94 protein-coding genes (1 of these 94 cut by a window edge) are annotated in these 115,343 nt (G+C 33.8%); 47 read left to right on the top strand and 47 right to left on the bottom strand.

Going from position 1 to position 115,343, the window contains the following annotated elements; genetic code table 11:
• Positions 1 to 98 precede the first annotated feature (98 nt).
• Positions 99 to 1,271: a tetratricopeptide repeat protein gene (locus FA048_RS13990; RefSeq protein WP_136842122.1), complete on the top strand. Its 1,173-nt coding sequence runs from the start codon at positions 99 to 101 to the stop codon at positions 1,269 to 1,271.
• Here FA048_RS13990 and FA048_RS13985 read toward each other — a convergent pair.
• The 6 genes from FA048_RS13985 to FA048_RS13960 form a co-directional block, all read right to left on the bottom strand.
• The gene (locus FA048_RS13985; protein ID WP_136842119.1) at positions 1,226 to 1,687 is read right to left on the bottom strand and encodes a DUF4268 domain-containing protein; all 462 of its coding nucleotides are present in this window, start codon (positions 1,685 to 1,687) and stop codon (positions 1,226 to 1,228) included. The genes FA048_RS13990 and FA048_RS13985 overlap by 46 nt on opposite strands.
• A 192-nt stretch (positions 1,688 to 1,879) precedes the next feature.
• A complete protein-coding gene (locus FA048_RS13980) occupies positions 1,880 to 2,467 on the bottom strand; it encodes a riboflavin synthase (protein WP_136842117.1) in 588 nt (195 codons plus the stop codon).
• Positions 2,468 to 2,547: 80 nt separating this feature from the next.
• The gene (gene accC / locus FA048_RS13975) at positions 2,548 to 4,053 is read right to left on the bottom strand and encodes an acetyl-CoA carboxylase biotin carboxylase subunit (protein WP_136842115.1); all 1,506 of its coding nucleotides are present in this window, start codon (positions 4,051 to 4,053) and stop codon (positions 2,548 to 2,550) included.
• Between the two features lies 1 nt (position 4,054).
• Positions 4,055 to 5,080: a threonine aldolase family protein gene (locus FA048_RS13970; protein WP_136842112.1), complete on the bottom strand. Its 1,026-nt coding sequence runs from the start codon at positions 5,078 to 5,080 to the stop codon at positions 4,055 to 4,057.
• Positions 5,081 to 5,160: 80 nt separating this feature from the next.
• The gene (locus tag FA048_RS13965; protein WP_136842109.1) at positions 5,161 to 5,565 is read right to left on the bottom strand and encodes a GxxExxY protein; all 405 of its coding nucleotides are present in this window, start codon (positions 5,563 to 5,565) and stop codon (positions 5,161 to 5,163) included.
• Positions 5,566 to 5,637: 72 nt separating this feature from the next.
• Positions 5,638 to 6,774, bottom strand: coding sequence for an alpha/beta hydrolase (locus FA048_RS13960; RefSeq protein ID WP_169306879.1), 1,137 nt, complete (start codon positions 6,772 to 6,774; stop codon positions 5,638 to 5,640).
• 110 nt (positions 6,775 to 6,884) lie between these two features.
• On the opposite strand from FA048_RS13960, the gene FA048_RS13955 reads away from it, so the two are divergent.
• The 7 genes from FA048_RS13955 (at position 6,885) to FA048_RS13925 (ending at position 17,026) form a co-directional block, all read left to right on the top strand.
• Entirely contained in the window at positions 6,885 to 7,898 is a 1,014-nt protein-coding gene (locus FA048_RS13955) for a LacI family DNA-binding transcriptional regulator (RefSeq protein ID WP_136842105.1), read from the top strand.
• 444 nt (positions 7,899 to 8,342) lie between these two features.
• Positions 8,343 to 11,417, top strand: a complete 3,075-nt coding sequence (locus tag FA048_RS13950) for a SusC/RagA family TonB-linked outer membrane protein (RefSeq protein ID WP_136842102.1) — start codon at positions 8,343 to 8,345, stop codon at positions 11,415 to 11,417.
• Between the two features lie 22 nt (positions 11,418 to 11,439).
• Positions 11,440 to 12,813 carry a RagB/SusD family nutrient uptake outer membrane protein gene (locus FA048_RS13945; RefSeq protein WP_136842099.1) on the top strand — a complete coding sequence of 458 codons (1,374 nt, stop codon included), beginning with the start codon at positions 11,440 to 11,442 and terminating at the stop codon, positions 12,811 to 12,813.
• Positions 12,814 to 12,829: 16 nt separating this feature from the next.
• On the top strand, positions 12,830 to 13,327 hold the full coding sequence (locus tag FA048_RS13940; RefSeq protein WP_136842097.1) for a DUF5004 domain-containing protein: 498 nt from the start codon (positions 12,830 to 12,832) through the stop codon (positions 13,325 to 13,327).
• Between the two features lie 9 nt (positions 13,328 to 13,336).
• Complete coding sequence (locus tag FA048_RS13935; RefSeq protein ID WP_136842094.1) at positions 13,337 to 14,113, top strand: hypothetical protein; 777 nt, start codon at positions 13,337 to 13,339, stop codon at positions 14,111 to 14,113.
• 7 nt (positions 14,114 to 14,120) lie between these two features.
• Complete coding sequence (locus FA048_RS13930; protein WP_136842091.1) at positions 14,121 to 15,902, top strand: SusF/SusE family outer membrane protein; 1,782 nt, start codon at positions 14,121 to 14,123, stop codon at positions 15,900 to 15,902.
• Positions 15,903 to 16,174: 272 nt separating this feature from the next.
• Entirely contained in the window at positions 16,175 to 17,026 is an 852-nt protein-coding gene (locus tag FA048_RS13925; RefSeq protein ID WP_136842088.1) for an N-acetylglucosamine kinase, read from the top strand.
• A gap of 157 nt (positions 17,027 to 17,183) precedes the next feature.
• On the opposite strand, the gene FA048_RS13920 is transcribed toward FA048_RS13925, so the two are convergent.
• Complete coding sequence (locus tag FA048_RS13920) at positions 17,184 to 17,648, bottom strand: T9SS type A sorting domain-containing protein (RefSeq protein WP_136842085.1); 465 nt, start codon at positions 17,646 to 17,648, stop codon at positions 17,184 to 17,186.
• A gap of 136 nt (positions 17,649 to 17,784) precedes the next feature.
• Entirely contained in the window at positions 17,785 to 18,474 is a 690-nt protein-coding gene (locus FA048_RS13915; RefSeq protein WP_136842083.1) for an NUDIX hydrolase, read from the bottom strand.
• Between the two features lie 125 nt (positions 18,475 to 18,599).
• On the opposite strand from FA048_RS13915, the gene pfkA reads away from it, so the two are divergent.
• The 3 genes from pfkA to gap (FA048_RS13900) are packed head-to-tail and all read left to right on the top strand — an operon-like array spanning position 18,600 to position 21,438.
• A complete protein-coding gene (gene pfkA, locus FA048_RS13910; RefSeq protein WP_136842080.1) occupies positions 18,600 to 19,586 on the top strand; it encodes a 6-phosphofructokinase in 987 nt (328 codons plus the stop codon).
• Positions 19,587 to 19,591: 5 nt separating this feature from the next.
• Positions 19,592 to 20,434 carry a hypothetical protein gene (locus FA048_RS13905; RefSeq protein WP_136842077.1) on the top strand — a complete coding sequence of 281 codons (843 nt, stop codon included), beginning with the start codon at positions 19,592 to 19,594 and terminating at the stop codon, positions 20,432 to 20,434.
• A 5-nt stretch (positions 20,435 to 20,439) separates the two neighbouring features.
• Positions 20,440 to 21,438: a type I glyceraldehyde-3-phosphate dehydrogenase gene (gap, locus tag FA048_RS13900; protein ID WP_136842074.1), complete on the top strand. Its 999-nt coding sequence runs from the start codon at positions 20,440 to 20,442 to the stop codon at positions 21,436 to 21,438.
• A gap of 699 nt (positions 21,439 to 22,137) precedes the next feature.
• Here the strand turns inward: gap (FA048_RS13900) and FA048_RS13895 are convergent.
• The 4 genes from FA048_RS13895 to FA048_RS13880 form a co-directional block, all read right to left on the bottom strand.
• Positions 22,138 to 22,758: a Crp/Fnr family transcriptional regulator gene (locus FA048_RS13895; RefSeq protein ID WP_136842071.1), complete on the bottom strand. Its 621-nt coding sequence runs from the start codon at positions 22,756 to 22,758 to the stop codon at positions 22,138 to 22,140.
• Positions 22,759 to 22,807: 49 nt separating this feature from the next.
• Positions 22,808 to 23,773 (bottom strand): NAD(P)-dependent alcohol dehydrogenase, encoded by a 966-nt coding sequence (locus FA048_RS13890; protein ID WP_205943489.1) that lies wholly within the window; start codon positions 23,771 to 23,773, stop codon positions 22,808 to 22,810.
• 13 nt (positions 23,774 to 23,786) lie between these two features.
• On the bottom strand, positions 23,787 to 26,192 hold the full coding sequence (locus FA048_RS13885; RefSeq protein WP_136842067.1) for a TonB-dependent receptor: 2,406 nt from the start codon (positions 26,190 to 26,192) through the stop codon (positions 23,787 to 23,789).
• A gap of 236 nt (positions 26,193 to 26,428) precedes the next feature.
• On the bottom strand, positions 26,429 to 26,860 hold the full coding sequence (locus tag FA048_RS13880) for a hypothetical protein (protein ID WP_136842065.1): 432 nt from the start codon (positions 26,858 to 26,860) through the stop codon (positions 26,429 to 26,431).
• A gap of 384 nt (positions 26,861 to 27,244) precedes the next feature.
• On the opposite strand from FA048_RS13880, the gene FA048_RS13875 reads away from it, so the two are divergent.
• Positions 27,245 to 27,460, top strand: coding sequence for a hypothetical protein (locus tag FA048_RS13875; RefSeq protein WP_136842063.1), 216 nt, complete (start codon positions 27,245 to 27,247; stop codon positions 27,458 to 27,460).
• 57 nt (positions 27,461 to 27,517) lie between these two features.
• On the opposite strand, the gene FA048_RS13870 is transcribed toward FA048_RS13875, so the two are convergent.
• The 4 genes from FA048_RS13870 to FA048_RS13855 all read right to left on the bottom strand — a co-directional run bounded on the left by FA048_RS13870 (position 27,518) and on the right by FA048_RS13855 (position 32,074).
• On the bottom strand, positions 27,518 to 29,869 hold the full coding sequence (locus tag FA048_RS13870; protein WP_136842061.1) for a sensor histidine kinase: 2,352 nt from the start codon (positions 29,867 to 29,869) through the stop codon (positions 27,518 to 27,520).
• A 118-nt stretch (positions 29,870 to 29,987) separates the two neighbouring features.
• Positions 29,988 to 30,776, bottom strand: coding sequence for an aminoglycoside 6-adenylyltransferase (locus tag FA048_RS13865; RefSeq protein ID WP_136842059.1), 789 nt, complete (start codon positions 30,774 to 30,776; stop codon positions 29,988 to 29,990).
• Positions 30,777 to 30,779: 3 nt separating this feature from the next.
• On the bottom strand, positions 30,780 to 31,511 hold the full coding sequence (locus tag FA048_RS13860) for a hypothetical protein (RefSeq protein ID WP_136842058.1): 732 nt from the start codon (positions 31,509 to 31,511) through the stop codon (positions 30,780 to 30,782).
• A 2-nt stretch (positions 31,512 to 31,513) separates the two neighbouring features.
• Positions 31,514 to 32,074: an RNA polymerase sigma factor gene (locus FA048_RS13855; RefSeq protein ID WP_136842057.1), complete on the bottom strand. Its 561-nt coding sequence runs from the start codon at positions 32,072 to 32,074 to the stop codon at positions 31,514 to 31,516.
• A 177-nt stretch (positions 32,075 to 32,251) separates the two neighbouring features.
• Here FA048_RS13855 and FA048_RS13850 point away from each other — a divergent pair, with 177 nt between their 5' ends.
• The 3 genes from FA048_RS13850 to FA048_RS13840 all read left to right on the top strand — a co-directional run bounded on the left by FA048_RS13850 (position 32,252) and on the right by FA048_RS13840 (position 38,191).
• Entirely contained in the window at positions 32,252 to 33,223 is a 972-nt protein-coding gene (locus tag FA048_RS13850; protein WP_136842055.1) for a hypothetical protein, read from the top strand.
• Between the two features lie 95 nt (positions 33,224 to 33,318).
• Positions 33,319 to 35,388, top strand: coding sequence for a DUF7849 domain-containing protein (locus FA048_RS13845; protein ID WP_136842054.1), 2,070 nt, complete (start codon positions 33,319 to 33,321; stop codon positions 35,386 to 35,388).
• A 136-nt stretch (positions 35,389 to 35,524) separates the two neighbouring features.
• Complete coding sequence (locus FA048_RS13840; RefSeq protein ID WP_136842049.1) at positions 35,525 to 38,191, top strand: CHAT domain-containing protein; 2,667 nt, start codon at positions 35,525 to 35,527, stop codon at positions 38,189 to 38,191.
• 88 nt (positions 38,192 to 38,279) lie between these two features.
• Here the strand turns inward: FA048_RS13840 and FA048_RS13835 are convergent, their stop codons facing one another.
• The 9 genes from FA048_RS13835 to FA048_RS13795 form a co-directional block, all read right to left on the bottom strand.
• Positions 38,280 to 38,639, bottom strand: a complete 360-nt coding sequence (locus tag FA048_RS13835; protein ID WP_136842045.1) for a DUF6717 family protein — start codon at positions 38,637 to 38,639, stop codon at positions 38,280 to 38,282.
• 277 nt (positions 38,640 to 38,916) lie between these two features.
• Positions 38,917 to 40,896 (bottom strand): 1,4-alpha-glucan branching protein GlgB, encoded by a 1,980-nt coding sequence (gene glgB, locus FA048_RS13830; protein ID WP_136842041.1) that lies wholly within the window; start codon positions 40,894 to 40,896, stop codon positions 38,917 to 38,919.
• An 85-nt stretch (positions 40,897 to 40,981) separates the two neighbouring features.
• Positions 40,982 to 43,453, bottom strand: a complete 2,472-nt coding sequence (locus tag FA048_RS13825; RefSeq protein WP_136842038.1) for a glycoside hydrolase family 31 protein — start codon at positions 43,451 to 43,453, stop codon at positions 40,982 to 40,984.
• A gap of 26 nt (positions 43,454 to 43,479) precedes the next feature.
• A complete protein-coding gene (locus FA048_RS13820) occupies positions 43,480 to 44,892 on the bottom strand; it encodes an MFS transporter (RefSeq protein ID WP_136842033.1) in 1,413 nt (470 codons plus the stop codon).
• Between the two features lie 64 nt (positions 44,893 to 44,956).
• On the bottom strand, positions 44,957 to 46,699 hold the full coding sequence (locus tag FA048_RS13815) for an alpha-amylase family glycosyl hydrolase (protein ID WP_136842030.1): 1,743 nt from the start codon (positions 46,697 to 46,699) through the stop codon (positions 44,957 to 44,959).
• 93 nt (positions 46,700 to 46,792) lie between these two features.
• Positions 46,793 to 49,102: a glycoside hydrolase family 65 protein gene (locus tag FA048_RS13810; protein ID WP_136842026.1), complete on the bottom strand. Its 2,310-nt coding sequence runs from the start codon at positions 49,100 to 49,102 to the stop codon at positions 46,793 to 46,795.
• A 5-nt stretch (positions 49,103 to 49,107) separates the two neighbouring features.
• On the bottom strand, positions 49,108 to 49,758 hold the full coding sequence (pgmB, locus tag FA048_RS13805; protein ID WP_136842022.1) for a beta-phosphoglucomutase: 651 nt from the start codon (positions 49,756 to 49,758) through the stop codon (positions 49,108 to 49,110).
• 1 nt (position 49,759) lies between these two features.
• Positions 49,760 to 51,535: a glycoside hydrolase family 13 protein gene (locus FA048_RS13800; protein ID WP_225872544.1), complete on the bottom strand. Its 1,776-nt coding sequence runs from the start codon at positions 51,533 to 51,535 to the stop codon at positions 49,760 to 49,762.
• Between the two features lie 194 nt (positions 51,536 to 51,729).
• The gene (locus tag FA048_RS13795) at positions 51,730 to 54,636 is read right to left on the bottom strand and encodes a TonB-dependent receptor (protein ID WP_136842013.1); all 2,907 of its coding nucleotides are present in this window, start codon (positions 54,634 to 54,636) and stop codon (positions 51,730 to 51,732) included.
• A 194-nt stretch (positions 54,637 to 54,830) separates the two neighbouring features.
• On the opposite strand from FA048_RS13795, the gene FA048_RS13790 reads away from it, so the two are divergent.
• The 3 genes from FA048_RS13790 to FA048_RS13780 are packed head-to-tail and all read left to right on the top strand — an operon-like array spanning position 54,831 to position 58,626.
• Complete coding sequence (locus FA048_RS13790; protein ID WP_136842012.1) at positions 54,831 to 57,263, top strand: penicillin acylase family protein; 2,433 nt, start codon at positions 54,831 to 54,833, stop codon at positions 57,261 to 57,263.
• 1 nt (position 57,264) lies between these two features.
• On the top strand, positions 57,265 to 57,615 hold the full coding sequence (locus tag FA048_RS13785) for a hypothetical protein (RefSeq protein ID WP_136842008.1): 351 nt from the start codon (positions 57,265 to 57,267) through the stop codon (positions 57,613 to 57,615).
• A gap of 27 nt (positions 57,616 to 57,642) precedes the next feature.
• A complete protein-coding gene (locus FA048_RS13780) occupies positions 57,643 to 58,626 on the top strand; it encodes a LuxE/PaaK family acyltransferase (protein WP_136842005.1) in 984 nt (327 codons plus the stop codon).
• 51 nt (positions 58,627 to 58,677) lie between these two features.
• Here the strand turns inward: FA048_RS13780 and tyrS are convergent, their stop codons facing one another.
• Positions 58,678 to 59,964 carry a tyrosine--tRNA ligase gene (gene tyrS / locus FA048_RS13775; RefSeq protein WP_136842000.1) on the bottom strand — a complete coding sequence of 429 codons (1,287 nt, stop codon included), beginning with the start codon at positions 59,962 to 59,964 and terminating at the stop codon, positions 58,678 to 58,680.
• Between the two features lie 180 nt (positions 59,965 to 60,144).
• On the opposite strand from tyrS, the gene FA048_RS13770 reads away from it, so the two are divergent.
• The 3 genes from FA048_RS13770 to dapA all read left to right on the top strand — a co-directional run bounded on the left by FA048_RS13770 (position 60,145) and on the right by dapA (position 64,064).
• On the top strand, positions 60,145 to 60,822 hold the full coding sequence (locus FA048_RS13770) for an ACP phosphodiesterase (RefSeq protein WP_136841997.1): 678 nt from the start codon (positions 60,145 to 60,147) through the stop codon (positions 60,820 to 60,822).
• Positions 60,823 to 61,122: 300 nt separating this feature from the next.
• On the top strand, positions 61,123 to 63,135 hold the full coding sequence (gene ligA / locus FA048_RS13765; protein WP_136841994.1) for an NAD-dependent DNA ligase LigA: 2,013 nt from the start codon (positions 61,123 to 61,125) through the stop codon (positions 63,133 to 63,135).
• 41 nt (positions 63,136 to 63,176) lie between these two features.
• Positions 63,177 to 64,064 (top strand): 4-hydroxy-tetrahydrodipicolinate synthase, encoded by an 888-nt coding sequence (gene dapA / locus FA048_RS13760; RefSeq protein ID WP_136841991.1) that lies wholly within the window; start codon positions 63,177 to 63,179, stop codon positions 64,062 to 64,064.
• A gap of 70 nt (positions 64,065 to 64,134) precedes the next feature.
• Here the strand turns inward: dapA and FA048_RS13755 are convergent, their stop codons facing one another.
• The 21 genes from FA048_RS13755 to FA048_RS13655 all read right to left on the bottom strand — a co-directional run bounded on the left by FA048_RS13755 (position 64,135) and on the right by FA048_RS13655 (position 87,470).
• Entirely contained in the window at positions 64,135 to 64,311 is a 177-nt protein-coding gene (locus FA048_RS13755; RefSeq protein WP_136841989.1) for a histone H1, read from the bottom strand.
• A gap of 254 nt (positions 64,312 to 64,565) precedes the next feature.
• A complete protein-coding gene (locus tag FA048_RS13750) occupies positions 64,566 to 65,810 on the bottom strand; it encodes an aminotransferase class I/II-fold pyridoxal phosphate-dependent enzyme (RefSeq protein ID WP_136841986.1) in 1,245 nt (414 codons plus the stop codon).
• A gap of 236 nt (positions 65,811 to 66,046) precedes the next feature.
• A complete protein-coding gene (gene ftsZ, locus FA048_RS13745) occupies positions 66,047 to 67,693 on the bottom strand; it encodes a cell division protein FtsZ (protein WP_136841985.1) in 1,647 nt (548 codons plus the stop codon).
• 128 nt (positions 67,694 to 67,821) lie between these two features.
• Positions 67,822 to 69,180, bottom strand: coding sequence for a cell division protein FtsA (ftsA, locus tag FA048_RS13740; RefSeq protein WP_136841982.1), 1,359 nt, complete (start codon positions 69,178 to 69,180; stop codon positions 67,822 to 67,824).
• 25 nt (positions 69,181 to 69,205) lie between these two features.
• Positions 69,206 to 70,294 (bottom strand): cell division protein FtsQ/DivIB, encoded by a 1,089-nt coding sequence (locus FA048_RS13735; protein WP_136841980.1) that lies wholly within the window; start codon positions 70,292 to 70,294, stop codon positions 69,206 to 69,208.
• Positions 70,287 to 71,639, bottom strand: coding sequence for a UDP-N-acetylmuramate--L-alanine ligase (gene murC / locus FA048_RS13730; RefSeq protein WP_136841977.1), 1,353 nt, complete (start codon positions 71,637 to 71,639; stop codon positions 70,287 to 70,289). The genes FA048_RS13735 and murC overlap by 8 nt, the downstream gene beginning before the upstream one ends.
• 96 nt (positions 71,640 to 71,735) lie before the next feature.
• On the bottom strand, positions 71,736 to 72,842 hold the full coding sequence (murG, locus tag FA048_RS13725) for an undecaprenyldiphospho-muramoylpentapeptide beta-N-acetylglucosaminyltransferase (RefSeq protein WP_136841975.1): 1,107 nt from the start codon (positions 72,840 to 72,842) through the stop codon (positions 71,736 to 71,738).
• Between the two features lie 96 nt (positions 72,843 to 72,938).
• A complete protein-coding gene (locus FA048_RS13720; RefSeq protein ID WP_136841972.1) occupies positions 72,939 to 74,114 on the bottom strand; it encodes an FtsW/RodA/SpoVE family cell cycle protein in 1,176 nt (391 codons plus the stop codon).
• Between the two features lie 3 nt (positions 74,115 to 74,117).
• Positions 74,118 to 75,461, bottom strand: coding sequence for a UDP-N-acetylmuramoyl-L-alanine--D-glutamate ligase (gene murD, locus FA048_RS13715; RefSeq protein ID WP_136841970.1), 1,344 nt, complete (start codon positions 75,459 to 75,461; stop codon positions 74,118 to 74,120).
• Complete coding sequence (gene mraY, locus FA048_RS13710) at positions 75,461 to 76,708, bottom strand: phospho-N-acetylmuramoyl-pentapeptide-transferase (protein ID WP_136841967.1); 1,248 nt, start codon at positions 76,706 to 76,708, stop codon at positions 75,461 to 75,463. The genes murD and mraY overlap by 1 nt, the downstream gene beginning before the upstream one ends.
• The gene (locus FA048_RS13705; protein WP_136841965.1) at positions 76,708 to 78,165 is read right to left on the bottom strand and encodes a UDP-N-acetylmuramoyl-L-alanyl-D-glutamate--2,6-diaminopimelate ligase; all 1,458 of its coding nucleotides are present in this window, start codon (positions 78,163 to 78,165) and stop codon (positions 76,708 to 76,710) included. Before FA048_RS13705 ends, mraY begins: the two co-directional genes overlap by 1 nt.
• Entirely contained in the window at positions 78,166 to 80,262 is a 2,097-nt protein-coding gene (locus tag FA048_RS13700) for a penicillin-binding protein (protein ID WP_136841962.1), read from the bottom strand.
• Complete coding sequence (locus tag FA048_RS13695) at positions 80,259 to 80,675, bottom strand: FtsL-like putative cell division protein (protein WP_136841959.1); 417 nt, start codon at positions 80,673 to 80,675, stop codon at positions 80,259 to 80,261. Before FA048_RS13695 ends, FA048_RS13700 begins: the two co-directional genes overlap by 4 nt.
• Positions 80,672 to 81,577 carry a 16S rRNA (cytosine(1402)-N(4))-methyltransferase RsmH gene (gene rsmH / locus FA048_RS13690; protein WP_136841956.1) on the bottom strand — a complete coding sequence of 302 codons (906 nt, stop codon included), beginning with the start codon at positions 81,575 to 81,577 and terminating at the stop codon, positions 80,672 to 80,674. Before rsmH ends, FA048_RS13695 begins: the two co-directional genes overlap by 4 nt.
• Positions 81,567 to 82,037: a division/cell wall cluster transcriptional repressor MraZ gene (gene mraZ, locus FA048_RS13685; protein WP_136841954.1), complete on the bottom strand. Its 471-nt coding sequence runs from the start codon at positions 82,035 to 82,037 to the stop codon at positions 81,567 to 81,569. The genes rsmH and mraZ overlap by 11 nt, the downstream gene beginning before the upstream one ends.
• Before the next feature lie 214 nt (positions 82,038 to 82,251).
• A complete protein-coding gene (locus FA048_RS13680; protein WP_136841951.1) occupies positions 82,252 to 83,442 on the bottom strand; it encodes a phosphoglycerate kinase in 1,191 nt (396 codons plus the stop codon).
• 3 nt (positions 83,443 to 83,445) lie between these two features.
• The gene (locus tag FA048_RS13675; protein WP_136841948.1) at positions 83,446 to 83,877 is read right to left on the bottom strand and encodes a GNAT family N-acetyltransferase; all 432 of its coding nucleotides are present in this window, start codon (positions 83,875 to 83,877) and stop codon (positions 83,446 to 83,448) included.
• Positions 83,870 to 84,865, bottom strand: a complete 996-nt coding sequence (gene gap / locus FA048_RS13670) for a type I glyceraldehyde-3-phosphate dehydrogenase (RefSeq protein ID WP_136841945.1) — start codon at positions 84,863 to 84,865, stop codon at positions 83,870 to 83,872. Before gap (FA048_RS13670) ends, FA048_RS13675 begins: the two co-directional genes overlap by 8 nt.
• A 79-nt stretch (positions 84,866 to 84,944) precedes the next feature.
• On the bottom strand, positions 84,945 to 86,069 hold the full coding sequence (locus FA048_RS13665) for an MraY family glycosyltransferase (protein ID WP_225872543.1): 1,125 nt from the start codon (positions 86,067 to 86,069) through the stop codon (positions 84,945 to 84,947).
• A 61-nt stretch (positions 86,070 to 86,130) separates the two neighbouring features.
• Entirely contained in the window at positions 86,131 to 86,883 is a 753-nt protein-coding gene (locus FA048_RS13660; RefSeq protein ID WP_136841942.1) for a glycosyltransferase family 2 protein, read from the bottom strand.
• Between the two features lie 182 nt (positions 86,884 to 87,065).
• The gene (locus FA048_RS13655) at positions 87,066 to 87,470 is read right to left on the bottom strand and encodes a hypothetical protein (protein ID WP_136841939.1); all 405 of its coding nucleotides are present in this window, start codon (positions 87,468 to 87,470) and stop codon (positions 87,066 to 87,068) included.
• 1,112 nt (positions 87,471 to 88,582) lie between these two features.
• Between FA048_RS13655 and FA048_RS13650 the strand changes: the two genes are divergently transcribed.
• From FA048_RS13650 to FA048_RS13525, 26 genes are all read left to right on the top strand, one after another.
• Positions 88,583 to 89,392 carry a polysaccharide biosynthesis/export family protein gene (locus FA048_RS13650; protein ID WP_136841938.1) on the top strand — a complete coding sequence of 270 codons (810 nt, stop codon included), beginning with the start codon at positions 88,583 to 88,585 and terminating at the stop codon, positions 89,390 to 89,392.
• The gene (locus FA048_RS13645; protein ID WP_136841933.1) at positions 89,392 to 91,782 is read left to right on the top strand and encodes a GumC family protein; all 2,391 of its coding nucleotides are present in this window, start codon (positions 89,392 to 89,394) and stop codon (positions 91,780 to 91,782) included. The genes FA048_RS13650 and FA048_RS13645 overlap by 1 nt, the downstream gene beginning before the upstream one ends.
• Positions 91,783 to 91,904: 122 nt before the next feature.
• Positions 91,905 to 92,411: a UpxY family transcription antiterminator gene (locus tag FA048_RS13640; RefSeq protein WP_136841931.1), complete on the top strand. Its 507-nt coding sequence runs from the start codon at positions 91,905 to 91,907 to the stop codon at positions 92,409 to 92,411.
• Positions 92,412 to 92,611: 200 nt separating this feature from the next.
• A complete protein-coding gene (asnB, locus tag FA048_RS13635) occupies positions 92,612 to 94,402 on the top strand; it encodes an asparagine synthase (glutamine-hydrolyzing) (RefSeq protein ID WP_136841928.1) in 1,791 nt (596 codons plus the stop codon).
• Positions 94,392 to 95,531 carry a glycosyltransferase family 4 protein gene (locus tag FA048_RS13630; RefSeq protein ID WP_136841926.1) on the top strand — a complete coding sequence of 380 codons (1,140 nt, stop codon included), beginning with the start codon at positions 94,392 to 94,394 and terminating at the stop codon, positions 95,529 to 95,531. Before asnB ends, FA048_RS13630 begins: the two co-directional genes overlap by 11 nt.
• Before the next feature lie 67 nt (positions 95,532 to 95,598).
• A complete protein-coding gene (locus FA048_RS13625; protein WP_136841923.1) occupies positions 95,599 to 96,453 on the top strand; it encodes an ABC transporter permease in 855 nt (284 codons plus the stop codon).
• 39 nt (positions 96,454 to 96,492) lie between these two features.
• The gene (locus FA048_RS19945) at positions 96,493 to 97,728 is read left to right on the top strand and encodes an ABC transporter ATP-binding protein (RefSeq protein ID WP_136841920.1); all 1,236 of its coding nucleotides are present in this window, start codon (positions 96,493 to 96,495) and stop codon (positions 97,726 to 97,728) included.
• A gap of 10 nt (positions 97,729 to 97,738) precedes the next feature.
• A complete protein-coding gene (locus FA048_RS13615) occupies positions 97,739 to 98,164 on the top strand; it encodes a cupin domain-containing protein (protein ID WP_136841917.1) in 426 nt (141 codons plus the stop codon).
• A 13-nt stretch (positions 98,165 to 98,177) separates the two neighbouring features.
• Positions 98,178 to 98,930, top strand: a complete 753-nt coding sequence (locus FA048_RS13610) for a class I SAM-dependent DNA methyltransferase (RefSeq protein ID WP_136841915.1) — start codon at positions 98,178 to 98,180, stop codon at positions 98,928 to 98,930.
• Between the two features lie 37 nt (positions 98,931 to 98,967).
• Entirely contained in the window at positions 98,968 to 100,077 is a 1,110-nt protein-coding gene (locus FA048_RS13605; protein ID WP_136841913.1) for a DegT/DnrJ/EryC1/StrS family aminotransferase, read from the top strand.
• On the top strand, positions 100,065 to 101,282 hold the full coding sequence (locus FA048_RS13600; protein WP_136841910.1) for a glycosyltransferase family 4 protein: 1,218 nt from the start codon (positions 100,065 to 100,067) through the stop codon (positions 101,280 to 101,282). Before FA048_RS13605 ends, FA048_RS13600 begins: the two co-directional genes overlap by 13 nt.
• Positions 101,273 to 102,283, top strand: a complete 1,011-nt coding sequence (locus FA048_RS13595; RefSeq protein ID WP_205943488.1) for a glycosyltransferase family 2 protein — start codon at positions 101,273 to 101,275, stop codon at positions 102,281 to 102,283. Before FA048_RS13600 ends, FA048_RS13595 begins: the two co-directional genes overlap by 10 nt.
• Before the next feature lie 5 nt (positions 102,284 to 102,288).
• The gene (locus tag FA048_RS13590) at positions 102,289 to 103,149 is read left to right on the top strand and encodes a glycosyltransferase (RefSeq protein ID WP_136841907.1); all 861 of its coding nucleotides are present in this window, start codon (positions 102,289 to 102,291) and stop codon (positions 103,147 to 103,149) included.
• A gap of 24 nt (positions 103,150 to 103,173) precedes the next feature.
• Complete coding sequence (locus tag FA048_RS13585) at positions 103,174 to 104,493, top strand: glycosyltransferase family 4 protein (RefSeq protein ID WP_136841904.1); 1,320 nt, start codon at positions 103,174 to 103,176, stop codon at positions 104,491 to 104,493.
• A complete protein-coding gene (locus tag FA048_RS13580) occupies positions 104,490 to 105,428 on the top strand; it encodes a glycosyltransferase family 2 protein (protein WP_169306877.1) in 939 nt (312 codons plus the stop codon). The genes FA048_RS13585 and FA048_RS13580 overlap by 4 nt, the downstream gene beginning before the upstream one ends.
• A complete protein-coding gene (locus tag FA048_RS13575) occupies positions 105,421 to 106,362 on the top strand; it encodes a glycosyltransferase family 2 protein (RefSeq protein ID WP_136841898.1) in 942 nt (313 codons plus the stop codon). Before FA048_RS13580 ends, FA048_RS13575 begins: the two co-directional genes overlap by 8 nt.
• Positions 106,359 to 107,066, top strand: coding sequence for an FkbM family methyltransferase (locus FA048_RS13570; protein ID WP_136841896.1), 708 nt, complete (start codon positions 106,359 to 106,361; stop codon positions 107,064 to 107,066). Before FA048_RS13575 ends, FA048_RS13570 begins: the two co-directional genes overlap by 4 nt.
• A 41-nt stretch (positions 107,067 to 107,107) precedes the next feature.
• Entirely contained in the window at positions 107,108 to 107,818 is a 711-nt protein-coding gene (locus FA048_RS13565) for an FkbM family methyltransferase (protein ID WP_205943487.1), read from the top strand.
• Positions 107,815 to 108,975: a glycosyltransferase family protein gene (locus FA048_RS13560; RefSeq protein WP_136841892.1), complete on the top strand. Its 1,161-nt coding sequence runs from the start codon at positions 107,815 to 107,817 to the stop codon at positions 108,973 to 108,975. The genes FA048_RS13565 and FA048_RS13560 overlap by 4 nt, the downstream gene beginning before the upstream one ends.
• 6 nt (positions 108,976 to 108,981) lie before the next feature.
• Complete coding sequence (locus FA048_RS13555) at positions 108,982 to 109,995, top strand: glycosyltransferase family 4 protein (RefSeq protein ID WP_136841890.1); 1,014 nt, start codon at positions 108,982 to 108,984, stop codon at positions 109,993 to 109,995.
• Between the two features lie 94 nt (positions 109,996 to 110,089).
• Positions 110,090 to 110,869, top strand: coding sequence for an FkbM family methyltransferase (locus tag FA048_RS13550; protein WP_169306875.1), 780 nt, complete (start codon positions 110,090 to 110,092; stop codon positions 110,867 to 110,869).
• Positions 110,870 to 110,871: 2 nt separating this feature from the next.
• Positions 110,872 to 111,741, top strand: coding sequence for an FkbM family methyltransferase (locus tag FA048_RS13545; protein ID WP_136841886.1), 870 nt, complete (start codon positions 110,872 to 110,874; stop codon positions 111,739 to 111,741).
• A gap of 21 nt (positions 111,742 to 111,762) precedes the next feature.
• The gene (locus tag FA048_RS13540) at positions 111,763 to 112,713 is read left to right on the top strand and encodes a hypothetical protein (RefSeq protein WP_136841884.1); all 951 of its coding nucleotides are present in this window, start codon (positions 111,763 to 111,765) and stop codon (positions 112,711 to 112,713) included.
• Positions 112,710 to 113,951, top strand: coding sequence for a glycosyltransferase family protein (locus FA048_RS13535; RefSeq protein ID WP_136841882.1), 1,242 nt, complete (start codon positions 112,710 to 112,712; stop codon positions 113,949 to 113,951). The genes FA048_RS13540 and FA048_RS13535 overlap by 4 nt, the downstream gene beginning before the upstream one ends.
• Positions 113,948 to 115,234, top strand: a complete 1,287-nt coding sequence (locus FA048_RS13530) for a glycosyltransferase family protein (protein WP_225872542.1) — start codon at positions 113,948 to 113,950, stop codon at positions 115,232 to 115,234. Before FA048_RS13535 ends, FA048_RS13530 begins: the two co-directional genes overlap by 4 nt.
• Before the next feature lie 15 nt (positions 115,235 to 115,249).
• A protein-coding gene (locus tag FA048_RS13525) for a class I SAM-dependent methyltransferase (RefSeq protein ID WP_136841880.1) crosses the window boundary here: on the top strand, positions 115,250 to 115,343 show its 5' portion. It continues 533 nt past the right edge of the window; 94 of the gene's 627 nt are visible here — the first part of the coding sequence; it begins with the start codon at positions 115,250 to 115,252; its stop codon lies beyond the right edge, outside the window.

Raw genomic sequence — 115,343 nt, 5'->3', positions numbered from 1 at the left:
CAATGAAACAGCTAAAAGTTTGAATAAGATGAATAAAAGTAAAATAGATTTGGATTTCTATTAAATAACTAATAATTTAGTTTTAAATCCCTTTGGTTATGAAAAAGTTATTTATTTTAATCCTTTCCCTTTCTTGCTATCAAAACTTAAATGCACAAACCACAGTAATAGATAAGGAAAAACTTTTAGATTTTTACCAAACACAACGCTATGCTGATGCTGCAAAGTACTTGCAAAGTGTCTATTCTGAAGATACACAAGATGTAAAAGCTTTAAGCCAAATTGCATATTGCAATATGATGGCTGGCAAATTGCCTGATGCAGAGAAAAGCTATCTTAAAATTAATGCGATACAACCAAATACCCTTCCAGTCTTGTTCAGTTTAGCGAGCATTAATTCGAGAAGAGGAAACGAATTAAAAGCAAAAGTTTACTTAGAAAGCATTATAAAGCTAGATAGCACAAACTTTAATGCCTATAAGCAATTAGCAGGTTTTACAGACAGCACTGCTTTAAAAATTGCGTATCTAAAAAAGGCAAATGCATTAAATGCCATTGATGCAGATGTTGCTTATGATTTAGCATTTCAATATAAAAATCTTAAAATTTATGAGCCTGCTTATCAGGTTCTAAAAATTGCCATAGCGGCAGATACTAGTAACTTTATTTTACAACAAGCTCAGTTACCAATTGCAAATGAATTAAAAAAATACAAGGAAGTGATTAGTGTAGGTGAGAAATTATTACAAAATGGTGGTGATGCGAATGTAGTAAAAGACGTAGGTAGAGCTTATTTTTCTCTCAAAAACTACCAAAAATGCATTACATTATATAAAATATTAGAAGATATGGCATTGCAAAATGAATCAATATTATATTATATGAGTATCAGTTACCGTGAATTAAAAAACTATGAAATGGCCACTACTTATGCTAAAAAAACCGTAGAGGAAGGAATTTCTCCAAATACAGCACTTTATTATTCACTTTTGGGCGGAATTTATGAAGAAAGAAACCAAAACACCAATGCAATTGCTGCTTATAAAAAAGGCCTAACCTTTAGTGCTTATAATACCATTTATTACCGTTTGGGGCTATTGTATGATTTTAAACTAAATCAAACTAAAACTGCATTGGGTTATTACAATCAATACTTAAAAAGCAAACCAAAAGCTGAGGATAAGTCTCAAATAGAATATTCAAAAACTCGAATAGCAGAAATTAATCAACCTAAAGCTTCAAAAATAGGCTTAACATCTGTCCAAAATTGATCTAATGCGATAATGCGTGGTTTAAGAAATGAGATTAAATCTGCCCAGTTTTGTTGATTAAAAATACTAAGACCTGTTACTGCAATGGAAATTTGGCTTAGTGCAACTCCGTATTCATTGAATGCTTGTTGTTCCCACTCCCATTCTTCATGTACTGCATCGGTAAACAAAAGTTTGAATGCTTTAAATTGTTCGAAAAACAATAGTCTTGTTTCTTCATCACTATGGGTGATATCTATAGAAATGGTTGCTTTTTTCTGTTCGGCATTCATTCTAAAGAAAACATTTTTTACTCCGGTTTTGTAATTAACCCAATTAATTTGCAAACCCTCTGCTGATGGAATAGGCTTCATATATTTTCCGAAAGTGATCCAGAATTGTTGACGGAGTTTTGATGCTTCTTCTTTACTATACATTATTTACTGATTTTAGCTTTAACAAAACTCTAAACTGTTGTGAAGAATTTTCTCAAAGCGCTGTCTTTCGTTCATAAACCTGATTGAACGGATTAGCTTTCGATTAGCCGAAGGCATCGAAACTAAGAGTGAAAGCAGGAACACATTTTCAAAAGAACCACTGCCTTTGCTTTTCAAATAGTGACTATGGTCTTATTCTTTGTTCATTAACCTAGCTACATACTTTCCTATAATATCGAATTCTAAATTAACGGTATCGCCAACCTTAACCTCGTGTAAGTTTGTATGCTCAAAAGTATAAGGAATAATAAAAACCGAAAACTCATCTTTCTGAGAATTAACAACGGTTAAACTAATTCCGTTTACGCAAATTGAGCCTTTCTCTACCGTAACATTACCCAAATTCGAATCGTATTTGAAACGATATTCCCAGCTTCCATCAAGTTCATTTACCAATATACATTTGGCAATTTGGTCTACATGGCCTTGTACAATGTGTCCATCTAAACGGGCATTCATTTGCATGCAACGCTCTAAATTAACTTTACTTCCAATTTTTAAATTGCCTAAACTCGTTTTATTTAAAGTTTCTTGGATAGCGGTAACCGTATGCGAATTATCATTTAACGCTACAATGGTTAAACAAACACCGTTGTGGGCCACACTTTGATCTATTTTTAAATCTGCACAAATACTAGAATTTACTGTGAAATGTACATTTGTACCTTCTGTTACAATGTTTTCTACTTCGCCTAGGGTTTCTATAATTCCTGTAAACATTTGATGTGGGTTGTGTCACCCCGAACTTGTTTCAGGGTCTTTGCAGAAGATGCTAAAACAAGTTCAGCATGACGTATTATTTATATATATTTCTTTCTATTCTTTTTCCAATTGCTAACTGTCTCTGTTTGAATAGTATTAGAAACAGCCACTTTTTCTTTTTGCATTAACCATACAGCAGTTAAAGCTGCTAACATGGCCTCTTCTTCATTTTCATTTTTTAAGCTATCTGCATTAAAGTATTTACCTACAAAATGAGTATCAAATTTACCAGAAGTAAAAGCTTCATGTTGCATTACAAATTTACCAAAGCTTAGTGTGGTTTGTATGCCTGTAATGTCATATTCATCAATTGCCCTGATCATTCGCTTTATTGCCTCTTTTCTATTTGCCCCATAAGTAATCAATTTGGCAATCATAGGGTCGTAGTATATCGGAATTTCCATCCCTTCTTCGAAACCATCATCAACTCTAACACCATTCCCTTTAGGTGTAGTATAGGTTTGTAATGTACCTATATCTGGCAAGAAATTGTTTAAAGGATCTTCTGCGTAAACTCTCAATTCCATTGCATGACCATTAATTTTCAGGTCTTCTTGACCATAACTTAATGCTTCACCCTGTGCTATTTTAATTTGTTCTTTTACCAAATCTAAGCCAGTTATCATTTCTGTAACTGGGTGTTCAACCTGTAAACGAGTATTCATTTCAAGGAAGAAAAAATCTAGGTTTTCATCTAAAATAAACTCTACAGTACCAGCGCCCACATAATTAACCGAATGCGCTACATCTACCGCACATTTGCCCATTGCTTGTCTAATTTCCTCAGTTAATATTGATGATGGTGCTTCCTCAACCACTTTTTGGTGCCTGCGTTGAATAGAACATTCACGTTCAAATAAATGAACAATATTGCCATGAGTATCACCTAAAACCTGTATCTCTATGTGACGAGGAGAAGTTACATACCTTTCTATAAATACAGACCCATCACCAAAAGCAGAGGTTGCTTCACTAACTGCTAAATGCATTTGCTCTTCAAAATCTGCTACTTTTTCTACAATTCGCATTCCTTTACCACCACCACCTGCTGCTGCTTTAATTAAAATAGGAAAGCCTACTTCTACCGCTCTAGTTTTTGCTTCCTCAATATCAGTAATTGCTTCTTCTGTACCAGGAACCATTGGAATATTATATTTTAAAGCCGCAGCTTTAGCAGCTAACTTATTACCCATAGTTTCCATAGCTTCTGGTGTAGGGCCAATTAAAATTAACCCTGCAGCTTTTACAGCTCTTGCAAAACCAGCATTTTCAGACAAAAACCCATATCCTGGATGGATAGCTTGTGCCCCAGTAGTTTTACAGGCGGCAATAATATTATCACCTATTAAATAAGATTGATTTGATGGTGCTGGGCCGATGCAAATTGCTTCATCTGCATAACGTACATGCAATGCGCTTCTATCAGCTTCTGAAAATACAGCAACAGTTTGTATGCCCATTTCTTTAGCCGAACGCATAATGCGTAGCGCAATTTCACCACGATTGGCTACTAATATTTTTGTAATTAAAGTAGTGCTAGACATATTAAATAGTCAAATTTGAAAGTATTTCAATGGCTTGATCAACCATTGCAGAAGAAACATCAAGATGGGTTACAAATCTTATGGTTTGATTTGAAGTGCTGTTGCATAAAATCCCTTTGGCTTCAAGCGCTTTTATAACTTGATCTGCCTTGTAATTTGGTGTAACATCAAATAGTACAATATTAGTTTCTACAGGCATCACATAGCTAACATAATTGGCTTTACTTAACGCAGCTGCTAAAGCCTTTGCATTTTTATGATCATCTGCCAAGCGATTGATATGATGGTCTAGTGCATAAATTCCAGCAGCGGCCAAAAAACCAGCTTGTCTCATTCCCCCACCTAAAACCTTTCTAATTTTTTCTGCTTTTCTTCTAACGGCTTTTGAACTTAAAAACACCGAACCTACCGGTGCACCTAAACCTTTAGACAGACAGATTGAAATTCCATCAAAGTATTTGCCATAAGCTGAAGCTCTATCTCCAGTAGCAATTAACGCATTAAATAACCTTGCCCCATCTAAGTGAAGTTTAATTCCTTTAATAGCACATAAATTATGAATAGGCTCAATTTGAGAAAGTGAATAACACTTTCCTCCACCCTTATTTACTGTGTTTTCTAATACAACTAAACTAGAATTTGGATAATGGATATTATCTGCATTAATTTCTGGCTCTATCATCTCTGGAGTTAAAATACCTCTATCTCCATTTAGTAACCGAACAGAAGCCAAAGAATTATAAGCAATTCCCCCACCTTCATACCTATAAACATGAGCTGTTTGGTCACAAATAACCTCATCCATCGGATTAGTGAAACACTTTATGGCAATCTGATTACTCATGGTACCAGAAGGACAAAACATAGCTGCCTCCATGTTAAACATTGCTGCCAGTTTTTCTTCCAATGCATTTACAGTAGGGTCTTCACCAAACACATCATCACCAACTTTAGCACTCATCATGGCATCAAGCATGCCTGGCGTTGGCTTTGTAACTGTATCGCTCCTAAAATCTATTCTATTCATTGATCTTTAACATTAAGGCATTAAGATAATTAAGTATTCCCTCAATTATTTTTGTTATTACATAATTTAAAAATTGATGTTCAATCTTCAAGCATATTGAAATATTCATTTACAAACGGCTTCATAGATTTAGTAATATTGTCAGTAAAAAAATTAATGAGCAAACCTTGGGGAACTTTCAATAATTTCATATAAGTTAGTATTTGTGCTTCATGCACAGGTAGTAAACTTTCTACTGTTTTTAATTCAATAACTACTAAACCATTCACTAACAAATCTAATTTCAAATTAGTATTAATTAATAAATCATCATAAATTACAGGTATAATTAACTGTTGTTTTACATCGTATCCATTCTTGTTTAGCTCATAGTGTAAACATTTTTCATAAACACTTTCTAATAACCCTGGACCTAGGGCTTTATGTACCTTAATCGCATATCCCGTAATTTCATATGATAAGTGGGTTAACTCCCTTTTAGTCATCGTTATTTCTAAATAGTTACTAGTATAAATGAGATCTTAATTTACTTAATTTCTTAATGTTGAAATCTTATTTTAATTATTGATAAATTTATAAAAATCTAGGAGCTCTCTAGTCCAAAACCATTCTTTATGTTCACCATCAGCTTTAGCTACAAATTTTATATTTTTGTTTGCACCAGCAGGATTTAAGATCTGATAAACGCTTTTCATGTCACTAACCATTGTTTTACTCTCCAAGTCTCCAGCCACAAAATAGATTTTATTGCCCCCTAAATTGCTCAATTCTTTTTTAGTATCAACTTCAATAGACTTTCCTAGCCAGAACGCTGGAGAAAATACGCCTGCGTTGCCAAACACCTTTGGATAAGTAGCAATAGCGTACATAGAAATTAACCCGCCCATAGAACTTCCCGCAATTGAAGTGTTTTTAGCAGTAGGTTTTGTTCTATAATGCTGATCGATATATGGTTTTAAAGTCTTCACTAGAAATTCAACATATTCTTTCCCCTTTCCTTTACCATATTGACTATCATAAGGATTATATTCTTTTAATCTTTCTGTACCCCCATGATCTATGCCTATCACAATGCATTCTTTTCCTCCATTGGCAATAAATTGATCTAAAATCTCATCTACTTTCCATTCTCCATAACCACCTGTAAATTCATCAAAAAGATTTTGTCCATCATGCATATATATTACTGGATAGCTATTTTTAGATTTTGTATACGATGGTGGTAAATAAATCCAAATTCTTCTTTTTGCATGCAACTGCGAAATTTCAAAAGCGCTATCTAACAAACTAACATTTACCGATGCAGTATGGTTTGGTGGTAATTGTTTAAACTCATCTGCCCAATTCAAAACAGTTAGTTGCACAAGAGTATCTTTATTTAGTTTTAAACTTCTATTCCCTCTCGGATTCCCTTTACTACCAGTTTCAGCTTTTGCCCAATTTCCTCGAGTAATTTTAAACTCATAAGTACCAGTAGGGAATTGCTTTTCTAGTATATAGCTCCCTTCATTTGTTTTTCTAAATTGATATGGGGTATCGTTGGGTTTCCAACTGTTAAAGTTACCAGCAACAAAATAAGTTGGCAATGAATCTTTGCTTTTTGGAATATCACGCAATTCGAATTTAACCTTCACTTGACCTTCACTTGCAAAGCAAATGCTAACAAAAATTAAGATAAAGTAGATTTTTCTCATGATTTGGAGATAGTTTATAATCATTTAACAAATAAATAGAAATAAATACTTTTTTTATCATTTATATTTACATCCAAAATTATAAAGAATAAAATAACTGCTACTTGTAGATGGATAATGTAAATATTAAAAAATTAGCCGAGGCCCTTCGTCTTTCTACATCAACCGTTTCTAGAGCTTTTAGAGATAATAGCGACATCAGCAAAGATACAAAAGAACGTATTTTAGCGATGGCAAAGCAATTAAATTATCAACCAAATCATTACGCAAGCAATTTAAGAGAACAAAAAAGCAAAACAATTGCTGTAATTGTACCAGAACTAGCCAATAATTACTTTTCGTTGGCTATTCAAGGAATTGAAAGAGTAGCTAGTGCAAAAGGTTATCACATTTTGGTTTATGCCACAAATGATCAATTTGAAAAAGAGGTTTCATTTATAAAACATTTACACAATGGCAGAGCCGATGGAATTATCATGTCGGTTTCTGGAGAAGCAAATGACCATAATTATTTAAATCAACTTTCTAAAAAGCGTTTGCCGTTAGTGTTTTTTGATCGTGTTTATGAAGACATTGTAACACCTCGTGTAATTACAAATGATTACGACAGTAGTTTTTCTGCAACTAAACACCTTATTCAACAAGGTTGCGAACGCATTGCGTATTTAGCTGTAAACAAAACGCTATCTATTGGCAAAACCCGTATGCAAGGTTATATTGATGCACTCAAAAAATATAAAATCCCTTTTAAGGAAGAACTCATCATAGATTGTACTAACAATTACAAAGAAAACATAGACTTGTTAAAACAAGCATTTATAGATTTAAAACCCGATGGTGTTTTTACCTCTGTAGAGCGTTTGGCCTTTGCCACTTACTATGCCTGCTATGATATTAATCTTTCTATACCAAAAGACATAAAAGTAATAGGCTTCTCTAGTTTAGAGATTGCTCCTTTACTAAATCCAGCTTTAAGCACCATCACTCAACCAGCTTCCGACCTAGGAAAAACAGCTGCAGAAATGCTCTTTAAAATGCTCGAAAATCCGAATGAAGTTAACCCCGATAGTGAGGTAATTTTAAAGTCGAAATTAATGCAAAGAGAGTCTACTTCAAACGCATAAATAGCACTGTTCAAAACCTTGTTTTTTAGGCTAAAAAAGAGGCTGTTTTTTTTCAAAAAAAAATGAGTTTTGGTCAAAACGCGCAGAATTTTGCCTTTGCCGTCCTAACAAGTTTTCATTTTGCATTGATTTTTTCGGGAACGTTCCCGAAAACGTTCCCGAAAAACGCTATAGAAACAGCATAGTGTATAAATTACACCTTATTTTTAGTATTAAAAATATAAATAATTGATTATCAGTTATTTAAAATAATAATGATAATTTTTTTTAAGATAAAAATCAGCCAATTATTCGTTTTTTTAAGCCCTTCACCTCTTTAAAATATGGTGTTTAAAAAAAAAATGATATAAAATTTTGAATTTTCATCTCCTACGTTAAATTTACAATAGTGTAACACACAAGATTTTATAACCAAATATTTAACCATTAAAACGGGCTTTTTCTATGAAAAAACTTTACCCAATTAAGCTTTGTTTGTTGATGCTTTTTGCACTCTGCACATTGACAACTTACGCTCAAACCGGAAGCATTTCTGGTAAAATTGTTGACGACTCTAAACTACCAATTCCAGGTGCTTCTGTACAGGTTGATGGTACACAGAAATTAACAGTTACAGACAATGATGGAAACTACAGAATTACAGGATTAACAAGTGGGACATATACTTTAACAGCAAAGTTTATCGGTTTCGCTACTCTAAAACAAACAGTTACAGTTGGCTCAACAAACGTAACTGCAAACTTTAACCTTAAAGGTGAACAAACAAACCTAAACGAAGTGATTGTTGTTGGTTATGGTACACAAACTAAACGTGAGGTTACTGGAGCAATTTCTAAAGTTAGCGGAGACAAGTTAACTTCTTTACCAACACCTAGTTTTGAAGCTAGCTTACAAGGGCAAGCGCCTGGTGTGCAAGTTACACAAGGTAGTGGCTTGGCTGGTAGTGGCTCGGTAATTAGAATTAGAGGTATTGGTTCTATTAGTGCCGGTGGTGATCCTTTATATGTAGTTGATGGAATTCCTATTACTTCAGATCCATTCATTACTGGTAACCGTGGTGCGATGAACCAAAACCCATTAGCAACAATTAATCCTAACGATATTGAATCTGTTGAAATTTTAAAAGATGCTGGCGCTGCAGGTATTTATGGTTCTCGTGGTGCAAATGGTGTAATTTTAATTACAACTAAAAGAGGTAAAACAGGGAAACCAAGATTTTCGCTATCTACTAAATATGGTTTAAGCACATATGCCAATAGACCTGATTTTGTTACAGGTGCAGAATGGCTACAATTGCGTCAAGAAGCATGGAATAATGATGGCAATACAGGGCAAGCTTCTTTACCAACTGCTGCAGGTGCAATGACTTGGGCTCAAGCGCAACAAAACAATACAGATTGGTGGGGTATTTTAACTCAAACAGGAAAGTCTAATGATCAGGCATTCTCATTTAGCCAAGGTACCGAGAAAATCAAAAGTTATGTATCTGCTAATTACAGTGACAATCAAAGTTTTTTAGTAGGTAACTCTTATGAGCGTTATGGTTTTAGAACTAATTTTGATATCAAACCAACAACTTACTTCTCTACAAGTATTAATGTAGGCTATGATAAGGGCATAAACAAACGTGTAAATGCAGCATGGGGCGGTGGTTTAGGTGATGCTATGTCTACGGCATTACCTATATATCCTGTTTATAATACTGATGGTAGTTTTGCTAACACTCCAAATCCAGCTAGAAACATAGGTTTATTAGATTGGAAGACTAGAAATGAGCGTTTGTTAGCCGGAATTACCATGGAATTAATTCCTGTTAAAAACTTGAGCATTAAAGGTAGTTTTAACATGGATAACTTAGATGTTCAAGATAACATCTATACTCCTGCAGTTTTAAGAAATGCAACAACAAATAGTGCTACTTTATATCCAACAAAAATATTTAACCGTAATTTTTCTGGAACAGCTACTTACGATTGGCAATTGGACAGTAAAAATAAGTTAAAGTTCTTAATAGGTACAGAATCTCAGCTATCATATCAAAACACTTATCCTAATGGAATTTCTGCTGATGGTGCAAACATTGACGGTCCTTTTTCTGAAAACAAAACAAATTTATATTTAGCTATGCAAGGCTTAGCGGCTAGCAATAGTTTGCTTTACTATAGTGGGTTTAGAAGAGATACTTTTGCTTCGCTTTTTGCACGTATCAATTACTCTTTTGATAATAAATATTATTTAGAAATACTTGCACGTAGAGACGGCTCGTCTAAATTTGGTCCAGAAAATAAATATGGTTACTTCCCTGCTGCTTCTGCTTCGTGGTACATTAACCAAGAAGATTTTCTAAAAGACAGCAAAGTAATTAGCAACTTAAAATTAAGAGCTAGTTACGGTTTGGTGGGTAGTGCAAGTTTTCCACCTGCACAATATTATCAAAACTTTCAGTTTTCTGGCAGTTATAATGGGCAACCCGTATTATTCCCAACAAACGTCGCTAATCCTGCACTAAAATGGGAAGAGGGAAGAAATCTTGATTTAGGGTTAGATTTTGGTTTATTTAATGGTCGTATTACTGGTGAATTCTCTTATTATAAGAAAAATACAAAAGGAGCTTTAATTAATGGTGGTATCTCTCCTTCTACTGGTTTTGCTACTGGTTACTTAAATGTTGGTGAAATTTTAAATGAAGGTTATGAATTAAGTCTAAATACAATAAATATTCAATCAGATAATTTTAAATGGGTAACTAGATTAAACGCATCTAAAAACTACAATGAAGTTTTGAGTTTAGGTAGCTTAACTCCGGATGCTGTTGGTGGTGGTACAAATGATACTCGTATCGCAGTTGGTTATCCTATCGGGACTAATTATCTAGTAAGATTTAAAGGTGTAGATCCAGCTGATGGTTTACCAATTTGGCTTGATAAAGATGGCTTCGAGACTAAAACATTTTCGTTAGATAATCGTGTTCCTGTTGGAAAAATTTTGCCTGATTACGTTGGTGGTTTAACCAATACTTTCTCATATAAAGGTTTTGAATTAAATACCTTATTCACTTTCGCCATAGGTGGAAACCTTTATGATGCTTCTGCAAAACGCCAGTTAGGTATTGTTACCGATTGGAACATACGAACAGATATTGCTAATCGTTGGAGAAAACCCGGCGATGTTGCAGATTTTCCACGTTTAACTTTAAATCCTAGTACTTACGCAGGTTTATCTAGTGAGTGGCAATACAATTCAACTATGTTCTTGTATGACGCAACATTTGTACGTTTAAGAGAAGTAACTCTATCTTATAATGTGCCTGCTAATTTTATAAAAAGATTAAGATTACAAAGTCTAAAAATATTTGCAACAGGTATGAATTTATTAACCTTTAGTAAATACCCAGGTGGAGATCCAGAAATTGCGAGAGATTTCGAAAATCCACAAGACAGGAACATGAGTCCTAACGTAACTTATTTAACTACACCTCAACAAAAATCGTTGACTTTTGGGTTATCAACTTCATTTTAGATAGATATTAATAGATAAAGAAATGAAAATCAATTATAAAAATATATTAAAATCATTCTTAATACTTTCTGTAATAACAGTCATAGGTACAGGATGTGAAAAATTCTTAGAAACCCCTCCTATTGAGTCTCTTCCTAAAGATGTAGCAATAGCAGATGAAACAGGTTTAAAGTCGGTAATGAACTCGGCTTATCAAATTGTTGGGGGTGGCAATATGTTTGGCGGTAAAATACAAGCCATCAACGAAATGCTTGCTGATCAAATAAATGGTAGTTTGCTAAGTGGAGACTTTGGTGAAATATATGGCCGTAAAACTTCTGTGTTTGGCGACTACAAAAACGGAATGTATACAGATATGTATCAAACCATTTTTAGAGCAAATACGGTTTTAGAAAATTTAGATAAAGCTACTACTATGAGAGATAACCTTGAAGGTCAAGCAAAGTTTATAAGAGCTTTAACCCATTTTCAAGTAGTTCAATTATTTGCACAACCTTATGGTTTTAGTACAGACAATTCTCATTTAGGTGTACCTATTAGAACAAGTACAAGTATTGATCAGGGGGTTCGTGCAACAGTAAAACAAGTGTATGATCAAATTATTGCAGACTTAAAAATTGCAGAAGTTAAATTACCTGATGATAATGGTGGTTATGCAACTAAATGGGCAGCAAAAGCATTATTAGCTAAAGTTTACTTTCAAATGAACGATTTTGCCAATGCTTACATCTATTCAAATCAAGTAATTGCAAGTAATAAATTTGTACTAGATACTTATGCTTCAAGATTTTCAACAACAGGATCAAAGGAAAGTATTTTTAGAATAATTTATACAAATGGTGGTTATGAACCAGGCGGTGAATTAAGAAATCAATTCAGATCAGATTTTAATGCTTCTACACTAAGGTTTACAACTGATTTTTTTGCAAGTGTTAATACACCTAATGACACTCGAAAAGCTTTATTTGATAATGTAAAATATCCAGGGATAATAGTTACTAAAAAATACAATTTCGACCACATAGAAGTTCCTGTACTTTATTTAACAGATATGAAATTAATTAGAGCAGAATCTGCCGCAGAAACTGGAACCAACTTAACGGTTGGTGCTCAAGACATTAATGATATTTTAACAAGAGCTTATGCTGGAACTAAAAGCATCCCTCTCGCTTCTTCTGCTAGTTTAATTAAAAGCAATGCTCGTTTTGAACGTAGTATAGAATTCGCTGGAGAAGGTAATAGAATTTCTGAGATTAAGAGAATTGGAGCAAAAGGCGAAAATATAGATAAGCGTGGTGCTGTTTGGAATTGCCCTGGTTTAACCTTGCAATTCCCTCAAGGCGAAATGGCAAGTAATACCAGTTTCCAGAGAAATGTAGAAGGTGGATGTAACTAATTAAATATATAGAAACATGAAAAATATTAAATATATCATATTGGCATTATGCTTCCTATCATTTTGGGGATGTAAGCCAGAAGAATTTGGTCCAATCGGTGATCCAGAAAATGTTTTGAAAGAGCTACAAGGAACATGGACGATTTCAAAAGTTACGCAAAAAGATGAAGATGCCGTAACCAAAGGTTTCCCTTACAAAGAATTAGACATTACTAATGTATATGCCTATAAGGAGTTAGTTATCGCCTTGCAGGGCGATGCAGCTGGCAATCCAACTAATTTCACAATTACCCCAGGAAACTCTCCTAAAATAGCTGATTTTAATACTGGTACTTGGACTGTTGATGATCCTAATGCTCCAACAATAATTACCTTAAAAAATGGAACAACTTCTTCAATTTTAACTTTAGGTTCTTATGCTGAGTTAAAAACTGGCAAGTTTTACCTTAAAAAAGTTAAGAAATTTAACGGTAAAGCTATAGTTAGTTATACTTATCAATTCACTAAAAAGTAAATAGTAATCATGAAAAAATTAATATTATCAATCATATTTACCTTAAGTGTAGCATTTACATTTGCACAAGTTACTTTAAGCCCAGCAACTTTTACATCAGAAGATGAAGTTACAATTACCTTAGATATCTCTAGCACAGGTATGGCCGGACAATCAGAAGTCTATCTTTGGATGTTCTCTAATGATGGTGTTGGCGGTGGAAAAGATGCATTAACAAACGGTCAATGGGGTAGTTCTTCAGAATCTGCTAAAATGACTAGAGTATCAGCTAATATCTTTACCTACAAATTTACAGGTACTACTCAGTTTGGCCAAAGCCCTGCAGAGCTAATAAACTTTGGCTTTTTAGGAAAAAGCAAAGACGGCACAAAACAAACTGCAGATTTTAAACCTTTCAAATTTGATCCTTTAGTTTTTACTCCTGCTCAATTTCGCATATTTCCAGCTAAGCTAGATTATACTGATATGAGTACCGTTTATTTTCATCAAGATTTAGCAACTGATCAAAACTTACAAAGGATGTTTGATATAAAAGTGACCTTGACATTCTATAACGATGCAGCTACTCCGGTAGTTGTAGCAACAAGAACTGCATTAGTAGCCACAAAAGTATCTAATACTTTGTATTCATATTCTTTTATTCCAGAAAGATTAATTACCCTACCTGCTGGAACTAAATTAGGCAAATTCTCTTATCAATTTACTGGAAGTATAAAGGATGCAACTGGAGCAAATGTGCCGACCTCTGGACCAGTAAATGAAGTAACTTATACTGTTTTTAATTAAGCTCAATATGAAAAACAAAATATTATACCTACTCGTTGCAGTTGTAGCAATTGCTCTAGGTTGTAAAAAAACAGATTTCGATGATGTATCAAAAGGTGAAGCATTAGGAAATTTCACAATCTCTGCCCCTTCAAATAATGCCATGCTGGTTCTAAACTCTGCAACCCCAAGTGCTAAAGTTAATTTTACTTGGAGTGCGGCAAAACCTGGTGTAAGTACTGCTCCTACTTATAAGTTTGTAGTGGCACTAAAAACCGGGAACATTGATGCACCACTTATAGAATTACCCTCAGATAATAGTGGCACAAGCCCTATGCTTACACTTACGCAAAAGCAATTAGATGATGCCTTAAAAGCAAAAGGAATTGCCGATGGTATTAAAACTGATTTAATTTGGGCAATTAAAGCTACAAACGGCTCGGTTACGGTAAGTACCTCTCCTATTTTAAACATTGCTGTTACCCGTATGGGTGATGGTGTAAGCAATTTCCTTCTATATGGACCGGTTTCTTCAAGCACAGCTGTGGTAATTAATCCAAATTCTACTACAGACTTTTTGAAATTTAAATGGCAAAAATCTTTCCCAGGTGTTACAACCAACTTAACAAAATACCAGGTGAAATTTGTAGCTAAAGGTGGAAATTTCAATACGCCTTTATTTACCTATACTTCAGACAATGCTGGATTAGATTCTGCAATATCAATTGGATATAAAGACATTAGTGATAAACTAACAGCAGCTGGTTATACTGATCAAGCTACTCCTGTTGCATTACAGTGGACTGTTGAAGCTACTTCTGGTACTTTCAAAAAGACAGCTGATTATGTAAATGATTTAGTAATTACTAGGGAAGTTAAAATCTTTTTAGTAGGTGGAGATACACCAGCTAGCTGGACTGCAGAAAATGCATTACAGATGATTCCCGATGCTTCAAACCCTGGAACTTTTTACATCTATGTTAAATTAACAGCCGGTAATGGGGGATTAAAATTCTTAAACCAGCAACAATGGCCAGGCGGTAGTTTAAATTCTTCAGATTGGGGCATGAAACCAGGAAGCCCTGGAGATGCTGCAGTTGACAATGAAGCAAACATCGAAAACTACGGGGCCAGTGGTGTATACAGAGTAACATTTGATCAGAAAAACTTAAAGTATTATGTTCAAGCTGGTCGTATGGGTGCTGTTGGCGGTGCAACCGCAGGAGGTTGGAACCCACCTAACGTATTCCCTACCCAAGGCTTAACTTTAATAGCTACAAATAAATTCTTGGGTTTCGTAAACTTAACCGCTGGACAAGAGTTTAAATTAATTGATGGTGCAAATTGGCCAAATGGTGGTGGTCCAGTTAACCAAGAAAGAGATTATGGTAAAGGTGTTACAGATGGTTCAATGCTCGAAACTGGTGAAAGCAATTTTACAGTTCCCAATTCTACTGGCTTAAAACGTATTCTTTGGAATGGCACAGACATTAAAAACTTAAGGTATGCAGTTACCGATGGCACCTTATTTTTAGTTGGTAATGCTACTGCTGGTGGGTGGGACAACTCTACAAATAATGCATTGTTACCAGCAATGACCTATAGTGGTAATGGCAAATGGACCGTAACCACGAACATGACAGTAGGAGAATTCAAGTTTATTTTCACCAAAGGAAGTTGGGCAAATGATTATGGAGGCGCTGCAGGGGTAATTGCTGAGGGCGGAGCTAACTTAGTCATTACTTCAGCTGGTAATTACACAATCGTTTTGGATGAATTTAACAGAACGTATACCATTACTAAAAACTAAATTGTTACAAAATTTTAAAAAAGCTCCTAATTAATTTTAGGGGCTTTTTATTTTTTCAAACACCGCATACCAATAAAATAATCGGTCTAAAATGAGGGTTATTAGTGTATAAAATACACTTTATAAAAAAACTTTCTTTTTAGCTCCTATTCAATCTTTTGACATAAACTTATTGTTAAGAAAATAAAAACTAAATTTTAATTTTTTATTTCAAAAAAGCCACATATATTGGTAGACTTTTTACTTATTACACAACTTAATCAAACCAAAAAATGATAGTTATTGCAGATGGTGGATCAACAAAAACCAATTGGTGTTTAATCAATGAAGCCGGAAGAAAAATCCATTTTAATACCGAAGGCTATAATCCCTACTTTGTAGATAGTGACTATATTGAAAGTTCACTAAAAACCTCTTTGCCAGATCACCTTGAGGCAGAAAAATTAACAGAAGTTTACTACTATGGAGCTGGTTGCTCTACCGATGCCAAAAGAAAAACTGTTGAAGATGGCATGCAAAAGATTTTCATTAATGCCAAAATAAACATTGGGCATGATTTGCTAGCTTCTTGCAGAGCTTTATTAGGCGATAACGAAGGTTTCGCAGCAATTTTAGGAACAGGAACCAATACTTGTTTATATGATGGTAAAGACATTTCTTTAAATATCGATTCATTGGGCTACTTCTTGGGCGATGAGGGAAGTGGTAGTTACATTGGAAAACGCATCCTAGCAGATTACATGAAAGGTTATATGCCAAAGGGATTAAGAGAAAGCTTTTACGATAACTATGCACTAACAAACGAAGATATATTTGATAACATCTACAATAAACCACTACCTAACCGTTTCTGTGCTAGCTTTAGTAAATTCATTTATGATTTTAAAGAAAGCTATGAAGATTATACGCATTCGGTTGTTGATTATGCATTTACAGCATTCTTTGAAAACTTAGTTATCCACTACCCTAACTATAAAAATTACGAACTAAATTGTGTTGGATCAGTAGGCTATAGCTTTAGAGACATTTTAAGCATCGTGGCCGATAGATATGAAATGGGTGTAGGTAAAATCATCCGATCACCTATAGATGATTTGGTAGACTACCATTTAAGCAAAAAATAAATTACAATCTTAAAACAGGAAAGCCCCGATAATATCGAGGCTTTCTTGTTAATATTTGATTCACTTGAGCTATGTTTTACCGTTTTGTTCAGTGTGAAACTTAGGGTAATGTGACAGGTTACTCAGTGTAGAAAAACTAAATGATGTGAAAAAGAAATTATTGAACAATAATTTTCCTGCTATAATTTTTATTGTTAACCTGCAGAATTAAAATATACATGCCAGAGGTAATGTTATTTTTAGAAAGCTCCCAATAGAACTCTTGCTTACCAGCATTTTGCTCTTGTTTAATCAATACCGCCAATTGTTTTCCAGTTAAATCAATCACCCTTAACACCACATTTGCCTTTGCAGTTAAAGTATAGCCAACTGTTGTAAATGTTGAGGCTGGGTTTGGATAATTGGTAAAATCTATGGCTTGTTTAGCCTTGGGAGAAGAAAAAATAGTATTCCAATCATAATTTGATGAAATATTTCCTTCATAAGGATTACTAAAATATTTTATTTCAGCATATTTAACCCCCGAAGCTAAAAACGGAGAATAGGAGAACTGCGCCTGAACAGTTAAATTCATTGCGATTAGCCCAACAAAAAGTACAATTAATTTGTAGAGTTTCTCCATATATCAGGGTTGATAGTGTAAATATAACACATCAAAGATAAAATTCTTATGAAATTTGTATTTATTTGATAAAAATAATTCAAAACTTAGTATTTAGCACCTACCATTAAGAGGGTATTGCTTAAGCAGTTGTACGTTAAAACGAAATTTCTTTACCAAAAAGCTTAGCGTATTTCCTTCTATCAAACTTGTAAAGTGTAGCTGCTCTAAAAGAAACCCCTTTCTGTTTTTCATCCAACTCTTTCAATACACCAAAGCTCAAAATCTTTTTCCTGAAGTTCCTTTTATCAAGTTTTTTACCCAAAATCAACTCATAAACGTTTTGTACTTGAGTTAAAGTAAACTTCTCTGGTAACAGTTCGAAAGCAATTGGCAAATGTTTAATTCTGCGTTTAATCTTCTCTAAACCTTTATCAAAAATATGCTGATGATCAAAACCCAACTTAGGCAATTCCTTTACATTAATCCATTGTGCTTTTTTAGCGTAAGAAGTTAAAGGTTTTAATGCTTTATCTCCTCCTAGCCTTAGCATTGCATAATAAGCAACAGTAATTACCCTACCTTGTGGGTGTCTACTTACCTCTCCAAAAGTATAGTATTGCTCCATATATATATCGCTTAAACCTGTAAGTTCATGCAAAATACGCGATGCAGATTGATCTACACTCTCATCCTCTCCCACCAAATTACCAGGCAAAGCCCACCAATCTTTAAATGGTTCTTCATTTCTCTCAATTAATAAAATCTTGAGTTCGCCATTATCGAAACCAAATAAAACACAGTCTATAGAGACAGCCGAATTAAACACAGGTAATACTTCTTTCAAAACAAATACGTTTATTATTTTTTATAATATTAGAACAAAATAAATACACTTATACCGTTAATTCGTAAAAATAATGAAAAAAAATTACTTAGTGTAAAAAATACACACTATATTCGTGTATTAAAATGGAACCAAATATTAAAAATATTGCAGTACTTACCTCAGGAGGAGATGCCCCAGGTATGAACGCGTGTATAAGAGCCATCATTAGAACTGGCATTTACCATGGCAGAAGTATGTTTGGTGTAATGCAAGGCTATCAAGGATTAATCGATAACAACATCATCCCTATGGATGCTCGCTCTGTAAGCAACATTTTACACATGGGCGGCACTATCTTAAAAACAGCTAGATGTATGGCTTTTAAGGAAGATGCAGGAATGGAAATTGCTTTTAAGAATTTAAAGGCAAGAGAAATTGATGGATTGATTGTAATTGGAGGCGATGGAACTTTTACTGGCGCTAAAAGGTTTGGCGAAAAATATGGCATCAATGTAATTGGTGTACCAGGCACGATAGATAATGACTTGTACGGATCTGATTTTACTTTGGGGTACGATACCGCGGTGAATACTATTATTGAAGCAATTGATAAAATTAGAGACACTGCAGATTCTCACGACCGTTTGTTCTTTATTGAAGTAATGGGACGAGATTCTGGATGTTTAGCTTTAAGAACAGCTATTGCTAGTGGTGCCGAAGCAGTTTTATTGCCCGAAAAAGAAACTTCGTTAAAAGATTTGATCACAAAACTTCAATCTGGTGTAAATACCAAGAAATCATCAAGTATTGTAATCGTATCTGAAGGAAATAAATATGGTGGCGCTTATGATATCGCCAAAAGTGTAAAAAGAAAATTTGACCATTACGATACTAAAGTAACTATCTTAGGACACTTACAACGTGGTGGCAGTCCTAGTGGTTTCGACAGAATTTTAGGCAGTAGATTAGGTTATTCTGCTGTAAATGAACTGATAAAAGGTGCAAGTATGCAAATGGTTGGTCTTCGCGGAAACGAGATTAAACTAACCAGTTTAGAAGAAGCTTTGCATGCACACAATTATAAGTTAGAGGATGATTTATTAGAGATGACCCATGTTTTATCAATTTAAATAGCATGATAGCAGTAGTTTATAGCGGATCGAAAAGTGCCTTTTGGAAAATATCAAATGAAGGCAAAACCATAGCAGAATGTACCATTCCGGGTATCAATCCGACTTTTAACGACCAAAAGCATATCCTTTATTTATTGAACAAGACGAATGTACTCATCAACCATGCAGAATCTGTTAAAAAGATTTACGCATTTGCGGCTGGTGCATCATCTGTTGCCATGCAAAATTCTTTGGCAGAAACACTAAATCTATTTTTTAAAAATGCTAAAATAAAAGTTAGAGATGATCTATATGGTGCTTCTTTAGCAGCCTGTTATGAGGATACCGGCATTGTAGGCATTTTAGGTAGTGGTGCTAATTGTGCATTTTTTGATGGCAAAACACCAGAACAAAACAATTATGGCCTAGGCTACATTTTAGGCGATGAAGGTTCGGCCAACTATTTAGGTAAAATTTTATTAAAGAATTACTTAGAAGATAAAATGCCTGCGGCACTTAGAAAAAAGTTTGAAGAGAAATACAATGTAGATAGACCGCTAATTTTAGAAAGAATTTATAAAAAACCTGGCGTTCAAAATTATTTAAGCTCTTTCTTAGATTTCTATATAGACAATAGATCAGATAAATACCTAGAACAAATTATCGATCAATCATTTGAAAAATACTTTGCAACCTATTTAATGCCTACCGCAGCAAAACACCCTAATGAAGAAGTACACTTTGTAGGCACGGTAGCCGGAAATTTTCAGGACAGACTGCGCTTAGTTGCAGAAAAAAACGACATTAAAATTATCACAATTACAAAAGAACCAATATATAATTTACTTAATTATTACTCAAATTAAATACAATGACTAAAGTAGGAATAAATGGATTTGGCCGCATTGGCAGACTAGTTTTTAGAGCCGCAATAAAAAGAGGCTTAGATATTGTTGCCATTAACGACTTAATCGAGCCAGATTACATGGCTTACATGCTAAAATATGACACTACCCATGGCCGTTTCGACGGAACCATTGAGGTAAAAGATGGACAATTGGTAGTAAACGGAAAAACAATTCGTATCACTGCAGAAAGAGATCCTGCAAACTTAAAATGGAATGAAGTTGGTGTAGATATCGTTATCGAATCTACTGGTTTATTCTTAACTCGTGCTGATGCAGAAAAACACATTGCTGCAGGTGCAAAAAGAGTAGTATTCTCTGCTCCAGCAAAAGATGCCGACATCCCTACTTACGTAATGGGTGTAAATCACCATAAATTAACTGCAGATCAAACTATTGTTTCAAATGCATCTTGTACTACCAACTGTTTAGCGCCAATTGCTAAGGTATTAAACGATAACTTCGGTATTGTTGAAGGTTTAATGAGTACAATTCATGCTGTAACAGCTACACAGAAAACAGTAGATAGTCCTTCGGCTAAAGACTGGAGAGGTGGCCGTGGTGGTTTCTCTAACATCATCCCTTCATCAACTGGTGCTGCTAAAGCAGTAGGTATGGTTCTTCCAGAATTAAAAGGTAAATTAACAGGTATGTCTTTCCGTGTTCCTGTGGCTGATGTTTCAGTAGTAGATTTAACTGCTCGTTTAGAAAAACCTGCTACTTATGAGCAAATTAAAGCTGCAATGAAAGCAGCATCTGAAGGTGAATTAAAAGGTGTACTTGGTTATACTGAAGACGAAGTAGTTTCTTCTGATTTCATTGGTGATGATCACGCTTCTATCTTTGATGCTAAAGCTGGGATCTCGTTAAATGATAACTTTGTGAAAATTGTTTCCTGGTATGACAATGAGTGGGGATATTCTTCCGCACTTGCGAAATTTGTAGAATACTACGGAACTTTATAAGAAAAGTTTTTTTTAAAATAAAAATACAGATGGCGATACCTATGGTGTCGCCATTTTTTATGAAATATTATTTTCTATTTCCCTCCTATGCCTTAGCTATTGTTTTACAAAAGCTAGAGTTGAGTAAAGATTTGCCTTGTTCTAGCGCATAAGAGAACCAATAAATTAACATTAAAAAACAATCTTTTAACATAAATTTAACGTTCACTAATGAATACTTAAGAATATTGGAACTATATTTGCATTGTAAATGTTAGTTAACGATAGCATTTAAGCAGTTTTGTCATTTGAAAAACATGAAATAAAAAATAAATTAAATTTCCTTAGTGTATTTTATACACTATTAAAAATAATTTATATATTTGTATCATCATTGGTTGACAAGGCAAACACAACCACTAGAAAAAGAAAAAACATCCGGAAGATTGGATTAAAAAAATAACCCGTTCATACAGGTTTATATTTGGTTAGAAAAGGAGATTAGTCTGGATGGATAATCTCCTTTCTTTTTTTACAAGAATTTTAACTGAATAAAATCAATTGAACATTAGTGATTTCATACTTGCACCCTACTGTATTTTCAGTGGCTGTTGATTATTCAACTTTAAAAATACCCTTCTGCAGTTACTATATATTTTAAACACACAATAAAAAATTGTTTTCTTAACTTAAGTCAATAAATAAAACATAGAAAACGATTTACTTCAAAGATGAAGATGTACGTAATCGGTTTCTTATTCTACTTAACGATTCGGGCTTTACGCCGAGGTAGCTAGCAATATGATAGAGCGGAACGAATTGAAAAATCTCAGGTTTTGTTTTCATTAAATTCTCATAGCGCTCGCCCGGACTGGATGAAAGGTAATTGTTTATTTCTGTTTTGTAATTTGAGTATCGCTTTTCAGCTCCAACCCTGCACTGCGACTCTAATCTCGGGAATCTTCTAAACATTTCTTTTTCAACTTCAAAGGTAAAAATAGAGATAATACATTCACATACGCATTCCAAGCTTATAGCACTAGGAACCCGATTGGCTGTATTTTCTTCCTCAGAAAGGCTATCGCCAGCAGTATAAAAACTCACAGTCTTTTCTTCGCCGTCTTTGAGATAATATTCCCTGATGCATCCTTTATACAAGTGGTAGGAGGCTTTGATGAATTGACCTTCTCTTATAAGGAATTCGCCTTTTTTTACTTTTTTGACAATAATTTTCTCCGCAAAAAAGTCTTTTTCTTCTTGCGTATTGTAATCTGAGCTTATTAAAGACTTTCTGATCTCTAACAACTCTTGGTCAAGATCTTTTGTAATATCAAAATTCATCCCTTAAAATTAAGATAATTCTGATATAAATCTATAAAGTCTAATTTAGTTAGTCGAAAGTAATAACAATATTTCCTTTTTTCTGCCCGCTTAGTACGTAATGATATGCTTCTGCGATATCCTCAAATTTATATCTTCTATCTATTAAAGGAATAAACTCTCCATTCAAAACAAGTTCATTAATAAACTTCATACTTCGTTTTATTGTGTAGGGCAGTGGAAATTTCACTTTTTTCCCTAACATAAGGGGAGATAATAAGGCAAGGAAAGCGTTTTGCCAATTTTTCCCTAGTTCAGATGATATATATATTCCTTTTGATTTCAGCAGTGGCTTGCATTTTTCAAAACTACTTTTCCCAACTGCATCAAAAACATAATCGAATTGTTCATTAATTGTAGTAAAATCTTCTTTCTGATAATCAATTACCCTTTCGGCCCCTTGTGATTTTAATACCTCTACAAATTCAGTTTCACAGGTTACAGTTACGCGAACATTAAAATGCTTTAAAAACTGTAGAGCCGCATTGCCAATAGCCCCAGTTCCACCATTTATAAGAATTCGATCTCCAGCATTCAACTTAAGATCTTTTAAAAAATAAAAAGCATAATGTGATCCTTCCAGGCTGGCTGCTGCTTGTTCGAAGGTCACATTTTCGGGCTTTTTAAGTACTGCTTTTTTTGTTGATACAGCTACATATTCAGCATGTGAACTTAAGCCCTGATCAAAAAAGCCATAGACATCGTCACCAATTTCAAATTGGGCTACATTGTCTCCCTTATCTACAATTATTCCCGCAAAATCGGTTCCTGTAATTGGGCGAACAGGTTTAAATAAGCCAGTAAAAAGCCGAATGGCCCAAGGCTTTCCCGTAAGTACTCCACAATCTGTTCGGTTTACCGTTGTGGCCTTTACTTTCACTAAGATTTCATCGTTGCCGGGCCTTGGCAAAGACATTCTGCCAATTTCTAGTAGATCGGGAGTACAATATTCATACCTTATTGCAGCTTTCATCATATCCATAAATCAGTTAAAAATAAACCCTGTACATCAAATTAGGGAACACGCCCCCCTGCTTCATGTAACCAACAGCCCCAAGTTCTCCCGGATCGTAAAATTCTGTAAGTCTGGCCCTATTATTTGTGACATTTTCTATATTAAGAAAAATTTCGTGGGTTGCCCTTGGTTTGTTGATCTTATAACTAACCGACATCGTTAATTGGTATATATCTTGGATGTTATTTTCATACGCCTTACTATAATCATAAAATCTATTGTTGGCGGGCTGTACAGCCAAATTCCCATCTGCACCCCTTAACAACGGAATTATTTTTTTACCTCCTCCAAAAAATGCTCTACTATTAAAGCTGATTGTCTTATTTTGCGTCTTACCAAGTTTTGGGAAATCTTTACCAAAAAGAACATTTACAAGGTAATTTCCATTGAACCGTGTATTACGTTCGATCCCATCAAGAGCCTTGTAGGTAGAATTATATACCGAAGCATTCACAAGATAATAGAAATTTTTGTTAAAGAAGCGTTCAACAGTTAATTCTACTCCATAGTTTTTACCGCTTCCTTTGTTTACCAAGTCAAGGTATTGAAAATCGAGCCCCTCATTAATAGTAGCGAATATATTCTCTTTAGAATTTGCTACGGGCAAGTCATAAAGATCTTGATAATACGCTTCTAACTTTACCATCATATTTTGACTAAAACGTTTCTCGTATCCCAGCACGAAATGATGTGCCTTTAATAAATCAAGGTCTTTATTAGGCTCTATATTGCTTCCGTCTGATGATTTCACTTGGGTGAAATAATGGTGAATGCTTTCCATTGTACTGTGTTTGCCAAAGCCAGCACTTAGGGCGCTAGTCTTACTTAGTTCCCAATTTAACGAAAATCGTGGTTCGATTGTACTCTTATTATTCAGCAAAACATTCATGTTTTGCACACCAAATACAGTAGTCAACTTTTCATTAAATCTATACCTAAAACTAATGAAATTTCTAATTGTACTGATGTTTTCGTTAAAATTAACCAATGTAGATCTAACGTTCGTGCTATCTCTGAACATACTTTGATTAAAATTGTAATCGAGCAACGCATATTTAGAGCCCACCTGTAGTTTAAGCTTCGAACTGAGTTTGTTGTTGTAGGTAATTTCGCCCCTGTATGTCGATCTTCTTAATCGGCCATTAAAATTTAGTTGGTTACTTTCTGAAGTGCTGGTTTTGAAATTCTCGAAAACATTATCATCAATACCTTCGCTTGAGAAAGACAGTCCAGTATTAATATGGCTATTTTTATTTATCGTCAAGGTATGGTTCATGCCCAAATTCGCAAGGTGCGAACCTTTATCATAGTCTTCACCTATTTTGTTAGGCACAACCCTGCTTCCAGGTGTTTGCCAAAGGGCAGGTGATACATCTTTAAACAGAAAATTACTAAGACCTGCCAAGCCAAAAAAAGAAAACAGTCCAGCCTGCTTAGTTGGCAATACAACTTTAAAAGCAGCGTCTTGAAAATTTAATGCCCCGTTTATACCTTCAGCCAGTCCGAGATTGCTTATCAACGAGATTGTAGAGTAGCGATAATTCACTAAAAAGGAACCTTTATAGCCCTTTTTAAATGGCCCTTCGAATGTAAGTTCTGTACCTAATACACCTAGACCAAATGTTGATTCGAATTTTTCATTATTTCCTTGCCTTAGTTTAACATCATATACCCCGGACAATACATCTCCATATTCTGCTGAAAAGGCACCGGTATAAAAGTCTGAAGTTGCTAACAAGTTATTATTTAACGCACTAATAGAACCACCTACTGCGCTTTGATCAGAAAAATGATTTGGATTTGTAATTTGCATCCCCTCTAACCGCCATTGAATATATTTAGGAGAGTTACCTCGCACAATAATATCATTACTGCCGTCCTGAGAACTGGTAACTCCTGCAAAATTAGACAAGATCCTCGATGGATCATTGAAACCACCTGCATATCTATTCGTTTGTTCTGGAGAAATAGACCGACCACTTACCAAGGCCATATCATTTAAGGGCTGACCTTTGTTTTTATCGAAAGTTAATACTATTCCTTCCAGTTGAGCAACAGCCTCTTGCATGTTTATATTTAAAACTGTTTCCTTGCCCGAATTAACAACAATATTAGGAAGTATAATTTTTTCGTACCCCACGTTTGACACGTGTAAAATAATTCTTCCAATTGGCATATTGTCGAACCTAAAGCTCCCGTCTTTGTCGGTTACTATAACTTTTAAAGGATTACTACCAGCGATAGTTATTGTGGCACCCTCTATAGGCTGCTTACTGTCCTGATCCGTTATCACTCCCCTCACGGTTTGATTGAAATTCTGGGAGAAAGCTGAGGTAAATAAGAATAATAAAAATAAAACGGTTGTACCTATTTGTTTCATGTATATGTTTTAAAAGACTGAGTGCAAAACAACTCTAAGTTTTAAACATATTTCTTGACTTCGGTTAATAAATGAAAATAGCTGTGCGTTAAATCAAACGGTAAACTTATGTGTCGTATTTTGTTAATAACATGGATATTTCGGGGAAGTGGCCGCTCATTCCGCAATCAAAGTGGCCATTTTTAACTCTTCAAGCTATTTTTTCTACTCCAATGATTAGTTACCCTTATTTACATCTAGTTATCAAATGATTCTCTATTCTTTTTACAGAGTGTTTGCAGATGAATAAAAGCTTTCTTAACGCTTTCAGCTTCTTCAACTGTTTTAAATACAAAAGTAAAGGCATGAGCTGGTTTATCATCAAAACTAAGATGGTTACCCGTAGTGTAAATTGGATATTTCCCATCCTTTCCAGTATAGAGACTAAGTAGATCAAACTTGGCATTGTACACTCTGTTTTCATCCTTTAGAAAGCCGGTTACTGTAACTAGTCCCTGAGAGGTAACTTGAACTGACTGACCTTTGTATGTGGCTGTTGACTTGGTACAGCAAACAAATTTTTGATTAATGTATTTAAGAGTCTCATTAAAAGTTTGCGCCTGACTTTTAACGGCGAATGACACCATTGTCAATAATACGATTGTTGCTAATTTTACTATGTTATTCATTTTTAAATGTATTGAGATTGCGAAATGTATAAGTATTTAATCACCCAATCAATACCTAATTTTAGGTATTGTTGAATAAGCTTCCCGCTATCCAACCCATCATCAACCCCTAATTTTCTTATTAACTACTGTCCAAAGAGCGTTGGGGTGACAGGAACGGCGGGCCATGCGTAGCCCTGAGCGAGGAAGCTTCGTTCCTGACTTGATCTTTTGCATACTTTTCCATCAAGGGAAAAGTTTGATGCCACCGCGGCAAAGAGCGGAAACAAACCCTGTCTTGTTTAACTTAGTGCCACAAGAAGTAAATGATTAGCTTTGCTCCTTTAGCCTAAATCTCAAAACAACAACCATCAATCCGTTGTTATATCAACAAACGTAAAACCTATGATCACTCCAGAAAACAATATTCCTCTTGATGATTCTCAGAACTCGGAGGCAGAAGACCAACAAAGTCAAAAAGACATCCACTCTAATGGTTTTGATGATACCAATGTTTCCTCAGAAGAAGAAGAGGAACCTCAAACCGATATGCTTAAACAAGCCTATGATGCATCAGAACCATCTTATATTTTAGATGCTGGTGAAGATGATGATGAATAAAAAAAATTGAAAAAAGGGATGGCTGATTTAGTTATCCCTTTTTGCTTTTTTAGGCAATTATTTAAAATAAATTTTAAAAGTAGTTCCCTTATTAATAGCGCTTTCTACATCAATTTTCCCTCCCATTGCCTCTACTTGATTTTTAGAGATAAACAAACCAAAGCCCCTAGCATCGGCATTGCCATTAAAAGTTTGGTAGATGCCAAACATCTTGTCGCCATGTTTATTTAAATCTATACCTACCCCATTATCAGATACTCTTAATACCAATTGATTATTTTCTTCAAAACAGGTAATAGAAATTACTGGTTTTCGATCTGGGTGACTATAACGTAAGGCATTAGAAATTAAATTAAGCAAAATACTTTGCAAATAAGCCCGGTTAAAATTAACCAGCACATTTGGATCTACCTTATTTAAAATAGTTGCTTCCTTAGCCAAAATCTGCGCATTTTGGGCAGTCATGGTATTAACAATATAATCGTTTAGGCTTAAGGGTTCAACAATAATATCAATGCTAGTTTGAATGTTAACAATGTTATTTAAATTAAGCAAAGTGTCATTCAAATTATCGGCCACCGTTTTTAATAGTTTGATCATTTCATCTCTATCTTCTTCTGTTTCTGCATTTTCTATCAATGTAGAAATACCTAATATGTTACTGGCATGAGAACGCAGGTTATGAGAAACGATATAAGAGAAATTAAGCAATCGTTTATTTTGTTCTGTTACCAAATTAAAAGACTTACTCAGTGCATTGGTTGCTTGTACCTTGCTGGTCACATCAATCATAATACCCCTAAGCTTTACTTGATTGTCTTCTTCTGCAATTACAGTAACTATGTCTCTAATCCATACAACAGAACCGTCTTTAGCAATCATTCTATATTCAAAATCTCTTTCTTTTTCTTCTGTAGATTTTAAAGTATAACTGTGTACCCATTCTCGATCTTCTGGGTGTAAATGGTCAAACCAAAAATTTGGAATGGCAACCCATTGTTTTGGTGAATAGCCTAAAATGTCATACACTTTTTTGCTTATAAAGGTATATCTATTGCGTTCTGGATCTCCTTCCCATACAATTCCATCAATGGTATTAATTAGCGATTCTATTCTACGCTGAGACGATATTAAAATTTGTTCTTCTTCTTTACGCTTGGTTACGTCTTCTACAATTACAATATGGTTGGTTGGCTCTGCTCCAGCATCCCATAAGGGGGTTATAATCACATTGCCCCAAATAATTTTTCCGTTTTTGTTTAAGTATCTTTTTACTTTATTAAATTTCCTGATCTTCCCTGCTAAAATCTGTTTAAAATAGGCACCATCATCGTTCACATCATCTGGATAAATTACAGATTTTATTTTTTTGGCAAACAATTCTGCTTCTGTATAACCTAAAAAATTACATAGGTATTCGTTTACTTCTAAAATTTCTCCGGTAACAGAATTTACCCTCGCAATGCCGATCGCGGCGTGATCAAATATTTTTTTATACTTACTTTCTGTATGAACCAATTGCGAAGCTTGAGTGAATACCATATTCTGCAATTCACCTTGTTTTTTCAGTAACCTAGTTAATAAGTAGCTTGATAATACGGCAGTGCCTAAACCAAATGTAATTGCACTGATCAACTCCCACCATGTATCAAATTGGTTTACATTAACAACATATAGTTTCCAATCGCCATCTGGAAAAGTAATGGCTTTAGATTGTGCCCTTGAAAAATTTGGTGGCGTTGGAAGAAAAAATTCTTCTTTACCTGTTATTTCATTGAATTTAGAAAATTGAAATTGATAATCTTCGTATTGCTTATTATCTATACCTGCAATTTTAAAAAATGTTGTCAACTTGATAACTACTGCAGAAAAGCCCCAAAATTTATTATCGATAAATAGCGGTAGTCTACCTACCACCCCTGTACCGCCTTGTGTAAGTTTAACTGGGCCTTGATAGTACATTTTTCTGGCAGCAATGGCTTTCTTTACTTCATATACAGTTTGTGGTGCACTTTTAAAAAGATCTAAGTTTAGTACTGCTTCATTTCCTTTTAATGGATAAACGTATTTAATTACTCCATTTGGCACCAGTTGAACTGCTTGTAAATCTGGGTTAGAACGCATCAGCTGTTCTGCAACCTTATCGAAATTTTTAGGAACACCCTTGTTATCTAATGTTAAAGCAAGTGTTAATGCTACGGTATAAGTATTTTTTAAAGACTGTTCTAACTTTTCTTCTACTCCATGTAAAATACTAGCGATATCTCTCTCTTTATTTTCTCTAAATAGGTGGTAACGTTGTTGAACAATTAAAAAAATGAGTGTAAGTAGAAATAGAAAAAATATAAAACCTGCTGCTTTAGGCCGTATTAAAAACCAGCGAATCAATTTTTTAGATTTTGTTGACATAGCTAGTTAACTTTGTTTAGTTCTACTTGAAGCATGGAAAAGTTTTGAGCGTTATTAAAGATTAAATATAGTAAAATTGATTAAACCATGCTGTAACAATTAAACTTTATAAAATCCGTTAATTCTCACCAACATTTTTAATTTTTTCAAGATAGGCAATAACAGCCTTTTCAGTTTTTTCTTGTCTTAAAATCTCGCTTGTAAATAATTCGTTTTGCAGGCTTCGGTATAAATCAATCATATTTGTCAAGGCAGCTATCAACGATTTTCGGTTGTGACTTGCCAACGTAAGTTTCAATTGTTCAAAGTCTTTAACATCAAGTTGTGTTTCAACTTTTCTTACACCTCTTGGCAAATTTTTATTCTTAATATGTAATAAGGGACCTAACACTACCATTCTTACAAAACCAAAAAAATCAATGGCTTCAAAATACTCCCCTCTTCCTATTTTTAATAAGGCATAATGTACCCAAATCCAAAACCGATCTTCAATCCATTGGTAATCTGGATAAGGAAATTGAGCTGATGATTGTTCAATAGCATCTTTTAACAGCCCATCTGTATCTAATAATATAACAGGATTTTCAACACGGATTTTAAACTCCCCAAGTGTTACAAACTTAATATCTACATGTAATGATGGGTTGTCATATAAACAAATTAACACCCTGGGTTCACCAACATGTTCTCCAGTAAAACCATTTAATAAATCACCAAAACTGTTTGCGTACCAAAGCATTTTAGATTTATCACCACTAATTTTTTCTTTGGTTACCAATATTAAATCTAGGTCTGAAAATTCATCAAGTTCATCAGAAATCCACGAACCGGCTACAGCTAATCCTATTACATTAGCATCTTTTTTTAAAACATTTACAACGTTGTTTGCAAATTCAACCTGAATCATCTGCTATAATTTTGTTAATAATTCCGTGGCTTTTGCATAACGGCCTGTTCCTGGTGGAATTTTTTTCAGCCAAGCTATACAATCGGTATTTTTATCCTCTTTTAAATAACTTAGTGCAATATAATAAGCTGCATCATATTTAAATGCAGATTCTCCAATATAAATTTTGGTTAAAACGGTTCTTGCAACTTCTTCTTGATGGGTTTCTATTAAAGCAATACCATAATAATAACCCACCATTTCATTTTGTAGATTGGCCAGGTATTCCCTTTCTAGTAATTTTTCTGCTGCTACATAATCTTTATCATTATAAAATGAAGCGGCAACATCTAAATTAGTTTGCTGTGCTGCTCCTCTTTCTGTAATCAACATTTGTCCATTATCTGCATAATTGCTATACAAACTGCTATTCCATGGTGCCCAAAGCAATAAACCTACAACTAATATTGCAGCAACTGCTGGAAGCCATTTTTTATACGGTCTAAATGAAATAACTTTAACTTCTTCGCTAAAATGTTGTCTACCTAAAGTGTTTAAATGTTGCTTAAAACGTTGATCACTTTCATCATTAGCCAATTGCATTTTTAAACTTTGATGAATGTTTTGATACTCCTTTAAATTTTGTTGCAACTCAACATCATCTTGCAATTGTGTTTTAAAATTGGCAATTTCATTTTCATCCATATCTCCCTCACTGTAGCGGGCAACTAGTAAAATTTTATCCTCAGCCATCATTTCTAATTATTAACTTGAACCAACTTAATTAGGCTCGCCATACATTCAGATTTCTTTTTTCTTAAATAGCCATAAGTAACCCCTAAAGCTTCTGCCACTTTTTCTTGCGCATCGCCCTGCATACTCCATTTTATAATTTCTTTGCAGCGGTCACCCAATTTTTCAAAGGCTTTTAAAAATAAATCAGCTTGTGCTTGCTGTTCTTCCAGTTGCTCAGCTTGTTTAAATGTATCCTCACCAACAAGTAATAAATCATCTTCACTATTTGTTACCTGTAAAACTGATTTTTTCTTTAAAGCATTTAACCATTTACGTTTACACACCAGCAACAAGAAAGGTTCAAAAGGGCAAGTGAGTTGTAAATCTTTGTACTTAGCCTGATTGTAGATATCTACTAAAGCTTCTTGAAAAATATCTTCGGCATCATCTGCTGTACCATTATTAAAAACAACAAAAGATTTTACTTTGCCAGCGCATTTTTTATAAATCTCATTGATAAGTCCTGCATCATTATTAACCAATGCCAATAAATAACGCTGATCTTGATGTACTGATTTTGCCATTGGCGTTAGATTTAGAGCGATTTCCTTTGCTAATTTACTCTTTCTTCTGCATTGCGAAAATAAATTTAGAAATAAGGGGTAACAAATTTCGGGTATGGTTTATATATCATCAAAACCTATAAAATGGCGCTCGCTGAAAAGCCTAAACAGAGTAAGCAAAATTTAAAATTAAAGATCATGAAAAAGTTAAACCTAACCTATGTATTAGTTGCAATTATAATTTTATTTTCTGCAGCTTGTAAAAAAGACAAAACAAATGGAAATACGGCCAACTCTGCTAAAGAATTTGCAGCCATCTTTGGTCCTCAAGTACAAAATGTAAAAATTAATGGGAGTATCTCTAACACTTTCACGCTAAAGGGTGGAACAAAAATTACAATTCCGGCTGGTGCTATTAAACTTGGTGGTGTTGCAGTAACTGGCGATATAAGTATCGATGCAATGGAAGTTTTAAAAAGAAGTGATGTTTTATTTAGTGGCACAAATACAAATCACATTAGTGGAGCTCCCTTAGCATCTGATGGTTTTATTTACTTAAATGCGAATGTAAATGGTACAAAAGTAGACCAGGCATTAAGTGCAGCCATTAAAATTTCTATCCCTACAAATAGAACGGGTACTACACAAATTTGGGAAGGTGTAGAAAAAGTTGGTGCAGATAATCAAATGGCTTGGCAAGCACCTGTTCAAAACCCTAATGGTGGTGGCGTACAAATTAAACGTGAAGCAGATGTAAATGGCGGTACGTTTACTTTTGATATGGGCAATTTAGGTTGGATCAATTGTGATGTGTTTTATAGCTACACTAATCCTAAAACTACAACTCGCGTAACTTTAGTTAACAACCCTGGCGCTATGGCTTCTTTTAGGGCATTTAGTGGCGAAACATTTGTATTCTTTTGTGCAAAAGGAAGTAATGTTGCTGCTCAAATCTATACTCCAGATGGTACAAATAAAGTAAAAAGTTATGATGACGTGATGCCTATTGGTGCACAGGGTAAATATTTATCATTCTCTATTAAAGATGGCAAGTATTATTATGCAGAGCTAGAAACCACAATTGTTGCCAATCAAAACATTACTTTAAGCTTAGTAGAAACTACCGAAGCTCAAGTTCAAGCTGCCATAAACAGCTTAAATAATTACTAATATTCCCAAATATTAACAATAAAGATGGGGCCAATAAGAGGTCTCATCTTCTTACATTTGTTAATTACAGATAAAAATCTATAAATTTAATTAAGATGAAAACGCTACTCTCAATTTTACTTTTTGTAGGAATAAGCTCAGCTTATGCACAGGTATTACCAACTGATACTGTACCCGCAATTATTAATTATACTACCGAAAATGGCGTAACTAAATTTACATCAGAATTAAGACCATTAAGACAAATTGCTGGAGCACCTGCCCCATTTTACACTTATTTTTGGGAATTTGGAGATGGGGGTTTTAGTTTTGAAAAAGACCCAATCCATATTTATAAAGGCAAAGACCCCATATTTGCAAGACTGTTTGCTACAAATAATTACGATGATGGCAAACGTCCGCCAACTAGGCCTAAACCAATTAAACCAACAGTTAACAAACCTATGATGGCTTCAGTTTCTACAGAGCCAACTTTATTTAAAATGGGCGGGAGCATAGAGTTGAAAAGTAATTGTATGCCAAAACCTGGAGATGATATGATGATTGTTTTTGGTTACCGAAACAAAGCAGAAAATGGGCAACAAAATTTAAATGGAACGGTGGCTATTTTATTTAATGATAAAGAATTCACCAATAATAACTTTGTTTTAGCAGAAACCCATGCTTACAATGGTGAGAAAAAAGCTGACCTAAAATCGTTACTAACCACAGCCTATTTGCCGGTTAAAAAAACAAATCCTCCTGTTTATTATGCATCATTAAACGAAATGCAATTTAATGCAGATGAAACCATCATGAGCAAACAATTCACCAATCAAAATGAGGATGCTCATGATAGCTTCATGGCAGATAAAAAACAACTATTTTACGATGAAAAAATCTTACTAAGTGACAAAGCAAAAGATTTTAAAAGTAGTGAAACTTGGCGTTTCGAAAACCTAAAGCAGAATGAAGAACGTTTTCTGTTTATGCATTTTAAAACCACACCAGAAATGCTAAAAGATACCAATGCTGTTGTTAGAATTACTGCGGTATTTATTCCAGATAATCCTTTGGTAGAAAAAGAATTTTTTAACATGGAATTACAAATTGTAGCTTCTCATGACCCTAATAAGATGGTGTTGCGAAAAACCAGAATGAATTATCGTTTTACTGGTAAAAACAGAGAATTAACTTATAAAATACGTTTCCAAAACACAGGAAAAGGTCCTGCAAAAAAGGTAGATGTAGCTGTTAATATTTCTGAGGTCTTTAACCAAGAAACCATTAAAATTACTAAAACTAAACCCGAAGTAATTAATTGTGATTCTGCATATACCAATCAAAGCTGCATCAAAACTATTAAGGGAATAGATAGTGTGCATTTTGTATTTAGCAACATTTACTTACCTGGAATGCAGCAAAAAGGGGTAAATGATGCAGATTCTACGATGGGTTTTGTTGAATATAAAATAAAGTTTAAAGAGAAACCTAAAAAGCTACCCATTAAAAGTGGAGCTGCTATTGTTTTCGACAAAAATGAGCCCATTTATACCAATAGAGCCGTTGGCAGATTTAAAATGGGCTTATCTCCTGGATTAATTATCGGCTACGGTTTTCCCTTTGAAACAGACAATAGAAATTATTTAAACAATAAAAATTTTGTAATTGGCGCAAGCTTGGCTCCTTATGCACCACACAGGTATTATTGGCAAGCAGAATTATATCTCAGTTCTTTTAAAGAAAGTACCTATTTGGTTAGCTCAAGTGGGCCAGGAAAAGATACAACTGTTAATCGAATAAACTACAGGATCTTAAATAAAGATTATACCAAAATTAAAAAGGTAACTACAATAAATGTGGTGCCTGCACAGCTTAGATACAACATTAACAAATATATTGGTGCTGGAGCAGGTGCATTGGTTTCATTAGACATTTATAATAAAAGTACAGATGTATTAGATTACACATTAGGTACAACAAATGCAAATGGCACTACCACTAACTCAGATTTAAAGGTAATTGCAAATGAATTGAAAAAGAATTTTGCAGATGCTAGAATATCTTTCTTTTCAGATATACAATTAGGTCTAGTAAGAGTTGGGCCTTCTGTTGGTTTTAGATACCTTTTTGACCCTAAAACGAGCAATAATAGAATGGCTACTTATGTAACTTGGAAGTTTTAATGGGGTTATGGTGCGAGTTATGAACTAAAAATTGGTTATAAATGGTTATTGATTATGGTTTAACGCTTAGCTATCCTAATACTAACTACTATAACTAACTACTTTTTATTAAATTAGCTGAAATGCAATCTCATATATGCGTTCGGCACTCTTACGTTTTACATTATTCGTTCTACTTCTTTGCTCAGGTTCTTTCACTTTTGCGCAGGGCGATGACATTCAAAAAAAGCTAGATTCATTTAAGCAAAAAGATAATTTAAGTGACTGGATTTATGAGCGACTCGATTATGCAAATATAAATCCTACACAGGGAAGCCTCTATTTAATAGATACTCAAAAGAAAATCTGGCGACAAGCTAAAACAATTGAAGAAAAAGTTGCTTGGTTAAATCTATTAAATACGCAGGGTTATATTTTTTTACTAGATGGAAATATCTTGAGTTCCATTAACAGTTACGAAGCTGCATTTGATTATTACCTAAAAAATAAAGTAGCCGTTTACGACATTGTAGAATATACTTTCAAACCCTTAAGCAACAATTATACTAGGCTGGGAGATTACGAAAAGGCTTTATACCTACAACAAAGATCTATAAACTTCCTCATAAGAAAAAATGATTCACCTCAGCATCTTTCTTTATTGTATAGCAATATGGCCATTTCTTATCGCTCTATGGGTAACTTGAGTGAAGCTGAAAAAAGTGTGAATGCAGGCTTGAAACTGGCTAGTCAAAATAGTCTAGCTAACATTATCCTAAACAATATATTAGCAGGTATTCTGTTCGACAAAGAAGAATATGCCACCGCAGCAAAGCTGATTGAAAGCAACATACCAAAACAAAAAAACATCAATCAAGATAATGCATACACTTTGATGAACTCATTTATTACAGCCGGGGATATTTTCAGGAAACTGAACAAGCATTTAGTAGCGGAAGGTTATTTTAACAAAGCATTAAATATACATAACCAGTATTACAATGGAACTAGGTTAAGAGAAAAGGCGAACATCTTAACTCAACTGGGCACTATTAAATTATTAGAAAATAAGCCACAATTAGCTATTACTCATTTTAACCAGACATTATCTACATTAAAAATAACGAAGCATAACAAAGTTGATGTTGGCAAAATATATGGTGATAATATGGTTGTTGATGTTTTTCAAGAAATGGCAGAAGCTAATTTGCAGTTAAAAAAACCTACTGAAGCATATCAGCACATTAAGTTGGCCCTGCTTTCTGCTGATAAAATTAGGAATGAATTTGCTGATGATAAAACAAAGGAACGTTTGCAAGCTAATCTAAAAATCATTGCCGAAAAAGGAATTGAAATCACTTTCAACTTATACCAACAAACTAAGGATAAATCGCTTTTAAATGAGATTTTAAACCTTGCCGAACAAAGCAAAAGCAGAACATTATTAGATCAGATTAACAGAAATCAAGTACTTGCTGCTGACAATCAGAAAGATTCTCTCTTTATTAAAAAACGGGCTTATGAAAGGGCTATCATTTACAATGAGAAACAAGAAGTTGAAGGGAAGAGCAATAAAAACTCAACAGAAACAGCCAAATTAAAATATTTTCTGGCTTTGGTAACCAAACAAATAAAACAAAAATATAAACAGTTCAATACAGATAATTATAACACACCCATAGCGAAAGTTTTATCAGCATTGCCTAATAAAAAAATTATAGAATATTTTTTTGGAAAAGATGCCATTTATGTAATTGATATCGAAAATGGAAAAGTTAACAACGTAGTTAAGCTAGGCCATTCCAACACTATAAAATCAACTATACAGTCGTTTGTTGATACTTATTTTCAGCATGGACCGAATGCGATGATGAATAATCCGAAAGCATTTTATACTGCATCGAATAGGGTTTATCAATCTATTTTAAAGGGAGTAAACCTAACTAAAAACCAGTCAGTAATTATTGTTCCAGATGAGATTTTAGGTTACATTTCTTTTGATGGTCTAATTACCAAAAAAGATTTCTCAGCAAACATAGCTAACTGGCCATTTTTGATAAAAACCAATACAATTACCTATGCTTTCTCTTTAAAGACGTTAGTATCTAATAAAGCCAAAATTAACGACAAAGAATTTACTGGTCTTTTTATCACACATCAAAACAACAACAACAAACCATTAAAAGCTGTTGAAGCTGAGGCTGAAAGCATTAGGAAAATAGTTCGAGGTAAATTTTTCTTTAATGAAGAGGTAAATAGCAAAACCTTTAATCAAGTTTTTGAAGAAAGTAAAGTCCTTCATATTGGTACGCATGCATATTTATCTGGCAAAAACCAAGAGCCAACTCTAGATTTTGATAAAGAAAAAGTCTTTCTTTTTGAGCTTGCCTCTAAAAAGAGTGCTCCATCTTTAGTGGTTTTAAGTGCTTGCAGAACTGCTGATGGCCTGTTAGCTAATGGCGAAGGGATCATTAGCTTATCAAGAGGGTTTAATGCCATTGGAACATCTGCAACTATTGCTGGTTTATGGAATGTAAATGATGTTGCTGCAGCTGTAATTACAAATAATTTCTACATCCACCTCCTATCGAATGAAACAAGTGGAGAGGCGCTACACGAAGCAAAATTAGACTGGTTAAATAGCGCTCAAACTAGTAATATTTTTTATCTTCCTTATTATTGGGATAGTTTAATTTATATGGGCACAGACCAAAAAATAGAATTGTCTCCAGCAATAAAGTGGAACTTAATTTTGGGAATTATTGGTGGATTGATTGTTATTTTATCTGCTATTATTGTTTTGAAAAAGAGGTTATCTATATAACTTGTCATTCCGACTTCGGAGGAATCTAATAAACGAAATTCAATGTGGTAGCTTCTTCGCAGGCTCAGAATGACAAATATTTAAAAAATTATTTATCAATAATCTTAAAAAACAACTTCTGCGGAATGCAATCAAATACAAAACTAGTTACATCACAGAGCCAAAGTTTCAAATCTACTTTCTTGGATTCGTAAGTATCTAGATAATAAATCCCACCCCCACCGAAATTTTCTTCTCTAATTCTTAAGAGTGTTAAAGTTTCTGATTCCACAAAATATTTGTCAGACATCTCTAACTTAACTTCTTTTATATCGTTGCTTATTATATCGAGCCATTGATCGGCACCTTCTATCATTTGCAAATCATCAGGATCACCTTTCCATTCAGGTAGAATTAACCACCATTCGCCTTTATCATTTTTATGAAATTTGAAGTTTCTTTTTAGCATTCTCAATTGTTTTAAACATTAAGAAATTAAGGCAGTTAAGAACTATAACAATTAAATCTTAATGTTTCTTAATGCCTTAATGTTTAATCTTTTATGAAATTTGAAGTCTCTTTTTAGCATCTTTCACTCTTAATCTCGTAATTGCGAGAGTCGGTTCTTCACCGCTCGAAGCAATCTCCTTTCTGAGTTTTTCATTTCCCTCCCCACAATGCAGATTGCTTCACCCCAACTCATTACCCTTCGCTTCCGTTCGCAATGACGACTTTACTGGACTTAATCAAACTCCCTTTTTAAAAATAGAAACGCCTAAAGGAGCTACATTTATTTGAATTGACTGTTGTTGATTGTTAAAGGAAATATTTTCAGCTGCAAAGGTATCTACATTCAATTTCCCGCTACCATAAAACTCTACTGCATCTGTATTAAAAATTTCTTTCCATTTTCCTTTTGGCACACCTATTCGGAAATTTTCTCTGAAAACTGGAGTTAGATTTAGCACAATAACTAAAGTATCTTTTGCTTTATCAGATTTTCTTGAATAGATAAACACAGAATTGTCGGCATCATCTGCATTAATCCACTCAAAGCCTTCATAAGAGAAGTTGTATTTATATAAGGCTGGTTCTTTGCGGTAAAGATGGTTTAAGGCTTTTACCAATTGCTGCATTCCTTTGTGAGGTGCATGTTGTAATAAATCCCAGCTTAATGATTCGGTAAAGTTCCACTCGTTAGTTTGCGCAAATTCATTACCCATAAATAAAAGCTTCGTACCTGGATGCGTAAACATGTAAGCATATAATGTGCGTAGGTTTGCAAATTTTTGCCATTCATCCCCAGGCATTTTATAAATCATGGATGATTTACCATGAACCACTTCATCATGCGAAAAAGGCAACATAAAGTTTTCAGTAAAAGCATAAGTCATGCTAAACGTAAGCTGATGATGATGAAATTTCCTATTGATCGGATCGTTTTTAAAATACTTCAGGGTATCATTCATCCAACCCATCATCCATTTCATACCAAAACCTAAGCCTCCAACATACACAGGTCTTGTTACACCATCAAATGTGCTACTTTCTTCTGCAATGGTATGTACGCCCTCATACATGCCGTAAATGGCTTCATTTAAATCTTTTAAGAAAGTGATTGCACCAAGATTTTCGCTTCCGCCAAACTCATTTGTCCCAGCTTCTTCTGCAGTTCTACTAAAATCAAAATACAACATAGAAGCTACAGCATCAACCCTTAACCCATCTGCATGAAATTGGTCTAACCAAAACATTGCATTACTAATTAAAAAAGAGCGCACTTCGTTTCTATCATAATTGAAAATGTATGATTTCCAATCGGGATGAAACCCTTTACGCATATCTGCATGTTCGTATAGATGTGTACCATCAAAGTTAAATAGGCCATTAGCGTCTCCAGGAAAATGTGAAGGAACCCAGTCTAAAATAACAGCGATGTTATTTTTATGTAACTCTTCTATCAAATACATCAGGTCTTGCGGTGCTCCATGTCTAGAACTTGCTGCAAAATATCCAGTAATTTGGTATCCCCATGATGGGTAATAGGGATATTCCATTATTGGCATTAACTCAACATGAGTAAAACCCATTTCTAAAATATACGGAACTAATGTATTTGCGATCTCGCCATAACTTAGCACCCGTTCTGGATTACTAGGATCACGTTGCCATGAACCTAAATGCAATTCATAAACCGAAATTGGCTGATCTAAAGCATTTAATTTTGGGCGTTTTGTTAACCAAGCTTTATCTTTCCAAGTGTAATCAGTATCCCAAACAATTGAAGCCTTTTGAGGTGGATGTTCCCATCTCAAAGCATAGGGGTCTCCTTTTTCTAAATCACTTCCATCAAAACCTTTAATGTAATATTTATAAACTTCACCTTTCCCTACAAAAGGAATGAAGCCTTCCCAAATTCCAGAGGCATCCCATCTTTTATACAATTGATGACTTTCTCTGTCCCAACTGTTAAAACCACCCATAACGGCTACCTGCTGTGCGTTTGGTGCCCAAACCGCAAAATAAGTACCTGCTGTTTTGTTGATAGTGAGCAGGTGTGCACCCATTTTCTCGTATAAACGAAAGTGTTTTCCAGATATGAAAAGCGCAATATCAAAATCAGTTAATAGACTATGTTGCCAAACACTTTTAGAAAAATCTGCAAATGGGTTTTCGTTAGGAGCCGTTACTTTTTTACTTATGGTAGTTTTTTTTGTATTGGCCATGTTCAGTTCTATTACAATTTAATTCTGGTCGGTGCACCACCTATCAAGGCTTGACAGTGCTTACAATATAACAATTAACTAAGGGTTAAGCTCCTATAATTTTAATGTGGATAAAGTTCTTATTCGATTTAAATCTTAAACGTTTCCGATCATCAATACTAAAATCAGTTACTTCTTTATCATCTACAAATATTTTACCTACTTTAAAAGGTAAGCCAATTACATTATAATCATATAACTCGTAATTTGGTGTATATAATCCTTCTGTAGTTTGTTGTATAAACAAGCTTTTACCATCTCCTCTAACACTAAATTTCTTCTCTAAATAAATATCTTGCTCGTAGGCGAAAGTATCTCCATGATCTTCAAACAAGAATGAATTTACCTCATAATCTGCATAATAAATATTTAACCAAACCTCATCAATTGGTTTTTCGCCTACATATTGCATTACTGGGTATTCTGGAATAACAGACCCAGCCCTCACAAATAATGGCATATCTTCTAAAGGGGCCTCAATGTTATATTCATTCTCACCAACCAACAATTCATGTGTCCAGAAGTTATACCACTGCCCTTTCGGCAAGTAAACTATTCTCGAAACAGCGCCTTGTTCTAAAACCGGGCAAACCAATATCTTGTCTCCAAAAGTAAATTCATCTTGACGGAAATGGTTACTAATGTTTTCTTGCTCTAACATTGCCAATGGCCTTAATATTGGAAAACCGTAACGGTAATGTTCCCAGAATACCGAATAGATATACGGCATTAGGCGATACCTCAATTCAATAAACTTACGGTTAATGGCTGTATATGGTTCTCCAAAACTCCAAGGTTCACGTACCGCAGTATCACCTGCAGAGTGCGCTCTCATAAAAGGAGAAAAAGTTCCTAACTGGATCCAGCGGGTAAATAATTCACCATCTGGCTCTCCACTAAAACCTCCAATATCTGTTCCGCAGAAAGGTACTCCAGAAATAGACATGCGTTGACATTGGATGTTTCCTAATTTCAAGTGTTCCCATGTTGCTACATTATCTCCTGTCCATACACAAGCGTAACGTTGCATACCTGAGTAACCTGCCCTTGTAATGGTAAATGGACGTTTATTACGCATTAGCTTTTTTAAACCATCGTAAGTAGAACGCACCATTTGCATACCATAAACATTATGCGCTTTACGATGGGAACCACGATAACCATCGTAATTATGTCTTACATCATTAGGAAAAGTTCCTGCACCAAATACAGCAGGCTCGTTCATGTCATTCCAAACTCCGGCAACGCCTAAGTCTACTAATTCTTTATATAAACCACCCCACCATTCTCTAACTGTAGGATTGGTAAAATCTGGAAATTGGCATCTGCCTGGCCAAACATGACCTTCCATAAAATAATCGTCACTACGGCGACAGAAGAAATTATTTTCCTTTCCTTCCTTAAATACCCAATAATTATCATCTACCTTAATTCCTGGATCTATCATGACTACGGTTTTCATACCGATGTTCAATAAATCCTTGATCATTTTTTTAGGATCAGGAAAATATTTTTTGTTCCAGGTAAAGCAACGATAGCCATCCATATAATCGATGTCTAGGTAAATTGCATCACAAGGAATTTTGTTATCTCTAAACCCTTGCGCTACTTCTCTAACTTTACTTTCTGGATAATAGCTCCAACGACATTGGTGGTAACCCAAAGCCCATTTTGGTGGCAACTGATGTGTTCCAGTTAAGGTTTGATAGCGTTTTACAACGTCCATCATATGTGGCCCATGAATATAATAATATTGTAATTCACCACCATCTGCCCAAAAACTGGTTTTATAATTGTTCTCATTTCCAAAATCAAAATAAGAGCGGAAAGTATTATCAAAGAAAACACCATAACTAGCACCTTGATGTATGCCTATATAAAAAGGAATGGTACGATACAATGGATCTTGATCCCAGCCGAAAGAATAAGCATCAGTATTCCAATTTTGGAATTTTCTACCTCGCAAATTCATATTCCCAGACTTATCTCCTAAACCAAAAAAGTTCTCTTCTGGTAAACATTCTTTGGTTGCATAAACATAATAGCCACCAAATTCTACATTCTCTTCCCAGTGCATTGGTGATGCATCTTGGCTCATCAACATGCCACTAGTATTGTCTGTAAATGAGACTAAAAAATCTTCTTTACTAACCTTACAAGTAACTGTATTTGTAGAAATGGCATAATGGGTATCATTTTCTTCTAACCTGAAAGTGGTTACTTTCTGATCTACAACAGGCACAGCATAAGAAAAATCATCTAAAAAAACACCATGTGGTGCCAATCGAACCCTGATAATTTCATCACTTACTACCCTAACTTCTACTTTTGCGTTCCCATCTGAAAAGTAAAATCTATTGCCTTCTTTTTTAACTTTTGTTACGGAAGTTAAATATTGCTTTACTATTGGCTTTAAGTCAGTAACAGGATTATTAAGGTGTTGAATAATTTCTTCTTCAATATGTTCTGATGCTGCGGCTATAATTTCCTTTTCGTCTTTGTTATTTCCTTCTTCCATAAATTTTTAAATCTCTTAAAACACGGTTAACTCCATACTTCTGTATCCTCCGCTTGATGTGTAATTACTTTTTTATCTGTAATCAAAAAGTTGGCCAGTCCCCCAATAATTAATGAAGTACCTGCCAAAATCATAGCATTAATTACCGCTGAACCAAAAATTACATGGTAAAGATAGTTTAAACCACCTGTTGCAGCAATAATTTGCGGAATTACAATAAACATATTAAAAATCCCCATATAAATCCCCATTTTTTTCGGATTTATAGCACTAGACAACATTGCATAGGGCATGGACAAGATACTACCCCAAGAAATACCAATTAAAATAAAAGAATAAATCAATTGCGATGGCTCTTGAATAAAATACATAGAGATGAAACCTAAACCACCAGCAAATAAACTAAACATGTGGATGTATTTTCTATTTATGCTTCTTTTTGCCGCATAAAAGGTAAGCAATAAAGCAAACGCCATTGATGATAAACCATACATTCCCATATAAGAACCTACTAAATCTGCCGCATTATTATAAGCTTTATTTGCAGCCATGAATAATGCTTTAGAACCTTCATCTGCCATGTTAAAAGCAGATTCTACTGGAGCAGGTGCATGAAAAACGTGAGTAGTTAATGCAGGTGTTGCTAAACTCCACATCGCAAAAAAGGCAAACCAACTAAAAAACTGTATTACGCCTAACAATTTCATGGTTTTAGGCATTTTGCCGATGCTATAAAATATCTCGTTAAAACCATTTAAAAAGCCTTTGCTTGCTTCATTTTCTTTTTTAAACTCTTTTAAATCATCTGGTGGATATTCTGAAGTAGTAAAAATGGTGTACAATACTGACCCTAAAAAAACAACTCCGCCTATGGCAAATGCAATTTTTACAGACATTGGAATAATTCCTGGCAATGCTTCATTTGAAACACCTAATTGATTAATTAACCATGGCAAATTACTTGCAATCCAAGTACCTACACCAATAATGAGGGTTTGCATTACAAAACCGTATGAACGTTGAGAATCTGGTAATTTATCAGCTACCAAAGCTCTAAATGGTTCCATTGTGATATTGATAGAGGCATCTAAAACCCACAAACAGCCTGCAGCAACCCATAAAACAGGAGAATTTGGTAAGAAAAACAAAACGATTGTACTTAAAATAGCTCCTACTAAAAAAAATGGTTTTCTCCTTCCCCATCTTGGGTGCCATGTACGATCACTCATGTAACCTATAATTGGCTGTACCAACAAACCAGTTAAGGGTGCTGCAATCCATAAAGCGGGAATACTGTCTTGACTTGCTCCTAAGGTTTGAAAAATGCGAGACATAAACCCACCTTGCAATGCAAAGCCGAATTGAATACCCAGAAAGCCGAAGCTCATGTTAAAAATACTCCAAAACGAAAGTTTTGGCTTGCGTTGAAATTCAGTCATGGTTATAGTTGGTTAGTCTTCGACTACGCTCAGACTGACAGTCATTCTGAGCGTAGTCGAAGGATTAAAATTCTAGGATTACAGCGCTTGTTGCTGGCATATTTAAGTTTAGTCCCTTATTTATATTGTCTGTTTTAAACTTAGCTTCAGTTAATAAATCTGTAAAAGTGATGGCTTTATCATTAATTTGAAAAGTGTCCAATACATCTTTAGGCAAATTCAATATTAACTTACTTTCGGTTCTATTAAAATTCGCCAAGATTAAAATACGCTTATTTTCAGTGTACCTTAGGTAAGCATAAACTTTAGCATTAAAGCCAGCTGACGATTGATTAGCCTGCAAAAGTTCATAGAAATTACCATTTGAAATTGCTTCATTATGAGTAACTAAGTTTAATAATTTTGTATAAAACTGACGTAGTTTTTTTTCTTCATCATTTAATTTTCCTCCATCAAAAGCACCATCGTTCATCCATTTTTGATGACTCGGTAAACTCCAATAGTCGAATATAGATGAGCGACTATCATCCCCTCCAAAACCTTCTACTCCATGAGCAGGCTCCCCTACCTCTTGTCCGTTGTAAATCATTACCGGACCTGATGACAATGTTGCAGTAACTACCATGCCGGGTATAGCGTACCATGGATTTTGAGCAAAATCTTTAGAGGCAATCCTTGTTTCATCGTGATTTTCTAAGAACCGCAACATGTGTTGTGAAAAGCCATTGCTTTCTTTCTGCCAAACAAAGCTGATGTCTTTTACTGTAGCATTATTATCGTTTACAATTAGGCGTTTAATGCCATCGTATAAACCTACCTTGTCATACAAAAAATCAAATTTTCCATTCACTAAAAAATTCTTGTATTCATTTCTGTCATAGGCTTCTCCAATAAAAATCAGGTTTGGATATTTCTTTCTTAAATCTGCAATTACCCAACTCCAAAATTCTACTGGTACCATTTCTACCATATCACATCTAAATCCATCTACACCTTTTGATGCCCAGAAAGCTAAAATATCTCTCATCTTTTTCCAAACAGGGGGATGAGGCACAAAACTCTTGGTATTATTTTGAATATCTAATCCATAATTTAGTTTAATGGTTTCAAACCAATCATCTAGTTTTGGGGCATGAGTAAATACATTATTACCCGTTGCCCTAGCAGGATTTTCCTCAAATTTTCCATCTTTTAAGGGGCTAGAAAGTTCGTTTCCTCCTGGATTATAAGCTGCAGGAACAATAAATTTTTGATTAGGAATATAATAGAAATCGTTAGTAGGCAAGAAGCTTTGAGTAGTATCGTCAGTTGCGCCTAAATCTACAACATTAGTAGGTTTTTGATCAGAGTGGTAAGTCCTTGCCACATGATTGGGGATGAAATCCATCAAAACTTTTAAACCTTCTTCATGTGCGCGCTTAATTAAAGCTTCATATTCTGTCATTCGATTCTTAACATCTACTGCTAAATCTGGATCAACATCATAATAATCTTTTATGGCATAAGGCGAACCAGCTATTCCTTTTACGATATCAGGATCATCCTTTCTAATCCCATATTTGGTATAATCTGTCATGGTAGCATGCTCAATTACACCAGTAAACCACACATAATTTACCCCTAGTTTTTTAAGTTCGTTTAAGGCTTTTTCATTGATATCATTAAACTTACCACTTCCATTTTCTTCAATAGAACCATAATATTTATTGGTGGTGTTCTTATTTCCAAAATGACGAACAAAAACTTGGTAAATCACCAATTTTTTATTTTCTATTTTCTCCGTAGTAGTCTGATTTGTATCTAACATTTCTAGTTTATTTTTTGTTATACAAGCAGACAAGCCACAAAAAAGGCCTATCGATATTGCTATTTTGATAACGTTTTTCAATTGATTATAGATTTATGAATTAATTTCTAAAGTTCCATTTGCACTTAAATGAGCCTCTTTCCCAAAAACATTTAGGTTAAGTTCATGCTCACTTTCATTTGTTAAGCTCACTTTTTCTGTGGTAACTTTAACTGTAATAATTGTATGTCTAAACCCAATTTTAAAAGCATAAGACTTCCACTTTTCTGGCAATACCGGATGAAGGTGCAATTGATTGTTCTTTACACGCATACCACCAAAGCCCTCAACAACACTTAGCCAAGTACCGGCCATCGAAGTAATGTGTAAACCATCTTCTGTGTCATTGTTATAATCATCTAAGTCTAAACGAGAGGTGCGTAAATAAAACTCATAAGCCCTATCTAAATCTCCTAATTTTGCAGCAATAATAGCATGTACACAAGGTGATAATGAACTTTCATGCACTGTGCGTGATTCATAAAAATCATAATTACGCTGAATGGTTGTCAAATCATAATCTTCTTCAAAGAAATAAATTCCTTGCAAAACATCAGCCTGCTTGATAAAGCATGACCTCAAAATCCTGTCCCAACTCCATTTTTGATTCAATGGTCTATCAACAGTTGGTAAATCTTTAACTAATATTTGCTCCTTGTCTAAATATCCATCTTGTTGTAAGAAAACACCTAACTTCTCATCTATAGGATAAAACATTTTCTCTATAATGTCTTTCCAATGTGAGGTTTCTTTTTCGGTATCAAATTTCGTTTTAGTTAAAATCTGCTCTAATTTCTTTGCATCATCAGCTTTTACCAAACCAATTGCTTCAATTGTATATTTTAAGCACCAGGTTGCAATTGTGCTGGTGTACCAATTGTTATTTACATTATTTTCGTACTCATTAGGCCCTGTAACACCAAGCATTACATATTTCTCTTTTTCAATGCTCCAGTTGATGCGTTGTGCCCAAAAACGAGCGATACCTATCAATACTTCTAGACCATATTCGGCCAAATATTTTTGCTCAGCAGTATAACGGATGTAATTAAAAATAGCAAAAGCAATAGCTCCATTTCTATGGATTTCTTCAAAAGTGATTTCCCATTCATTATGGCATTCTTCTCCATTAATGGTAACCATGGGATATAAAGCTGCACCATCTTTAAAACCTAGTTTTTCCGCATTCTCAATTGCTTTTTCTAAGTGTTTATAGCGGTAGATCAACAGGTTCTCTGCCACTTGTTGAGGTGCAGTGGCCAGGTAAAAAGGCAAGCAATAGGCCTCTGTATCCCAATAAGTAGAGCCACCGTATTTTTCGCCAGTAAATCCTTTCGGACCAATGTTTAATCGGGCGTCTTCACCTGTATAAGTTTGATGCAATTGGAAAATATTAAACCTGATGGCTTGTTGAGCAGCTACATCTCCTTCAATAATGACATCTCCATTTTGCCATTTTACTGCCCAAGCTTTTGCTTGTTCGGCCAACATCTGATTAAAACCTTTTGCTTTTACTCTTTTTAATGTTGCGATTGTAGTGGTTTCTAAATCTTCTTTTTTATAATTTTCTGAAGATAGATTTACAGCGAATTTATAAATAGTGGTCGATTGATCTTTTTTAACATCAACTGTAAATTGTTGGGCTACATATTTTTCTTTGCTTATGAAAGATGATTTTAATCCTAAGTCTTTCTCATTTTGATAAATTGCTGTATATATAGCTGAACTTACCCAAAAAGCAGTCTTTTTTGTTTCTAAGTTTAATAATGCACAATCCCCTACTTGTTTAGCGCTAATCTCATTCCAAAACTTCTCATCGTAATTAGAATCTTGATTTTTAACATCCCCATCTAAGCTAGATTCTACTGTAATTTTTCCATCAAAATTTTGAGGAGTAATGGTATATTTTATTACACCAGCTTCATCATCAACAATACTACAGAAACGAATAGCTTCAACTCCGAGAACGTTCCCGTTACTAAGTTCAACAATAAATTTTCGAGTTAATGTTCCCTGTTGCATATCCAATACCCGACTAAAGTTTAACACCTTACAAGTGTTTAAATCTAAAACTTCGTCATTTATGGTAATAGTTAAGCCAATCCAATGGGTTGCATTTAAAATTTTAGCAAAATATTCCGGATATCCATTTTTCCACCAGCCTACCCTAGTTTTATCAGGGTAATAAACACCGGCAACATAATTACCTTGTAAAGTTTCTCCAGTATAAGTTTCTTCAAAATTGGCACGCTGCCCCATTCTTCCATTACCTAAACTAAAAATGCTTTCAGAAATTTTGTTTAAGTGCGGATCAAATCCTTCTTCAATAATCTGCCACTCGTTATGCTTGATATAATTCTTCATTCTAATTATAAATTCTCCATTTTCTCAATAGTCATTTCAAATAATCCAGCTACAACTAGGTCTGCCTCATTTAAAACAGCTGCCCTACCTATACCAATTGCCTTCATGTTTCCAGCTTTTGCAGCCTGTATCCCTGCAATTGCATCTTCAAAAACAACACACTCTTCTGGTTGTACGTTTAATTCTTTAGCACCCACCAAAAATACTTCTGGGTTGGGCTTCGATTTTGTTACTTTATTTCCATCAACCAACGCATCAAACAAATGCATTAAGCCAATTTGTTTTAATATAGTTTCCGAATTCTTACTTGCTGAACCCAAAGCAGTTAAGTAATGATTAGTCCTTACTAACTCCAAAAATTCTTTTGCTCCAGGCAAAATTTCCTCTGGCGTCATTTTGGTAATCATTTCTACATACCAATTGTTCTTTAAGGTGGCCAGTTCTTGCATCTCCTTATCAGATTTGCTAACAGCACCCCAATTTAATATAATTTTTAAAGACTCTATTCTACTAATGCCTTTTAATTCTTCATTTTGTTCTTCTGTAAAATCAAAACCCAATTGGTTGGCTAATCTTCTCCATGCTTTATAATGATACACTGCAGTATCAACAATAACGCCATCAAGATCAAAAATACACGCTTTTATGTTAGACATATTATTGTAGTTCAAATATATAAGTTGTTTTGGCTGGTAATGTTAATTTATTAATTGGCAATTTTTGATCAGTAATGATGTTTAACAAGGTTTGATGTTTACCAATTCTTTCTAAAAAACGAGCTGTTTCTAGGTCTTCTACCTGATCATTGGTATTCATTACCACCATTACGGTTTTATCATTGTTATACCTAAAATAGATATAAATACCTTTTTCTGGTACAAATTGCATCATTTTTCCAGTCTGCAAAACTGCGTTGTTTTTTCTATAATTTGCTAATTTTTTAACAAAATTATAGGCTTCATTTTCCTTTTCGTTTCTTCCTGTTGCGGTAAATTTATTAACCTTATCTCCATTCCATCCTCCTGGAAAATCATCTCGAACCTTGCCATCTGGGTTAGCGAAATTTTTCATTAAAATTTCTGTTCCATAATACATTTGTGGTATTCCACGAAGTGATAATAACAAGATAATGCCTGATTTGTATTTATTAAAATCTTCTCCAACCTTTGATAAAAACCTATCTGTATCGTGGTTATCTAAAAACAAAACATTTCTTGTAGGATCTTTATATTGATAATCACTTGCTAAAACAGAGTACAATCTATTTACACCATCTGTCCAACCAAATTTCCCATTTAACGTTTCATTAATTGCGAAGTAGGTTTGAAAATCTGTAACTCCTTGTAATTTTGTATCAAAATGTTGATTAGCTGTATTTCCTTCAGTAAAGAAAACCTGATTAGCTGTTCCATTTACCCAAGTTTCACCAAAATAGGTGAATTTCGGGAATTCAGCACTTACAGCTTTTGCCCATTCTGCCATAAAATCACGGTCGTTATAGGCATAGGTATCTAACCTAAAACCATCCAATCCAGCATATTCAATCCACCAAATGTGACTTTGTGTAATGTATTTTTTAACTAAGGAATTTTGTTGATTAACATCTGGCATGTGTTTATCGAACCAACCATCTGTCATTAGTCTTTTATCAGCTGATGATGCATAAGGATCAAATAAAGTTTGGTCTTTATAAGTGGTACCAGTATATTTTGGCCATTGATGAAACCAATCTTTAGAAGGAGGATCTAAAAACAAAAAATGCTGATCTCCTATGTGGTTATGCACTAAATCTTTGATCATCTTCATTCCACGTTTATGGCACTCATCAACTAGTTTCTTATAAAGCGCATTGTTACCAAAACGACGATCAATTTGATAATTTTCTGTATTGGCATAACCATGATAAGAAGTTACATACTCGTCATTCTCTAGAACCGGATTAAGCCATAAGGTAGTTACACCCAAATCTTGCAAGTAAGGTAATTTGTTAATGATACCTTGAAGATCTCCTCCGTGCCTGTAATACATCGAATCACGACTAAAATGTTTATCCTTCATTCCCTTGATTTGATCATTACTTAAATCACCATTAGCAAAACGGTCTGGCATAATTAAATAAATGAAATCTTTATTAGTTATACCTGCTGTATGGTTTGTTCTTGATTTTAGCTCATAATTATAGCTAATTACCTTCTCTCCTTTTTTAGTAAACAAAATCGGGAACGTTCCCGATTTTGTTGTTGAAGAAATTTTAAGGTTTAAGAATAGATAATTAGGGTTTTCTACTTTTTGAACATTTACAAGTTTTACACCTGCATAATTAAGTGTAATAGTTCTATCGGCAATTCGATTTCCTCTTACTAATAATTGTAGAGATTGATCCTTAAAGCCAATCCACCAATTCATAGGTTCAATCCTTTCGAGATTTGGCATTTGAGCTTTAAGCAGCTGAAATTGGGTCGATAAAATTACCGTGAAAAAAATTAATTTCTTTATCATTTTATATTTGGCTGATATGACTAACGAAAGTGTTAATTATTATGTTAAAACACAAAGATTATTATAAATATAATATTAACAAAAAAGCTCTCCGAAAAATCGGAGAGCTTTTAATAAATTATAAACTACTATGGATTAAATGTAAATGATAAATAATATAAGGCGCCAACTTCTGGATTACCAAATGAAGTGCTATAATATTTATTTAAAATGTTAGATCCACCCAATTTAACTACAGATTTAACTGAAGGTATTTTCAAATTGACTTGAGCATCAAATGTTGAATATGAAGGGACATCGCCTGTTGCAAAAGTAGAGCTCCATAAAAATGAATCTTGCCACCTGTATTGCACATTAAAACCGAAGTTTTTAATAATTTCTCTACTTCCTACACCAGCATTAAATCTCCATTCAGGCGTATTGAAGTTATTATCAAATCCAACTGGTGTATCACTTAATTTATTATAAGATGTATTTCCATTGAAGTTGAATTTACCAACTTGGTAATCTAAACCAAATGCAGCACCATAAGATTTAACTTCGCCAGCAATATTAACTGGTACACTAAAAGTTTTTGGCGCCGCAGAAGCAGCATCCTGATATATTTCTACTCCACCAATAAAGTCTTTATAAATATTATAATAGGCATAAGCATCTATTAACAATTTACTGTTCAATAATCCTTTATAACCTAATTCAAAAGATTTAACGCTTTCAGGACGTAATCCTTCTGCATCAAATGTATAATCTTGTAATATTCCTGTAGTAGAAGTACCCGCCGCTCTAGCAGCTAAAAATGCTCTGTAACTTGCAGAAGTTGATGCCTTATTGTTATATAAATTATATTTATTTAACAATTCTGGAATTCCCCCAATCAAACGGTTATTACTAACAACTTCCAAATCTATATATTGATCTTGTGTAGTGGGGTTACGGTAACCTGTTTGGAATGATGCTCTAATATTGTTGTTTTTAGCAACAGTATATACTGCGGTTACACGTGGAGTAACCCTACCTTCAAAGTTTTTACTCTTGTCATAACGACCAGCAACTGTCATTTTGAAGTTTTCACCAAATTTCTTACCCAATTGAGCGAAAGCACCATATTCGCTAATAGTAATGTCACGAGCCGAATCGTCAAAAATAGTACCATCAGAATGCAAGAAATAATCACGGTAAGATGCGCCAACTTGAAATTCTACTACGTTATTAAATGCATTAGAAAAGTTGTACATACCTTCGTAATGATATAAGTTAGTTTTGTCGTTAAATTTCGCACCGCCTTTACCAACAAATTTTTTAGATGTGGCATCTTTTAAATTTTCAAAAGCTCCAGTTCCTGGTACTACACGACCAACATCAGCTTGAGATCGTGCAAACGTATGTGCAGCGGCATCAGGCTGTCCTGCTCCTTTAGCACCAACATAGTTACCAATGTATTGCTGAAACCAAGTTGAATTTGATTTCCATGTATCATTCATAAAGGTAGCCAAAGCATTTACGTTATAAGCATCACCCGAACGTTCTTGAGTTGTATATCCTCTTAAAAAGAAATCCTGACCTTTTAGTTCTAATTTATATTGGCCAATTTTAAAGTTCTTTAAAGAATAACGTCCAGTACCAGTGTAAACAGATGTTCCTGTACCCCAATTTGCTTGTGCTATAGCTTCAATTGTATTTGTAAATTTATAATGAAGTGAAGTTGACGTTTTTAATGATTTAGCATCATAATTAACTAGATTAGCTTCTTCATAACCTGTTCTAGAAACAAATTGATTCGGAAGTAGTCCTGGTACTCTTAAGCCAATGTAAAATGGAAGATAACCTTGTACCGTTGGCCTTAACGCAGCCGGTAAAAAACCTAGTGCTGCAGTTTGCTGTGCAGCTGTTGGGGCAGCGCCTGCAGCAACACCTAATGCGCCAAAAATTGTATTTAATTGTGTCTGAATATTTGGAATAGCACCACCAGTTGCCGTGTTGATACCTGCAATTGCACCTGCATTAACTAACTGAGCTGTATTTATCATATTTACACTAACCTCATCACCATAAACATTTACACCATCATAATTAGGGTCACTACTTCTATCCCCTACCTTTAGCAAACGGCCAACTCTATCAAAATTTCTCTTATCTGTTGCAGCCCAGTCTTTTGCCTGTAAAAAGCCAAATGATGTTTTAAAACCAAATTTGTTATTCCATGATTTTGCTAAACGAACATTTAATTCTCTATATTCCTGTACTCCTTGACCTGAAGCATCATCATCAACATGGTTGATACCTGTTTTGTATTGGAAACTAGCACCTTGATATTGATATGGATTTTTAGATGTCATCAATAAAGTACCATTAATACCGCCAGCACCATATAATGCTGATGAAGCACCTGGCAATAACTCTACATTGTCTACATCAAGCTCCGTTAAACCAACAATATTACCAACCGAGAAATTTAAACCTGGCGCTTGGTTATCCATTCCATCTATATATTGATTGAAACGAACGTTACCATTTGCATTAAAACCACGCGTATTTACAGATTTAAAAGTCATACTTTGCGTACTCATCTCAACGCCTTTTAAATTGCTTAAAGCATCATAAAATGATGAGGCAGGTAATTCTTTTAAAGCAGCTGAACCGATGCGTTCAATAGAAACTGGAGATTCTAAAATACGCTCTGGTGTTCTAGAAGCAGAAATTACAACCTCTTGGCCTAAAATTGCGCCACTCTCTAATTCAAAGGTTAGGTTTGAAGTATTCCCACTAACTTCTCTTTCTACAGGAGTAAATCCAATGTATGAAACCACCACTGTAAATGGTGTTTTTTCTGTTGTACTGAAAGAAAATTGACCTTTCAAATCTGTTGATGATCCGACAGTCTTTCCTTTTATAGTTACACTAACACCTGGAATGGGCTCTTTGGTTAGCTTATCTGTAACTGTACCGCTAACCACTATGCTCTGCGCATGTACTGCAACCCCAGTTGCCAGTAGCATAAAAAGCATAAAAATGACTTTTGTAAAGATTTTGTTCATACTTAAGTAGTTTATATTTGTTTATTTAATATAAACTTAATACAAATTTCTAAACTAACAAATTCTATTCTGCAATAAATTTGGTTCACAAAATCTAATTTGATTACGATTGAATTCAATTTTATCTTAAATTGCAGAAATTGTTACTAAGCATATTTAGAAACAATTACCAAATAAACTTACAATTACACTATATGAATAGAGTAAAAGCCCTTACTTGTATCATTATACCAATTCTATTGGCATATGCATTTAACACAAAATTTGGAGATACCCCACCAATCTTAAAATTACTAAATCCCTTCACTGGATTTTGGCAAAACGCTGAAAGTGATATGATTAGTGCCAATAAAAAAATCTCTCTAAAAGGGGCACTAGACAAAATTGACATCCTTTTTGACGATAGAATGATTCCCCATGTATTTGCACAAAATGACCATGATGTTTATTATGCACAGGGTTATGTAACTGCTATGCATCGCCTTTGGCAAATGGATTTCCAAACTAGATTTGCAGCAGGAAGAATAGCTGAAGTTGTTGGTATAAAGGCAATTGAAGTAGACCGTTATCAGCGGAGAATGGGTATGGTTTATGGAGCAGAGAATTCTTTGAAAGGCATGATGGCCGATCCTAAAGCTAAAGAAATGATTTTAGCTTATACCGAAGGCATAAATGCATACATCCATTCACTTTCTAAATCTAACTTACCCTTAGAATATAAAATATTAGATTTTAAACCCGAAGATTGGACACCCATTAAATGCGCTCTATTACTTAAGCAAATGTCTGCCGTTTTAGCTATGGGGTCTGATGAATTCTACATGACCAATATCCTCAAAAAATTTGGGCCAGAAATTACTAAAGACTTATTTCCAGACTATCCTTTTAAAGAGAGTCCTATCATTCCAGTAGGTACAAAGTGGGATTTCACCCCCCTTCCTATTCCACCAACGCCTACTGGTTTTACAGATATGTTGACTGGAGATGTTCGCACCAAACAAAAGGTAGAAGGCATAGGCAGTAACAATTGGGCGGTTTCTGGTGCTAAAACAGAATCTGGTTCTCCAATATTGGCTAATGATCCACACTTAGATTTAACACTTCCTTCTATTTGGTACCAAATTCAGCTTAATGCGCCTGGTCTAAATTCATACGGGGTTTCTTTGCCTGGTGCTCCAGGAATAATTATTGGGTTTAACAAAGATATTGCCTGGGGTGTAACAAATGTTGCTGCAGATGTTTTAGACTTTTATCAAATTAAATTTAAAGACGATAGCCATAAACAATATTGGTACAACAACAATTGGAAAAACACTAGCCAACGTTATGAAAAAATTAAAATTAGAGGTTCAGCAGATGAAATAGATACCGTTTATTATACACACCAAGGCCCTGTAGTTTATTTGCAAAAAACTCAATATAGCAGAGCCAATAATGTTCCGATAGGAAATGCTTTAAGGTGGATTGCTCACGATCAATCTAATGAGTTAATGACTTTCTATTATTTAAATAGAGGAAAAAATTATGCTGATTACAGGAAAGCATTAACGTATTTTACCGCTCCAGCTCAAAACTTCATATTTGCAAGCGCCCAAAACGACATTGCCATTACTCCAAATGGAAAATTTCCTTTAAAGTGGAAGGATCAAGGAAAATTTATTTTAGATGGTTCTGATCCCGGAAATGATTGGCAGGGATGGATCCCCGCATCACAAAATCCTACTGTAAAAAACCCTCCTCGTAACTTTGTGAGTTCGGCAAATCAATCTTCTACAGACCCTACTTATCCTTATTACATCAATTGGGAATTTGCTCCATATGAACGCGGTCAAAGAATTAATGACAGGTTAGCAGCTATGACCAAAATAAATGTTGATAGCATGCGCACTCTGCAAGGCGATTCTTATAGTCTTATCGCAGAAAATTTATTACCCTATATTTTGCCCCTAATTAACGCTGCACAACTAAACGCAACCCAAAAAGAGGCCTTCAATATTACCACAAAGTGGAATAAGTATTTTGATGCTAATGAAGTTGCTGCAAGCATTTTTGACTTATGGACCAAAAGATTAGATAACAATATTTGGGCTGATGATTTTACTATAGCTGATGTGCCGATGCGTTTTCCAGCAAGAGATAGAACGGTCCAACTAATTCAAAAAGACCCAAATTCTAAATGGTTTGATAAAGTAAATACCAGTCAAAAAGAAACCTTGTCTGATTTGGTTAATGAATCATTTAAATTTGCATGTGATAGCCTAGAAAGAAAATACGGACCAATTGGCAAAAACTGGGATTGGGGCAAAGTTAAAGGCACAAATGTTCCACACTTAGCGAAGATACCTGGGTTTGGTTCAAAAAAATTATTAATAGGTGGTGCAAAAAGCACAGTTAATGCTATTAGCGAAGCCAATGGCCCATCATGGAGAATGGTTATTGAACTAGGTAAAAATGTTAAAGGGCATGGTGTTTATCCGGGTGGACAATCAGGTAATCCAGGCAGTCCATTTTATGACAATATGATAGATACTTGGGCCAATGGTAAACTTTATGATTTGTTTTTCATGCAATCTCCTGATGATAAATCAGGTAAAATAATTTCTCATTATAAAATTTCAAAAAAATAATATGGTATTTCTAGTTATCATTATAGCATCTTTTCTTTTACAAATGGTTCTACCTTGGTGGGTAATTATCATTATATGTTTTGCAACTTGTGGCCTTATTGGCAAGACAGGAAAAATCTCTTTTTGGCAACCATTTTTAGCTATTCTTGTTTTGTGGGTTGGCTTTGCATTATTTAAAAGTTTACCAAACCATAATGTATTGGCAACAAGAATTGCAGAAATGTTAAGTGTTAAATTTTGGCCAGTAGTGCTTGCAATAACAGGTTTATTGGGTGGTTTGGTAGCAGGTATTTCTGGCTATTGTGGTTATCATTTCAGAAAAGCGATGATTAGCCTAAAAACTCAGTCCTAAAATTATATTTCTTTGTATTTTTGTTCAGTGAATATTACAACTGAGCAAATTTTTTCCATTAATAATGAAGCTACTTTTAATGAAGTGGCTTTAGCTATATTTACACATCAAGCAAAAAATTGTGCAGTTTACAAAGATTATATTCACTATTTAAAAATTGATTTATCATTAGTAAATAACTATAAGCAAATTCCATTTTTACCTATTGGCTTTTTTAAAAGCCATAAAGTTTTAAGTACCATTAATGAACCTGAGATTATTTTTAGTAGTTCAGGTACAACCGGCCAAATTACAAGTAAGCATTTTGTAAGTGAGGTAAAAGTTTACGAAGAAAGCTTCAACAAAGCATTCCAACAATTTTACGGCAACCCGAAAGACAGCTGCATTTTAGCCTTACTTCCATCCTATTTAGAGCGAGAAGGCTCGTCATTAATTTATATGGTAGATGATTTACTAAAAAAAAGTAAACACCCACAGAGTGGATATTTTTTGCATGATTTAGATCAACTTAATGCTACCTTAATTAAACTTAAAAAAGCGAACCAAAAAACCATTCTTATTGGCGTTACTTACGCTTTATTAGATTTTGTAGAGCAATATCAAATTGATTTTCCTGAACTTATTGTGATGGAAACTGGCGGAATGAAAGGTAAACGTAAAGAAATGGTGCGTGAAGAATTACATGATACTTTATATACTGGTTTTGGCGTAAAAAATATTCACAGTGAATATGGAATGACCGAATTGCTTTCTCAAGGCTATTCTTACGGACAAGGGATATTTAATTGTCCACCATGGATGAAAATCTTGCTTAGAGATACTTCAGATCCTTTAAGTTTGTTAGAAAATAGACAAAGTGGAGGAATTAATGTTATCGACTTGGCTAATATCAATTCCTGCTCTTTTATTGCTACGCAAGATTTAGGAAGAATTTATCCTAATGGTAGTTTTGAAGTTTTAGGCAGATTTGACAATGCAGATATTAGAGGTTGCAATTTGCTAGTTCAATAAAACTAAAAATCCCAAACCTTTCAGCCTGGGATTTCAAATTCTAATATCTATCTATTCTGCTATTAAAAGGAAATAATTTTTCTTTCCTTTTTGTACAATAATAAATTCACCATTTATTAAATCTATGGTTGAATAATTGGCTAACATTTCAGCAACCTTTGCCTTATTTACGCTTAATCCACCACCTTGAATTGTTTTCTTAACCTCGCCTTTTGATGGAAATACTGTAGTTTTTTCTGCCAAAAGTGTAGCAATATCAATTCCGTCTGCAAGTTCTTTTTTTGAGATTTTAAATTGAGGAACTCCTTCAAATATCTCTAAAACACTTTTAGAATCTAAAGTTTCTAAAAAAGCTAAGGCTCCATTACCAAACAAAAATTCAGATGTTTTAATTGCAGTTTCTAAAGCTTCAACCGAATGGGTTTTTACAGTTATATCTTCTGCCAATGCTTTTTGTAAAATTCGCAAATGTGGTGCAGCATCATGTTCTACTTCTAAGGCTTCAATTTCTGCTTGGGTTTTTAACGTAAAGATTCTAATCCATTTTTTAACATCGTCATCAGATGCGTTTAACCAAAACTGATAGTATTTATATGGAGAAGTTTTTTCTGGATCTAACCAAACAGCACCACTTTCAGTTTTACCAAACTTAGTTCCATCAGCTTTTTTAATTAATTGAGTTGTTATCGCGTAAGCGGTTCCTTGGTCTTTTCTTCTAATTAATTCTGTTCCGGTAACGATGTTTCCCCACTGGTCAGAACCACCCATCTGTACCAAACAGTTATTGTTTTTCCATAAATAATAGAAATCGTAACCTTGTATCAATTGATAGCAAAATTCGGTAAAAGATAGACCAGAATCACCTTCCAAACGTCTTTTAACGCTATCCTTGGCCATCATATAGTTTACTGTAATGTGCTTTCCAACATCTCTAATAAAGGTAAATAGGTTCATGTCCTTAAACCAATCTGCATTATTAACCATTACTGCACCGTTTCCAGCATCTTCAAACTTTAAGAATTTGGCAAGCTGTTTTTTCATGCCCTTAAGGTTATGCTCAATCATTTCTGGTGTTTGCAAATTACGTTCGTCTGATTTCCCAGAAGGATCGCCAACCATACCTGTAGCACCACCAACTAAAGCAAAAGGCTTATGTCCAGCTCTTTGAAAATGGATTAATGTCATGATTTGCGTTAAATGCCCAACATGTAAAGAATCTGCTGTTGGGTCAAAACCAATATAACCAGAAGTCATACCTTCATTTAGTTTTTCTTCTGTATTAGGCATAATATCATGCAACATACCTCTCCAACGCAATTCATCTACAAAATTTTTCATCAATTATATATAAGGTGGCAAAGATAAGAGTTTAAGCTGAAAGAACTAAAGACCAAAGCAGAAAGACTATTCCATATTAAACAAGTTAGCGCATTTATAAATCCACAAAACAGTCAAAATTGAATTTAGCTTTGGTCTTTTAGCTTTGGTCTTTTAGCTTTAATCTTTTAGCTTCACATCATGAACTTCCTTTCGCATTATTACTTTGAAAGCAAAAACCAAGACTCCAACATGGTTATTGGAACTGTTTTGCCCGATTTGGTAAAGAATGCGCACAAAGATTGGAACTTATATCCTCAAAAACAGGAGGAACTTTTTACCAAAGAAGCAGCGCTAAATTCATTGTTAAAGGGCTGGAAAAGACACTTGGAAGTCGACTTGATCTTTCATTCATCAGATTTTTTTAATGAACAAATGGCAAAGCTCAAGCAATTGCTATTACCTATTTTAAAAGACAGTCCTGTTAGGCCATCATTTCTTTCACATATTGGGGTTGAGTTAGTTTTAGACCATCTTTTAGTGGTAAATAGGAGGGTAAATATCAATGAATTTTATGATCATTTACAAGCAGTTGATGATAAATCTCTTCATACATTTTTAACCAAATGCGGAAGTACAGACACCGAACAATTCTTTAAGTTCTTAAACAGTTTTAAATCAAGCAGGTATTTGTTGAGCTATCAAAAACTGGAGAACATTAGCTATGCTTTACAACGTATTTGTATGCGTTTGTGGGTACATCCTTTTAAAGAAGAAACTGTTTTTCTATTAACGGAACAGTTGGAGGTTTATATCCATATACTCGAAAAAGATTACATGGATATTTTTAAAGAGATTGAAGCTAAGCTAAAAGATTAATTTAATTAGAAACGTAAAACTCTTTTGTCATTCTAAGCATCGCGAAGAATTCTCTTAGAAAAGAATTAACTCTGAGATTCTTCCAATTTGGAATGAAATGCATTGCAATCCCTCATAATTGCAAAAGCCTGCGTAAGCTAAACCTGATAATAGCGAGCATGAGCCCGATTCTTTATCGGGCGAGTAAAGCGGTTAGCAGGACTAACATTAATCATTGCATCACAATTGCTTTTCAAAAAACAATAAACCTCTTCTCATATCTCATATCCAACTTCTCAATACTATTTTTATATTTGTAACATGTCGATTTTTGGGGTTAAAGAACAAATGGATGCACTAGTTGCAGAGTTAAACCAACATACTTATAATTATTATGTATTGGCAATGCCTACTATTGCCGACTATGAATTTGATAAGAAATTAGAGGAACTTGCCAAATTAGAGCAAGCACATCCAACATTTGCCGACCCCAACTCGCCTACTCAAAAAGTTGGTGGAGACATTACTAAAAACTTTGTAACTGTAAAACATAAGTGGCCAATGTTATCATTGGGCAATACTTACAACGAACAAGACCTAAGAGATTTTGATGAACGTGTAAAAAAAGCCATTGGAGATGATTTTGAATACGTTTGCGAGCTTAAATTTGATGGGCTATCTATTAGTTTAACTTATGAAAACGGAATTTTAGTGAGAGCCGTTACGCGTGGTGATGGTACCCAGGGTGATGACGTAACCAATAACATTAAAACTATACACACCATTCCGCATCAATTAAAAGGAAAAGAAATTCCAGCTATATTTGAAATAAGAGGTGAGGTTTTTATGCACCGTGCTGCTTTTGAAAGGCTAAATAAAGAACGTGAAGAGCTTGGAGAAGTTCCTTATGCAAACCCTAGGAACTTTGCAAGTGGTACAGTTAAAATGCAAGATTCTAAAGAGGTAAAAAAGCGTCCGTTAGATTGTTTTTTATATGCGCTAAATAGTGATAAACAATTGTTTAAAACTCACTGGGAAAGTTTGCAAACAGTGAAAGAATGGGGCTTTAATGTTTCTGAGCATAGCAAACTGAGCAAAAACATGGATGATGTTTTGGCATTCATTGCTTATTGGGAAGAACATCGTTTTAAATTGAGTTACGATATTGATGGCATTGTAATTAAAGTAAACAGTTACGCACAACAACAAGAATTAGGGTTTACAGCGAAATCTCCACGATGGGCAATCTCTTATAAATACAAAGCCGCAGAAGTACAAACAGTTTTAGAAAAAGTAACCTATCAAGTTGGTAGAACTGGAGCTGTTACTCCTGTAGCTAATCTTAAACCTGTTTTATTGGCAGGTACAACTGTTAAACGTGCCACTTTACACAATGCTGATGAAATTATTCGATTGGATTTACATGAAAGTGATACCGTTTTTGTAGAAAAAGGTGGGGAGATTATTCCCAAAATAATTAAAGTTAACCTGGATTTAAGAAAACCAGATTCCCAACCAATTGTCTACCTTACTCATTGTCCCGAATGTGGAACAGCACTGATTAGAAAAGAAGGTGAAGTTGCATTTTATTGCCCTAATGACGAAGGCTGTCCGCCACAAATTGTTGGCAAAATACAGCATTTTATTGGCCGAAAAGCAATGGATATTGATGGTTTAGGTGATGAAACCATAGAAACCTTTTATCAGCGGGGACTAGTTGCTCATATTAGTGATTTGTATATTTTACAAGAGAAAGCTGATGAACTGAAACTGATTGAACGTTTTGGTGAAAGATCAATTGAGAATATGTTAAAGGGCATTGAAGATTCTAAACAAATGCCATTTGAAAAAGTACTGTTTGGCTTAGGAATAAGATATGTTGGCGAAACGGTTGCCAAAAAATTAGCAAGAGGTATAAAAAACATTGACAATTTAGCCAGCGCATCAATTGAAGAATTAACAGCAATTGATGAAATTGGAATTCGTATTGCAGAAAGTATCCGCGAATACTTTACAAAAGAGGATCATTTACAACAAATAGTGCTTTTAAAAGCAGCAGGATTGCAATTTGAAGTTGTAGAAAATGAACTATTATTGCAAAGTGATAAATTAAACGAAAAAACATTCGTAATTTCGGGAGTTTTCGAAAAACATAGCAGAGAAGAGCTAAAAGCAATAATTGAAGAAAATGGCGGAAAGATTTTAAGTGGAATTTCTGCTAAATTAAACTATCTGGTTGCTGGAGACAACATGGGGCCATCTAAATTAGAAAAGGCAACAAAGCTAAACGTTCCCTTAATTAGCGAAGATGAATTGTTAAAAATGCTCGAATAATAACATCAAGATCATTGTCTTGATATAATACTAATTTAAAAATGAATAAATTTCACGGTACTGGTGTGGCTTTAGTTACACCTTTTAACACAGACGGAACGGTAGATTATCAGGGATTAAAAAAACTGATTAATCACTTGGTTGATGGAGGTATAGATTACCTTGTATCCTTAGGTACAACAGGCGAAACTGCCACATTGAGCAAGGACGAGAAGAAGAAGGTGTGGGATTTTACTGCTGAAATTAACAATGGCCGTTTACCATTAGTTGCTGGCATTGGAGGTAATGATACGTATGTAATCGGTGATGCAATTAAGACATTTGAAAACAACAACTATAGTGCTGTACTTTCTGTTAGCCCTTATTATAGCAAGCCAACGCAAGAAGGTATTTATCAACACTATAAATACTTAAGTGAATTGAGTGAAATGCCTATCATGTTATATAATGTTCCTGGCAGAACCGGAAGTAACATGAGTGCAGAGACTACCTGCCGCTTAGCACATGATTTTAAGAATATCATTGCTACTAAGGAAGCTTGTGGAAATTTTGAGCAGTTTAACGCAATTATGCGTGATAAGCCTTCAGACTTTCTTTTAATATCTGGCGATGATCCAATTGCTTTACCAATGATTTCAATTGGTGCAGTTGGTGTAATTTCTGTAATTGGCAATGCTTTACCTAAACAATTATCTGATATGATCAGATTGTGTTTAAAAGGAGACTATGCTACTGCCCTACCTGCACATTTAAGTTTATTAGAAATAACAAGGTTGATGTTTGCAGAAGGAAATCCTGCAGGTGTAAAATCAGTTTTAAAGACTTTAAACATTTGCGATGATGTTGTTCGCCTTCCTTTAGTAAAGGCTTCAGCTGTGCTTACCGCAAGCCTTACGAAACAATTAGATCAACTTGCTGTATTTGCGTAATAGCAAACTTAAAAGCATAAAAAAAAGCGCCTCGGTTAGTGGCGCTTTCTTTGTTTAAACAAGAGGCTAATTAAGCTTTGTTTTTAGTTTCTTGAACCTCTAAACGAATGCTTTGAGCTAAGTTTTTTAAGTCTTGCATACCTTTACGTACACGTGTTCCAGCTGCGCTGTTAGCTTTGTTGTAGAATTTGTCTGCATCAGCTTCTAAAGCTGCAACTAGTGCTTTTACTTCATTAAATTTTTTCATTTTTTAATTACTCCTTTTAGTTTTTTTTAAGGTTTTGATTAATACTCTTATACTAAAGTAAGAGGATTATTTTAATAAAAAAACATTTTCAACAATAATAAAGTGCCTAAACACCTGTTTTTTTCCACATTACAGTAGGTTATGAACAAGTGAACTTAGTTAAAAAATTATTAACATACTGAATTACAAGTAATTACGATAATAATCCAATAAAAATGCCCTCTACAGTATTGTGAGGGCATTTTTTTGTAATTTTATGATGTAGTTGGTATTTTAGCTTCTTTATAGTGGCCGTTTTTCAATTTATCAGACACTTCACTAAAGGCATCTAACGTTTGTTGTACATCCTCCATGCTGTGTACAGCGGTAGGAATTAACCTCAACTCTATCATTCCTTTCGGGATAACCGGATAAACAACAATTGAACAAAAAATACCATAATTCTCACGTAAATCCATAGTTAAGGCAGTTGCTTCTAATAATTCTCCTTTTAAAAATACTGGAGTAACTACTGTATCAGTAACACCTATATCAAACCCACGCGCTGTTAGTCCTTTTTGCAAGGTTGTAGCAACTTTCCAAAGTTTTTCTCTAAGTTCTGGATTGTTTTTTAATAATTCTAAACGTTTCAATAAACCGATAACCATAGGCATTGGCAATGCTTTAGCATAGGTTTGAGAACGTAGGTTATATCTAAAATAATTTGTTAATTCTTTAGTAGAGGCTACAAAACCTCCAATACCTGCCATAGATTTAGCAAATGTTCCAAAATAAACATCTACACCATCTATGCAATTTTGTGCCTCGTGTGTACCAGCTCCCGTTGGGCCCATAGTACCGAAACCATGTGCATCATCAATTAATAAGCGGAAATTAAAGTCCTTTTTAAGATCTATGATCTCTTTTAATTTACCTTGAGCGCCTGACATTCCGAAAACACCCTCAGTAATTACCAATATGCCACCACCTGTTGTTTCTGCTAATTTAGTAGCTCTTTCTAATTGCTTGCGACAATCTTCGATATTATTGTGCTTATAAACAAAACGCTTGCCCATATGTAAGCGCAATCCATCGATTATACAAGCATGCGATTCTCCATCATATACAACAACGTCCTTTCTATCTACCAAAGCATCAATTATCGATACCATTCCTTGGTAGCCATAGTTAAGTACAAAAGCATCTTCTTTACCAACAAATGCTGCTAATTCTTGCTCTAATTGTTCATGGTATTTAGTATTACCAGACATCATACGAGCACCCATTGGATAAGCCATTCCAAAATCTGCTGCTCCCTGCTCATCAGCTTTTCTAACTTCTGGATGGTTAGCTAAGCCTAAATAGTTATTCAAGCTCCAAACTAAAAGTTTTTTGCCTCTAAAATTCATATGTGGCGCAATCTCCCCTTCTAATCTAGGGAAAGAAAAATATCCATGAGACCATTCATAATGTTCCCCAATTGGGCCCATGCGCTTTGCTACTTTCTCGAAAATATCCAATGTTATTATATTTAGTGTAATCTATTCTATTTATCGCAAATTTAAGTTTAAAATCCCTATTTAACAAGGTGTGAAACCAACCACAATCAATAACTTTAAATGTTGACTGAATTCGCTTGCACCCTTACATTGATTAGAACTTTCACTCTTATCTAAATGTAACTCTACAGCTACATTGTAAAAAAAGCCTTAACGATTTTATTGTTAAGGCTTTAAATTATAATTTGTTTGATTTTTTAATCAACATTATCATGTAAAAATGAATTGTTTGGTCTAATTTCAGTAGAACCATCTTCATCATTACTTAATGTAAACCTAGAAACTTGAGATTCTGAAGAATGCTGAACTTGTTGCAATTGCATTTGTTTACGCTTATAAGCTGGTTCGTTTTCTAACTCTTGCAAACCATTAGTTGTACGCAATTTCATACTCAAATCTTTCAATTTCAAAATTCTTTCTTTAGACTTTCTTAATTGATCTTCAATTGAATCATCATTTTTATTATCATCTAACCCAACTATTTCCTCTTCCTTAGCAATAGGCTCAGGAGCAACTTCTTTCTCAAATTCAAATTCAGCAACTGGGGTTTCGAAAACAAATTCAGTTTCTGACAATTTAACTTCAAACTCAAAACCAGCATCCTGCACTTCTGCATTTGGAGTTTCTTCTTCTACCAATTGATGAACTACTGTAATATTATTTTCAGGTTCTTCTACTTTTGAAGTTCTACTTAAGTTAAACAAATCTCCAAACAAGTCTGACTGCTTTTGATCCTCTTGAACTTTTAAAACTGGTTCTGTATTTATTGGTTCAGGTTTAGTTTCAATGAAAGAGTTAACCGGTTCAACTGGCCTCACTAATGGAGCTTCTTCTGGTGTTAATAATGAAATCTTTTTAACGTTTTCTTTATCTTTTGCTCTTTGTTCTGTGGTTTGGAAACCAGTTGCAATGATAGTTACCGATAATTTGTCCTCTAAACTTTCATCAATACAATTACCCCAGATTAAATCTGCAGAAAGACCTGCTTTATCTTGAATATAATCCGTAATGATAGTTACCTCATCCATGGTTACTTCACGCAAACCAGAACTGATGTTTAAAAGAATATATCTAGCTCCTTCTATCTCGTTGTCTTTTAACAATGGAGATGCTAAAGCACCTTCTACTGCTGCTAAAGCCCTGTTTTCACCAGAAGCAGAATAGCTACCCATTATAGATACACCACTGTCTTTCATTACAGTGCGCACATCTTTAAAATCTACGTTGATATATCCAGGAACCGTGATAATTTCTGCAATACCTTTTGCAGCAGTTGTTAAAATATCATCTGCTTGCGCAAAAGCTGATCCTAAAGTTAAGTTTCCAAAAATCTCACGTAACCTGTCGTTCGAAATTACAAGGTAAGAATCTACGTATTTTTTTAATTCGTCTAAACCATCATCAGCTTGCATTTTACGTCTTTTACCTTCAAAGGCAAAAGGAGTGGTAATAATTGCAACTGTTAAAATATCAAGTTCTTTTGCAGCTTGAGCAATAATTGGACTAGCACCTGTACCAGTACCACCACCCATACCTGCCGTAATGAAAAGCATTTTGGTTGTACTGCCCAACATGGCTTTAATATCGTCTATATTCTCTATAGCCGAATTTTTACCCACTTCTGGAATTGAGCCCGCACCCATTCCTTCTGTTAAGCTAGAACCTAATTGTACCTTATTCGGAATTGGGCTAAACTCCAATGCTTGCGCATCAGTATTACAAATAATAAAGTCTACACCTGTAATTCCTTGACGGTACATATGGTTTACCGCATTACCTCCACCGCCACCAACACCAATTACTTTGATGATTGATGACTTATCTTTTAACATTTCGAACTTCATATCGTTATGAATCAGTTGTTTAAAAATTGAAATTTTCTGTTCATCTCTTTTGTAATATTAACACTTTTTTAACAGGCGTTTTCCACAACTGTTAATAATGTGGAAAAATCCCGATTTGTGGATAAATATTACGGTTTGATGTAATCCTCATCACTCACATTCATATCATCCTTGATGAATTCTGTGGTTTTTTTGAGTAGCTTATCAAACAAACCTCCGCCACTGCGTTTTTTCTCTTTTGCTACCGTAGGCTGTTCTACAAAAACTCCAGGTTGTTTCATTTCTTCTAACAACTCTTCGGCTTTTTGAATTCCTTTAATTAAAAGACCAACACTTGTAGCATACATTGGGCTTTTCAAATCATCATAAATTGTTTTAGGCATGTCTTCATATTTAGACAAATGCTCGTTTGGATACCCAACTCGGCAATCTAATCCAGTTACATACTCTACTAATTGGTTTAGATGTTTTAATAACGCTCCACCACCAGTAATTACTACACCACCAATCAATTTTTTTTCATAGCCTGAAGATTTAATTTCATAATAAACATGCTCAACTATCTCTTCCATACGGGCCTGGATTACATAAGCTAAGTTTTTAACTGAAATTTCTTTTGGTTCTCTACCACGTAAACCTGGCACACAAATGATTTCGTTTTCTTTATTTTCTTCAGCTAATGCTGATCCAAAACGAGTTTTTAACAATTCTGCTTGGTTACGCATTACCGAACAACCTTCTCTAATATCTTCTGTTACACTGTTACCCCCAAATGGGATAACTGCTGTATGGCGGATAATTCCCTCATGGAAAATAGCAATATCTGTAGTACCACCACCAATATCTACCAAGCACACGCCTGCTTCTTTTTCTTCGTCGCTCAACACCGACTCAGATGATGCAAGGGGTTCTAAAATTAACTCTTGGGTTTGCAAACCCGCGTTAGTTACACAACGCATAATATTTTTGACAGCAGTAACCTGACCAGAAATAATGTGGAAATTCGCTTCTAAACGAACTCCTGCCATACCAATTGGGTCTTTGATACCTGGCTCATTATCAATAGTAAATTCTTGAGGCAACACATGAATAATCTCTTCACCTGGAGGCATAACAAGTTTAAACATATCATCAACTAATTTATCAATGTCTTTTTTGCTAATCTCGTTCTGTAGTTCTCTACGCGTTAAGATTCCGCGATGTTGTAAACTTTTAATATGCTGACCAGCAATACCTACATTTACTACACGGATTTCTACGTTAGATTGGCTACTTGCCAATTCTACAGCAGCGGCAATACCTTGTACAGTTTTTTGAATATTGGATACCACACCACGAGTTACACCCGCTGATTCTGCTTTACCAATCCCTAAAACTTCAATTTTATCGTGTTGTGTTCTGCGACCCACAATAACACAAATCTTTGTTGTACCAATATCTAATCCTACTACGATTGGAGATTGAATGGTAGATTTTTCTTTGCCCATAACTTTATTATTTTGTTGAGTTCTTTTACTTATTTTTCTTGGTATCTGTCTTCTCTTTAGTTGTAGTAACCGGCTTTGTTTTACCCTTTTCGGTTACTGTTGTTTTTGCAGGCCCTGTAGTTGTAGACTTGGCTACTGTTTTTTCTGCTACTTTTTCTTTTGTAATAGTTGGCTTAGCCACTACAACTGGTTTTTGCACAACAGGTTTCTCATTAGCATCCTCTGCTGTAGCTTTTTTAATTTCTTCTTTAATTACATCTCTAATTACAGAATCTGTAGCCTTTTTTTGTACAAAATTGGTGTCAATCACTACTGCTATCGCTTTTTTAACAGCAAGCGAATCATACTTTTCGCAAACGATTTGGTTATAATATTTTAAGTTGATCGTTTTGTATACATTCCACCCTACTTTTGGCATCGCTTGTTTATAAAAGGCTAGCAGGTTATTCATTTTTGTTTCTAAAGAATCTGCATTACCTAAAATAATACGCTGGTTTCCTACTCTTGGTATCAACTCAATATCATTCTTTTCATTTACATAGATCTGCTCAAACTGCGCATCCCAAAGTGTATCTCTTTTTGAGTATAATGCTGTTTTGTACAAGTCTCTAGCTAATGGAGTTAACAATGTATCTATTCTACCGCTAAAGCCTTCCAGAATATTACCTGTAGCAACCAAAACATTAGCAGTAAAGTTTGGAGACATTGGCATTTTTAAACCATCACTATCAATATAATAATCTTGCCCACCAGCATTTATAATTCTTAAAACTGGTTGACGCTGTTTAATTTCTATATGAATGATCCCATCCATATCTGCATATACTTTTACAAATGCGATATATGGATTAGATTTTATATTTTTTTCAATTTGATGAATATTAATTGTCTCTAAATTACGTCCAATCAACGCTCCTTCTCCTTGTTTTAAAATAGCATCTATTTCTTCTCTCTCTATAAAATTGTCTGCACCAGGAATCAGTATCTCTACCTTAGTGCATTTCACTTTTTGCTTATTAATATCAATGAAACTCATAAGCACAACCATTCCCGCCAAGCATACTAGCCAGGCAAACCCTTTAAAAATCGCTTTCCAGTTTATTCTTTTAAGCATTATTTAATGTGTTTTTTAATGGTTCTATCAATGTATCAATGTCTCCTGCACCAACAGTCAAAAGTAGTTCAGGATTTTTGTTCTTTATGAGTTCTAACACCGAATCTTTTCCACATAACTCCTTTTTATCAGTTGTAATTTTATCAAGTAGCATTTGAGAATTAACACCATCAATAGGCAATTCTCTAGCGGGATAAATTTCTAATAAGATAGTTTCATCTGCTGTGCTTAAAACTTTTGCAAATTCATCAGCAAAATCACGAGTACGTGTAAATAAGTGGGGTTGAAAAATTACTGTTAATTTCTTTTCAGGATGTAATTGTCTTACTGCATCAAAACAAGCTCTTAGCTCTTCTGGGTGATGTGCATAATCATCTATATAGATATGAGCCGGTGTATTTACTATAGTTTCAAATCTTCTTTTTACCCCTTTAAAAGATGCAACCGCTTTTTTAATACTTTTTGGATGGATACCTAAACTCAAAGCTACCCCAATTGCAGCAACTGCATTTTCTACGTTATGTTTTCCTGGCATTGCCAAGCTTAAATTTTTTATAGCAGTATATCCATCATTAAAATCAAAAACAAAATTTCCGTTTTCTACATGAATGTTACTTGCCAGTAAAGCAGAATTATCACTTGCACTATAAGTTATACCATGCATAGGCAAACCATCTTTCACAAACAACTTTCCATCTTTTTTCAATTGGTCAGCGAATAGATTGAAAGAATCATGTAAGTGGCTTTCATCTCCATAAATATCCAAATGGTCGGCATCCATTGAAGTGATTACAGCAACATCTGGGTGAAGTGTTAAGAAAGAACGGTCATATTCATCAGCTTCTACAACCACAACATTGTTTTTACCAAACAGTACATTGCTATTGTAATTACTTGTGATACCCCCTAAAAAAGCCGTACAGCCAAAACCTGTATCTGTTAAAATATGTGCAATCATAGATGAAGTTGTGGTTTTACCATGTGTTCCGGCTACGGCCACACAAAACATCCCTTCACTAATAATACCCAAAACTTCAGAACGTTTTTTTAGTGTAAATCCATTTTCTTTAAAATGATTTAAAATATTCGAATTTTTTGGAATGGCAGGTGTGTAAACCACTAAAGTATCATCATGATTTTGCTGAAAACATATTGACACTGATGATTGCTCATCTAAATAAGAAATTAGAATTCCTTCGCGTTCAAGTTGAATGGTTAAATTTGTTCGGGTTTTATCATAACCACAAACTACTACACCACGCTTAGCAAAATACCGAGCAATCGCACTCATACCGATACCACCGATACCCACAAAATATACTCTATTTATTTTACTTAGTTCCATTTTCTTTAAGCGGAAAGATTAAAGCTCAAAGCTGCCTTTCCTATTTTTATATTATTTATCTTATACTTTATGCTTTGGTCTTTTTACTTTAGACTTTCAGCTTTTTATCAATTTTAATACTTCTTTGGCAATTACAACATCTGCATCTTCATATGCCATTTTTCCAATATTCTCACTTAATATTTCACAACGTTCTTTATTACTCAAAAGCTTTAATGCCTCGGTAACTAATGTATCTTCTGCAGAACGATCATTGACTAAAACAGCTGCATCATTTTTAACCAATGCCATTGCATTTTTTGTTTGATGATCTTCTGCAACATTTGGTGATGGAACCAAAATCACAGGTTTTTTAATTAAACAAAGCTCTGCGATTGTACCTGCGCCTGCCCTCGAAACAATTAAATCGGCAGCTGCATATGCCAAATCCATTTTATTTAAAAATTCTAAAATGATAATATTTGGATGATAGTTTAATCCTACACGTTCCAAAATTCCATTGTAATAAAACTTGCCTGTCTGCCATATTACTTGTACATCTTGTGCAATAAGTGCTGTCAAGTGTTTTTCTATGCTTTTATTTAAGGTTCCCGCACCTAAGCTTCCGCCTGTAACTAAAATTGTTTTCTTAAGTGGATCTAATTTCAACAATTCTGCACCTGCATGATGTTTGCCTTTAATGTCAACTATATTTGCCCTTACTGGATTTCCTGTTTTCATTATTTTTTCTGCTGGAAAAAATGCTTCCATACCATCAAAAGCAACACAAACTTTAGCAGCGCCTTTACCTAGCATCTTGTTTGTTATACCTGCATAAGAATTTTGTTCTTGTATCAGATATGGTATTTTTTTTAGTGAAGCTGCATACAATAATGGTCCAGAAGCAAAACCTCCAACCCCAACAACTGCATCTGGCTTGAAATCTGAAATTAATTTCATCGCCTTGCGTACACTTGAAATAACTTTAAATGGTAATCCTAAATTTTTAAGGATTGATCCTCTTTGTATTCCACTGATATTTAAACCCACAATTTTATATCCGGCAGCTGGAACTTTTTCCATCTCCATTCTACCAAGTGCCCCTACAAAAAGAATTTCGCAATTAGGCGAAATGCTCTTTAAAGCATTGGCAATAGCAACGGCGGGAAAAATATGCCCGCCTGTGCCACCTCCAGATATGATAATTTTTGGGAAATTATTCATTTTTGTTTTTTTGTTTGCCTTAATAGCCCTCCCCGAAAGAAGGGCTGTAAGACAGGGTGTTTATTGTTTGTGTATTAATCTCTATTTATTATGTTTTTAACCCATTGCAGGAATTGTTCCCACAACTACTTTTTCTTCCTTTTTAATACTGTGTTCTTCTACATCCCGGCTTACACTTAAGATAATACCGAAAGCTATACTGGTGAATATCATTGATGTACCACCCATGCTTACTAGCGGCAGGGGTACGCCTGTAACAGGACCTAAACCTACTGCAACTGCCATATTTGCAAATGCTTGGATGGTTAAACTGAAACTAAGCCCAGCGGCGAGTAAAGCACCAAATGCCTTGGGACTTCGTACCACAATCCGCACACATCGATAGAGCAAAACCAGGTAAAGCACAACTATTGCTAAACCACCAACCGTTCCATATTCTTCGATAATAATGGCAAAAATAAAATCAGAATATGGATGCGGTAAAAAGTTACGCTCTGTGCTATTACCAGGTCCCTTGCCAAATAAGCCGCCAGTTGCCAATGCAATTTTAGAATGGTCTGACTGAAATGTTTTATCTGAGGATTGTAATTCAGGATGCATAAAAGTATTAATCCTAGACTTCCATGTTCCTGCACGATCTGTTGTTAAAAACAGAAAAAATATCATAAAAACTCCACCCGCACATACAACTGAAATTTGCTTGATACTCACTCTTCCTACAATAAGCAACAAAATACTTACTCCAAACAGCATTAAACCTGTTGACATATTGGCTTTTGCAATAAGCCCAAAAACAACAACAACAGAACCCATGATAGGTAAAAATGAATTTTTTACATCTTTTATATTTTCCTGTTTCTTTGTAAGCATCCTCGCTAAAAATGTAATTAGTGCTAATTTTGCTAAATCAGATGTTTGAAAAGTTAACCCTATTATCGGAATTTTAACCCAGCGAGAAGCCTCATTTAAATTTGTTCCGAAGATTAATGTATAAAACAAGAGAGGAATTGTAACAATCATTAATATTTTAGAAATACCCGCGTAATACTTATAATCAAGTAAGTGAGCAATATAAATCATGCCAATCCCCATCAGCACAAAAATTACGTGTTTAAAAAACAAATATCTTTCTACAGTTACACCCTTTTTATAAGCAATGGCTCCTGTGGAACTATATACTGCCACAATAGAAACCATAGAAAGCATGATGATAATCAGCCAGATCCATCTGTCTCCTTTGGTACGTTCTAGAAGTGCATTGATACTAAACATAGTTTATAATTCTTTTACTGCTGCCTTAAATTGGTTGCCTCTATCTTCGTAATTTTTAAATAAATCGAAACTTGCACAAGCTGGAGACAATAAAACTGTATTTCCTTTTTTTGCTAAATGGTAAGCAACTTGAACTGCTTCATTGGCAGAAAAAGTGTTTACAATAATTTCTACATCATCCTCAAAAGCTTCATGAATACGCTTATTGTCTTTGCCCATACACACAATGGCTCTAACTTTACTGCGTACTAAATCTTTAAGCATATCATAATCATTCCCTTTATCAACACCTCCCATAATTAAAACTACATCTGTACCAACACTTTCAAGTGCGTACCAAGTAGAGTTTACATTGGTTGCCTTAGAGTCATTGATGTAAATAACATCAGAAATTTTAGCAACAAACTCTAAACGGTGCTCGATATTTTTAAAGTTGCCCATGCTTTCGCGAATGGTTTCATTACGTAACTCTAAAACTTTAGCTACTATGCCCGAAGCCATAGAGTTGTAAATGTTGTGCTTGCCTTGCAAGGCTAACTCGGTAATTGACATGGTTAATTGTTGTTTAGGTTGTGTGTTGATGTGTATGGTTTGGTTTTCTAAATAGGCACCAGTCTCAATTTTTTTACGAATTGAAAATGGATACTGTTTAGCATTGACTTTAGTTTCTTTTAATGCTTTATTGGTTTCATCATCATCTGCACAGTAAATAAAAACATCATTTTCAGTTTGATTTTGAATGATGCGCATTTTTGATGCAGCATAGTTTTCTAATTTGTAATCGTAACGATCTAGGTGATCTGCTGTAATGTTTAATAATACTGCGATATCCGCTTTAAAATCAAACATATCATCTAGCATAAAGCTGGAGATCTCTAAAACATACCAATCAAATTCTGTAGTGCTCACTTGAGCTGCAAAACTCTGACCGATATTACCACCCAAACCAACGTTTACACCTGCATTTTTGAGGATATGGTAAGTCAACATTGTTGTAGTTGATTTGCCATTTGAACCAGTAATGCAAATGGTCTTTGCTTTGGTATATCTTTTAGCAAACTCAATTTCTGAGATTACTGGAATTTTATTTTTAACCAAAGCTTTTATAATTGGAGCCGTAGCTGGTATACCCGGGCTTTTAATTACTTCAGTTGCATTTAATATCAAATTATCAGTATGCTGTTTCTCCTCAAAAGAGATATTTAACTCCTCTAAAGCAGATTTATAACGATCGGCAATAGCACCAAAATCAGACACAAAGACATCAAAACCATGTTTTTTCGCTAACATTGCTGCACCTACTCCACTTTCTCCAGCTCCAAGAATTACAATCCTATTTGTTTCCATTAGCGTAGTTTTAAGGTTGCAAATGTGATAATGGCCAACATGATCCCAATAATCCAAAAACGAGTTACGATTTTAGCTTCATGGTATCCTTTTTTCTGATAATGATGGTGTAACGGCGACATTAAGAAAATTCTTCTTCCTTCACCAAAACGTTTCTTAGTGTATTTGAAATAGCTTACTTGAAGTGTAACTGATAAAACTTCTACCAAAAACACTCCACATAAAATTGGGATCAATAGCTCCTTGCGAATCATAATCGCAAATACTGCGATAATCCCACCTATAGTTAAACTTCCCGTATCACCCATAAAAATTTGAGCAGGGTAAGAATTATACCATAAGAAACCAACACATGCGCCCACAAATGCACCAGCAAAAATAATGAGCTCACCCGAGTTCGGGATGTACATAATGTTTAGGTAATCTGCGATAACAGTATTACCAGAAACATAAGCCAAAATACCAAGCGTAATTCCAATAATAGCAGATGTTCCTGTAGCTAGTCCATCAATTCCATCTGTTAAATTTGCTCCATTTGATACTGCTGTAACAATGGTAATTACAAAAAACAAGAAAATAATTAATGCATATTTCTCATAACCGTCTCCTAAAAACTTAACAACTTTTGCATAATCAAACTCATTATTTTTATAGAAAGGAACATTGGTTTTGGTTGATTTTACATCTTGTGTATAGTAAAAACTTTGCCCTTTTTGTCTTAAGACCATTGGTGCTGCATTAGCAGAAACAACTGTTTCATCCACCGTTTGTCTAACAACAATATTAGGATGATAGAACATTGTTAAGCCTACAATAATTGCTAAGCCTACCTGACCAACAACTTTAAATTTACCTGCTAAACCTTCTTTATTTTTTTTGAAAACTTTAATATAATCATCTACAAAACCAATTACCCCCATCCATAAAGTGGTGATAATCATTAAAATAACATAGATATTTGTAATGTTTGCAAATAACAATGTAGGAACTAAAATACCCAGCAAAATCATAATTCCACCCATTGTAGGTGTACCTTGTTTTTGCATTTGGCCTTCTAAACCTAAATTTCTTACTGTTTCGCCTACTTGTTTACGGTGTAAATAATCAATAATTCTACGACCATAAACAGTGGTAATAATCAACGACAAAATAATTGAAAGCGAAGCTCTAAAGGTCAAATATTGGAACAACCCCAATCCAGGAAAATCATAGTGCTTATGCAGATATTCGAATAATAAATATAACATTAGTTGATTTGGTTTAGTTGTTCCGTTAGTACTTCTTTATCATCAAAATGATGTTTTACACCATTAATTTCTTGGTATTTCTCATGCCCTTTTCCGGCCACTAGAATAATGTCTCCAGGTTTTGCAATATGGCAAGCTGTTTTAATTGCTTCTTTTCTATCTAAAATGCTCAATGCTTTGCGCTGATTGGTTGGAGAAACTCCTTTTTCCATCTCTTTAATAATGGCTTGTGGATCTTCAGTTCTAGGATTATCAGATGTTAAAATCACTTTATCACTCCAATCACAAGCTACCTGAGCCATAATAGGGCGTTTCGTTTTATCTCGATCTCCACCACAGCCTAATACAGTAATTACCTGTTCTGTTCCTTTTCTGATATTGGCAATAGTGCTCAGTACATTCTGAACTGCATCTGGCGTGTGTGCATAATCAACTATTCCAATTATACCTTGCTTAGATACTGCATAATCAAACCTACCTTCTGCACCCGCTAGCGTACTTAATATGGTTAATACATTAAGTTTATCTTGATCCAATAAAATTGCAGTTCCATAAGCCGCTAATAAATTATAGGCATTAAATGAACCAACCATTTTAAAGAAAACATCAATATCATCAACATTTAAGTTTAAGCCACTGAATTTATTTTCGATGATTTTTGCTTTAAAATCTGCCATTTGTTTTAAAGCATAGGTCTTCTTGCTAGCCTTTGTATTCTGCAACATGACCATTCCATTTTTATCATCAGCATTTGTTAAAGCAAAGGCAGCTTTTGGAAGATTATCGAAGAATTCTTTTTTAGCTTTTAAATATTTATCAAATGTTTGGTGAAAATCTAAATGATCATGGGTTATGTTTGAGAAAACACCACCGGCAAAACTTAATCCTTCAATCCGATGCTGAACTACGGCATGAGAACTCACTTCCATAAAGCAATACTCACAATTAGCCATTACCATATCTTGTAAAAGCGCATTTAATGCAATTGGATTTGGAGTAGTATGCGTTGCAGGGATAACATTATCATTAATGTGGTTTTGAACTGTAGAAATTAATCCAACATTAAAGCCTAAGCCACGGAACAACTGAAATAATAAAGTAGCAATTGTTGTTTTACCATTAGTGCCGGTAATACCTATTAACTTTAATTTAGCAGAGGGATTTTCACAAAAATTGCTTGATACAATACCTAAAGCAACTGCAGAGTTTTCAACTTCTACATAGGTCACAGAATCTAATAAATCTGCAGGCATAAGCTCACAGATAATTACAGTTGCACCAGATTGAATTGTTTGTTCAATATATGCGTGTCCGTCAACAACAGTACCTTTAACTGCAAAAAACATGGTGCCATTTTTTACCATACGAGAATCAAAAGCCAAAGCAGTAACCTCGATAGTAGGTTTACCAACCAAGCTTTTTATTGCTACACCATATAGTAAATCTTGTAATTGCATTTAATTTAATTCTATTTCTACTAATAATCCTTTTCCAATTCTACTTCCCGGCAAGATGGATTGGCTTGTTACTTTCCCACTCCCTTTTACTCTAGCTTTCAAACCCGCATTACCAATTAAATACATCGCATCTTTCAAACCCATTCCAGCAATATTTGGCATAACACCTTTTACAGGGATATTTTCTTGATAAGCGACACCATTACTTGTGTCTACAGAATTGAAATAGTCTGATTTTGCTGCGTAAAGTACTTTGATACCAAATGCGTTATAAACTTTTCGTGTGGCTTTGCTTTGCCCAGCTTTAGCAGAAGGAGCAGTAGTATTACCAACCATATTTTCTTTTACACCACTATACATTTTTACATCACCCGCATAAATGCGGTCTGCAATTTTTCTAAAAACTGGTCCAGAAACCAATGCCCCATAATACTCACCAATGGGATCATTAATTACCACAATCATTGAATATTTAGGTTTTTCTGCTGGAAAATATCCCACAAAAGAAGCTTGGTATTGCTTTTTAGCTTTGTAACCCAAATTGCCGTCAGCAACTTGAGCAGTTCCGGTTTTACCAGCAATTTTATAAAGTGGATTGTAAACAACCTGTTTTCCGCTACCGTTTGTAACAACGCCTTCAAGCATGCTTTTAATCTTGCTTAATGTAACATCAGAACATATTTTCTCATTAATTACACGAGCTTTAAATTGCTCTATTGGATTACCCAGTCTTCTAATTTCTTTTACAAAAATTGGCGCAATGTATTTCCCATTATTTGCAACTGCGTTATAAAATGAAAGCATCTTTAATGGAGTTAATTCCATTTCATAACCGTATGCCATCTGCGGCAAGGTCATATTCTTATTCCAGCTTTTATTTGCTTCAATATTTTTAATATTCGGTTTAGCTTCACCTGGAATTTGCAATTTCATCATTTCATTTAAACCCCACTTGTATAAATGATTTGTAAATTTCATAGGGTCTTGCCCATAGTTAATGTTAATTAATTTTGCAATGGCTGCATTTGAAGAATTCTCAAACGCACTTTTTACCGTTACCGTTTCAATTTTAGGGTGAGAATCTTTAATTAAATGACCTGGTATCTGATAATAACCAGTCGCAACCATGGTATTGGTATCTACAAGCTTATCTTCTAACAACGCCATATAAGAAGCTAGTTTAAAAGTTGAACCTGGATCTTGATTACCAGCTATCGCATAATTGAATGCTTCTTTATATACACCTTCTTCTACCCTTGTGTAATTTGCAACAGCTCTAATTTCTCCTGTAGCAACCTCCATAATGATTACTGCACCATGATGAGCCTTACTTTTAATTAAGCCTTCTTTTAAGGCATTTTGAGCCAAATCTTGCATATTGATATCAATGGTAGAAATGATATCCGCACCATCTTTTGGCGCTATCTCTGCATCACTATTTATTGGAACCCAAAGCCCGCCTGCAACACGCTGCCTCATTTGCTTGCCGGTTTCTCCATCGATGTAACTGCCATAAGCACCCTCTAAACCAACACTAATATTTGGTTTTTTATACCCAATTGTTCTAGCAGCTAGGTCTTTAAATGGCAAAATGCGTTTGTTTTGCTGTTCTGCTTTTAATCCACCAGAATAAGATCCTATATTATATAGCGGGAATTTTCTAATTACCTTTAAGTCTTCGTAAGAAACCCTACGCTTAATTAGAACCGCCCTCAATGTATCTTGTCTAGCTTTTCTTAAAAAACGAGAATATTCTTTAGCAGTTTTATCCTTAAAGAATCCAGCCAATGCAGATGCTAAAGAATCTACTTTTGCGTTAAAAATCTCATCTTTCGCAATTCCGCCAGCAAACATATCCATGCGCAATTCATACTCCGGAACTGAAGTAGCTAACAAGCTTCCATCGTTAGAATAGATATTACCACGAACCGCTTCAATATCAAATTCTCTAACAGAAAGACTATCCGCCATAGCCTTCCATTTTTTTCCTTGAACAAACTGCACATCGCCCAGCCTTAACAAAACAGCAAAGGCGAAAAGCACAATTAGCCCAAATGCTAAGTATACCCTTAATAATATGTTCGCTCTAATGTTCATCTTTTACTGATTACAATTTTTTTTGGTGGCTCTATTAATTCTTTTAAACCTAATGTGTCTACTTTCGCTGCAACCTCTGTTAATTTACTTTTAAACATCAAGTCTGCTTTTAGCGATTTATACTCCCAATTCAACTCTTTAACTTCTTTACCTAGCTTATCTATGCTTCTTATGTTTTTCATAGCCATATGGCTATTTGCGATATAAATCATAACCAGCACACATATAAAGACTAAAAACGGAAGCATATCGGTTGCAGACTCTTTAGAAACCACCCCCTCTACAAATAGCTTTCTAAAAAAAGCAGTTGTACTCCCTTCTTTTACAGACTCTTTCGGATCTTCAAGTTCTTCATTAGCCTGAATATCTTCCTCTTCGTGTTCTTCTATTCTTTTTCTGAATTGGTTATTCATATCCTCTCCCCAATTCTTAATTTTGCACTTCTAGCACGGCTATTTTTAGCCAGCTCTTCTTCATCAGCAATTACAGCTTTGCGAGTAATAGATTTAAATGGCTTTTGTTCATTGCCAAAAAAATCTTTTTCAACTTCACCCCTAAACTTTCCCTTAGCAATGAAACTTTTAACAGGTCTATCTTCTAATGAATGATAAGACATTACCACTAAGCGGCCACCTGGATTTAAAACTTCGGCACTTTGCACTAAAAAACTTTCGAGCACTTCTATTTCTGCATTAACCTCAATTCTTAGCGCTTGAAATACCTGAGCCATATATTTATTCTCTTTTCCTTTAGGAATATGAGCTGCAATCGCTTTTTTAAAATCTGTTAATGTAGCAATTGACTGCTCCATACGAGCAGTAGAAATAGCCCTGGCTAAAGATTTTGCATTTTTAACCTCCCCATAAATTCCAAAAATTTTATGAAGCTTATCTTCTTGATAAGTATTTAAGACTACAGCAGCCGTTAACGAACGCTGCTTATCCATACGCATATCCAAATCAGCCTCAAAGCGGGTAGAAAACCCTCTACTTGGCTCATTAAATTGATGAGAAGACACACCTAAGTCTGCCAAAATACCATCTACATGCTTGTAACCCAGTAAACGGAGGTTGTTTTTTAAGAACCCGAAATTTTGATCAACAAACAGAAAACGAGGATCATCTATTTTATTTCTTTGCGCATCTGGATCCTGATCAAAAGCAATCAAGACACCATCTTTGCCCAAGTTTTTTAATATTTCTTTAGAGTGACCACCGCCACCAAAAGTAACATCTACATATACACCAGAAGGCTTGATATCCAAACCTTCAATACATTCTTTTAGCAAAACCGGAACGTGGTAATTACTCTCCATCTTCTATCCTCCTATTTTTACCACCCATTACTTTTTCTGCCAGCTTAGCAAAATCTTCAGAAGGTTCATCAAACAAACTATCGTAAGCTTTTTTATCCCAAACCTCAACCTTATCTAATTGACAAGCCAATATTACCTCAGAACCTATTTTTGCAAAATCAGTTAATGATTTTGGCAATAAAACTCTACCAGCCGCATCTAGTGAAAGTTCGGTTGCCCCACGCTGAAACTTACGAACGAAGTCTCTATTCTCTGGAACATACATATTAAGCTTCATCATTTCAGCAATAATATCTTCCCAAACTTTTTTAGGGTAAATAATTAAATTTTGCTCAAAACCACGACTAACAACCAACCCATCCCTCTCAACATCAGGTAATTGCTTCTTCAACGAAGAAGGAACACTTAAGCGTCCTTTCGCATCTAGCTTGCAATCAAATTCTCCAATCAGTTGAGTCATTACGGTCTATACACTTTTTATGTAGTGTAAAAATAAAACACTTCTACCACTTTTTACCACTTTTTACCACAAAAAAGTTTTCAACATCTTTATTTATGAATTTTTGTCCCACTTTTGGTTATTTTTTGAACGAAATTTTGGGACAATAAAAAAGGCGGTATATCGAAAATAATTCGATACACCGCCTTAAACAGCTTTAAATGAATGCTTTTAGTTAGCTCATAATCGCTTTTACACCTGGCAATTCTTTTCCTTCCATATACTCTAGTAAAGCACCACCACCTGTAGAAACGTAGCTCACTTCGTCTTCTAAACCAAATTTAGCGATGGCCGCAGCAGAATCTCCACCACCAATTAAAGAAAAAGCACCATTTTTTGTCGCTTCAACCACAGCTTCTGCTACAGCTTTTGTACCTTGTTCAAAGTTGGCCATTTCAAAAACTCCCATTGGGCCATTCCATAATAAGGTTTTTGAATTCTTAATTGTTTCATTAAACAAAGTGATCGTTTTTGAGCCAATATCTAAGCCCATCCAATCTTCAGGGATCTTTCCTGTATCTACTTGGTCTTTAGATGCTTCGTTATCAAATTTATCAGCAATCACTGTATCAACAGGAAGAATTAAGTTTACACCTTTCGCTTTTGCTTTATCAAGCAATTCTAAGCATAAAGCCATTCTATCTTCTTCTAAAAGTGATGTGCCAATTTCTCCACCTTGTGCTTTTGCAAAAGTGTAAGCCATGCCGCCACCAATAATCAAATTATCTACTTTGTCTAATAAACTTTCAATCAACAAAATTTTATCTGAAACCTTCGCCCCGCCCATAATAGCAGTAAAAGGCTTTGTTGCACCATGGTTAACTTTTTCTGCATTTTTTAATTCTTCAGCCATTAAATAGCCGAAATATTTTGCATTTGGAAAGAATTGAGCCACAATAGTTGTAGAAGCATGTGCACGATGAGCGGTACCAAATGCGTCGTTTACATATATATTACCTAGTTTCGATAGTTTTTCTGCAAATGCAACATCGCCTTTTTCCTCTTCAGGATGAAAACGCAAATTTTCTAGCAAAAGAACTTCTCCTGGAAAAAGGTTATTCGCTTTATTTTCAGCATCAGCCCCAATGCAATCATCAGCAAATTTCACTTCCTGATCAAGCATTCTTGATAAATCACCTAAAATATGTTTTAAAGAATATTTTTCTTCAGGACCACCTTTTGGTCTTCCTAAATGCGACATTAGCACTACAGACCCACCATCATTTAAAATTTTATTTATGGTTGGCAAAGCCGCTCTCATTCTTTTATCATCAGTAATATTATAGTCTTTATCTAAAGGAACGTTAAAATCTACCCTTACTAGCGCTTTTTTATCTTTGAAATTACATTGGTCTATTGTGTTCATATCTTAATTTAGTTTTAAAATCATTTCATAATGGGGTCCCACTCCTGCTATTTCAAATTCTTCAGAGACCAATTCAAAATTTAGTTTTTGATAGAATTTTATAGCCGGTGTTCTTGCGTTACACCATATATATCTTGCATTTGTTTTTCTTATATATTCAATAGCAAATTCAATAAGTTGTTTACCAAAACCTTTTTCAAGAAAAGGAGTATCAGTAGCCATGCCACGGAGCTGGTAGCCTAGTTCTTTGTTCTCCTTATAGTTATTAGGAAAAAAAGAAGCGATAGTTGCAATTTCATTACCTACATAAAAAGCCAGATGAAAAGCTCCTTCTACTTGATCTGTCGGGAAAATACATTCCTCTGGAGCCAAGCCATTCCTTAAAATTTTACTTCTAAGCCCTAATGTGAACTCAAATGGGACAAATTTAACCATTCGCAATCGCTATTTTTTCTACTAAATCTACTAATCTATTGGAGTAACCAGATTCGTTATCATACCATCCAACCACTTTTACCAAATCGCCAACTATAGAAGTTAATTGAGAATCAAATATACAAGAATGTGGGTTATCAATTATATCTACAGAAACAATTGGGTCTGCAGTATATTCAATAATTGATTTAAGCTTACCATCTGCAGCATTTTTAAACGCTAAATTGATATCTTCTATTGTTGTTTTTTGTTTAAGAATGCAAGTAAAATCAGTTAAGGAACCATTTAAAACTGGCACCCGAATTCCTGCCCCGCCTAGTCTTCCATCTAAATGCGGAAAAATATGTGTAATTGCCTTTGCAGCACCTGTACTTGTTGGAATAATGGATGAGGATGCAGCTCTCGCTCTTCTTAAGTCTTTATGCGGTGAATCATGTAAATTTTGATCACCTGTCATTGAGTGAATTGTAGTAATATACCCTTCTTCAACACCCCAATTATCGTCTAAAATTTTCACCATTGGAGCAACATTGTTGGTAGTACAAGATGCATTGGATAAAATTGTTGATTGCAAATTAATGCTTTCGTCATTTACACCTATAACAACCATTGGGATATCCTTATCGGTTGCTGGAGCAGAAATAAGCACTTGTTTTGCTCCTGCTTGAATATGTAAATTTGCTTGCTCTCTATTTGTAAATTTACCAGTTGATTCGATAACCAAATCAATTTGAAGTGCAGCCCATGGTAGTAGTTCAGGATTTTTTTGGGCTAATACCTTAATTCTTTTACCGTTAATAAGTAAAGAATCATCATCATAACCTATATCACCCTTATAAACACCATGCACAGAATCATACTTAAATAAATGAGCTAATGTTGCGGGTGCAGTAAGGTCGTTAATGGCTATAACATTTAGTTGGCGCTCTAGTGCTGTACGAAGAAAAGTACGCCCAATTCTACCAAAACCATTTATTGCAATATTCATGGAGCAAAACTAGCTATATTCTTTTAAGAGAAAGCTATTTTTTTGTCGTTTTTAACTTAACAGGCTATTAAGAAATAAGTTAATTGCTTGATGGGTTAAAAGTATCTTTAAAGATAACATCTGTAAGCTTGTAATTGCGGTCTATTTTCTTGCCTATAGCATAGGTAATCCATGTATTCATTATCACACATATACTAAGTATAATTGAGATTAAAGTGAAATTACCTAAGGTTTGTAGCACTAACGCCAGAGATATCATTAAAACATTAAAAAAGGAAAGAGAAAAAACAATTTGGTTGGCAGTAAAACCTAAACGTTGTAATCGATGATGAACATGATTTCTATCTCCCTTAAATGGGGATCTGCGTTGAATAATACGAATAAAAAATATCCTCAACGAATCGAATATCGGCACTATTAAAACTGCTACTGAGATTGCTGGAGCAGAATAAAAATTTGGGTCTGGCTTTGATCCAATTTTATTTAATTCAATAAATTTAATTGCTAAAATTACCGCAACAAGACCAATAATTAGCGCTCCAGTATCTCCCATGAAAATTTTAGCCGGATAATAATTAAAGATCAAAAATCCAATTACAGAACCAAACATAGCGAAAGCGATAAATGCATAGGCATAAGCATCTGCTATTGCAAAAAAAACTCCAAAACATAAAGTTGCCAAAGCCCCTAATGTGCCTGCCAATCCATCTACACCATCTATTAAATTAAAGGCATTATTTACAAAAATTATAACTACAATAGAGAATAAGCTACCCCACAACATATTAACTTCCCAAAGATAAAATACGCCATAAAAACTTGTTAACCTAAAGTTTCCAGCTACAACCAATATTGCAGCAACAACTAATTGCATTAAAAACTTAGTGCTCGCGTTTATGCCATATAAATCATCTTTTAAACCTAATGCAAATAATATAATACAAGATGTGATTAAAAAATTTGCTTGTTTATAATCTACCATTGCTGCAAAGAGCAATGTTGTTATCGTAAAACTGCAAAATATAGCAACTCCGCCCAACCTAGAAATATGCAATCGATGTAATTTTCGATACCCATCAGATCGATCAAATAAACGGTATTTTATAGCGGTAAAAATAATAGATGGTATACCAGCTATTGCCACTAGAAAGGATAAGCCAACTATTGAAATATAATATACTAAATGACTCTGAAAAAAATCCACGATAAAAAAGTTGAGCGTATAACCAAAAGTACCTATTAAAATTTATAGAAAGTTAATTTAATTAATTTCTATGCAAAAACTGTGAAACCTTACTTATTTTTTTTAAAACAATAGTTAACAGAGCAAAAGGGAGTTTGTTTTTTTTTGCAGCTTTAAAGTCATACTTCATAGCAAGATAACGTTGATTTAAGGAAGAATTGCTCATTCCCCCCACCCTCATATTTACTATCAATTCATTAATAAATAATGCCCTAACATTATATTTATAAAGAAATCTAATCATTAATTCATAATCTGCAGCAGTGCCAAAATCTAAAGAATAGTTGCCGTGCTTCTTAAAAAGCTCTCTCTTTAAATATAAAGTTGGGTGTGCTGGCATCCAACCAAGTTCAATAGCCCTTTTGGTGTATTGCCTAGAAATCCATTTTCTAATAATTTGATTGGGGTTACTGGCATTTACATAATTAAGATTTCCATAGACACCTTCTGCACCATTAACTTTAAAGAAAGTTACAATATTGGTAATGACTGTATTAGAGGCTAGCATATCATCTGCATTTAATATACCAATAATATCTCCGGTAGCCAATGCAATTCCTTTATTAAGTCCATCATACATTCCTTTATCTTTTTCAGAAATATACCTGTGTATTTTTGCTTGATAATCTTCAATTATTGAACAAGTTTTATCTGTTGATGCCCCATCCACAATGATATATTCAATATCTTCATAGTTCTGGTCTAATACAGATTCGATACAATCTTTAATGTACTTTTCTCCGTTATAAACGACAGTGATGATGGTTACTTTCATTGGTTTTTGCTAGAAATTTTGCTGCTCTCAAAATGCAACCGTAATAAAGATAAAATATGCAGAGATCTACTCATGGGCTGTATGTGGCTAACCATTTTGCTTACAAGATAAAAATTATATTAAGCTACTTAATTATATGTCTAAACAATTTATGGCTATCATTACAATAATAGGAACTTCCCTTATACCAGGGACCTCCTTTTGATGAAATAGATGGCATAAGCACCAATAAAACAAAATAAAGCTGGTAAATAGTCATCAATCGGACAAGGTGTATAAGAACCTGGAGTAAGCGTAAACGTACCTAAATTACCTTGTACATAATTACCACCTCCAAAATTCACAAAACAGGGTTGATTGGAGTCAACAAAAGAAGCGGAAGCATTTACCTCTCCACAAGCTAAATTAGAGCTGTAGTTTATAGGATATTTAGGAGAGGATGTGTTATAATAGTGAAAAGGGCCCCACCAAGGATTACCTGGCGCCATATCCGTTTTCTGCCAATGCGCATAAATAGTTGCAGGGCTGTTATTTATCTTACAACCATAATTAGAGCCAGGATTACTAGCTAATAAGCGAGTAAGCATGCAAAAGTTAAATAGAAATAATAGGATTATAAATCTCAAAGCAAATTATAAGGTCAAACAAATAATTAAACAATAGCAATGCCACAATTGATGCATTGCTATAATTAAAAAATCTTAAACTAAAATTAATATGACATAAAAAACTGCATCTAATACCTATTGACGACTTCTATGTTAATACTCTGCAAATAAATTAACGTAATTAGCTTAATTTTTTATTTTGAAATTTAACAAAATTGATTACCTAATTATTAAATTATTACGCGTTCCAACAGATATATTCCTTCACTAGAAGTCTTTTGTTAGCTGTAATGTTTTGTTTTCAATAATGAGCTAAATAAACTACATAAATTAATGCACTAACAATAAGTGTTGCGTTATGGGGAATTTCATACACACAATTCCTCATGCCTACACACAACTAGGATTGTCAATCAGAAAAAATGGGACATAATCATCAATTGGACATGGATAAATCATATTAGTAGTAGCCAGCTTATAATTTGAACTCGTTGTGTTTTTAATTTTACAGGTACCGCCAGTGAATATCCTAACAGAATATGTACTGCAACTTACAACTCCACTTGTTGCAAAAAAATCTCCATCATACTTAGCAGAGCCTAAGTGGATATAGTAAAATTTATTAGTTGCTGTACTAAAGCAACCTTGTACAGCATATGAATTAGCTGAATAAATACAGAGGATAGTAATTGCGACAAAAATTCGTATTATTTTACTTGTCACGAAACTGAGAGAGATCATTTGAAATATTTAAGTTAAAACATATTTATAACTATATTAAATTACAATACCTATCAAATTTATGTCCAACTGTCAAAACAAATTTGGTATGCGAGTGTCTATGAAAAATATAATAAGTTTTCTGTATTCTTCAATAAAATAAGCTGGTATAATCCACATAATTTATAAAAATTATAAGTTGTCCTAGCTAAATATTTATTTGGAAAGAAAATTGCTATAGTAAGAAGAAAAATAGTTAACTTATACAACATACAACAAAGAGTTAAATACATACATTCCTTTATCATTTTTTTTAGCATCTTTAATGTTCAAACCAATTCTTACTTTTCTAAATTCATTTCCAAATTAAAATGATTAAAAAACTTTTAAGCATCAATAATTTATTTTTCCTAGTAATTATCATTTTTATGCTTTGCTCTTGTTCAGCACGCAAAGAACAAGCTTTATTTAATGCCCCTACCGACATTGTAACCGATACAATAAAACAAGTTTATGTGGTAAATGATCAAGGAATGGGAGATATCTATTATAAAATAAAAGTAAATGATCTGTTAGCGATTAGAAATTTACAAGACAAAGAATTTGGAGTTAAGGGTGGGATAAGTGTAGCTCCAGTTGCCGTTTCGGGACCTAATGTGACTTCATATCAGGTTGATAAAGATGGTAATGTGGATTTACCTGCAATTGGCAAAGTTTACGTTCAAGGACTAACACGTAAACAGGCTTCATTGAAACTTCAAGAAATTTACGGTAATAAACTTTTAAAAGACCCAATAATTGAGGTTTCTGTTGTTAATGTTAAGGTTACCTTATTTGGTGAATTTAATAAACAAGGAAATTTTTTATTGGAAAGGGATAACACAACTTTAATAGATATTTTAGGTGAGGCAGGTGGTTTAACTAAAAATGCAGATCGAAAAACTTTAAAAATCATTAGAGGTGAAAAAGACAAACAAGAGATTATCTATGTTAATTTAAATGATATTAATAGTTTAGCGAGTAGATACTCAAAGTTAGTTTTACAAAACAACGACATTATCATTATCAATCAAACTAAAAGTAATGCGTTAAGCGAAAAATTACAGAGTGTTAATAGCGTTATTCAACCAGTTCTTGTGTTACTCAACGTAGCTTTATTAATATTTACATTTACTAAATAATGAATACTCAAGAAAGTATATCAAGTCCAAAATCTATAAGACAAGACATAGATTTTTATAAAATATTCAAAGTATTTTTAAGTCGTTGGTATTGGATTGCAGGCTGTATCCTTATTTCATTGGTTATTGCAAAAATCAATTTAATGTATACTGTACCTTCCTACCAGACTTATGGAGAATTAAAGTTGCAAGAAAGTAATCCTACAGTTAATTCTGTAGCCGCAACTTCTCAAGTATACAACTATACTGATAAAATACAAGCTGAAGGATTTGTAATAAGAAGTAATGCTGTTATTTTGAAAGCTATTGAAAATTTAGACTATAAAGTATCTTATTATCTTCAAGGCACTATTAGAAAGACAGAACTATATCCGAGTAAACCCTTTGAGATTGAAATTAAACAACAGGATTCGGTTGATTTTGCGAGAAATGAATATTTTGTTGAACCTGTAAACTCAACAAAATTCTTATTGTCAGCAAGTGAAAAAGGAGCTAAAACAGAATATAGCTATAACCAAAACATTAACTTGGGGAATATGGTCTTTAGTATAAAAAGTCAAATCCCAAGTTTAGGAGATTATAGCTTTAAATTTAACTCTAAAGAGGATTTTATAGGAAGAGCAAATGTAAATGCAGACGAGGCTGCAAAATACACTAATGTGATGTCTCTGAGTCTTGTAGATAAAAATGCAACTTTTGCTACTGATATGCTTAATGCGATAATGAAAGAATATATTGCAAATGATGTAATAGAAAAAAGGCGTTCTGCAAGACAAACAATAGCGTTCATAGATCAACAATTGGGATTCTCAAACAAAAAGGCTGATACTGCTGGGTCAAATTTCGCTAGTTATAAAGTTAAAAATAAAATTATCGATCTTAATGCCACGAGTCAAAATAATGCTGGGAAATTAATTGATCTAGAAAAACAAAAATCTACTTTAGATTTAGAACTAATCAGTATTAATCAATTAGAAGACCAGCTAAGAAACAATCATGATAAAACCTCTATTAATCTAAATTTGGAAGGCAATCTAAGTTCTTCACTTGGTGGATTAATATCGCAGTTGAACTCTTTAATTACAATTCGCGAAGGTAAACTAAAAGAACTTAGGCCAAATTCACAGCCTATTAAAGAATTAGATGACCAGATTTTATCTTTAAAAAATTCTATTCGGATGAATGTTAATTCTTCTAAAGTTCGAAATCTTAACACAATTAAATACATTAATAGTCAAATTTCTCAAATTAACCAAACTATCAATGCCTTACCCCCTAAGGAAAAGGATTTTTTAAGATATCAAAGTAATTTTGATGTGAGTAATAAGGTACTTACTTATTTGTCAGAGAGAAAATTAGAGTCTGAATTGAATGCTGCTGCAATTGTTCCAGGTGCTGCGATTGTAAATCTAGCATCATATGCAACTCCAATTTCATCAAATCCGAATAAAGTTTATTCTTTTTCTGTAATGATGGGTTTAGCTGCAGGAGTGGGATTAATTTTATTAGTTCGTTTCCTTAATCCTTATATTTACGATAAGGAAACTGTAGAATCTTTAACAAGTACACCAATTATTGGAGTAATAAGGAAATTCCCAGACTATATTGATAAAGATAGTAGACAAGCATTATCCATAGCAAAGCCAAAATCAGTTTTTGCGGAATCCGTTCGATCTGTTAGAACTAATTTGAGTTTTTTGGCAGCTAACAAAAAAAGCAAAACCATTTGTATTACTTCTGAGGTTTCTGGTGAAGGAAAATCATTTGTAACCGTTAATCTTGCTGGAACATTAGCGCTAATTGATAAAAAAATTATTTTAATCGCTGCAGATTTGCGTAGATCAAAACTTCATAAAGTTTTTGGTAGTGATAATAAAAAAGGGCTCAGTACATTTTTAACCGGCAAACATAGATTAGAAGAGGTAATGATGCACGATGATGTACATAATATAGATTTTATTCCTTCTGGTCCAGTTCCACCTAATCCTTCAGAATTATTACATACAGATAATATGAAGGAACTTTTAAAATTGCTAGCCCCAAAATATGATTATGTTCTAGTAGACACAGCACCTGTTGGTCTTGTTTCTGATGCCATTCCATTAATTAGACAGTCTGATGTAAATTTATTTGTAATTCGTTCAGGAAAATCTCAATATAGAGCGGCAGCTATCCCTGAAAGGTTATCTAAAGAATATGGATTGAGCAATCTAGCTATTGTTTTAAATGCATTTGGTGATGATGCGCTACATTCTAATTACTACACTACCGATTACTCTAGAGGTGGTGGCAATAGTACTTATTATTATTCGGATTATTCTGGCTATGCAGGATCTGGCTACTATGACAATGACCCTAAAAAATGGTGGGAGTTTTGGAAGAAGAAATAATTTTGGTTTGACTTTTAGCAGAAACTAATTATAAAAATTAGTCCGTAATCAGTAATCTTCATCCTAGAAATATTAAATATCCTCATTCGCTTAAGCTGCATTTGAGATGATGCGATAAATATATGATCGAAAATACTTACAAGTGGTACCCTATATACACACGTTCTAGAGCTGAGAAAAAAACACAAGAAGAGTTAAATCGGAAAAATATTGAAACCTATTTGCCTTTAAAGAAAATTATTAAACAATGGAGCGACCGTAAAAAGATTATTGAAGAGCCACTATTCAAATCTTATCTATTTATTTATATATCCTCAAAAGAGTATACTGAAGTTTTAACAACTTATGGAATTTCTCGTTTTATCTATTTTTCTGGAAAAATTGCATCAATACCAGATAAACAGCTAGAAGATCTTAGGTTATTATTAGCTAATGATACTGACCTTGAACTAATTGAATATGAAATTTCTTTAGGAGAAAAAGTTTTAATTAAAGCAGGGCCTTTTAAGGGAATTATTGCGGAATTAGTATCTTTAAAGAACAAAAAAAGTTTAGTTTTACGATTAGAGTCGCTTGGCTATTCTATCTTAATTAATACTTCTATGGCATTCATAGAGCCAATAAAGTAATAAGCTTATTATTAACATGTTACAAACAAAACAATGTAACTGAGAGGGCGAAGCTATGTATAATCTTATTAGTTTAAATACATTAAAATTGTTAATTTGACCTGAAAAAGTATACCTATTAAAGTACTAAATATTTTATAGCAATTAATAAAGACTGCTACAGTTTACCCTTTCCAATAAAGCAATATTGATTATCACATATGTGTAGAATAGCAGGCGTCATTACTAAAAATTTATCATCGAATGAATTAAACCATCAGGTTACACAAATGTGCAATAGTATGATTCATGGTGGGCCAGATGATTTTGGTGTTGCATTAGATGAAGAAAGTAAGGTTTGTTTAGGTAATAGAAGACTTTCGATATTAGATCTAAGCCCAGCCGGCCATCAGCCTATGTTAAGTGATGACGAAAAAATAATCATTACCTATAATGGAGAAATTTATAATTTCAAAATATTAAGATCTGAACTTATCGCCAATGGTTATCAATTTAAAACTAAGACAGATACTGAGGTTATTATCAAAGCTTATCAATTTTGGGGAGAAGCTGCATTTGAAAAATTAAACGGTATTTTTGCTTTTTGTTTACATGACAAACAAAAAAACTGTATATATCTTACTAGGGACCAAAGTGGAGTTAAACCTATTTATTATAAAGGAAACACACAGCATTTTATTTTCGCATCTGAAATTAAAGCATTTGAACATTCAGGGATTCCGCAGTTTAAAAATGAAAATTGGAAAATTTATTATTTAGCTTTCGGGCATATTCCAGAACCCTTTACAACACTAAAAGATGTATTCAGTTTACCAAAGGGTAGTTTCCTTAAATATGAATTAAATGATGGCTCATTTAAAATTCATTCTTACTTCCAATTCAATACCGCTATTAAAATTATCGAAGAAAAGGAAGCAATTACTAGAATTAGGGAAGAATTAACTAAAGCCATTAAATTCCAATTGGTATCTGATGCTAATATTGGCGTATTATTTAGTGGCGGGCTTGATTCGAGTATCATCACTTTATTAGCAGATACCTATTCGAAAGGAAATTTGACATCTATCTCAGCAAATTTTGATGAAATTGATTATTCAGAAAGTTCCCAGCGTAAAGTAGTTTATAATCGTGTTGAAGCAAGTTATCAAGAGCATACCATCACATATCGTGACTTTGTTTATAATTTTGATAGGATTTTGAACGATATGGATCAACCCACCAATGATGGTATCAACTCGTGGTTTGTTTGTAAATGCGCAAAAGACAGTGGTATTAAATCTGTCTTATCAGGTTTAGGAGCTGACGAATTATTTGGTGGCTATCCATCTTTTGATCGGATAAGAAAAATTCAGAACATGGGAAAAATTAGTAAGGAACTGATTAAAGCAGCTCGTTTTCTTAAAAACACCAAATTAAGAAGGCTTTACTATCTAAGTTTCCAATCTCCAGTAGGAGAATACCTTTGTTTGAGAGGAGTATATACCCCAGATATTATTGCGAGATTATTAGACATAGATTTAAAAACTGTTATTGATTGCCTACAAAATATTCCATTGGATGACAGTATTCGTTATTTAAATGATGAAGAACGTGCAAGTTGGTTTGAGATTAATATGTATATGCAAAATCAATTGTTAAAAGATACAGATTTTATGAGCATGAGCCATGGTGTTGAGGTTCGAGTTCCTTTCCTAGATGTAAATTTTATCAATCTAGTCACTTCTATTCACCCAGCTATTAAATTCGGAGAGCATCAGAAAAAACGTTTACTGATAGAGGCTTACAAAAAGGAATTACCAATAGAAACTTGGAATAGATCTAAAATGGGTTTTACATTTCCTTTTCAAGAATGGATGAAAAAAAACAAGGATATATCGTCTCCAGATTTGTACCAGAATAAAAAAGCTAAAAACTTAATGCAAGCATTTAACCAGAATAACCTTCATTGGTCATCTGCCTTTGCTCTTTACAAGATATATCATGGCAGCTAAAAAAGTTTTGTTTCTAACCTTAAAAGTATTCAGTTTTACTGGAGGTATTGAAAAGGTTTGTAGAACAATATGTAGATCGTTATATGATCTGTCACAAGAAGGCATAGTTGAAGCCAACGTAAATTGCATGTACGACGAAAATTTCGATAGAGATTCTAGGTATTTAAAGAAACATCAATTTCATGGTTTTAATGAAAAAAGGAAACGTTTTGTTATTAAATCTTTATTTAAAGGAATTCGATCTGACGTAGTTTTATTAAGCCATGTTCATTTGTTGTCTATTGGTTATCTGATTAAAAGGTTTAGTCCAAATACAAAAGTATACCTAATAGCTCATGGAATTGAGATTTGGAGGAAATTACCAGACGCTAAATTAAAAGCATTAAAGAGATTAGATAAGATTATAGCAGTTAGTCATTTTACAGCAGAAAAAATTAAAGAAATACATGGTATTGATCCCGAAAAAATTGAAATTTTAAATAATTCCCTCGATCCATTCTATTACTTCCCATCTAATTTTAACAAACCTAAATCCTTGTTAACTAGATATGGTTTAAATGAAGATCACCAGGTATTATTATCATTATGTAGATTATCATCATCAGAAAAATATAAAGGCTATGATAATACCATGGCCATCATTCCTAATTTGATCAAAAAGAACCCAAATCTAATCTATTTAATAGCTGGCAAGCCAGATGAAGAGGAAAGGCATAGAATTGAGAATTTAATTACTAAGCTCCAAATAAAGAAATACGTTAAATTAATTGGTTTTGTTGATGAGGCCGAAATAAGCGACCATTTTTTGCTATCTGATATTTTTGTGTTACCGAGTAAAAAAGAGGGATTCGGAATTGTATTTATTGAAGCTTTAGCTAGTGGATTAAATGTTGTTGCAGGAGACAAAGATGGAAGTGTGGATGCATTGCAAAATGGAGCCCTGGGAAAATTGGTTAACCCAGATGACATGAACGAAATAGAAATAACACTAGGAAAATTATTAGCATCCCCCCTTAATAATGAGCAAAAAATTGAACTGCAAAACAAAGTATTTAATGCGTTTAACTATGAAAAATATTGTAAAAGTATTAAGGAATTGATATTTAATGGAACAACTATCATATCATAAACACCAATAAGATTACCTTATCGTCCATACCATAAAGAGGAAGGAAAATAAACAACTAATCAAATCTATGAACAATGTAACTCCAAATTGGATAATCGAACCCAAATCTTCGCTAATTGACTTAAAACTCAAAGAGGTTTGGGAGTATAGAGATTTATTAGGATTATTAGTGAGAAGAGATTTTGTATCTTTCTATAAGCAGACAATATTGGGTCCTCTATGGTTTTTTATACAACCATTATTTACTACCATTATTTTCACTTTTATTTTTGGCAATCTTGCAGGCATTTCTACAGATGGATTGCCAAAACCACTCTTTTATATGGCAGGAATTACTGCCTGGAATTATTTTGCAGATTGCTTAACCAAAACCTCTACCGTTTTTAAAGACAATGCCAATATTTTTGGAAAAGTCTACTTTCCCCGCTTAATTATGCCTTTAAGCATTGTAGTAAGCAACTTAGTTAGATTTGGTGTTCAAATGATATTGTTCATTGCATTTATGTGCTACTATTATTTTACAGGTACACATTTTCAAATCTCATGGGCTATTTTACTATTTCCCTATATTCTTATTCTAATGGCATTATTGGGGTTAGGTACTGGAATGATCATTTCCGCTATGACAACCAAATATCGTGATTTGGCATTTCTTGTTGGCTTTGGTGTACAACTGTTAATGTATGCTACAACAGTAATTTATCCATTATCTGAAGTTGAAAAAAAATATCCATCCTACAGTTGGGCAATTGAGTATAATCCTATGACCTCTATTATTGAGACGTTTAGGTATGGCTTTTTAGGAGAAGGAAGTTTTAACTGGGAAAGCTTGGGCTACGCTTCTGGGGTTACTTTTATTCTATTATTAATTGGAATTGTAGTTTTTAATAAGGTAGAGAAAAATTTTGTAGATACAGTTTAACAACTATAATTTCCATCCAAAGAGCAGAATTATCTAATAATGTCAGCAGCAATCAAAGTAGAAAATTTATCTAAAGCTTATCAGCTTGGTCAAATCGGCACCGGAACAATCAGCCGAGATATAGAACGTTGGTATGCAAAACTTCGTGGCAAGGAAGATCCATTTTTAAGAATTGGAGAAATCAACGATCAAAACACTAAAAGTGAAAGTGATATCGTATGGAGCTTAAGAGATATCAATTTTGAAATTGAACAAGGTGATGCAGTTGGTATAATTGGAAGAAATGGAGCGGGTAAAAGTACTTTGCTTAAAATTTTAAGTCGGATTACCTCTCCTACTACAGGAAAAATTTCAGGAAAAGGAAGAATAGCAAGTTTATTAGAAGTTGGAACAGGTTTTCATCCAGAACTTAGTGGCAGAGAAAATATTTTTTTAAATGGTGCCATATTAGGCATGCGTAAAAAAGAAATTGTACGCAAACTAGATGAAATTGTTGATTTTGCCGGAATTGAACGTTACCTAGATACTCCGGTTAAAAGGTACAGCTCTGGTATGTACGTTAGATTAGCCTTTGCTGTTGCAGCACACTTAGAAAGCGAAATTTTAATTGTAGATGAAGTTTTAGCGGTTGGTGATGCTGAATTTCAAAAAAAGTGCTTAGGTAAAATGGATGAAGTGAGTAAAGGCCAAGGGAGAACGGTATTATTTGTGAGTCATAATATGGATGCCGTAATGAATCTATGTAAAAATGGAATTGTCCTAAATAGTGGCAAGTCAGAATTTGTAGGCAATATTCATGATTGTATAGAATACTACCAGAATAGTGGCCTAAACTCTATTGATAATTGGGTAACAAAGAAAAATTTGCATCGACCACACTTCACTAGCATAAAATACCAAATTTCTGGCACACAACCAGACCTGGTATTAACGATTAGCTTTAAAACCAGCTCTGCATCAAAAAATCCAGCTGCATTTGTAGTCTTTGGTATAAAAAGTAGCTTAGGTGGAACAATTATGGAAGCAGTCCCTTCTTTACAACCATTTATACAGTTTAATGGAGGTGAAACTTCGTATAGTTGCGAAATTAAATTAACTGGTTTTATCCCAGGAACTTATTTCATATACGCTTGGTTAGGGGCTAGCGAAGCAGAGAATTACGATTGGCAAGACAATATATTAAGCTTTGAAGTAACGCTGCCGCCAATGGCAGAAAGAACCTTTCCATACAGCGCTAGGACAGGATTTTTAGTAGCTCAATCTAAACTAATTTAATGGCTAAAATATGGTTGAACAAATAATACATCAACAAATTGTACTTGCAATTATAATTCGAGCTAATTATAAAAAAGAAGGCATATCATTCTTCACACCTGGAGATTTCTCTCAGCAATTGGGCTATATGAATAGACCTAAAGGATACGTAATTGAGCCTCATGTACATAACTTAGTTGAACGAAAAGTTACGTTAACACAAGAGGTTTTATACATCAAATCTGGCAAAGTGAGGGTGGATTTTTATGATGATGATAGAAATTATTTAGAAAGCAAAATAGTAGAGAAAGGTGATGTAATTCTATTAGCAGCTGGTGGACATGGTTTTGAAATGTTGGAAAATGCTGAAATGATAGAAATTAAGCAAGGACCCTACTGTGGCGATGAAGATAAAGTAAGATTTGAACATCGTCAAGAAAATATAAATTACAAATAGTTATTTCAAAAGAATGAATGAAAATTTTAAATTGTATAGTCAATACTATGATTTGCTTTACCAAGACAAAAATTATATTCTAGAAACAAATTATGTAATAGGATTGATAGAAACCTACCGTCCCAAAAGTAAAACAATTTTAGAGTTAGGAGCTGGCACAGGCAAACATGCATTTTTACTAGCAAATAAAGGTTATACAGTATTGGGAATAGAGCGTAGTGAAGATATGATAGCTATAGCTAATCAGAAAAAAAATGCAAATGTTAGTTTTGAGATTGCAGACATAACCAAATTTAATCTTAATCAAACTTTTGATGTTGCAACTTCTTTATTTCACGTAATTAGTTATTTAACGGATAATGAAAGCTTACTTCAAACATTTAAAAATGTTCATCAACATTTAAATAAAGACGGCTTGTTTATTTTTGATGTTTGGCATAGTCCAGCTGTTTATCATCAAATACCAGAAAAACGGACTAAAGTTTTACAGAATGGCACCATTGAGGTTATTCGAAAAGCAGATCCTGTAATCTATTCTGAAAAAAATGTTGTTGAAGTTAATTACGATATAGCAATTACTAACCTTACTAATAAAAGTACAAATACAATAGTAGAAAAACACCCAATGCGCCACTTTAGCAAACCAGAAATTGAGTTACTAGCTTATGCAACAGGGTTTAATCTATTGGGTACTGAAGAATTTTTAACTGGATCCATTCCTTCCACAAACACATGGGGAGTATGTTATATATTGCAGAAAATTTAATTACACACTCATTAATAGCTAGCCAACTTAAATCATAATGCAGCAATCAATTCCTGTAAATACACCATTGCTTAATGGCAATGAACTGAAATATCTAACAGAGTGCATAGAAACCGGGTGGATTTCTAGTGAAGGTCCATTTATTTCAAAATTTGAAGAAGGCTTCAGTACTTATATTGGTTGTGAATATGGCGTTGCAGTGAGTAATGGATCTGCTGCTTTAGATATTGCAATAAAAGCTTTAAACATTGGATCGGGTGATGAGGTGATTATGCCTACTTTTACCATTATTTCTCCAGCTCAATCTGTTGTAAATGCAGGTGCTTTACCAGTTTTGGTAGATAGCGATCCGCTGTCTTGGAACATGGATGTAGCTCAAGTTGAAGCTAAAATTACACCAAAAACAAAAGCAATATTAGTTGTACATATTTATGGTTTACCAGTAGATATGGATCCTATTTTAGCCTTAGCTAAAAAACACAATTTAAAAGTAATTGAAGATGCTGCAGAAATGCATGGTCAAACATATAAAGGCAAGATGTGTGGTAGTTTAGCTGACCTAAGTATTTTTAGCTTTTATCCAAACAAACATATTACTACGGGTGAAGGTGGGATGTTATTAACTAATGATAAAGCGCTAGCTGAAAGATGTAAAAAATTACGAAATCTTTGCTTTGAACCAAATGGACCAAGGTTTGTGCACCATGAATTAGGTTGGAATTATAGAATGACTAATTTGCAAGCAGCCTTAGGTTTAGCTCAATTGGAACAAATTGATGATTTTATTACCATTAAAAGAAAGATGGGCGCTACGTACCAACGTCAACTTTCTTTTTTAAGAGAGAAAGGCTACCAATTGCCTTTAGATAAAACCGACTTTGCAGAAAATATTTATTGGGTATTTGGTTTAGTAGCGCCAAATGAAAAAGAAAAAGAAAGACTAGTTAATCATTTAACTACAAATAATATTGGTACTCGACCATTTTTTTGGTGCATGCACGAGCAGCCTGTATTTAAAACCATGGGGTTATTTAAGGATGAAAAATATCCAGTAGCAGAAAAATTAGCAAGAAATGGGTTTTATTTGCCAAGTGGTTTGGGGTTAACTATAGATCAACAAAAAATAATTATCGAATGCATAAGTTAAAAATTGGGATCCCTATTAGTTTCGATTATAATCCTCTGGCAGGTGGTAGCTACTCTTATACTAAGCAATTGGTTAAAGCTATTGACACTTATGAATTTAAAAACAACGTAGAAATAGTATTTCTCAACTTTGAAAAAAAAGACATAAAAACGCAGAAACCATTAATCACTTTTCATCCGTTTAGCACCTATACTTTTAGAGATTTAATAAGAAAAACTTCCATTCAACTATTAAAGCAATTACCATTTAATCTTTTCAAAGGACTATTAAAGCAACAAGAAGAAAGGCATTCTGATGCTAGAAATAAAAAAATCAAAGCAGTACTAGATGAGAATCAGGTTAAGGTTCTATTTTATCTAAATCCCGATGGCAATACTTACAATTTCCCATTTTTAACCATTTATTGGGATATTGGGCATATATCGACCTTTATGTTTCCAGAATTTTTAGAAGATTTTGAAACTAGGACTGAATATTATAAAAACATATTGCCAAAAGCATTGATTATTATTACAGAAACTGAATTTGGGAAAGAAGAACTTATAAAATATACAAACATTAATCCTGACCGCATAGAGGTAATGCCAATTTTTCCAGGCGAAGTTATCCATGAAAATATACCTCTTGAGGTGCAACAAGAAACATTAAGAAATTCTAATTTAGCATTTAAACAATTTTTTCTATACCCAGCGCAGTTTTGGGCTCATAAAAACCATACTTTATTAATAGATGCTTTTGAAGAAGTGCTTAAAAAACACCCGGAGCTAAAACTTATATTCACTGGTTCAGACAAAGGGAATTTAACGTACATTCAAAACTACATCAAAAATAAAAACCTGGATAATCACATTAAAACACTTGGATTTGTAGATAACTCAGATTTGTTTACCTATTATAAAAATGCGATTGCACTAGTAATGCCAACTTATTTAGGGCCTTCTAATATGCCTCCTTTAGAAGCTGCCTTTTTAAATTGCCCTATACTTATTAGTAATATAAAGGGTCATAGAGAGTTACTTGGCGAATATCCTCGTTATTTTGAACCTTGGGATATGAATGCTTTGGTAGAAGAAATGCTAAATCAAATCGAAGAAAAAAACTCAAGAATATTTCAAAATGGGAATAATTTTAACATTAATGCTGCACTAACTGCATTAGAACACATATTTTCAAAAGCTGCTATAATTAGAAAAAATTGGACTTAAATACTCTACTTCCTAACTTAAAAGAATATAGAAATAGCTTCATTAAAGATGGATTGCATTACCCTCTTCAAAAAGTTATTTATGATAGAGAAGGTCTTTTAAGCAATTTACCAAAATCAACAAGGAAAGGGTGGCCATGGGATATGGAAACAGACCCAAAGATTTACGCTGCTAAAGAAAGTTGGCCTAAAATTACCATTGTTACCCCCACTTATAATCAAGGTCAATTTATTGAAGAAACAATTAGAGCGGTACTTTTACAAAATTATCCAAATCTAGAATACATTGTAATAGATGGAGGCAGTACCGATAACACAATAGAAATACTAGATCGCTATTCTCCTTGGATAAGTTTTTACGAATCTAAAAAGGATAAAGGTCAAGGTCATGCTATAAATAAAGGTTTTAGCCTTGCTTCAGGAGAAATTTACGCTTGGATAAATAGTGATGATTTTTATATGGATCAAGCATTTTACACGTTGGCAAGCGCCTTTGTTAAAAGCAAAGCAGATGTTTTGTATGGCGATTCGTTGGTAATAGACGAGAATAAAAATGAATTGCATTATGAAAAAGCAAATTATGTAACACCTAAATATTTGTTTGTAGGTGGTATAATTATGCAACATTCTTGTTTTTGGAAAGCCGGAGTTCACGAACCAATTTTAGAAGAACTACACTGTGCTGTAGATTCTGAATTATGGTTCAGGTTAATACCTGGTAAAAAACTTAAACATGTTAAATTTCCATTAGCTGTAGTAAGAATACAACCAGATGCTAAAACTCAAAATGATAAATTTATTGAAAAATGGAAAGAGGACAATATATTAATTGCACAATTGCATCAATTCGAAAAGACAATCCCATTCTTCAAGTATATCCAATCTAGGTTTTATCATGTTGAGGTTAGATATGTACAAAGAATTTACAAGTACTTTAATTCTGTAAACGTGCAGCAATACTTAGAGAAAATCAAAAATGATTTAACGTTGATTTATAAATAGATAGAATGTTGTCTATCATTACATGCTCTATCGATCAAACAAAGTTAAGCTTGTTGAAGAAAAGTTTAACAGAAACAACATCTCTTCTTTATGAATTAATTGTTATAGACAATTCAAAAAATAAATACAACATAAGCCAAGCTTATAATTTAGGTGCAGCGCAAAGTAAATATGACTTTTTATGCTTTGTACATGAAGATATCATTTTTAAAAATAAAGACTGGGATAGAAACTTTATCCACCATCTTTCAAACAAAAAAATAAGTCTTATTGGTATTCTTGGAAACATAATTAAAACCAGAACTCCATCAGGAGTATATTCTAATATACAATACACTAATCGTATCAATCAAATTCAAAAGTTAAAGGATGGAACAACAGTTTCTTACTATGACAATCCGAATGAAGAAGATATAAGTGAAGTTGCTGTTTTGGATGGAATGCTATTAGGAACTACTAAATCCCATTGGGAAAAAATTTCTTTTGATGAGAAAATTGATGGGTTCCACGCATACGATATTGATTTTAGTTTAGCTATGGCACAACTTGGTAAAGTTGGAGTTGTTTATGATATTCTTTTGGAACATTGCAGCTTTGGAAGTCAAACAAAGGAATGGGCAAGTAATCAAATAATAGTTACAAATAAATGGAAAAAATTTCTGCCTATACAAAAAGGTGAAGCCGATACACGGACTCTGAAAATAAGGGAGAAAGATGATCTTATACAGTTTACAATTAGACTATTGAACTTAAGGTACAAAAGAAATGTATCCTTTAAATATAGCATCTTAGTTATCCTTAAATATCCATTCCATCGAATTAACCTTTTTATAATTAAACAGCTACTCATTCAAAGCTTTAAATAGCTAATAACATACTAGGCATATCTTTTGAAACTTTTATTTATTCTTCCTGAGTATTATCCTCATTCTGGTGGCGGTATATCTACTTATTACATTCAGTATATTAAAAAAATTGCGCCTTTTTGTGAGCATGTAAAAGTAATATTGGGTAGTGGTTATTTTCAAGGAACTTCAGGTTTTGAAACGGACAATATTAAAAGTGAAGATTTAGATCCAAACTTATTTTCTGAATATTTAAGTCAATTTCAACACTTAAAATTATCTCCCGCTTACCAACGCAATTTAGCTGCCGCCTGGGCGATGTGGGATCAAAGTAATGGCGGTGAAGGTTATGATATTATTGAGTGTACTGACTTTGGTTTAGGTTATATTCCATGGTTAATTAACCATACCAAGCCTGTAATTACGCGATTGCATGGCAGTAGTGGTCAAATAGAATTACATCAACCTGAGCTAAATGATAAACTAAATGGAGATTTAAACAGGCAAACAGAGCTGCTAATGCTCTCACGCTGTGATCAATTGGTTACTCACAGTGAACAAAATTGTGAGTTCTGGAAAAAACTTTTACCAAATAAAGAAGTCACCTATATTTTACCGATTTATGAAGCGCCAACAGAATTTAACCACATAAAAAAAGAGGATTTCGGGATTGTTTGTGCTCGTATTCAACAATGGAAAGGTCCAGAGCAATTATCTAAAGCCATGGAGTTAATTCCTGATTTTAATATTCCTATTCATTGGTACGGAAGAGACATGGATTACTCTCCAAAAATTTCTAAATCAACCTATTTAAAAAATAAATACCCAACCATTTGGGGACAAAAAATTGTGCCTCAAAATGTACTTCCTAATGAAAAAATTAAGTTAAAGCAAGCCGCTGCTAAATTCGCAGTTATTCCATCAACTTGGGACATGTTTAATTTTACGTTTCTAGAATATTTGAGTGTGGGCACACCAATAATATGTTCAGATGGCGCAGGTTCATCTACTCTAATAAACCATGGCGTTAATGGCTTTAAGTACCCGGCTAATGATCCAAAAGAACTAGCAAATTGCTTAGAAACCATTGCAAATTTGGATGATGTAGCCTATGAAAAGCTAATTAACGAAGGTTATAAAACTATGAATACAACCCTCAATTGTGAGTTTTTAATTGAGAAAAATTTAAATTTGTACCAACAAATACTATTAAATTTCAATCCTCCAGTATCGAATATCTATTTAGAGCAAATCTATAAACCCAATAACAGTTTATTACCTGAGGTTTTAGATGTTTTACCTTTAAAATACATATTTAATCACATGATTAATAGATTAAAGAAAAAATTAAATACCAAGTTTTGAATACGATAGCTTTGTGTATACCTGCATATAATGCGGCTTGGTGTTTACCCAGATTGCTCGAATCAGCAGGTAACCAACTAATTCCATTTGATGAAATTTTAGTCTATGACGATTGCAGTATTGACCTTACAGTTGAAACAGCTTTAAGTTATGGGGCAAAAGTGGTTAATGGCGATATAAATAGAGGTTGTTCCTATGGAAAAAACAAACTATTAGAGACAACAAATTGCAAATGGGTGCATTTCCATGATGCAGATGACGAGTTATTGCCTAATTTCACTACTCTTGCGCATCAATGGATTAATAAAGATAATTGTCAAGATGTAGTTCTATTTGATTTTGAGTATAGAGATAATGAAACCCATCAATTAATATCAAAATCAGATTTCGATTCAGATCAGCTTAAACAAGATCCTGTTAAATATGCGATACTTAACCAAATTAATCCATTTTGTGGTTTATACAAGGTTGCAGAATTAAAGAAAATCGGAGGTTATGATATCGATGCAAAAATTATTTACAATGAGGATGTTGCGTTTCATTGCAAATTAGCTATCGCTGGACTTACTTTTGGTGTTGAAAAGGAAATTAGCATCATCAATTATCATATTAAAAACTCGATGTCTGATGGAAATAAAGTAAAATGTGCACAGGCTCACTTTGAAGTAATGAAGATAAATGCTGAAAAAGTTGGGAAGGTTTACAACAATGAAATTGCTCAAAAATTATGGGCAAATGCCATCATTCTTGCAAGTTTATCAGACTGGCAAACTTCAAAAAAAGCTGTAGATTTAGCCTTAAAGCTCGATCCAAAAATAACGAGAAATGAAAGCTCAGTCGTTAAATTACTTTCTTTTTTTAACGCATATTTTGCTATCCGAGCTAGAGAACTGATGATTCGAATATTCAAAAACAAGCTAAGAACAAGTGCTTAATCCTCTAGTGTCTATTATCATGCCTGTTTACAATGGAGAAAAATATATCTCTGAGGCAATAGAAAGTGTGATTAATCAAACCTATACAAATTGGGAATTAATCATTGTTAATGATGGCAGTAAAGACAATAGCTTATTAATTGCAGAAAAATATAAGAACGAAAAAATAAAGGTGTTTTCTAAAGAAAACAATGGAGCTTCTGCTGCTAGAAATTATGGATATCGCCTTTCTACTGGATCATTAATTAAATTCTTTGATGCCGATGATGTTATAAATAAAGAGATGATTTCGGCTCAGGTAACATTGGCAATGGCAAATCCAGATTGTGTAATATCTGGTAAGTGGGGAAGATTTTACAATAACGATTTAAGTAATCTTGATTTAAGGCCTGAAGAATGCTGGAAAGATATGGAATCTATTGATTGGATATGTACTAGTTGGAAAGAAGGCAAATCGATGACCCAGTCTGGAATTTTTTTGATTCCCAGCACCATAATTAACAATACTGGCTTATGGGATGAAAGTCTTTCGCTAGTGGATGATTTAGAGTTTTTTACCAAGACCATTTTAGCTTCAAAAAAAGTTATATTTTCTCCACAATCCATGTTATATTATAGGTCAGGAAATGAAAACAGTTTAGCAGGGCAACAAGGCAGAAAAGCTAGTGAATCTTGCTTTAGATCGATGGAGTTAAGTATTAGTTATCTATTAAACAAAAGCAAAAGTAATGCTGCCCTATTAAGTGCTGCAAATATTTGGCAGTCATTTATTTACCATTATTATCCTAGCGAAACCGACTTGGTAAAAAAAGCTGAAATATACTTAACAACTTTACCTAAGCCTACAATTAAATTTCCAGCCACCATTAAAACCAAAGGGTTAATTAAAATTTTTGGCTGGAAAATAATAAAACGCTTAAAGAAATACATATGATCATACTTAAATGCCAATACCTTTTTAATAAAATATTGAGTAAATTTTTCAATATATATACTAAGTTAAGCTTCTCTCAAACTGGCGAAGATTTGATTATCCAATTCATTATCGGATCACTTCAGCTAAAAAAGGTTACTTACTTAGATGTTGGTACCAATCATCCTTTTAATATGAACAATACATTCTTAATGTACTTAAATGGCATGAATGGTGTTTGTGTAGAGCCAAATCCAAAACTTTTTAATCAGATTAAAAGAAATAGAAGAAGAGATAAATGTTTAAATGTAGGAGTTGGTATAAATAATGAGAAAACCAGCACCTATTACATGATGGAAAATTCTTTACTAAGTACCTTTTCTGAAGAGGAGGCAAACAGGATGGAAAAAAATGGGGAGGCAAAAATTCTCAAATCAATCCCTATGGAACTTATTAATATAAATGACCTAATAAAATTTAATTTTACAACCTGCCCAGACGTAATTTCTCTTGATGCTGAAGGAGTTGATGTAGAAATATTAAATGAGTTTGATTTTAACACTTACCGACCTAAAATTTTTTGCATCGAAACCATTTCTTATTCTACAAACTTAACTGGGGTAAAATCAGAAGAAATAATAAACCTAATGTCAAAAAATGGATATAAAATATTTGCCGATACTTATGTTAACACCATTTTTATTGAAGAAAACCTTTTTAATTAATAATGATTTTTTTTAATAAAATAATTTCAAGGCTTAATAACTTGCTTCAAAATAAAGGCAGGTTAGATAAATTAAAATCTACTCCTGCTAAAAATTTAAAGTTAGGCCATATCGATTCATTAGAATTATTAGAGCTAGTTAATTTAGAATCGGAAATTAAGGTAATAGTGGACATCGGTGCCAATGCAGGCACTTGGACTTTACTTGCAAAAAGCATTTTTCCCAATTCATACATTTATGCATTTGAACCTTTAAGGCTTTGTGAAAATGAGTTTAATAAAAACACTCAGAACTTAAAACACATTAAATTATATCCTTATGCGGTGGGTAATGAAAATATAGCCTCAAAAATTAACCTCAGTTCTTTCGCAGATGCATCTAGCATATTGAGTTCTACACAGGTATTAAGTGATGAATTTCAAATTACTGAAATTGAAAAATTGGATATTGAAATTGTAAAATTAGATGACTTTTTAAAGCAAGAAAATTTATTACAACCAGATTTAATTAAACTAGATATCCAAGGATATGAACTTGAAGCTTTAAAAGGAGCAACAGCTATTCTTCAGCATACTAAATATATAATAATGGAAGTTAGCTTTATAGAATACTATAAAAACCAGCCGTTATTTGAAGAGGTGATCTTGTTTATGAATTCACATAATTTTAAGGTAAAAGCTTTTGGACAAAATATTCCGAAGGGGAAAAATTTGAGTCAGATCGATATTTTATTTGCTAAACATAAAGCATGAATATCTTTTTAGCTTTTTTTCAATCCAAAGTAAACCATAAAATCCCTGCCTATTCTTTTTGGGAATATTATATTAAGAATGGAATTGAAGAAGCAGGTTATAATTGGACTGAGGCAGCTGTTGATTGGGCCGAGGGTCTAGTTCATTCTCAAAATGCTGTTGAACTTGCGAGTTGGAAATCAAGAACATGGGAGCTTACTTTAAATGAAATAAGAAAGCAGCATAAAAAGAAACCCATTTCACTTTTTTTAAGTTATTTATATCCTCATCAAGTTGATGAGCAAACCATTATCCAAATAAAATCCATGGGAATTCCCTGTGTAAATTTCTTTTGTGATAATGTTAGAGAATTTACAAAAGCACCTAAGGAATTCTCAGTATTTGACCTCAATTGGGTACCTGAATACAAAGCGCTTGATATGTATAAAAATAGCAAGTATAATTTTATTCACTTGCCAATGCCAATGTGGGTAGAACCACAGTATCGTTATGTTGCAGCTACAGAAATTAATGAGGTATCTTTTATTGGTTCTAAAGATATTCAACGAACAATGTTATTCGAAGATATCGTTAATAAAAACGTCGATCTTAAGATTTATGGTGCAGGTTGGCTTAAATCAGAAAATGAGCTATATAGGGAGGCCGCACCAAAAAGTAATTACTTAAAAACGGTGAAAAATCAGCTCGATTTTATAAATAGGTTTGGGTTAAGTGGATATTATGAGAAATTTAAACAAAAAAATAGTTCAACCCCTATCTCAGTAAACTTAAGAACCAAATTACATGGCAAGCTTCAGTTTGATGAGTATATCAAAATCACACAACAAAGTGTAATTACTTTGGGTGTCAATCGTTATCCAAGTTTTAGATATCCATTAAAAAACCCTAATACTTACTCAAGATTAAGAGATATAGAAGCTCCGATGCTTGGTGCATGTTACTTAACGGAGTATACCCAGGGATTAGAAATTCTTTATGATTTGGGAAATGAAATTGAAACCTACACTAATGTAGAAGAAATGCTTGCAAAAATAGACATGTTAAAAAGAGATAAAAATAAAAGAAATGAACTCCGTATTAATGGGCAGAAAAGGTCATTAAATGAACATAGCATTATAAATTCAATCCATAAAATCACGCATCATTTAAATATTTAATCTAGTATGAGAATCGCAGTTACAGCTGATCCTTTTATCCCGGTTCCTCCAATAAATTATGGTGGTATTGAAAGAATAATACACTTTTTGGTTGAAGGTTTAGCTAAGAATGGCCATGACGTGATATTGGTGGCGCATAAAGATTCTGATGTAAATGTAGAGCTAATTAAGTACCCTTATGCTGAGAATGGAACAATAGGTCACCTGAAAAATATTATGGCTGTTAATCAACTTGGTACATGGAAACCCGATGTTATTCACAGTTTTAGCCGTTTAGCCTATTTATTGCCATTTTTAATGACAAACATTCCAAAGTTAATGTCATATCAAAGGGAACCTACAATTAGTCAGATACAAAAAGCATTAAAATTTGCTCGTAAAAATACATTGTCTTTTACAGGATGTAGCGACTACATTAGTAAACAAATTAGCCCTTACGCCCCTTCTCATACGGTTTATAATGGGGTTGATTTAAGCATATATAATTTTAACAGCAAAGTTAATGACGATGCTCCATTGGTATTTCTTGGTCGGATAGAGCCTTTAAAGGGAACCCATAATGCTGTTAAAGTAGCACTTGCAACAAACAAAAAACTCATTATTGCAGGAAATATTCCTAATGAGCACCAAGGTTATTTTGATAAGGAAGTTAAGCCCTATCTAAGTGAAAAAATTAAATATATAGGCCCAGTAAACGATCAGCAAAAAAATGAACTTTTAGGAAATGCTAGTGCATTTTTGATGCCCATAGAATGGAATGAACCATTTGGCATTGTGATGGCCGAAGCATTGGCTTGTGGCACTCCTGTCATTGGTTATCCCAAAGGCGCTGTCCTTGAGGTAGTTGAACATGGTGTTAATGGTTACTTGGCTAACGATTTTAATGAATTATGCGAATATGTGAATAATTATTCGAAAATTTTAAGAGAAAAAGCTAGGGAAAGTGCCGAAAAAAGATTTTCAAGCAATAAAATCGTAAATGATTATATCAATATATACCACTCTCTTTTAAACACATAATATCCTGGAAAAAATTATTAAAAAAATTACCTTTCATACTAAATTAATTCTAAATCACCCCAATAGTTTAAGATTAGCGATTGGATATTTCTTCTTGTTATCGGGAATAAGCCGCTTTCTTAAAATTAAAAAAGGTAATTATAAGATTAATTTTTCTAGAAATGTTTTAGCATTAAATTGTTTTGTTGATCCGAATAGTAGAAATGAAGAAGAATTGATTATCAAAAGTCTCTTAAAAAGTGGTGATACTTATGTTGATGTAGGTGCAAATATTGGCACATTATGCTTAGCATCATTTAAAAACATAAACAACCTTTCAGTTTATGCATTTGAAGCCAATCCTAATACTTTTAAAACCTTAGAAAGAAATTTTAAATTAAATCAGTTATATGATGCCCACACCTATCAAGTTGCTTTAGGAGAAAAAGATCAAGAAATAACATTTTCCAATATTGGTACTGATGATCAAAATGGAGTAGTTAAAGAGGGAATAAGCTATAAAAGAACATTACGCGTACAGATGAAGAAATTAGATCAAGTAGTGATATTGCCTAAAATTTCTCTCTTAAAAATTGATGTTGAAGGTTACGAGCTATTTGTTTTACAGGGGGCACTGCAAAATCTAAAAAATTGCGCTGCAATCTATTTTGAATATTCTCCAATTAACACCTCTAAATACAATTATCATCCATTAGAAATAATTAAACTTTTAGAATCCCTTAATTTTTCAATTCATATACCAATCTTTAAAAACGAAGAGATAGTCTTAACACAATTTCTGCCTTCAAATCATGAATCGGATTTAAATTTATTAGCCATAAATAACAATTCCCAACAAAGTTTTAACAAGATGGATTATCAATCTATAAATTAGCAATGCTTAAGTCTATAAATAGCCTTTTTAAATCTGAGTTTAACCAAAAAAATAAGTTATTTGCATTAAAACGCTTTTTTTACTGGAAAACTATTCGCCTATTTAAATTAAAAAATGTGATTTATCCTCTTTGGGAGGATCGTAAAATTTATTTGAACTTCGATTCTTTTCATGGCATGTGGCTAATGTATAATTATATTGTAGATTGGGAAGAGTTCAATTTTATTAGTCGATTTTTAAAACCGGATGATCAGGTTGGCGATGTTGGAAGTAACATGGGCTTCTATACTATATGGATGTCTAAATTCGTTAAAACAGGCAAAATACATGCGTTTGAGCCTGATGATATTAATTTTAATCGCTTAAAGGACAACGTAAATATTAATGCATTATCTGAAACAGTTGCGATAAATAATTTAATTGTAAGTGAAATAGACGGAACCTTAAATTTTACTACAGAATTAGATGGAGAAAATCATATTACAGAGCAACTAAATGGAAAAAATGCTCCAAAAAAATCAGTTAGATTAGATACATATGCTACCAAGGAACATATAAGTGATTTCAAATTTATAAAAATAGACACCGAAGGATTCGAGTTATCAGTCTTAAAAGGTGCAGAAAAATTGCTTGACGACAAATTAATTAAAGTAATTCAACTGGAGATTAATGAAGGACTTAAAAATGCAAACATTAAACCTGAAGAACTTGTAGCATATTTATCATCTAAAGCATATAAATTATGTAGATATGATGTTTCGACTAATCAACTTCATAATGTAGATTACCAAAAAAGCAGAGAAAATTACTTTGCTACATTTGATATTGAATGGGTAAATACCCAATTACTAATGAGCAAGGCATCATTCTAAATAAAAATATAATATAGCCAATTGGATCAAAACATTACTTTACAGATAAATTTATCACCTGGTGACATAAATTATGCCCATTTAACAGTTCCAGCTTTAGTAAATCAACATTCATCTATAAAAAGAAGGTTGTTAGTGGTGGATTGTTGTAAACCGCAGCAAACTAAACTTGTAAATCCATCAAAAAAATACCCAGAGCCCACCTATAGTGAAAATGTATTAAAAATTAAAGAAATTGCCAACTCACTACTAGCTAAAGGAATAGTCTCTGACATTTATTTTATTGAAAAAGGAGACCCCTTAGTAGCAATAACTTCAAAGAAATATTTAAGAAATATTGTAAAAGAAACTCATGAATATGGTGGAATAGGGATAACTTCTTATTTAGCTGGATTAGAATTATGCAAAACCAGATATGTATTGCATTTTGATGGCGATATGCTTTTATATCAGAAACCAGATTTTGTATGGTATGAAAAGGCTATACAACTATTAGAACAAAACACGGATTGTATTTCTATTTGCCCTGGAGCTGCCCCATTAAATGGGCTTAAAATTTCTAAACCCAGTTATGATCATTGGTCGAAATTTAAAGTTGTAACCAACGGCTTTAAGGATGAGTTTTTTTCAGCTAGGCAATTTTTAATTGATAAAGAAAGATTAGAAAAAATGCTCCCTATCTTAAAAGGACCTGCATTAGTAGAAACCTTGTTAGTGAAATATTTAAACAGAGGCTATCCTAGAGCAGTTGAAAACATGTTTTTTAAACGATTTAAATATGCAGGAAAGTACAGATTTATGATGAGTGCTGATGACTGTTGGTCTTTACACCCCCTTAATAAGCCAATAGTATACATTAATCTTTTACCCGAAATTATATTAAGTGTGAATAATGGTGTAGTTCCTGAAAAACAATTGGGTCATGAAAATATTCAGTTAAGTGCTTGGGTAGAATTCTTAAATAAAAATTGAAATCGATATTAATTTTAACCTCTGGGCAGCCATCAATAAATCCTCGCTTAGTTAAAGAAGCCGATGCTTTGGCCGATGCTGGATATAAAGTAACTGTAATCTATCAACATTGGACAGAATGGGCAACAAAGCTAGATGAGACAATTTTACAGAATAGTAAGTGGGAAGCAATTTGTATTGGCGGAAGCCCAACATCCAATAGATTTATGTATTGGGAAACTAGACTTTTGCATAAGGCATCAAAATTACTTGTTAAATGGTTCGGTTTAAGGGATAAGATTAGTGAATTGGCTTTGGGCAGATGCACATTGCTATTGATGCAAAAAGCAAAAAACATTCCTGCAGACCTTTACATCGCTCACAATCTTGCTGCACTTCCGGCTGCAGTAGTAGCAGCGAAAAAAAACCATTCAAAATGTGGTTTTGATGCTGAAGACTTTCATAGAAATGAGACTAGTGATGACAAATTAAACCCCGCTGTTTTACTCAATACCTATATTGAAGATAAGTACATTAAACAGCTTGATTATTTTACTTCCGCTAGTCCATTAATTAGTTCGGCTTACAAAGAATTATATCCATCACTAGCACCTACAAACATATTAAATGTTTTTCCGAGACAAGCTAATCATACGCTAAAAATGCCTAAAAATGGCTCACTAAGGTTATTTTGGTTCTCTCAAACAATAGGTCTAAAACGTGGACTTGAGGAAGTGATTAAAGCTATGGGCATTTTAAAAGCACATGCTATTGAACTCCACCTACTGGGAAATATTGATGTATCAATACGAAACCATTTCTCAACCATTTTACAAGAAAATGGTTTAGAAAATAATGTCATCTTTTATTACCCACCCATACCTGCAGATGAAATTTTCTCTTTCGCTTCTAAATTTGATATTGGCCTAGCTACTGAAATTAGCACTCCTAAAAATCGAGATATTTGCTTAACAAATAAGATATTTACCTATGTACAAGCCGGCTTGGCTATTATAGCATCAGATACAGCTGCCCAAAAACAGTTTATGGCTGAATATGCAAACATGGGAGAGGTTTATGAAAAGAAAGATCCAGTTAGCCTTGTCAGAATTATTAAAAATTGCATTGAAAATGAGGAATTATTAATTCAATATCAACAGCAATCGTTTAAATATGCTAATGAAACATTAAATTGGGAAATTGAAAAAGAAAAATTTCTATCAATTATTAATCAACAATTAGTAGCTAAATCCTCTTGAAAAAGCGTTTACTTATCATTTCACCATACTTCCCCCCAATTAATACAGCAGATATGCAACGTGTGAGGATGAGCTTGCCTTATTTTAATGATTTCGATTGGGAAACAGAGGTTGTTACTGTGGATGAAAATTATGTTGATTTTGTAAAAGACCCGCTTCTAATAGAATCAATCCCTAATCATATTATCATTCATAAGGTAAAAGCATTTTCTAAAAAATGGACTGCTAAATTTGGTCTAGGGAGCATTGCATTACGCTCTTTATGGTTTTATCGCAAAAAAGTTGATGAATTACTTTGCGATAAAAAATATGATTTAATTTATTTTTCTACTACACAGTTTCCTGTCTGCATTTTAGGGGCCTATTGGAAAAAAAAGTTTAACGTTCCATATGTTATAGATATGCAAGATCCTTGGTATTCTGATTTTTATCAAGATAAACCCAAGGCCCAACGACCTAAAAAATATTGGTTTTCTTATCGCCTTAATAAATATTTAGAGCCGATTGCGATGAAAAGCGTAGCTGCGCTAATTAGCGTTTCTGATGGATATATTAAGGTCTTAGAAGAACGATACCCTCACATAAAATCAGTACCAAGTAAAGTTATCACCTTTGGTGCATTTGATCTAGATTTTAAAATTGCCGCTAATAATGATAAAAATTTGGAATTAGCTTATACTCAAGAAACGGGCAAAATCAATCTAGTATACATTGGCAGAGGTGGTTATGACATGCAACAAGCAATCAAAATTTTATTTGAAGGTTTTAAATGTGGCATACAGCAAGAGTCTCACTTATTTAATCAAATTCATTTTCATTTTATTGGCACTAGTTATGCACCAAATGGTAAAGGTGTAGCGACACTCCAACCCATCGCAGAAAGCCTTGGTATTGGTCACTACGTAACTGAATATACTGATCGTATTGGTTTTTATCACAGTATTAAAGGTCTGCTAAAAGCAGATGGTTTAATCATTATAGGTTCATCCAGCCCTACCTATACAGCGTCTAAATTATATCCTTATATTTTGGCTAAAAAACCATTATTAGGTATTTTTCATCCATTAAGTAGTGCAGGTGATATTTTAAAAGAATGTAATGCTGGACATTTGATTACATTAGATCAAAATTCATCACAAGTTTTTGCTATACTGAAAGCTTATTTACAAAATGTTATTCAAAAAGAAACACCTTTAACAAATTGGCAAGCATTTGAGCCTTATACTGCTTCTTTTTTAACAAAGAAACAAGTAGACATATTTAATGCAGTAGTTTCACGTTAAAATTTACTAGATCAAATGAGTTTATATGTACAATATGGTTGTGGTTTTAGTTCTGCAGACGGCTGGAAAAATTATGATGCCTCTCCTACTTTAAGATTTGAAAGAATTC

This window comes from Pedobacter polaris, assembly GCF_005116505.1.
Lineage (GTDB): Bacteria > Bacteroidota > Bacteroidia > Sphingobacteriales > Sphingobacteriaceae > Pedobacter > Pedobacter polaris.
The sequence above is the reverse complement of the archived record's forward strand: the minus strand, read 5'-3'. Positions and strand labels throughout refer to the sequence as shown.

What these genes read in the sequence shown, in the direction of transcription:
- FA048_RS13990 (WP_136842122.1), top strand. Translation starts at nt 99, where the DNA reads ATGAAAAAGTTATTTATTTTAATCCTTTCCCTTTCTTGCTATCAAAAC.
- FA048_RS13985 (WP_136842119.1), bottom strand. Translation starts at nt 1,687, where the DNA reads ATGTATAGTAAAGAAGAAGCATCAAAACTCCGTCAACAATTCTGGATC.
- FA048_RS13980 (WP_136842117.1), bottom strand. Translation starts at nt 2,467, where the DNA reads ATGTTTACAGGAATTATAGAAACCCTAGGCGAAGTAGAAAACATTGTA.
- accC (WP_136842115.1), bottom strand. Translation starts at nt 4,053, where the DNA reads ATGTCTAGCACTACTTTAATTACAAAAATATTAGTAGCCAATCGTGGT.
- FA048_RS13970 (WP_136842112.1), bottom strand. Translation starts at nt 5,080, where the DNA reads ATGAATAGAATAGATTTTAGGAGCGATACAGTTACAAAGCCAACGCCA.
- FA048_RS13965 (WP_136842109.1), bottom strand. Translation starts at nt 5,565, where the DNA reads ATGACTAAAAGGGAGTTAACCCACTTATCATATGAAATTACGGGATAT.
- FA048_RS13960 (WP_169306879.1), bottom strand. Translation starts at nt 6,774, where the DNA reads ATGAGAAAAATCTACTTTATCTTAATTTTTGTTAGCATTTGCTTTGCA.
- FA048_RS13955 (WP_136842105.1), top strand. Translation starts at nt 6,885, where the DNA reads ATGGATAATGTAAATATTAAAAAATTAGCCGAGGCCCTTCGTCTTTCT.
- FA048_RS13950 (WP_136842102.1), top strand. Translation starts at nt 8,343, where the DNA reads ATGAAAAAACTTTACCCAATTAAGCTTTGTTTGTTGATGCTTTTTGCA.
- FA048_RS13945 (WP_136842099.1), top strand. Translation starts at nt 11,440, where the DNA reads ATGAAAATCAATTATAAAAATATATTAAAATCATTCTTAATACTTTCT.
- FA048_RS13940 (WP_136842097.1), top strand. Translation starts at nt 12,830, where the DNA reads ATGAAAAATATTAAATATATCATATTGGCATTATGCTTCCTATCATTT.
- FA048_RS13935 (WP_136842094.1), top strand. Translation starts at nt 13,337, where the DNA reads ATGAAAAAATTAATATTATCAATCATATTTACCTTAAGTGTAGCATTT.
- FA048_RS13930 (WP_136842091.1), top strand. Translation starts at nt 14,121, where the DNA reads ATGAAAAACAAAATATTATACCTACTCGTTGCAGTTGTAGCAATTGCT.
- FA048_RS13925 (WP_136842088.1), top strand. Translation starts at nt 16,175, where the DNA reads ATGATAGTTATTGCAGATGGTGGATCAACAAAAACCAATTGGTGTTTA.
- FA048_RS13920 (WP_136842085.1), bottom strand. Translation starts at nt 17,648, where the DNA reads ATGGAGAAACTCTACAAATTAATTGTACTTTTTGTTGGGCTAATCGCA.
- pfkA (WP_136842080.1), top strand. Translation starts at nt 18,600, where the DNA reads ATGGAACCAAATATTAAAAATATTGCAGTACTTACCTCAGGAGGAGAT.
- FA048_RS13905 (WP_136842077.1), top strand. Translation starts at nt 19,592, where the DNA reads ATGATAGCAGTAGTTTATAGCGGATCGAAAAGTGCCTTTTGGAAAATA.
- gap (WP_136842074.1), top strand. Translation starts at nt 20,440, where the DNA reads ATGACTAAAGTAGGAATAAATGGATTTGGCCGCATTGGCAGACTAGTT.
- FA048_RS13895 (WP_136842071.1), bottom strand. Translation starts at nt 22,758, where the DNA reads ATGAATTTTGATATTACAAAAGATCTTGACCAAGAGTTGTTAGAGATC.
- FA048_RS13890 (WP_205943489.1), bottom strand. Translation starts at nt 23,773, where the DNA reads ATGATGAAAGCTGCAATAAGGTATGAATATTGTACTCCCGATCTACTA.
- FA048_RS13885 (WP_136842067.1), bottom strand. Translation starts at nt 26,192, where the DNA reads ATGAAACAAATAGGTACAACCGTTTTATTTTTATTATTCTTATTTACC.
- FA048_RS13880 (WP_136842065.1), bottom strand. Translation starts at nt 26,860, where the DNA reads ATGAATAACATAGTAAAATTAGCAACAATCGTATTATTGACAATGGTG.
- FA048_RS13875 (WP_136842063.1), top strand. Translation starts at nt 27,245, where the DNA reads ATGATCACTCCAGAAAACAATATTCCTCTTGATGATTCTCAGAACTCG.
- FA048_RS13870 (WP_136842061.1), bottom strand. Translation starts at nt 29,869, where the DNA reads ATGTCAACAAAATCTAAAAAATTGATTCGCTGGTTTTTAATACGGCCT.
- FA048_RS13865 (WP_136842059.1), bottom strand. Translation starts at nt 30,776, where the DNA reads ATGATTCAGGTTGAATTTGCAAACAACGTTGTAAATGTTTTAAAAAAA.
- FA048_RS13860 (WP_136842058.1), bottom strand. Translation starts at nt 31,511, where the DNA reads ATGATGGCTGAGGATAAAATTTTACTAGTTGCCCGCTACAGTGAGGGA.
- FA048_RS13855 (WP_136842057.1), bottom strand. Translation starts at nt 32,074, where the DNA reads ATGGCAAAATCAGTACATCAAGATCAGCGTTATTTATTGGCATTGGTT.
- FA048_RS13850 (WP_136842055.1), top strand. Translation starts at nt 32,252, where the DNA reads ATGAAAAAGTTAAACCTAACCTATGTATTAGTTGCAATTATAATTTTA.
- FA048_RS13845 (WP_136842054.1), top strand. Translation starts at nt 33,319, where the DNA reads ATGAAAACGCTACTCTCAATTTTACTTTTTGTAGGAATAAGCTCAGCT.
- FA048_RS13840 (WP_136842049.1), top strand. Translation starts at nt 35,525, where the DNA reads ATGCGTTCGGCACTCTTACGTTTTACATTATTCGTTCTACTTCTTTGC.
- FA048_RS13835 (WP_136842045.1), bottom strand. Translation starts at nt 38,639, where the DNA reads ATGCTAAAAAGAAACTTCAAATTTCATAAAAATGATAAAGGCGAATGG.
- glgB (WP_136842041.1), bottom strand. Translation starts at nt 40,896, where the DNA reads ATGGCCAATACAAAAAAAACTACCATAAGTAAAAAAGTAACGGCTCCT.
- FA048_RS13825 (WP_136842038.1), bottom strand. Translation starts at nt 43,453, where the DNA reads ATGGAAGAAGGAAATAACAAAGACGAAAAGGAAATTATAGCCGCAGCA.
- FA048_RS13820 (WP_136842033.1), bottom strand. Translation starts at nt 44,892, where the DNA reads ATGACTGAATTTCAACGCAAGCCAAAACTTTCGTTTTGGAGTATTTTT.
- FA048_RS13815 (WP_136842030.1), bottom strand. Translation starts at nt 46,699, where the DNA reads ATGTTAGATACAAATCAGACTACTACGGAGAAAATAGAAAATAAAAAA.
- FA048_RS13810 (WP_136842026.1), bottom strand. Translation starts at nt 49,102, where the DNA reads ATGAAGAATTATATCAAGCATAACGAGTGGCAGATTATTGAAGAAGGA.
- pgmB (WP_136842022.1), bottom strand. Translation starts at nt 49,758, where the DNA reads ATGTCTAACATAAAAGCGTGTATTTTTGATCTTGATGGCGTTATTGTT.
- FA048_RS13800 (WP_225872544.1), bottom strand. Translation starts at nt 51,535, where the DNA reads ATGCCAAATCTCGAAAGGATTGAACCTATGAATTGGTGGATTGGCTTT.
- FA048_RS13795 (WP_136842013.1), bottom strand. Translation starts at nt 54,636, where the DNA reads ATGAACAAAATCTTTACAAAAGTCATTTTTATGCTTTTTATGCTACTG.
- FA048_RS13790 (WP_136842012.1), top strand. Translation starts at nt 54,831, where the DNA reads ATGAATAGAGTAAAAGCCCTTACTTGTATCATTATACCAATTCTATTG.
- FA048_RS13785 (WP_136842008.1), top strand. Translation starts at nt 57,265, where the DNA reads ATGGTATTTCTAGTTATCATTATAGCATCTTTTCTTTTACAAATGGTT.
- tyrS (WP_136842000.1), bottom strand. Translation starts at nt 59,964, where the DNA reads ATGAAAAATTTTGTAGATGAATTGCGTTGGAGAGGTATGTTGCATGAT.
- FA048_RS13770 (WP_136841997.1), top strand. Translation starts at nt 60,145, where the DNA reads ATGAACTTCCTTTCGCATTATTACTTTGAAAGCAAAAACCAAGACTCC.
- ligA (WP_136841994.1), top strand. Translation starts at nt 61,123, where the DNA reads ATGTCGATTTTTGGGGTTAAAGAACAAATGGATGCACTAGTTGCAGAG.
- dapA (WP_136841991.1), top strand. Translation starts at nt 63,177, where the DNA reads ATGAATAAATTTCACGGTACTGGTGTGGCTTTAGTTACACCTTTTAAC.
- FA048_RS13755 (WP_136841989.1), bottom strand. Translation starts at nt 64,311, where the DNA reads ATGAAAAAATTTAATGAAGTAAAAGCACTAGTTGCAGCTTTAGAAGCT.
- ftsZ (WP_136841985.1), bottom strand. Translation starts at nt 67,693, where the DNA reads ATGAAGTTCGAAATGTTAAAAGATAAGTCATCAATCATCAAAGTAATT.
- ftsA (WP_136841982.1), bottom strand. Translation starts at nt 69,180, where the DNA reads ATGGGCAAAGAAAAATCTACCATTCAATCTCCAATCGTAGTAGGATTA.
- FA048_RS13735 (WP_136841980.1), bottom strand. Translation starts at nt 70,294, where the DNA reads ATGCTTAAAAGAATAAACTGGAAAGCGATTTTTAAAGGGTTTGCCTGG.
- murC (WP_136841977.1), bottom strand. Translation starts at nt 71,639, where the DNA reads ATGGAACTAAGTAAAATAAATAGAGTATATTTTGTGGGTATCGGTGGT.
- murG (WP_136841975.1), bottom strand. Translation starts at nt 72,842, where the DNA reads ATGAATAATTTCCCAAAAATTATCATATCTGGAGGTGGCACAGGCGGG.
- FA048_RS13720 (WP_136841972.1), bottom strand. Translation starts at nt 74,114, where the DNA reads ATGTTTAGTATCAATGCACTTCTAGAACGTACCAAAGGAGACAGATGG.
- murD (WP_136841970.1), bottom strand. Translation starts at nt 75,461, where the DNA reads ATGGAAACAAATAGGATTGTAATTCTTGGAGCTGGAGAAAGTGGAGTA.
- mraY (WP_136841967.1), bottom strand. Translation starts at nt 76,708, where the DNA reads ATGTTATATTTATTATTCGAATATCTGCATAAGCACTATGATTTTCCT.
- FA048_RS13705 (WP_136841965.1), bottom strand. Translation starts at nt 78,165, where the DNA reads ATGCAATTACAAGATTTACTATATGGTGTAGCAATAAAAAGCTTGGTT.
- FA048_RS13700 (WP_136841962.1), bottom strand. Translation starts at nt 80,262, where the DNA reads ATGAACATTAGAGCGAACATATTATTAAGGGTATACTTAGCATTTGGG.
- FA048_RS13695 (WP_136841959.1), bottom strand. Translation starts at nt 80,675, where the DNA reads ATGAATAACCAATTCAGAAAAAGAATAGAAGAACACGAAGAGGAAGAT.
- rsmH (WP_136841956.1), bottom strand. Translation starts at nt 81,577, where the DNA reads ATGGAGAGTAATTACCACGTTCCGGTTTTGCTAAAAGAATGTATTGAA.
- mraZ (WP_136841954.1), bottom strand. Translation starts at nt 82,037, where the DNA reads ATGACTCAACTGATTGGAGAATTTGATTGCAAGCTAGATGCGAAAGGA.
- FA048_RS13680 (WP_136841951.1), bottom strand. Translation starts at nt 83,442, where the DNA reads ATGAACACAATAGACCAATGTAATTTCAAAGATAAAAAAGCGCTAGTA.
- FA048_RS13675 (WP_136841948.1), bottom strand. Translation starts at nt 83,877, where the DNA reads ATGGTTAAATTTGTCCCATTTGAGTTCACATTAGGGCTTAGAAGTAAA.
- gap (WP_136841945.1), bottom strand. Translation starts at nt 84,865, where the DNA reads ATGAATATTGCAATAAATGGTTTTGGTAGAATTGGGCGTACTTTTCTT.
- FA048_RS13660 (WP_136841942.1), bottom strand. Translation starts at nt 86,883, where the DNA reads ATGAAAGTAACCATCATCACTGTCGTTTATAACGGAGAAAAGTACATT.
- FA048_RS13655 (WP_136841939.1), bottom strand. Translation starts at nt 87,470, where the DNA reads ATGCTTACTCGCTTATTAGCTAGTAATCCTGGCTCTAATTATGGTTGT.
- FA048_RS13650 (WP_136841938.1), top strand. Translation starts at nt 88,583, where the DNA reads ATGATTAAAAAACTTTTAAGCATCAATAATTTATTTTTCCTAGTAATT.
- FA048_RS13645 (WP_136841933.1), top strand. Translation starts at nt 89,392, where the DNA reads ATGAATACTCAAGAAAGTATATCAAGTCCAAAATCTATAAGACAAGAC.
- FA048_RS13640 (WP_136841931.1), top strand. Translation starts at nt 91,905, where the DNA reads ATGATCGAAAATACTTACAAGTGGTACCCTATATACACACGTTCTAGA.
- asnB (WP_136841928.1), top strand. Translation starts at nt 92,612, where the DNA reads ATGTGTAGAATAGCAGGCGTCATTACTAAAAATTTATCATCGAATGAA.
- FA048_RS13630 (WP_136841926.1), top strand. Translation starts at nt 94,392, where the DNA reads ATGGCAGCTAAAAAAGTTTTGTTTCTAACCTTAAAAGTATTCAGTTTT.
- FA048_RS13625 (WP_136841923.1), top strand. Translation starts at nt 95,599, where the DNA reads ATGAACAATGTAACTCCAAATTGGATAATCGAACCCAAATCTTCGCTA.
- FA048_RS19945 (WP_136841920.1), top strand. Translation starts at nt 96,493, where the DNA reads ATGTCAGCAGCAATCAAAGTAGAAAATTTATCTAAAGCTTATCAGCTT.
- FA048_RS13615 (WP_136841917.1), top strand. Translation starts at nt 97,739, where the DNA reads ATGGTTGAACAAATAATACATCAACAAATTGTACTTGCAATTATAATT.
- FA048_RS13610 (WP_136841915.1), top strand. Translation starts at nt 98,178, where the DNA reads ATGAATGAAAATTTTAAATTGTATAGTCAATACTATGATTTGCTTTAC.
- FA048_RS13605 (WP_136841913.1), top strand. Translation starts at nt 98,968, where the DNA reads ATGCAGCAATCAATTCCTGTAAATACACCATTGCTTAATGGCAATGAA.
- FA048_RS13600 (WP_136841910.1), top strand. Translation starts at nt 100,065, where the DNA reads ATGCATAAGTTAAAAATTGGGATCCCTATTAGTTTCGATTATAATCCT.
- FA048_RS13590 (WP_136841907.1), top strand. Translation starts at nt 102,289, where the DNA reads ATGTTGTCTATCATTACATGCTCTATCGATCAAACAAAGTTAAGCTTG.
- FA048_RS13570 (WP_136841896.1), top strand. Translation starts at nt 106,359, where the DNA reads ATGATCATACTTAAATGCCAATACCTTTTTAATAAAATATTGAGTAAA.
- FA048_RS13560 (WP_136841892.1), top strand. Translation starts at nt 107,815, where the DNA reads ATGAATATCTTTTTAGCTTTTTTTCAATCCAAAGTAAACCATAAAATC.
- FA048_RS13555 (WP_136841890.1), top strand. Translation starts at nt 108,982, where the DNA reads ATGAGAATCGCAGTTACAGCTGATCCTTTTATCCCGGTTCCTCCAATA.
- FA048_RS13545 (WP_136841886.1), top strand. Translation starts at nt 110,872, where the DNA reads ATGCTTAAGTCTATAAATAGCCTTTTTAAATCTGAGTTTAACCAAAAA.